This window comes from Polaromonas sp. P3_B4 (genome assembly GCF_056402835.1).
The window spans coordinates 2,817,391-2,931,933 of the sequence record NZ_JBFUGQ010000001.1 but is presented as its reverse complement, the minus strand read 5'-3'; the positions used below and the strand labels follow the sequence as shown (position 1 = coordinate 2,931,933).

Here is a 114,543-nt window from a genome sequence, read left to right as displayed (position 1 = left end):
CTCATCAAGGAGGTCTTGCCCCGCAATATTCCAGTGTTCGACGCCGTATCCATGGAGGAAGCGGTCACCCTGGCCGCGCAGCAGGCACAGACCGGTGACGCCGTCCTGATGTCGCCGGCCTGTGCAAGCTTCGACATGTTCGACAACTACGAGCACCGGGCCAAGGTCTTTTGTGAAGCCGTGCAGGCGCTGGCGCAAGAACAGGGGCAAATGCTGTGACGGCTGCCGCACGCTTTTTCGGCTGGTTCTCCGGTTTCGGCAAGGCCGCGTCGGAAGTCCTTCCCGTGCGGCTTGGCGGACACAGCCGGCCACAGACGCTGGCCGCACCTCCTGTTCGCATGGCCGGTTTTGACCAGGCGCTGCTGTGGGTCACCGTGGCCTTGTTGATGTGGGGCCTTGTGATGGTGTATTCAGCTTCCGTGGCCATGCCCGACAACCCCAAATTCGCGCGCTATGCGCATACCCATTTCCTGCTGCGCCATGTGTTGTCGCTGGTGGTCGCTCTCATCGTTGCCGTCCTGGCATTCCAGGTGCCGCTGGCCACATGGGAAAAACTGGCGCCCTGGCTGTTTGTCCTCTCCCTGTTGCTGCTGATACTGGTCCTGGTGCCCTTTATCGGAAAAGGCGTGAACGGCGCCCGCCGCTGGATTTCGCTGGGCATCATGAACTTTCAGCCTTCAGAGCTCGCGAAATTCGCGGTGCTTCTCTATGCGGCCGATTACATGGTTCGCAAGATGGAAGTGAAAGAGCGCTTCTTCCGCGCGGTGATGCCCATGGCTGTGGCCATAGCAATTGTCGGATTGTTATTGCTGGCCGAACCCGACATGGGCGCGTTCATGGTGATCTCGGTCATTGCGATGGGTATTCTCTTCCTGGGCGGTGTCAATGCCCGCATGTTCTTTGTCATCGCGGCTGTGGTGGTGGTTGCCTTCAGCTTGATGGTGATGCTCAGCGAATGGCGGCGTGAGCGCATCTTTGCCTACCTCGACCCGTGGAGCGATAAATACTCCATGGGCAAGGGCTACCAGCTCTCCCACTCCCTGATTGCCTTCGGCCGCGGCGAGATTTTCGGTGTGGGTCTGGGCGGCAGCATTGAGAAGCTGCATTGGCTGCCCGAAGCGCACACCGACTTCCTGATGGCCGTGATTGGCGAAGAGTTTGGCCTGTTGGGTGTGCTGGCTGTGATCGGCATGTTCATGTGGATGACCCGCCGCATCATGCACATCGGTCGCCAGTCGATTGCCCTGGACCGCCTGTTTGCCGGTCTGGTGGCGCAAGGCGTTGGCATCTGGATAGGTTTCCAGACCTTCATCAACATTGGCGTGAACCTCGGTGCGCTGCCTACCAAGGGTCTCACACTGCCGCTGATGAGTTATGGCGGTTCGGCGATTTTGATGAACCTGATTTCTTTGGCCGTGGTGTTGAGGATTGACTATGAGAATCGCCTGCTCATGAGAGGAGGCCGCGCATGAGCAAGCAACACTGTGCTTTGGTGATGGCCGGAGGAACGGGCGGGCACATTTTTCCGGGCCTGGCAGTGGCTGAGGCCCTGCGGGAGCGCGGCTGGCGGGTGCACTGGCTGGGCGGGCGTGGCAGCGCAGTCCGCCCCAGCATGGAAAGCCAGCTGGTGCCGCCCCGCGGCTTCCCTTTCGAATCGATTGATTTTTCCGGTGTGCGAGGCAAAGGGCCGGTCACGCTGGCATTCTTGCCCCTGCGCCTGCTCAAGGCGTTTTGGCAAAGCATCCAGGTGGTACGCCGCGTCAAGCCCGATGTGGTGGTTGGCCTGGGTGGCTACATCAGTTTTCCGGCCGGGATGATGAGCGTGCTGTTGGGTAAGCCCCTGGTTTTGCACGAGCAGAACTCGGTGGCGGGTATGGTCAACAAGGTGCTGGCGAGTGTGGCTGACCGCGTCTTCACCGCATTTCCGGGCGTGTTGCCCAAAGCCGAATGGGTAGGCAACCCCCTGCGGCCAGCATTTACCCGGCAGCCCGGCCCGCAAGAGCGTTTTGCCGGACGCAGCGGTCCCCTGAAACTGCTGGTGGTCGGCGGGAGCCTGGGCGCCCGGGGGTTGAACGAGCTGGTACCCAAAGCCCTCGCACTGATCCCTGAAGCAGAACGACCACAGGTCCTCCACCAAAGCGGCGCGCTGCAGATTGAAGAATTGCGCGCCAACTATGCGGCGGCTGGCGTATCGGCCGAGCTCACGCCTTTCATTGAAGACACCGCGAAGGCCTTCGCCGATGCCGACCTGATCATTTGCCGCGCTGGCGCCAGTACGGTCACGGAAATCGCCGCGGTGGGCGCTGCGGCAGTGTTCGTGCCTTTTCCCGCTGCGGTCGACGACCACCAGACAGTCAACGCGAAGTTCCTGGTCGACCAGGGAGGCGGATGGCTGATCCAGCAGCGCGACCTCAGCGCCGGAATGCTGGCAGAAATGCTACAAAAAACAGAGCGGCTTGCGCTTGTCCAGAAAGCCTTACAGGCCAAAACGATGCAAAAAACTGAAGCCACGGCCCGTGTGGTGGCCGCTTGTGAGGAGCTGGCGACATGAAACACGCCATCAAAAACATTCACTTCATCGGTCTGGGCGGCGCCGGCATGTCTGGCATCGCAGAGGTGCTGCACAACCTGGGATACGTCATTTCGGGGTCTGACCTGTCAGACAGCCCAACGCTGCGACGCCTGGGCAAGCTCGGCATCAAGACCTTCGTCGGCCACACCGCCGGCAACCTTGAGATGGTCGACGCCGTGGTGACATCCACCGCCGTACAGGCCGACAACCCCGAGGTTCTGGCGGCGCGTGAAAAACGCATTCCCGTGGTGCCGCGCGCGCTGATGCTGGCCGAACTGATGCGCCTGAAGCAGGGCATCGCGATCGCGGGGACCCACGGGAAAACCACCACCACCAGTCTCGTCGCCAGCGTGCTGGCCGAAGGCGGCCTGGACCCGACCTTTGTCATCGGCGGGCGCCTCAACAGCGCCGGCGCCAACGCCAAACTTGGTTCCGGCGACTACATCGTGGTCGAGGCTGACGAATCGGACGCTTCATTCCTGAACCTGCTGCCCGTGATGGCCGTCGTCACCAACATTGACGCCGACCACATGGAAACCTATGGCCACGATTTCGGCAACCTCAAGAAGGCTTTTGTCGACTTCCTGCACCGCATGCCTTTTTACGGTACGGCGATCTTGTGCACCGACGACCCGGCCGTGCGCGACATCCTGTCGCAGGTTTCCTGCCCCATTACCAGCTATGGTTTCGGCGAAGATGCGCAGGTGCGCGCCGTCAATGTGCGGCCGGTGGGCGCACAAATGCATTTCACGGCACAGCGCCGCAATGGCGTGACCTTGCCCGACATGGACGTGGTGCTCAACCTGGCCGGCGAGCACAACGTGCTCAATGCCCTGTCGGCCATTGCCATTGCCGTTGAGCTCAACGTGCCCGACGCGGCAGTACAGAAAGCGCTGGCTGAATTCCGGGGCGTCGGACGGCGCTTCCAGAGTTACGGGGACATGCCGGCCAAGGGCGGCGGGCATTTCACCGTGATAGAAGACTATGGCCATCACCCGGTGGAAATGGCCGCGACGCTGGCTGCCGCGCGCGGCGCCTTCCCCGGCCGGCGACTGGTGCTGGCTTTCCAGCCGCACCGCTACACCCGCACGCGTGACTGTTTTGAAGATTTCGTCAAGGTCATCGGCAACGCCGATGCGGTTCTGCTGTCCGAGGTATATGCCGCCGGTGAAGCACCCATCGTGGCCGCAGACGGACGCTCGCTGGCGCGGGCTTTGCGCGTGGCCGGCAAGGTAGAACCTGTCTTTGTGGACGAGATCGATGCCATGCCGCAGGCCATCCTCGACAACACGCTGGATGGCGACATCGTGATGTGCATGGGTGCCGGATCCATCGGCATGGTGCCCGCAAGGGTTGCAGAAATGCTGGAGCCGGCAGGGCATGGCGGCACCAGGGAGGTCCGGACATGAAAGCAGACATGTTGAATTTTGGAAAAGTCGCCGTCCTGATGGGCGGGCTATCGGCCGAACGCGAAGTTTCGCTGATGTCTGGTAACGGGGTACTGAAAGCGCTTCGCTCGCGTGGCGTGGATGCCCACGCCTTCGATCCTGCCGAGCGCGACCTGAGCGAGCTGAAGGAGGATGGGTTCGAGCGTTGCTTCATCGCATTGCATGGACGCTTCGGCGAGGATGGCACGGTGCAAGGCGCGCTCGAATTGCTGGGCATTCCCTACACCGGCTCCGGCGTCATGGCTTCCAGCATGGCCATCGACAAGGTCATGACCAAGCGCGTGATGATCTCCGAAGGATTGCCGACACCTCAATACCGCCTGTTGCGCCGCGGCACTTATGGCGCTGCCGACATTGCCGCGTTGCCGGATGCGCTCGGCCTGCCGTTGATCGTCAAACCGGCACGCGAAGGTTCATCGATCGGGCTGACCAAGGTGACGGAACGCTCCGCCATGGCCGGCGCAGTGGCACAGGCCGAAAAACTCGATGCCGATGTCCTGTGCGAGCAATTCATCAGCGGTGACGAAGTGACCTGCCCGGTGCTGGGTACCGGTGCCGGCGCGCGCGCGCTGCCGGTCATCCGCATAGTAGCGCCCGACGGTAACTACGACTACCAGAACAAATACTTCACCGACAGCACCCAGTACCTGGTTCCCTGCGGGCTGCCCGAGGGCGAAGAGGCGGTCATCCAGCAGCTTGTGCTGGACACCTTTCGCATTCTCAATTGCCGCGGCTGGGCCCGCGCCGACGTGATGATAGACAAGGCCACGCGCAAGCCCTACCTGCTGGAGATCAACACGTCGCCGGGAATGACCGGGCATTCGCTGGTGCCCATGTCCGCCCGTGCGGCCGGAATCTCGTATGAAGACCTTTGCATCGAAGTGCTGAAGACTGCTTCGCTCGATCACCAGAAACACGGAGGAGCCGCCACTTGAGCAGAGCCCTGCCACTGCCGCCTTCCTTGCCGCTGGACGTCAAGCTCATGAACACCTTCTCGGTGGTTCTGGGCCTGGCGTTTGCCGCCATGGTTGCGTCACTGGCTGTGGCGTGGCTCATGCGCCAGTCCCTGTTCAGCCTGAGCGCGATCCGTGTGGAGGGCGACCTGGCGCACAACAACGCGGTGACGCTGCGGGCCAATGTGGCGCCCAGGTTGTCCGGCAATTTTTTCACGGTGAACCTGGGCGCCACGCGCGCGGTGTTCGAGTCTGTTCCCTGGGTGCGCAGGGCGCTGGTGCAGCGCGAATTTCCCAACCGGCTGAAGGTGGTGCTGCAGGAACACAAGCCGGTGGCGTTCTGGGGGGCTGAGGGCGATGCCCGGCTCGTCAACAGCTTTGGTGAAGTGTTTGAGGCCAACCAGGGCGACGTCGAGGCAGAAGACCTGCCGGTGCTCAATGGGCCGCCGGGTCAGGCGGCGCAGGTACTGCAGGCCTACCAGGCGCTTGCGCCGATGTTCGATGAAACAGATGCCACGCTGGAGCAATTGCAGATGACCGGCCAGGGTGGCTGGCGTGCCCAGCTGGACAGCGGCGCCGTGATCGAGCTCGGGCACGGGTCACTGGACGAAATACAGGCACGCACCCGCCGCTTTATTGCCACGGTGACGCAGGTGTCATCCCGGTACGGGCGGGACCTGGAGTCCGCCGACCTGCGTTACGGCAATGGTTATGCGATCAGGCTCAGGGGTGTCACCACGGGAAGCCCCGCTGACAAAGACGACGGAAAGAAAAAAAGGTAAACATATGGCCAAGGAATACAAAGATCTGGTGGTCGGGCTGGACATCGGAACCAGCAAGGTCATGGCGGTGGTGGCCGAGGTCATGCCGGGCGGGGAGCTCAAGCTTGCCGGCCTGGGCATCGCGGCGAGCAACGGGCTCAAACGCGGGGTGGTTGTCAATATTGACGCCACGGTGCAAAGCATCCAGCAGGCCCTGAAAGAGGCCGAACTGATGGCCGATTGCAAGATCGCCCGCGTCTACACCGGCATTACCGGTAGCCACATCCGCGGCATCAACTCCAGCGGCATGGTGGCGGTCAAGGACAAGGAAGTCACGCAGGCCGACGTGGCGCGCGTGATCGAGACGGCCAAGGCCATCAACATCTCGACCGACCAGCGCCTGCTGCTGGTGGAGCCGCAGGAGTTCGTGATCGACGGCCAGGACGTGCGCGAACCCATCGGCATGAGCGGCATACGCCTGGAAGCCAAGGTGCACATCGTGACGGGCGCCCAGAGTGCTGCTGAAAACATCATCAAATGTGTGCGGCGCTGCGGGCTTGAAGTCGATCAACTCATGCTCAATCCGCTGGCTTCGAGCCTGGCGGTATTGACACAGGACGAGCAGGAGCTCGGTGTGGCCATGGTCGATATCGGTGCCGGCACCACCGACGTGGCCATCTTCACCGGTGGCGCCATCCGGCACACCGCGGTGATCCCGATCGCCGGTGACCTGATCACCAGCGACATCGCGATGGCGCTGCGTACGCCCACCAAGGACGCAGAAGACATCAAGGTGGAAAGCGGTTACGCCAAGCAGCTGCTGGCCGACCCCGACACGCAGGTGGAAGTGCCGGGTCTGGGAGACCGGGGGCCGCGCATGCTGAGCAAGCAGGCACTGGCGGGCGTGATCGAGCCGCGCATCGAGGAAATTTTTTCGCTGGTCCAGCAGGTGATCCGCGAGTCGGGCTACGAAGAGGTGTTGTCTTCGGGCATCGTCATTACCGGTGGCAGTGCCGTCATGCCCGGCATGGTGGAGCTCGGCGAGGACATCTTCCTCAAGCCCGTGCGACGCGGCATACCGCGCTACAACAGTGCGCTGTCAGACATGGTGGCCCAGGCCCGGGCAGCCACGGTCATGGGCTTGCTCGAAGAAGCCCGGCTTGCGCGCATGCGGGGCTACAAGGTGTCGCAAAAGGCAGGCAGTGTGCACAACGCATTCGGCCGTGTCAAAGACTGGTTTGTGGGGAACTTCTGATGAAAACCTACTTCACTTTTATCGGCAGACCATCCCGTTGTATGCATTCCGGCGGGGCGGATCCCCCTGCATGAAGAAGCCATGTCAACCATAAATACAAATTTCCGATTATTGGCAACTGCAGTTTATTGATTAGGAGGCTCCCAATGAGCATCGAAATGATTGAAATCGAAGAATTTAACCAGGGCACACAGATCAAGGTGATCGGTGTGGGCGGCGGTGGCGGCAATGCCGTTGGGCACATGATCGAATGCGGCGTACAAGGCGTCGAATTCATCTGCGCCAATACCGACGCGCAGGCGCTCAGCCGCGGCAGCGCGCACAAGACCATCCAGCTGGGTGCCAGCGGCCTGGGCGCGGGCAGCAAGCCCGACAAAGGGCGCGATGCAGCCGAGCTGGCGGTGGACGATATCCGCAGCGCCATTGCTGGCGCGCACATGTTGTTCATCACCGCGGGCATGGGCGGCGGCACCGGTACCGGTGCGGCTCCTGTGATCGCGCGCGTGGCCAAGGAGATGGGCATCCTGACCGTCGGCGTGGTGACTAAGCCGTTTGATTTTGAAGGCGGGCGCCGCATGACCAATGCCGACCTCGGCCTGGCCGAACTCGAAGCCAACGTTGACTCACTGATCGTGGTGCTCAATGAAAAGCTGCTCGAAGTGCTGGGTGACGATGTGACGCAGGATGAGGCTTTTGCCCATGCCAACGACGTGCTGAAAAACGCCGTCGGCGGCATCGCCGAAATCATCAACGTGCCCGGCCACGTCAACGTCGACTTTGAAGACGTGCGCACCGTGATGGGTGAACCCGGCAAGGCCATGATGGGAACGGCCAAGGCCAACGGTCCTGATCGTGCGCGCATCGCCGCCGAACAGGCTGTAGCTTGCCCGCTTCTGGAAGGCATTGACCTGTCGGGCGCCAAAGGCGTTCTGGTGCTGATCACCGCGGCCAAGGGCTCGCTCAAGCTGAGCGAATCCAAGCTGGCGATGAACACCATCCGCGCATACGCTTCCCCCGATGCGCATGTGATCTACGGCACGGCCTACGACGATGAGCTGGGCGACGACATCCGTGTGACCGTGGTCGCAACCGGCTTGTCCCGCCAGGGCGTGCGCCGCCATGCGCCGCCGCTGCAGGTGCTGCGCACGGGTACTGACAACGTGCCGTTCAACGTCCCGACGCTGAACACAACGGCCAATGGCGCCGGCACGGCGCAGACGGCCATGGGATCGGCACAGCCTGACTACGGCAACATGTCGGTGCCCAGCGTGTGGCGCACCAACCGGACCCAGGCGGCGGCAAAAGTCGATGCCCTGGCTTCTGGCGGGATGGACGACTTCGAGATTCCTGCCTTTCTGCGCAAGCAGGCCGATTAAGGTTCTCGCAAGTGGATCATTAAAAGGGTGGACTGGTTGCAGTCCGCCCTTTTTTCTGGCCTTTCCAATTCGGAGCATCTCAGGAAGAAAGAGGTCGCCATGGACATGCGAGGGCTTTGCGCCGCGCTGGTCGTTCTTTTCGCACAACCTGCGGTTGCCCAGACCGCCAGGCCCGAGGCGGCCGAAAAAGTGAGTTGGCCCAGCATGGTGTGTGCGGGTACTCCCTTTGTCTGCAACAAGCTCCATGCGCAGGGCTACCTGTTCAGCCAGCCCGGGCAGACGAAGATTGTGCTGATCTCGCACGGATCGCAGGGTATCGACAGCCGCATGTTCGACTATGTGGACAGCCTTCAGAAGGAGGGTTTCGCAGCGCTGGTGATCGATCACTGGAAGCCTCGAGGCATCGACGTGACGCACAACGACTATCCGGCGGCATCGCGCAAAGGCGGTAACGAATTCAATATGGCCATTGACAGCCTCGCAGCTGCCGGCTGGTTGCGCGGCCGCGGTTTCGAGAAGGTCGGCAGCATCGGTGAGTCGCAGGGTGGCGGTGCCGCAGTCATGATGCAGCAGAAATTCGCCCACGCACTGATTGAGCGCAACATGCGGCGCTTGTACGCCGACGACTTCAACCTCAAACCCGTCGATGCGGTGGTGGGTTTGTATGGCTACTGCGGTTACCGCAATGCCCGGCGTGACGCCTACGTGAATTCCCCATTTCTTTTCATCACGGGTGAAGTGGACGACGAAACCCCGAGCCGGTACTGTGAACGCCACGTGGGCTGGATGAACGGGCGCGGCGGCAACGCGAAGATCGTGGTACTGGAAGGCGAGGGCCACAGTTTCGACGCGCCTTACAAACGGCAACGCAATGTCTTTGGGCCGCACTATGCCAAATGCGATGTTTTGGTCGACGAATCGGGCGTGACCGAACTTAACAGCGGCATCACCATGCCCGGCGACGACGTCAACGCCGTGATGGCCCGATGTGTCAGCAAGGTTTTCCACACGGGCTACTGGAAGAATCGCTTCGTCGCGGTGCCGCACTGGACGGCATTCTTCAGGCAGCACCTGTAGCAGGGCAAGACTTGTAGCACTTTGGCTATGGTGGCCATCAAAGACTCCAACTGCGGCAATCGGCTGCAACACTTAAAATCACCCATATGCTTCAGCAACGTACCCTTAAATCCCTGACCAAAGCCGTGGGCGTGGGCCTGCACAGTGGCCAGCGGGTGGAACTTACCTTGCGCCCCGCCGCGCCGGACACGGGCATCGTGTTTCGCCGTGTGGATTTGCCGCAGCCGGTGGACATCGCCATCTCCGCGCAGGCCGTGACGGACACACGGCTGGCTTCCACCATTTCCAGCGGCAACGCCAAGGTGCACACGGTAGAGCATTTGATGTCGGCTTGCGCGGGCCTGGGGATTGACAACCTGTATGTGGACATCACGGCGGAAGAGGTTCCCATTCTGGATGGTTCGGCTTCCTCTTTTGTATTTTTGCTGCAATCTGCCGGCATTGCGCTGCAGGCCGCGCCCAAGCGCTTTATCCGCGTGATCAAGCCTGTGGAAGTGCGCGAAGGCGAGGGCGCCACGGCCAAGTGGGCGCGTTTGAGTCCCTACGAAGGCTACAAACTCAGTTTTGAAATTGATTTCGACCACCCTGCGGTGGACTCCACCGGTCAGCGCGTGGAGTTCGACATGGGTTCGGGCGCCTACACACGCGACATCGCGCGGGCCCGTACCTTCGGTTTCACCAAGGATGTGGAAATGATGCGCGCCAATGGTCTGGCGCTGGGTGGCGGACTGGACAATGCCATCGTCATGGACGACTACAAGGTGCTCAACAGCGACGGGCTGCGTTACAACGACGAATTCGTGAAGCACAAGATCCTCGATGCCATGGGCGACCTCTATTTGCTGGGCAAACCGCTGCTGGCCGCCTACAGCGCATTTCGCTCCGGCCACGCAATGAACAACAAGCTGCTGCGCGAGCTGCTGTCGCACCAGGACGCCTACGAAGTCGTCACCTTCGAGGACGAGAAAAAAGCACCGCAGGGCTTCGCCACGCTGGCGCGTGCCTGGTAGGGCCGGCGGAACACGCCATGCTGCTGTTTCGCTGGCTCATCCTGCTGTTTTTGCTGGCCGCGGTGGTGTCGTTCATGTTTTACGCCGGTACTGGGCAGCCACGGTTCAAGCAGTTCGGGCTCACCATTCTCAAGTGGACGCTGATCGCCGCGTTTGGCTTTTTCGGCGTATTGGTACTTGAGCGTCTGGCATAGCGTCAGCCATCGTGACTGCGATGGCGGCCCAGCCGCTGCCTGTTGGCGATTGTCGGCTGGTCCGTTTTATGGTCCTTACCGCTATAGTTCGCTCATAACGATTTGCCCCTGCACCGGGCGGTAACGCTGAGGCGCCGTGTGCATGCGCCTGTGGTGTTCGATGACCTGCCCCCCGGCATAACTCCCGGAGATGACCCATGAGCTTCATCAAAGTCCTTATCGTGCTCGGCCTTGCTGGTTTTGGGTATCAATACTGGACCAAACACCGTGAGGGCCAGCCGGTGGTGGCCTCAACTGGCTCTGCGGGAAGCTCAGGTTCAAATGGATTTGTGGCGTTGCCCGGAACGAGCAGTACCGCTTCCAATGCGGTACAGGTTATTGCCGCCGAGGATTGCCCGGAAGAGGCGGCCCAGCGCGCAAATAGCCTGGCCGAGCAGCTTTCGGGCAAGGGGATTCCGGTTACCCGCACCCACAGTATCAGCTTCACCGTGACAAGTGGCGATGCCGCCGACGCCCAGCGCATCTCGTCCATCATGAGTGGCGAACTGCCCATAGTGCTGGTGCGCGGAAAAGCCAAGTCGAACCCTTCATTGGATGAGGTGGTCGCTGAATACCGCGGCCGCTAAGGCGCAGATCACCGCGATCTAACGGCTTCGTCCGTTCCTGTAGTTCCCCGTGGGTTTTGCGCCGGTTCCCGCCGCCGCAGCCAGCCTCTGCATCGCGGTACCGACATGGGCGTGGGTAATCGCCAGCCCCAGCGCATCGGCCGCGTCTTTGCGGGGCAGGGAGGGCAGCTTCAGCAGGCGCATCACCATCTCCTGCACCTCGGCCTTGCCCGCCTTGCCATAGCCCGCAACCGCCTTTTTGAGCTGTAGCGCCGTGTATTCGGCCACTGTCAGCTGGCGCGAGACCAGGGCCGTGATGCAGGCCCCGCGCGCCTGGCCCAGCAGCAGCGTCGCCTGCGGGTTGACGTTCACAAACACGATTTCGACAGAGGCCGCATCGGGCTGGTAGCGCTCCACCACTTCGCACACGCCCTCGAACAGCACCTTCAGCCGGCCCGGCAAATCGCTGCGTTCCATATGCGTGGTCTTGATGGTGCCGCTGGCCACATAACGCAGATGCTGGCCGTCCATGTCGATCACGCCAAAACCTGCGACCTGCAGGCCGGGGTCGATGCCGAGGATTCTCATATGCTATACATTTGATAGCTGCTCGCGCATGGTTTCATTGGGTTACAGGCCAAAATACCATCTAACTGAATGAAAAAATATGGGTGCGCCAAAGCACAGCGCATCCACGCGGTCCAGCAGGCCGCTGGCACCGGTGACGCCCACGCCGCGGTTCCCCCAGTTGGGAATACCGCGATCACGCTTGAGGGCTTTCATCACCAGGTGCCCGAGCGAGCCTGATACGCAGGCAATGAAGGCCATGGCCACCGCCTGCGCCGGCTTGAAGGGCGTGAGGCCCGCGAGCAGGCCGCCCAGCAGGCTGGCCCCAACGACGGCGATCAACCAGCTGGTCCAGTTAAAGCTCTTGCTGACATTGGGCGCGCTGCCCGGCCGTTGCAGTTTGCGGCCCACCAGGTGCTGGACGATCATGCAGCTTTGCACTACAAACACCAGGAAGAACACCAGAAAGGCGTTTTTGCCCTGGTAGTTGGGAAACTTCAGCAGCAGCAGGGCAGGCACATGGCTGATGCCGTAGACGCAGACCATGATGCCCCATTGCAGCTTGGCGTTGCGTTCGAGGAAACGGTGCGGGTCGTCGGCCAGCGCGCTGACCACCGGGATCGCCAGGAACACGTAGACCGGAATGAACACGGTCACCAGGTCAAAGTGCCGCGTGATGACCAGTGCAAACTGCACCGGCAGCACGACAAAAAAAGCCAGCACCAGACTGCGGTGGTCACCCTGCCGGGTGGGTGAAAGCGTGATGAACTCGCGCAGCGCAAAAAAGGCGACCATGCCGAACAGCACGGTCGCCACGGTTTCTCCCAGCGTCCAGCCGATCCAGAACACCGTGGACATGAACCACGAGGTGCGCAGCAGGCCGTTGAATTCTTTCAGCTTCTGGGTGTGCAGGTCGTCTTCATGGGTGTCCTTCAGCGACATCACGAAGGCGGCCACACTGATGAGTGTCAGGATGCCGAATACCAGCACGAACAGCAGGCCGACCTGGTGTGAGGGAGAAAGGTTGCGCAAAAAGGTGTTCATCAGGATTCCAGGCCTTGTGTCAGGTTTCCCTGAGATCCATGACGGCCTGGCGCGCACGCGTCAGGAATTCGCCCCGGTCTTCCCCGGCACCCAGCGCAATCGGCGCGCCGAAGGTGACCGAACAGAGAATGGGCACCGGCACGACTTCCCCCTTGGGCATGACGCGCTGCACATTGTTGATCCAGGCCGGCACCAGCACCACCTGCGGGAATTTGAGTGCCAGGTTGTACAGGCCCGCCTTGAATTTTTGCGGCTCTTCGTGGTTGCCGCGTGTGCCTTCCGGAAAGAGGATGATCGAGTCACCGCTGGTCAGGGCCTCGATCAGCGGCTCCAGCGGGTCCTGGTCGCCGGTCTTGGCACGGTCCACGTAAATCGCATTGAAGACCGCCGTGGTGATCCATTTCTTGAAAGGCGTTTTGGTCCAGTAGTCTTTCGCGGCGATCGGCCGCGTGATGCTGCGAAGCTCTTCCGGCAGCGCCGCCCACATCAGCACCAGGTCGGCATGGCTCTGGTGGTTGGCAAAATAAATACGCTGTTCCGCCTTGGGCGGGCAGCCTTGCCAGCGGGCCTGTGCACCGGTCAGCGTGCGGATCAGCCCCAGCAGGAAAAGCCCCATCAGCTTGGCCAGGATGGGAGAAAATTTGTCGTTCATGGGGTTCGGCCCTTTTTGCTGTTCAGCATTCAGGGCAGTTCCACACCGCCCATGCGGGCCGTGATGGTGCTGGCGCGCGAAGCCAGGTAGCCCGAGCCGGGCCGCGTTTCAAAGTATTTGGGGCGCGGCAGCATGACGGCCAGCCGCGCGGATTCATAGGCGCTCAGTTTTGACGCAGGCTTGCGATAGTAATGCTGCGCTGCGGCCTCGGCGCCAAAAATGCCTTCGCCCCACTCCACGCTGTTGAGGTAAATCTCCAGAATGCGCTCCTTGCCGAGCAGGGCTTCGAGCAGCAGCGTCAGCACCAGCTCCTGGCCTTTGCGGAGCAGCGTGCGCTCACCCGACAGGAAAAGATTTTTGGCGAGCTGCTGGGTAATGGTAGAGCCGCCAATGATTTTCACCGGTCTGGCGGGTGTCGCCGTTGCCTTGGCGGGAGCCAGGCGGCTGGCGGACTGTGCGGCGCGCAGCTCGGCCTTGGCGTTTTTGTCCCAGGCTTTCTCAAGTGCCTCCATGTCCACGCCGTCATGCTCGGCGAAGCTGGCGTCTTCCGATGCGATTACCGCACGCTTGAGGTTGTCCGGCAGGTCGTCGTAAGGCACCCATTGCTGCCGCCATTTGAGGGATCCGGTGTTGCGAACTACCAGGTAGGCTTCCGAGCGCTGAAAAGCGGTGGATTCCGGGTCCACCACGGCCATCATGGCAATGCGCGCCACAAAAAACAGTTGCAGCGCCAGACCTGCCAGCAGCCCGAGGCCGATGAGTCTGAAGAGCGCTTTCATGGCGTGCGTGCCTTCATGCCAGCTGCGCCCGCATTTCCCGCAATACCTGGGCAGAGGGCGGACGAACCCCGCGCCACAGCGCGAAGGCCTCGGCGGCTTGCTCCACCAGCATGCCCAGCCCGTCGCGCGGCGTCGCGCCGTTTTCCCGGGCCCAGGCCATGAAGCCCGCAGCTGGGGGGCCGTACATCATGTCGCAGGCCAGCGCGCCGGGCTTGAGTACGCTCGCCGGAACCGGCACACCCGCGCCCGCCAGGCTGCTTGCGCTGGCATTGACAATTACATCGAAATAGCCCTGCAACCCTTGTAAGTCGTGCGCGAGCAGCTCCGTTTTTTGTAGCAAACCTTGCATGGACGAGTGTGTCCGGTGCCGTGCCACCAGCACGTCGGCTTTCGCCCGCGTGCGGTTGACCAGCACCAGACGGCGTGGCCCGGCCCCCAGCAGGGCGGCCAGCGCGCCGGCACCGGCACCCCCCGCTCCGATCAGCAGCACGTCGCGCCCGGCCAGCGAAACACCGGCGTTGTTCTGGATGTCGTTCACCAGGCCTACGCCGTCGGTGTTGTCGGCGTGGATGGCGCCGCCTTGCAGCACCAACGTGTTGGCGGCCTGGGCCAATTGCGCCCTGTCGGTCCGTGTGCTTGCGGCTTCAAAAGCTTGCAGCTTGAAAGGCACGGTGACGTTGCAGCCTTTTACGCCGCCCCGTACCAGTTCAGCCAGTGTGGCGCCGAACGCCTCCAGCGGCACCAGCAGGCGTTCGTACTGCAGGGATTGCCCCGTGAGCTCGGCAAATCGTGCGTGAATCAACGGAGACTTGCTGTGCGCGATCGGGTTGCCCAGGACGTAGTATTTATCCATGGCGGGGCCGGGTGTTCATGTGCGTGGGGCTGAAAGCAGCAGTCGGGGCTAGCGGCTGGTGAGTTTGGTTTCAAGCGTGTCATCGCGCGTGAACTTGAAGCGCGACACCACCACGATCTGGTCCGCCTTGCTGCGCATCGCATCGCTGAACTTGCCGAAAGGCCCGGTGCCGCGCACGATGCTTTGCGCACGCCGGTCCAGCGTCAGGTTGCCCGAGGTCTGCACGACTTCCGTGTCGATCACGCTGCCGTCAAAATTCACCGTCACAATCATCGTGAGTTCACCGTACAGTTTTTTGCCGGCCAGCTCGGGGAAGTTCACCGTCCCCTTGTCTTCAATCTTGCGGCGCAGTTCGTCGTAATAAACGGCGTAGACCTCTTCACGTGTGGCCGGGCTGATGTAGCGCTTTTTCGGCCGTGCGTTTTCTTCGTTGATGCGCCGCTCGATTTCCGCCAGGATCTTGACGAGCTGCTTGCGTTTTTCCTCGCGCTCGGCCTGCGCCGGGTTGTTGGCGGGCTGTGTTGGGTCGGGCGGTGGCATGGAGGCCAGCTGCTTTTTGATTTGCGCGAGCAACTGGGTTTGCTGCTCCTGCAGAGAATCGACCTTGCGCTGGGCGTCTTCGGTGGCGTCGCCCAGCTCCATCAGGGCCGAAGGCGGCAAGGGGGAGGTGGCGCGGCCTTTTTCCATCTCGCCACCACCGGCCAGCGAGGCCTGCGCGATGGCTTTGGCAAAGTCAGGCTTTTCGTTGGACTTGGCGTTGACCAGGATTACTTCCAGCGGCGTGTCCTGAAAGACGCGGTTGAAGCGGTCCGGATCAACAAAACGCGCCGTCAGCAACACCGCATGAAAGGCGATGGAGGCGCCCAGGGCGATTTGCAGTGTGCTTGGTGACTTCACAGGAAGAGATTATCGGTGTTTATGAGCGTATTGCGGTGTTAACCGGCGACCGGAGCCGCCACAGCGGCATCGGTTTGTGGCTCATTGACATCGACTGCAATCGAGATCGGGCCGGCGGCCATCTCGGACTCACCATCCTCCTCGCCCAGCGGATCAGGAGACTCATCCATCTCCACGTCCAGCCGCTCGACCACTGTGCCGGAAATATCCAGTGTGATCTCGTCGATCTCGCCCAGCTTTATACGCACTTTCGCGCCACGCGGCAGGCCCTGCGCACCGGCGGCCGGCAGCACCAGCGGCAACTCGTCGGCGCGCACCAGGTTGTCCTTGAAGGCGGTGGCGGTCAGCTCGGTGAGGCTGTTCTGCTGCAGGTATTTGAGTGTCCAGTAGCGCTCGATGCCGGCCTGGAAACCGTTGTAGGCGCTGTAGGCGGCATCAAAGCCCGAGATGATGGAAAACAGCTCGGCGTCCTTGGGCTTGAACGGCGCAGCCAGTGCCGCCGTGCGGCCATGGCGTGCGCAGGCAATGATTTGCCACTGGTTGACCAGGTCGGTGTAGCGGCGCAGTGGCGAAGTGCTCCAGGCATAGCTTTTGACGCCGATGCCCGCATGCGGCAGGGCCTTGGTGCCCATGCGCACTTTCACGCCGGGCAAGAGGCTGGCCTGGCTGCGGTAAATGCCAGGCACGCCGTGCGCGGCCAGCCACTCGCCCCAGGTGCTGTTCGCCAGGATCATGGCCTCGGCCACGATCAAATCCAGCGGTGCGCCGCGCTGGCGCGTACTGATGCTGACCGTCTCGTTGCCCTGGGGCTCGGCGCCTGTGGGGTTGTCCAGCCTGAAGTTGTAGTCTGGCCGGTTGAAGTTTTCTGGCTTGCCGCGCACGATTTCGCGCTGCGCCTTCAGATGTTTGGCCAACCGGTGCAGAAAGGTCAGCTCCACACCCCATTGCACGCCGGTAGGCGGATTGCTTTGCGCGGTTTCAAAAAAAGCCTCGGTGAAGGTGCTGTCCAGCACGTCGTGGCGCAGGTTGCTGACGATGGGCACCAGCTCCAGTCGGGTGGCGCTTTCCTTGATTTCGAGTGTGGCCTCATCCAGCGTGAGGTACAGCGACAGCGCAGGGCAGTTGCGGCCTTCCTGCAGCGTGTAGCTTTTGACGATTTCATCCGGCAGCATGGTCAGCTTGTAGCCGGGCATGTACACGGTGGAAAGCCGCGCGCGGCCCACGGTGTCGATCGGGCTGCCGGGCAATACGGCCAGGCCTGGCGCGGCGATGTGGATGCCAAGCGTGACAGTGCCGCTGCCCAGGCCCTGCACGGACAGCGCATCGTCGATCTCGGTGGTGGCTGAGTCGTCGATGGAGAAAGCCTTCACATCGGCCAGCGGCAGCTCGTCCTTGACTTCAGGCGCTTGCAGCGCCGGAAAGCCCGTGCCCTTGGGGAAGTTCTCAAACAAAAAGCGCTTCCAGTGAAACTGGTAAGGCGAAGCGATGGCGCCGGCCTTTTGCAGCAAATCGAGCGGCGCGGTGTGCGTGGCGCGCGAGGCTTCGACGACTGCCTTGTATTCGGCACTGTTCTTGTCGGGCTTGAAGAGGATTTTGTAAAGCTGATCGCGCACCGGCGCCGGGCATTCGCCGCGGCCCAGTTCTTCGGCCCAGGCGGTGATTTGCGCTGCGACCTGCTTTTTCTTTTCGATGGCGGCCAACGCCTGCTGCAGGATTTCCGCCGGTGCCTTCTTGAAGCGGCCCTTGCCGGCACGGCGAAAGTAGTGCGGCGCGTCATACAGGCGAAAGAGCGCGGCGGCCTGTTGCTCCAGCGAGGCGGCTTTGCCGTCGGCGCTGAAGTAATCGCGCGCCAGGTCGGCAAAGCCGAATTCGTCTTCGCTGGCGAATTCCCAGGCCAGATCCAGCTCAATATCGTGGCTCAGCTTTTGGCCGGCGGCCACCATCTCGGCAGGGGATGGCTTTTCAAACTTCAGCAGGGCATTAACGCCCTTGACCTTCACACGCTTGCCCGAGTCGAGCTCAACCTGCAGCGACGCATCGCTCTCGGACAAAATGCGGCCGGCCAGGAACTTGCCGGCTTCTTCAAACAATACAAACAAAACGGGATCCCTTTGGTGTCTTTGATGACTTGAGACTAGTGTAATCAGGGCTGCTTCAGAGAGATTTCAGGCCAATGCCAGGAAGTCGAGGATGGTCGGCAGATGCCGGTCAAAGTCGCTCAGTGCATGGTCACCGCCTTCCAGCAGCCGGATGTGAGCGCCCGCATAACGGGCCGTCATTTCACGCCAGTCCAGCACTTCATCCCCCTTGGCAATGATGGCGAGGTAGTTTTGCGGCGCTTTCAGCGGCCCGGCCTGCTGCGCTTTCAGCTCATCCACAAAGCGGGGCTCGAAGAAAAAGTGCTCTTGCGGGTTGTGCCAGGCCGTTTGCTCGCCGATGTAGCGGGCGAGGTCGCGCGCCGGCTCCACGGCCGGGTTGAGCAGCACGGCCTTGCACCCAGCCTGTTCGGCCACCGCAGTGGCGTAAAAGCCGCCCAGCGAAGAGCCGATCACGCCCATGCTTTGGTAGCCCGACTTGCCGGGCCAACCGGCAATTTCGTCCTTCACCATCTGCAGCGCGGCGTGCGGTGAAGGCGGCAGCTGCGGGCACCACCAGTGAACGGCGGGATGGCGCTGCTGCACAGCAGCGGCCATTTTCCGGGCCTTCACGGATTGCGGGGACGAGCGAAATCCGTGGAGATAGAGCAGGTGGGTGGTGCGCATGCCGCATGTTAGACGGGCCGGCCACCCCCAGGTTTTGCCGGAGCCGATTTCCCGGGTTTCGCGGTGTTTGATGCCGGTTTTAAGTGAAACAGGGTTTTTGGTCAATCAGGCCGGGCGCAAGCAGCTATGTAATTGATAGCAATGCCCGCTTTCGCGGGATGCCCGGCCACGCGTTTTCGGCTTCAAGGCTGACGGATAATCCGCGCATGGCCGCCGTTTTCGACAAACCCTCCCTTTATCAGCGAACCTTGCCTTTGCTCCAGGGCTTTGACGGCCTGCTGGCGTTTGCGGTGTTTTTGCTGGCCTGTGCAGGCCTCCTGATCATGTATTCGTCAGGGTATGACCACGGCACCCGGTTTGTTGACCATGGCCGCAACATGCTGATTGCCGGCGCCATCATGTTTGTGGTGGCCCAGGTTCCACCCCAGCGCCTGATGGCGTTTGCCGTGCCGCTGTACATCGCCGGCGTGGCCTTGCTGGTGGCGGTGGCGATTTTCGGCGTCACCAAAAAGGGCGCGCGGCGCTGGCTCAATGTGGGCGTGGTGATCCAGCCCAGCGAAATCCTGAAAATTGCCATGCCGCTGATGCTGGCCTGGTGGTTCCAGAAGCGCGAAGGCCAGTTGCGCCCGCTGGACTTCCTGGCCGCCGGGCTGTTGCTGGTCGTTCCGGTCGGGCTCATCATGAAGCAGCCTGATCTGGGAACCTCCCTGCTGGTGCTGGCCGCGGGGCTCGCGGTGATCTTTTTTGCCGGGCTGAGCTGGAAGCTGATCCTGCCGCCGGTGCTGCTGGGCCTCATTGGCGTGTTCCTCGTGGTGTGGTTCGAGCCGCAAATCTGCGCCGACGGCGTGCGCTGGCCCATCCTGCACGACTACCAGCAGCAGCGCATCTGCACGCTGCTCGACCCGTCGCGCGATCCGCTGGGCAAGGGCTTTCACATCATCCAGGGCATGATCGCCATCGGCTCGGGCGGCATCACCGGCAAGGGCTTTATGGCCGGAACGCAGACACACCTGGAGTTCATTCCCGAGCGCACCACCGACTTCATCTTCGCGGCGTACTCCGAAGAGTTCGGTCTGTTGGGCAATCTGTTGTTGATTGCTGCATTCATCTTCCTGATTTTGCGCGGACTGGCCATTGCGCTGGAGGCATCGACCCTGTTTTCGCGCCTGCTGGCCGGTGCGCTGACCATGATCTTTTTCACCTATGCTTTCGTCAATATGGGCATGGTCAGCGGCATCCTGCCCGTGGTGGGCGTGCCGCTGCCTTTCATCAGCTATGGCGGCACGGCCATGGTGACGCTGGGACTGGCCATCGGCATGCTGATGTCGATCGCCAAGGCCAAGCGCTTGGTGCAGAGCTAACAAGGAGGTTCATATGGGGTTTTTTGACTGGTTTGATACACGGGCCGCAAGTCAGTGCGGCATTTCGCTGGCGGAACTCGTGATCCGCGAGCTGCCGGCCAAAGAGTCGGTGAAAGAAAAGAAATTTGCGGAAAAAGCAGAAAAAACGCTGATAAAGATGTCGCATGAACTCGCTGCCTTTAAACGGGCCAACAAACTCAATACCTACCAAAAAGCCAAGCTGGGTAATGCCTTTTTGTGGACATTGAAAGACCGCGGCGTTAATGATGCCTATGCCGACGATTTGACGCGGTGGCTTTCCTTGCAGCTGTAGTTTTTCGGTTTTTGGGGCAGTATGTTCGGACTTTTGAAAAAAATCCTGCCGACCTCGTCGAGCGCGGTAGCCAGCGTTGGTGCGCCTGACAAGGATCGTTGCGCTGAACTCAAAAAGAATGGCAATGCCTTGTTGGCAGAAGGCAAGCTTTATGAGGCGGCTTTGTGCTACGGCGAGGCAACGAAGGCCGATCCGGAAGATGTCTTCGCATTGATCAATCTCGGATATGTATTAAGTGAGCAGGGTCACCTTCTGGAAGCCAAGGCGGCACTTGAACAGGCCGTAAGTCTGGATCCCACACAGCATGACGCGCATTTCATGTTGGGAACGCTCGCACAGCGGGAGGCAAACGTATCTCAGGCCATTCACCGATTCAAGAAGGTTGTGCTGCTTGCGCCAGAGTTTGAACCGGCCTATCGTGAATTGGGCTATGAACTCTTTCAACATGAGCAGATGACAGAGGCGGAAGAGATCATGCAGGAAGGCATTCGCCGATTTCCCGAATCAGTCGGGCTTCTCTGCAATCTGGGAAACCTGTACAGCGCCCAGAATTTGCCGCTCAAGGCGATAGCGCCCTACGAAAAAGCCCTTGCGCTGGAGCCGGAGAACGCCCAATTCATGAGCAACCTGGGGGCCGCGTACGAGGCCGCGGGAGATTTCGCACGGGCGATTCCGTTGATGCGGCGGGCACTGGATCTCAATCCAGGGGACGCAAATACGCTGGTTCACCTCGGTATTTCTTTGGGTGAACAGGGCTTCCATGATGACTCCATCAAATGCTACCGGACAGCCCTTGAGCTGGACTCCGGGCATTTTGCTGCCCATTTCAATCTCGGTTTTGGCGCCCTGCTGCATGGCGACTATGCAACGGGCTGGACGGAATACGAGTGGCGGCTCAGGAGCGCGAAAGAAAAAGATGTGAAAGAGCGCAAGGTCTTTGCCAAGCCTCTTTGGCTCGGTGGAGAGGTCATCGCCGGTCAAACGATCCTGCTCTCGTGTGAACAGGGGTTTGGGGACACCATCCAGTTTTGCAGATACGCCACGGAAGTGGCCGCGCTGGGCGCGCACGTGGTGCTTCAGGTGCAGGCGGGACTTAAAGAGCTGATGGGTACTCTTCCAGGGGTGACCCGCGTTCTGGAGGAGCATGAGCCCTTGCCGCCGTTTGATTGCTATTGCCCCTTGATGAGCCTTCCATTGGCCCTGGGGCATCATCGGACCGGGTTTGTGCCGGCGAGCTTGTCTTATTTGAAAGCCGATCCCGATAAAAAGGCGGCCTGGCAACAGCGGCTTGCTGCCATGGCTGGATCGGCTACCCCTCGGGTGGGCATTGTCTGGTCCGGCAACGCCAAACAGAAGCGCGACCGGCTACGCTCTCTGCGACTTGCGGAATTTCTGCAAGCCCTGCCCGACGGAATGCCGGCGATATGCCTTCAACCCGTGCTTCGTGAAGTGGACATTCCTGTCATGAAGACGCAACCTCACATCCTCCGTCCGGGCGAGGCGCTGAAGACTTTCGCCGATACGGCGGCGGTGATCGACTCACTTGATCTGGTCGTCACGTCGGATACCAGCGTGGCACACCTTGCGGGTGCTATGGGTAAACCGGTATGGATTCTGGTTCCCTACATCCCCGACTGGCGTTGGCTGCTGGAGAGAAGCGATAGCCCCTGGTATCCGAGTGCAAGGTTATTTCGCCAGGCCACGGCTGGGGACTGGCGTCAACCCCTGGAGCAGGTGCGCGAAGCGCTGTCAATGCGTTACCAGCCGCTAATTGCCTGAGCTCACTGAGGGCCCGCGCAAGGCATCATGACCGCGACTTGCCTTGCGACGGCCGGAACTCGGCGGGCAAAGCCCTGGGCCTCGTACCGGCCTGTGCACGGGCCCTGACGGGGCAGGGCAGACTGCCTACAATGGCCGCATGACCTTCCTTCGCTCCACGCCCGCTTCCACCGCCAACAAATCCACTGTCTCGTCCGCTGCGCGGCCGACCACGGAGTCCACATCCGGACGGCTGGAGATTGCCGAAAAGCTGCTGCTGGCGCCTTTCGGCCTCACGCAGGCGCATCTGAGCCGCGCGCTGGGCGAGATCACCTCCCACGGTGCCGATGATGCCGATCTCTACTTTCAGTACACCCGCAGCGAAGGCTGGAGCCTGGAAGAAGGCATCGTGAAAACCGGTTCCTTCAGCATTGACCAGGGCGTGGGCGTGCGCGCTGTCAGTGGCGAAAAGACCGCTTTTGCCTACTCCGATGACATTTCCGAGGCGTCGCTGCTGGATGCGGCACGCACGGTGCGCAGCATTTCTGCCGGCGGCAAGGCTGCCCGCGTCAAGACGGCCGTCCGCAAGGTGGCCGGCAGCCGCTCGCTCTACCAGGGCCTGGACCCGATCGCCACGCTGGACAGCACTGCCAAGGTTCAGTTGCTGGAGAAAGTCGAAAAGCTCGCCAAAGCCAAGGATCCGCGCATCGTGCAGGTGATGGCCGGGCTGGCCAGCGAATACGACGTGGTGATGGTGGCGCGCGCCGACGGCACGCTGGCCGCCGATGTGCGCCCGCTGGTGCGTCTGAGTGTGACGGTGATCGCCGAGCAAAAAGGCCGGCGCGAAGTCGGCTCGGGTGGCGGCGGCGGGCGTTTTGGCCTGGCCTACTTTGACGACGCCCAGATTACCGAATATGTGAACGACGCTGTGAAAGCGGCACTGACCAACCTGGATGCTCGCCCCGCGCCAGCCGGCGAAATGACGGTGGTGCTGGGTTCCGGCTGGCCCGGCATCCTGCTGCACGAAGCCATCGGCCACGGTCTGGAAGGTGATTTCAACCGCAAGGGCTCCAGCGCGTTTTCTGGCAAGATCGGCCAGCGCGTGGCAGCCAAGGGCGTGACGGTGCTGGATGACGGCACAATTGCGGATCGCCGCGGCTCGCTGAACGTGGACGACGAAGGCAACGCCAGCCAGCGCAACGTGCTGATTGAAGACGGCATCCTGAAGGGCTACATCCAGGATTCGCTCAATGCGCGCCTGATGAAGGTCAAGCCCACGGGCAACGGCCGCCGCGAAAGCTACGCCCATGTGCCCATGCCCCGCATGACCAACACCTACATGCTGGGCGGCGACAAGCAGCCCGAAGAAATCGTGGCCAGCATCAAAAAAGGCCTCTACGCCACCAACTTCGGCGGCGGCCAGGTCGACATCACCTCCGGCAAGTTCGTGTTTTCGGCCAGCGAAGCCTTCTGGGTCGAAAACGGCAAGATCCTGTATCCCGTCAAGGGCGCGACGATTGTCGGCAACGGCCCGGACGCGTTGACCCGCGTCACCATGATGGGCAATGACATGGCGCTGGACAGCGGCGTCGGCACCTGCGGCAAGGAAGGCCAGAGCGTTCCGGTGGGCGTGGGTCAGCCGACGCTGCGCATCGACGGCCTGACAGTGGGCGGGACGGCCTGATCCAGCCCGGATTGCCTCTTTTTTGACCTGTGCTACATTTCAGCTTATGAATTCGGCCAAGTTTTACTTCGGTTACTTTTGGTTCTCAAGCGCTTCCGGCGGTAGAGAGATCAACGCGTGACCCGATAAAACGCACCGATTCTCCAAAAACCGCCGGCCTCCGGCGGTTTTTTTTTGCCCGTTCAATTTTTAAATGCCCTGACTTGTGACGACCTGATTGATATCCCGAAAGAAAAGGAAAACAGCGATGAATGCCAAGCCCATCTCCACCAGCGACAACTGGTATGCGAACGTCGAAAAAACCAGCCAGACCGACGACGAACGCATCAAGGACATCACCGTGTTACCCCCTCCCGAGCATCTCATCCGCTTTTTCCCGATCCGCGGCACCGCCGTCGAGACGCTGATCAGCAAAACCCGCAAAAGCATCCACAACATCATCCAGGGCAAGGATGACCGCCTGCTTGTCGTCGTCGGGCCGTGCTCCATCCACGACCCGATGGCTGCGCTGGACTATGCCCGCAAACTCGTCGAGCAGCGCAAGAAGTACGAAGGCACGCTGGAAATCGTGATGCGCGTCTACTTCGAAAAGCCGCGCACCACCGTCGGCTGGAAGGGGTTGATCAACGACCCCTACCTCGACGAAACCTTCCGCATCGACGAAGGCCTGCGCATCGCGCGCCAGCTGCTGATCGACATCAACCGTATCGGCCTGCCTGCCGGCAGCGAATTCCTCGACGTAATCTCGCCGCAATACATCGGTGACCTGATTTCCTGGGGCGCCATCGGTGCGCGCACCACCGAAAGCCAGGTGCACCGTGAGCTGGCTTCGGGCCTGTCGGCGCCCATCGGCTTCAAGAACGGCACCGACGGAAACATCCGCATCGCCACCGATGCCATCCAGGCGGCGGCGCGCGGCCACCACTTTTTGTCGGTGCATAAAAACGGCCAGGTCGCCATCGTGCAGACCAACGGCAACAAGGACTGCCACGTGATTTTGCGCGGCGGCAAGGCGCCCAACTACGACGCGGCTAGCGTCGCGGCGGCTTGCAAGGAGCTCGAAGCCTCCAAGCTGCCGGCCACGCTGATGGTGGATTGCAGCCACGCCAACAGCTCCAAGCAGCATGAAAAGCAGGTCGAAGTGGCACGCGACATCGCAGGCCAGGTGGCCGGCGGCTCGCGCCATGTGTTCGGCCTGATGGTGGAAAGCCACCTCAACCCCGGCGCGCAAAAGTTCACGCCGGGCAAGGACGACTCGAAAGCGCTGGAATACGGTAAAAGCATCACCGACGCCTGCCTGGGCTGGAGCGACTCGCTGGACGTGTTGGAAGTGCTGTCGGCCGCCGTCCTCAAGCGCCGCGCCGGCAAGTAACCCGGCAAGTAAGCCACCGTGCGGGTTTGTGCGAATAGCCGCCAGGCCCGCAAGTCGCCGACCATGAACCCCTGATCAGGAGCCCATCATGCGCAGCGAAGTCAGTGTGACCTTCAAGGACGTGGCGCCCATCCGCCTGGACCTCAACGAAGTGCAGCCCATGCCGCACGATGTGGCAAGGGGGTGGCTGGACGACCAGTTCACGCAAATGGGTTGTGAGCCGCTTCGGCCCACGGGCAAGCTGCTGACCGCCGACAAGGTGGTGGTGGTGGCCCAGGCGGCTGGGCCGGCGAAGTTTGCCGAAGCCAAGTGGGCTCAGGAATTTGCCCGGGCGTCGAGCGCGGCGCTGGGCAAGCCGGTTGTGCATGTAGATGTCACAACATTAAGCATCAGCTTCTAGGTCCCCACGCCTCGCTTTTCTTAAGCAATTTAGGCCTCTAGCCAGTGCCAATCATGCGCTGATTGCTACTAAATTAATAGCAAGATAAGTTTCAGTTCACGGCATTCTCGCCGTCACGCTTTCAGCGCCTGCAGCAGTTTTACGTGAATCCCGCCAAACCCGCCGTTGCTCATGCACAGCAAATGGTCGCCCGGCCGCGCTGCGGCCAGCACCTGCTCGAGCAGTTGGTCAATGGTGCCGGCCACTTGGGCGCGTTCGCCCATGGGGGCCAGCGCGGCGCGCGCATCCCAGTCCAGTCCGCCGGCGTGGCAGAAAGCCAGGTCGGCTTGCTCGAGGCTCCAGGGCAGCTGGGCCGTCATGGCGCCCAGTTTCATGGTGTTGCTGCGCGGCTCGAAGATGGCGAGGATGCGTTCGCTGCCCCGGCCGGCGCTTTGCAGCTGGCGGCGCAGGCCGTCTACCGTGGTGTGGATGGCGGTGGGGTGGTGGGCGAAGTCGTCGTACACGGTGATGTCGCCACCTTTGCGCGGGATCACGCCGCGCACTTCCATGCGGCGTTTGACGTTCTGGAACTCCGCCAGTGCCTGGGCCGCGGCCTCGGGCGCCACGCCCACATGCTCGGCCGCCGCGATGGCGGCCAGCGCATTGAGCTGGTTGTGCACGCCGCTGATGCCCCATTTCACATGGGCCACGGCCTCGCCAGCCTTGAGCACGTGAAAATCGTGCGGCTCGCCGTGGGCCATGAAGCCGCTCTTGTTCAGCAGGCCGTTGCCGAAGAGCAGTTGCTCACTCCAGCAGCCTTGGGCCAGCACGCGCTGCAGGCTGGCTTCGGCGGCATTGACGACCACGCGGCCTTGCGAAGGCACGGTACGCACCAGATGGTGGAACTGCCGTTCGATGGCCGCCAGGTCGTCAAAAATGTCGGCGTGGTCGAACTCAAGGTTGTTCAGGATGGCCGTGCGTGGGCGGTAATGCACGAACTTGCTGCGTTTGTCGAAAAAGGCCGTGTCGTATTCGTCGGCTTCAATGACAAAGGTATTGCCTTCGCCCAGCCGGGCGGATACACCGAAGTTCAGCGGCACGCCGCCGACCAGGAAACCCGGTTTCAGCCCGGCAGCTTCGAGAATCCAGGCCAGCATGGCCGTGGTGGTGGTCTTCCCGTGCGTGCCGGCCACTGCCAGCACATGGCGTGGCCCGGTCGGGTGGTGGGTCGGGTGGTGCAGCACGTGGCCCGAGAGCCATTGCGGGCCGCTGGTGTAGGGTTTGCCGCTGTTCAGAATGGCTTCCATGAGCGGATATTTCGCGCTGCCATCGGCAAGCCGGGCACGGGACACCACGTTGCCGACCACGAACACGTCGGGCTCGAAGGCCATCTGGTCGGCGCCGTAGCCCTCGATCAGCTCAATCCCCAAACCGCGCAGCTGGTCGCTCATGGGCGGATAGACGCCGGTGTCGCAGCCTGTCACTTTGTGCCCGGCTTCCCGCGCCAGGGCGGCCAGGCCCCCCATGAAGGTGCCGCAGATTCCCAGAATATGTATGTGCATGGCCTGTATTCTAGGCAGGGCTATCCGCGGGCCCCACAGACCTGGATCCGGTGGCTGCGCGGAAATTCAAGGAAAAAGCGCCTCCTGGTCAATGTGGACGGGCGCAACCAGCTATTGATTTCATAGCAACAGGGTGTGCCGTGGGCCGGGGTGAACTTTAGCGTCTGGCGGGAACCCAACCCGGGGCACAATCGCTTCGCCCGCACCCGTATCATTTATCCGCATCACCCATTGACCTTCGATTTGGCCTTGCCTGGTCGAAGCCAGCCGATCTTGACACCTCATACCCTTAAATCCGAAATCGCCGCCACGGCCGCCGCGCTGGTGGTGGAAGAAGGGCTGGAATATGGTCCGGCCAAACGCCGCGCCGTCAAACAGATGGCATTGCCCGCCCGTACCGAACTGCCGGGCAATGACGAGCTGGAAGACGCTGTCCGCGAATACATCGCGCTTTTCTGTGCCGACACCCAGCCCGCCGAGCTGGCAGCGCTGCGTGAACTGGCGCTGGTCTGGATGGAACGGCTAGTGCAATTTCGGCCCTACCTGGGCGGCGCCGTCTGGCACGGTACGGCCACGCGGCTGTCCGACATCTATATCCAGCTGTTTTGCGATGACCCCAAATCAGCCGAAATTGCCCTGATTGAGCACAATGTGGACTACGAGCCGCGTACCGTGACCGGTTTTACCGGTGACAGCGTGGAAGCGCTCAGCTTGCGAAGTGTGTGCAAACCTCTGAACGAAACCGTGGGCGTGCACCTGATGGTGTACGACCACGACGACCTGCGCGGTGCCCTGCGGCCCGACGCCAAAGGCCGGACCCCGCGGGGCGACTTGGCTGCCGTGCAAAAATTGCTCTCCCCCCAACCCGGAACTTCAGACACGTGAATCGCAGAAACATGCTTTATGGCAGCGTCGCCGCCTTGGCTGGCCTCGCCGGCGCAGGCGTCGCCTGGTGGAAATTCCAGCCTCACGCGGTGGATGAAAAAGTGGTGGCGCCCACTCCCGGCAGTACATCTGGCAGCGCGACCGACGCATTCTGGAGCCTGAACTTCGACACGCCCGACGGCAAGAACCTGTCCATGAGCAGCTTTCGCGGCAAGCTGCTGTTGGTAAATTTCTGGGCCACCTGGTGCCCGCCCTGTGTGGAGGAGTTGCCATTATTGGATTACTTCTACCAGGAAAATCGCGATAAAAACCTGCAAGTGCTGGGTTTGGCTGTCGACCAGCCCAGCGCGGTGCGAACCTGGCTGCAAACCAAGCCGCTGCATTTTCCGGTCGGCATGGCCGGTCTGGGCGGAACCGATCTCAGCAAATCGCTGGGAAATCTCGCAGGCAGCCTGCCTTTTACCGCGGTGTTCAGCGCTTCCGGCGAACTGCTTCATCGCAAGATCGGCAAAGTCCTGCCGGAAGACCTGGCGCTCTGGGCCAAGCTCAATTAGCGGCAGAACATTGCTGATGGGCCGTGCTGCATCGAAACCTTCGGTAACAGCCGGGAACAGCTTCTAACGGCATCTTCCGCGGGGTTTTTGAGGCAGAGCGGCCAGCCGCCAGACGGTGGGGAATGGCCTCCGGCTTGATGTACACTCTGCGCTTTCCCGGGGTAAGCCGCCTGGCTCGTCCCCGCAGTAATTAACTGATAAGCGCTTTAAAGCGTAAAAGCAGAAAGTAAGTGAAAAAAGAAGGAAGATCGGTGGCCGCGTCAAGTGCCTTCCGTTTCCAGCCTTTCAGTCAAAAAAGCTGCGCCGAGATCCCGCGCCAGCATCTACCGTCGTTGGAGAGAACCTATGGATTTAAGAAAACTCAAGACCCTGATTGACCTCGTCTCAGAGTCCAACGTCTCCGAGCTGGAGATCACTGAAGCCGAAGGCAAGGTGCGTATTGTCAAATCCAGCGGCGCTCCCCTGGTGATGCAGCAGCCGGTTGCCATGGTAGCAGCTCCCGCAGCGGCGCCCGCGGCCGGCGCGCCTGCCGCACCGGTTGCCGAAGCAGCGCCCGCTGCCCCCGCCGGCCATGCCGTCAAGTCGCCCATGGTGGGCACTTTTTATCGCTCTGCCAGCCCCGGCGCCAAGCCTTTTGTCGAACTCGGCAGCGTCATCAAGGAAGGCGAAACCATCTGCATCATCGAGGCCATGAAGATTCTCAACGAGATCGAAGCCGACAAATCGGGCACCGTCACCAAGATCCTTTCGGAAAACGGCCAGGCTGTCGAATACGGCCAACCCCTCTTCATCATTGAGTAAGCGGGCGCCTTGCCTCCTTTCCAAACCAGGCTTACCGACGCATGTTCAAGAAAATACTGATCGCCAACAGGGGTGAGATTGCCCTGCGCATCCAGCGCGCCTGCCGCGAACTCGGCGTGAAGGCCGTGATGGTCTATTCCGAAGCTGACCGCGAGGCCAAATACATCAAGCTGGCCGACGAGTCGGTCTGCATCGGCCCGGCGCCTTCCAAAGACAGCTACCTCAACATGCCCGCCATCATCTCGGCCGCCGAGGTGACGGATGCTGAAGCCATCCACCCCGGATACGGTTTCCTGAGTGAAAACGCCGACTTCGCCGAGCGCGTGGAAAAAAGCGGCTTCAAGTTCATCGGCCCCACGCCGGAGTCGATCCGCATCATGGGCGACAAGGTCTCGGCCAAGCAGACCATGATCAAGGCCGGTGTGCCCTGTGTACCTGGCTCCGAAGGCGCCTTGCCCGATGACCCGGTCGTCATCAAGCGCACTGCCAAGCAGGTCGGCTACCCCGTCATCATCAAGGCGGCCGGCGGCGGCGGCGGGCGCGGCATGCGCGTGGTGCACACCGAAGCGGCTTTGCTGCACGCGGTGCAGACCACCAAGGCCGAAGCCGGCGCGGCCTTCGGCAATCCCGAGGTCTACATGGAGAAATTCCTGCAGAACCCGCGGCACATCGAAATCCAGATCCTGGCCGACCAGCACAAAAACGCGGTCTGGTTGGGTGAGCGCGATTGCTCCATGCAGCGCCGCCACCAGAAAGTCATTGAAGAAGCGCCGGCACCGGGCATCCCCCGCAAGCTGATTGAGCGCATCGGCGAGCGCTGCGTCGCGGCCGTCAAGAAAATCGGCTACCGCGGTGCGGGCACCTTTGAGTTCCTCTACGAAAACGGCGAGTTCTACTTCATCGAGATGAACACACGTGTCCAGGTCGAGCATCCGGTCACCGAATGGATCACCGGCGTGGACATCGTGCGCACCCAGATCATGGTGGCGGCCGGTGAAAAGCTGCCTTTTGCCCAGCGCGATATCCAGCTCAAAGGCCATTCAATCGAATGCCGCATCAACGCGGAAGATCCCTACAAGTTTGTCCCTTCGCCGGGCCGTATCACGACCTGGCACACACCGGGTGGGCCGGGTGTGCGGGTGGACTCGCACATTTACGCCAACTATTTTGTACCGCCCAACTATGACTCGATGATCGGCAAGATCATCGTGCACGGCGATACGCGCGAGCAGGCGCTGGCCCGCATGAGCACGGCGCTGGCTGAAACCGTGGTGGAAGGCATCAACACCAATATCCCGCTGCACCGCGAGCTGATGGTGGATGCCAAGTTCATGGACGGCGGCACCAACATTCACTACCTTGAAGAGTGGTTGTCAAAGCGAGAGCGTTAGCCCCCACGGTGGATGTGGCCCCCACGGTCGCTCACTTCGTGTAGCTTCCTGCCCCCCGAGGGGGCCGCTGCGCCTGCGGCCCGGCAAAGCCGGTTCCGCGGCCCCTGCTTGCAAGGGTCGCCATTGTCGAAACCAACCAGTGCGCCTAAACCATGTTTGAACTGATCCTGCTGGCCCCTGTCGATGAAGTCGAAACCCTCAGCGAGGCGCTTGACGCGCTGGATGCGCTCAGCGTGTCGGTGGAAGACGCCGACGCGCAGACGCCGGCTGAGCAGGCGCTGTTTGGTGAGCCTGACATGCCGCCGCCCAAGCCGGGTTGGGAGCGTTCGCGCATCGTTTCAATGTTTGCCACCGAAGCCTTGGCACGAGACGCGGCCGGTGTGCTGGCGGCGCAAGATTTCTTTGCCGGCTGCAGCGTGGTGGCTGTTCAGCCTGTGCCGGAACAAGACTGGGTGCGCCTGACGCAGTCGCAGTTCACCCCGGTGGACATCACGCCCGAATTCTGGATCGTGCCGACCTGGCATGAGCCGCCTGCCGAGGCCAAACAAGTCATTCGCCTGGACCCGGGGCTGGCCTTCGGCACCGGAACCCATCCCACTACGCGCATGTGCCTGCGATGGATTGCAAGCCAGGGCTCAGACGGAAAAGATCTAGGTCGTGTCCTCGACTACGGCTGCGGCTCGGGCATCCTGGCCATTGGTGCGGCCAAGTTCGGCGGGCTGGACATCGACGCTGTCGATATCGACCCGGCTGCCGTAGAGTCGACGCGCGCCAATGCCGAAGCCAACCATGTGGCGCTCAACGCTGGCTTGCCCGACAAGGCGTCCGGTCAATACCGGACCGTGCTGGCCAACATCCTGGCCACACCGCTGAAAGTGCTGGCACCGCTGCTGTGCGCACATGTCGAAAAGGGCGGCCATCTCGTGTTGGCCGGCATTCTGGAGCGCCAGGCTGAAGAACTGAAAGAGGCCTACGCACCCTATTGCCAGCTCACCGTGCACGATGCGCAAGAAGGCTGGATCTTGATGACCGCCGGCTTCTGAGCCGGCTCAACCCGGTGCCTGGCGGTTTTCAGGCCGTCAGCGGGGGTGAGCCCCCTACAATACAGCGCTAAATGAGCCTGATTACGCGCTGCCCCGCATGTGGCACGATGTTCAAAGTCGTGACCGACCAACTCAAAGTCTCACAGGGCTGGGTGCGATGCGGGCATTGCGCTGAAGTCTTTGATGCGTCCGCGCATCTGCTGCCGCGTGACATGGCATCGCCCGTGCCCGCCGTACCGTTTGCGGTCGCGGACACCGAACCCATGCCGCTGCCGGAATTTGTCCCTTCTGCGCCGGCGCCGCCAGTCGTGGCTGTTGCCGCTGCTGCGGACCCACAGAAATGGGCGCCGGCCAGGTCATTTGCCGACCGGGTGCCGCTAAGGCCTTCCGGCACTGGCCCTGCCGATGCGCAGGACAGTGCGGCTGATTTTGACCCTGTACGCTGGAAGCGGGCTCAACAGGAACGTCAGCAGGATCCGATGGAACTGCCCGATAGCGTGTTGCCGGATGAGCCGCCAGCCCGCCGGCCGGTGATGGTGCGTCCGGCGGTCGATGATGATTCCAGTTTTGCCTTTTCGGACGTGGACTCCGGCATGCCGGATTCGCGCGTGGAGCACGATGTGTCTTTTGTGCGGGAGGCCAAGCGCAAGGCGTTCTGGAAACGGCCGCTGACCCGGTGGACTATGGCCTTGTTATCCCTGCTGCTGCTGGCCGTGCTGGTCTTGCAGTGGGCTGTCCAGCAAAGGGACACGCTGGCCGCCCTGGAGCCCCGGCTCGTGCCGGCGCTTCAGGGTATTTGCGGCCAGTTGCACTGTGACATTCGTGCGCCGCGGCATATCGAGTCGCTGGTCATAGACAGCTCCACCTTCAACCGCATCGGCCCTGATGCCTATCGCCTCAGTTTTACGCTCAAAAACACGGGTGTGACGCTGCTGGAAATGCCTTCCCTGGAAGTGACCCTGACCGATTCGCAGGACCAGGCCGTGGTGCGCCGCATCCTGACGCCGGCACAGTTTGGCGCCAAATCGCCGACCCTGGCCCCCCGCTCCGAAATGCCCGGCCTGGTCATCATGAAAATATCCGGTGATCCGGACACTGCAGCTGCAGCGTCGCCGCCGTCTTCTGCGCCGGCGGCTCCCTTGCGAGTGGCTGGCTATCGTGTCCTGGTTTTTTACCCCTGATTGAAACGAGAGAACTGAATGTCTGCTGTTATTTGTGGCTCCCTGGCGTTTGACACCATCATGACCTTTGAGGGGCGCTTTTCGGAGCAGATACTGCCCGATCAACTGCATATTCTGAATGTGTCGTTTCTGGTGCCGGCGCTGCGCCGTGAATTTGGCGGCTGCGCCGGCAACATCGCCTACAGCCTGCAGCAGCTTGGCGGCAAGCCGCTACCCATGGCCACGGTCGGCAGCGACGGCGCTGAGTACGTGGAGCGCATGAAGACGCTGGGCATCAGCACGGAATTTGTGCGGCAGGTGGGCGACACCTACACCGCCCAGGCGATGATCATGACCGACCGGGACAACAACCAGATCACGGCTTTTCATCCGGGTGCCATGATGCAGGCCCATGTCACCCGCATTGACGCACGCGATGACATCAAGCTGGGCATTATCTCGCCTGACGGGCGCGATGCCATGCTGCAGCATGCCGAGCAGTTCAAGCTGGCTGGTATCCCCTTCGTTTTTGATCCAGGCCAGGGCCTTCCCATGTTTGACGGCAAGGAGCTTTCCCACTTTGTGGAACTTTCCACCTGGGTGACCGTCAACGATTACGAGGCCAAAATGCTGTGTGACCGCACGGGCCTGTCATGCGCCGAATTGTCCCGCCGGGTGCAGGGCCTGGTGGTGACGTTGGGCGCGGAAGGTTGCGAGGTCTGGATTGGCGGCGAGAAAACCCTCGTGCCGCCGGTGAAAGCCGAAACTGTGGTCGACCCGACGGGATGCGGCGATGCCTTTCGCGGCGCTTTGCTGTTTGGCCTGGAAAAAGGCTGGGCGCTGGACCGCTGCGCCGCGCTGGGCAACCGGGTAGGTGCACACAAGATCGCGACGCGCGGCGGCCAGAACTACACGCTGAATTCAGAGAAAATCGGCGATTGAGCGTGACTGGACGGGCGCAAGAAGCTATCGAATTAATAGCTACGCCCCCTTTCGCCTACTTCTCGCGGCGCTTTACGCGGGGCTATGGCTCGCGGTGGTCCAGTGCTTTCAGCCATTCATTCCACGCAGCCTGGCTTGCCGCTGCAGCGCTGACGCGCAACTGCTTGCGCCTTGAAGCCTCTCCGCGGGCCAGCGTGACCGCCTGCTGCGGAACGCCGAGGCAACCGGCCAGCCACTTCACCAGCGCCTGATTGGCTTTGCCGTCCACGGGCGGTGCCTGCAGCCGCAGGCGCAGCGCCTGCTGGCCGGCCTCTCCATGCAGGCCCATCATCTCGGTTTTGGCGGCGTTGGGCACCACATGGATGTCGATCAGAACGTCCCCATTCTTTTCCCGTCGCAGAAAAGGAAGTTCGGGCAGCGCGGGGAACGGTTTCATGGCTGGAGTGGTCCGGCGGCGGTAAACAGGGGTCAGGGGTGTCAATTGTGGATGGCCTCAGGAACGGCCCAGCCATGAAAAAAGCCCGACATCTTTCGATATCGGGCTCTAAGCAGAATTACCTTACTGCTTACGGCTTGCTGGCTGTCGGAAACGGCCAGGCAGCTTGCGGGTTCAGAGTAGTCTGAGCCGCAGGGGCAGCCGCTGCAGCGGGTGCTTTCGCAGCTTTGGCAGCAGGTTTTTTCGCGGCTTTCTTCGCAGCGGGCTTTTTCGCTGCTTTCTTGGCGGCAGGCTTTTTCGCAGCGGCTTTCTTCGCCGCTGGTTTCTTCGCTACCTTTTTCGCGGCCTTCTTGGCTGCTGGCTTTTTCGCTGCAGCTTTCTTCGCTGCTGGCTTCTTGGCCGCTACCTTCTTGGCTGCTGGCTTTTTCGCTGGCGATTTTTTCGCAGCTGGCTTTTTGGCCGCTACTTTTTTCGCTGGAGCTTTTTTAGCCGGAGCTTTTTTCGCTGCTGCTTTTTTCGCAGGAGCCTTCTTAGCCGCTACTTTTTTCGCAGGGGCTTTCTTTGGAGCAGCTTTTTTAGCCGCAGTTTTTTTCGCAGTTGCCATAGTTTTCTCCTTGATCACGTTGCAAAGAGCACTTCACGGTTGGAGTACGTAAAGCGATTCACGGCGTTGGGCCCCGGATAAACCGGTCCCAGCGCCGCGAACACAGGAGCAAAGCCCAACGCGCACTCTTCGGTGCTGTCACTGGTCATTGCAATTCTTGAAATCATTGTTCGCTTGTCTCGCGTATTTTTCTGGTCAATCAATCCCAGGAAAGGGCACCACCGGACTGGTACTCGATCACACGGGTTTCAAAGAAGTTACGCTCTTTTTTCAGGTCGATCATTTCGCTCATCCATGGGAACGGATTCTCCTCGTTGGGGAAGAGAGTTTCAAGTCCGATCTGCGTGGCACGGCGATTGGCAATGTAGCGGAGGTAGCCTTTGAACATGGACGCATTGAGGCCGAGCACGCCGCGCGGCATGGTGTCTTCGGCGTAGCGGTACTCCAGTTCGACGGCTTTCATGAACAATGCCTTGATTTCGGCCTTGAAGTCCGCCGTCCAGAGATGGGGGTTTTCCAGCTTGAGCTGATTGATCAGGTCGATGCCGAAGTTGCAGTGCATGGACTCGTCGCGCAGGATGTACTGGTACTGTTCGGCGGCGCCGGTCATCTTGTTCTGGCGACCCAGGGCAAGAATCTGCGTGAAGCCCACATAGAAGAACAGGCCTTCCATCAGACAAGCAAACACGATCAGCGACTTGAGCAGGGTCTGGTCAGCTTCGGTAGTGCCAGTTTTGAAGTGAGGGTCGGAAATCACTTCAATGAAAGGAATCAGGAACTGGTCCTTGTCCTTGATCGATTGCACTTCGTTATAGGCGTTGAAGATTTCGGCTTCGTCCAGGCCCAGTGATTCAGTGATGTACTGGTAGGCGTGGGTGTGAATGGCTTCTTCAAAAGCCTGGCGCAGCAGGAACTGGCGGCATTCGGGTGCGGTGATGTGGCGGTAGGTGCCCAGCACGATGTTGTTGGCTGCCAGCGAGTCGGCGGTCACGAAGAAACCCAGGTTGCGCTTGACCAGACGGCGTTCGTCTTCGGTCAGGCCGTTCGGGTCTTTCCAGAGCGCGATGTCGCGCGTCATATTTACTTCCTGCGGCATCCAGTGGTTGGCGCAGGTGGCGAGGTATTTTTCCCAAGCCCACTTGTATTTGAACGGCACCAGCTGGTTGACGTCGGTCTGGCCATTAATGATGCGTTTGTCGGAGGCCTTGACGCGTTGTGCCTTGGCGGGTGCGGCGGCAGACGTAGAAGGTGCTGCAGCTTGCACAGGTGCGAACGCGCCGTCGTTGAGCATGCGCACTTGCGCCTGGGGCTGCTCGGCAGTGTTCAAAGAAAGAGGCGGAAGTTCCATCGAGCGGCCTTCAGGCAAGCCGCTGTTGTGAGATGTTTGCAAAGATGGTTTGACTTCTTCGTCCCAGGTCAACATAGAGGTTTCCAATACTTTGGGATTATGAAAGCAGCGATACAAAATGAAAAGTGTTCATTCACATCGCTACAAAATTGTGTTGCTCAATTACATCGAATCGTGCGATGAAGCTCAGCGCACGATTCGGTGTTTTATTGGCAGGCCTCGCAACCTGGGTCATCGATTGCACAGAATTTGATGTCGGTCGCGGGCGATGCACTCATCTGCGCCTGCGCTGCGGCGGCTGCCGCTTCGAGCGCGCTCATGCCGCCGCCTGCCGTCGCGGTACCCGATGACACCGAGTTCATCTTGCCCGCGGTCACGGTCGACTTCTCGGCGTGCGTCGCGCTTTGCGTGCGCAGGTAGTAAGTCGTCTTGAGGCCGCGCAGCCAGGCCAGCTTGTAGGTGTCGTCGAGCTTTTTGCCCGAAGCGCCTGCCATGTAGATGTTGAGCGACTGTGCCTGATCAATCCACTTCTGGCGGCGCGCTGCCGCCTCGACAATCCAGGAAGTTTCAATCTCAAACGCCGTGGCGTAGAGCGCTTTGACGTCCTGCGGTACGCGATCGATCGGGCGCAGGGAGCCGTCAAAGTGCTTCAGATCCACCACCATCACGTCGTCCCATAGGCCCAAGCGCTTCAGGTCGCGGACCAGGTAATGGTTGATGACGGTAAATTCACCCGACAGGTTGGACTTGACCGACAGGTTGCCAAAGCAGGGTTCGATACAAGCATCCACCCCAATGATGTTGGAGATGGTGGCTGTGGGCGCAATGGCCACGCAGTTGGAATTGCGCATGCCGTCTTTGGCAATCTTCTTGCGCAAAGCGTCCCAGTCAAGGCTGGCGGAGCGGTCGACTTCCACATAGCCGCCGCGCTGCTCGGCCAGCATGTCCAGCGTATCCAGCGGCAGGATGCCCTTGTCCCAGAGCGAGCCTTTGTACGTGGCATATTTACCGCGCTCTTTGGCCAGTTCGGTCGATGCCCAGTAAGCGTGGTAGCAGACAGCCTCCATGGATTTGTCGGCGAACTCGACAGCTTCCTGGGAAGCGTAAGGCACGCGCAGCTCGTACAGGCAGTCCTGGAAACCCATGATGCCCAGGCCCACAGGGCGGTGGCGCATGTTGGAATCGCGGGCCTTCTTGACGGCGTAATAGTTGATGTCGATCACGTTGTCCAGCATGCGCATGGCCGTGGTAATGGTCTTTTTAAGCTTCTCGTGGTCGACTGCGCCGTCCTTCAGATGCTGGACGAGGTTGACCGAGCCGAGGTTGCAGACAGCAGTTTCGGTGTCGCTGGTGTTGAGTGTGATTTCGGTGCACAGGTTGGACGAGTGCACGACGCCGGTGTGTTGCTGCGGCGAGCGCACATTGCAGGCGTCCTTGAACGTGATCCAGGGATGGCCGGTTTCAAACAGCATCGACAGCATCTTGCGCCACATGTCGGTGGCCTGCAGCTTGCGGGATGGCTTGATTTCGCCGCGCTCGGCCTTGGCTTCGTAGGCGGTGTAGATTTTCTCGAAGTCCTTGCCGAACTTGTCGTGCAGGTCGGGTGTGTCCGACGGTGAGAACAGCGTCCAGCTGCCCTTTTCCATCACGCGGCGCATGAAGAGGTCGGGAATCCAGTTGGCGGTGTTCATGTCGTGCGTACGGCGGCGATCGTCACCGGTGTTCTTGCGCAGTTCCAGGAACTCTTCAATATCCAGGTGCCAGGTTTCCAGGTAGGCGCAGACGGCGCCCTTGCGCTTGCCGCCCTGGTTGACCGCCACGGCGGTGTCGTTGACGACTTTGAGGAAAGGCACGACGCCTTGCGATTCGCCGTTGGTGCCCTTGATATGGGCGCCCAGGGCGCGCACAGGCGTCCAGTCATTGCCCAGGCCGCCGGCAAATTTGGACAGCAGCGCGTTTTCCTTGATGGCGTCGTAGATGCCGCCCAGGTCGTCGGCGACGGTCGTCAGGTAGCACGACGACAGCTGCGAGCGCAGCGTGCCGGCATTGAACAGGGTGGGCGTGCTCGACATGAAGTCGAAGGACGAGAGGATTTCATAGAACTCGATCGCGCGTTCTTCGCGGTTGATCTCGTTGAGCGACAGGCCCATGGCCACGCGCATGAAGAAAGCCTGTGGTAGCTCGATGCGCTGTTTGCGCACGTGCAGGAAGTAGCGGTCAAACAGGGTTTGCAGGCCGAGGTAGTCGAATTTCAGGTCGCGTTCGGGCTTGAGCGCGGCGCCCAGGCGGGCCAGGTCGAACTGCTGGAGCTTTTCGTCGAGCAGCTCGTTTTGTACGCCCTTGGCGATGAACTGCGGGAAATACTCGGCGTAGCGAATCGCCATGTCTTCCTGACTGACTTCTTCACCCAGCACTTCGCGGCGGATGGTGTGCATCAGCAGGCGTGCGGTGGCGTAGGTGTAGTCAGGGTCTTTCTCGATCAGGGTGCGCGCTGCCAGGATGGACGCCTTGTAGACCTCGTCAATGGGCACACCGTCATAGAGGTTGCGCATGGTTTCCGCAACGATCGGGTCGGGCTTGATATCCGCGCCCAGGTTGGCGCAGGAGGCTTCAATCAACGCCTGCAGGTTGCGGATGTCCAGCGCGACGCGGTTGCCGCGGTCGGTCACATGGATCAGCGGCGCTGCGGGCGCCTGGGTTTGCGGCTGGCGTGCGCGCTCTTGCGTGCGCTTTTCGCGGTACAGCACGTAAGCGCGGGCGATCTCGTGGTGGCCGCCGCGCATCAGGCCCAGCTCGACCTGATCCTGAACGTCTTCTATATGAAAGGTTCCGCCGCCTGGGCGCGAACGCATCAGGGCGCGGATGACCGCCTGGGTCAGGCCGTCAACGGTTTCGCGGACGCTGGCCGAAGCCGCACCCTGCGTGCCATGCACGGCCAGGAAAGCCTTCATCATGGCCACGGCGATCTTGTTGGGTTCGAACGGCACCACGCCGCCATTGCGGCGAATGATCTGGTAATGGGCGAGCGGGTTGCTTTGCGCGTTGGTATCGCCGGTTGCTGGGTTGCTTGCCAGAACGCTCGACGTGACGGGCACCGCGTGTTGTGCAGTTTGCATGACTTCCTCTTTGCTTTGTTTTATGGGTGGTTTGATGTGCTGTTCGGGGGTCTCTGGATATATTGAGGTATTGCACAGGCCTATCAACCTGCTCCTTCATTTCCTGACCCAAATTACATCAAACTGAATTAGGGCTTAGACACTATACCTAGGGTATGGAGGGAATACAAGCCACTACAGGTAGTGTATCGCTGACTGAATGCACCGTTACGTTTTGTGGCTTTTTAGGCCCCATTCCAGACGCCTCGATCAGGGCTTGATGGTGGCTCGTTCAACTTCGCTGAAAGCCTGATGCCATCAGGCTTGTGAAGCTGATGCGGCGTTGTGGCGCGGCTTTTCGCGGGCTTGGGTTGAGAGCGCCGGCCACTGCTGGCGCGGTAAAAATAACCGGAAATTTCAACAGCAAGACGCACCGCAATGGTGAGTGCGTGCAGGTGCACCAGTCACATGATTTCGGGAAAACACCTAGCCGGTGACGACAGCGAGTTTTGCAGCAGAGGCCAGTTGAAGCCAGGGCCCGGGTCCTGCTTGCGGCCGGGTGCAATGTGCTCGTGCCCGGCGATGTGCTCAATGGGGTAGCGCTGCAGAAGCGAGGCGCATAGCCCGGTCAGGGTTTCATACTGGGATGCTTCAAAGGTATCTCCCTCAAGGCCTTCCAGTTCGATGCCGATGGAATCGTCGTTGCAGTTGGTGCGTCCGCGGTAGCTGGATTCCCCGGCATGCCAGGCGCGGTCGTCACAGCTCACAAACTGCCACAGAGCGCCGGTTCGGGCGATGAAAAAGTGCGATGAAACCTGCAGGCCGCGAATGCCCTGAAAGTAAGCGTGTGCCTCCCAGTCGAGCTGGTTGGTGAAAAGGCGTTCGACGTTGCCATTGCCGAACTCACCTGGCGGCAGGCTGATGGAGTGGATGACGATCAGGTCGATTTGCGCGCCGGGAGGGCGTGGACCAAAGTTGGGCGAAGCCAGTGCGCGTGCACAGCGGTACCAGCCGTTTTGCCACAAAGGCCGGGGAAGGGCATTGGGGCTCTCAGGCGGGGTCATCAGCAGGGTCAAGTCCATCGGCCAGGTCGTCATTGCCCGGCGTGGCGATATTCAGGCGTGCAATGCGGTAGCGGATCTGCCGCAGGCTCAAACCCAGCCTCGCGGCGGCGGCGGTACGATTGAAGCCGGTCTCCAGCAAAACCTTGGTCAGGATGTTTCGCTCCTGCCCGTCCAGATAATCCTGCAGGTTTTCCGGGACGGCGACGTGCTCTTCGACCGGCGCATCAAAATGCAGCACGCTTCCTTCGCCGAGCGCCACGGCCCGGTGCAGGATGTTTTCCAGCTCCCTGACATTGCCGTTAAAGGGCCTGGACTGCAGCTGCTCCATCACGGCATCCGTCAACTCGGGCATCTTGAAGCCGGACTCCTGGCAGATTCTTGACAGCAGGGCATTGCAGAGTGCCGGCAAATCCTCCCGGCGTTCGCGCAAGGCCGGCACGGCAATTTCAATCACATTGAGCCGGTAATAAAGATCCTGGCGGAATGTTCCTTCCTGGGCTTCCGCCGCCAGGTTTTTGTGCGTTGCGCTGACGATGCGCACGTCAACGGTGTCCTCCTGCGGCGAACCCAGCGGCCTGACGGTGCGCTCCTGGATGGCGCGCAGAAGTTTGGATTGCATGGCCAGCGGCAGGTCGCCGATTTCATCGAGAAACAAGGTGCCGCCCTTGGCTGCCTGGAAGTAGCCTTGCCGGTCCTGCGCTGATCCGGTGTAAGCGCCCTTTCGTGCACCGAAGAACTCCGCTTCGAGGAGGTTTTCGGGTATGGCGCTGCAATTGACGGCTACAAAAGGCCCTGTCGCGCGGTGGCTGCAGCCGTGTACGGCGCGTGCAACCAGTTCCTTGCCGGTGCCCGATTCCCCCTGAATGAGGACCGGCGCCATGCTTCCCGCCACTTTGACGATGCGCGACTTGACGGCGCGCATGACGGCAGATTCACCCACCAGTTTTTGCAGAATCTGGGTGCCGTCCCCGCTTTTTTTCTGGGCGGAGGGGGCGGTGCCGTGTTCCGGTGCGCTTCGATCGCTTTTGGCCTGTAGTGCAGGATGCTTGGCACCCTGCACGGCGGATGCCACGACACTGCGGAATTGTTTGAGGTCGACCGGTTTCGTGAGGTAGTCAAACGCGCCGGCCTTGAGTGCTTCCACCGCATTTTCGGCCGAGCCGTGGGCCGTAATCACCACGCATCGTTCGGGCCTTTGCTGGTCTATCATGTCTCGCAGTAATTCGAGGCCAAGGCCATCTGGCAGGCGCATATCGGTGATCACAGCATCGAAGTGATGCGCCTTGAGCTGCTCCCGGGCCTGCAGCAGGTCACCGGCTGCCTCCACCCGATACCCTTCCCTGAGCAGCGTCAGTTCATACAGGGTGCGCAAATCCGGTTCATCGTCAATGACGAGGATACGTGCCTGCTGGGGAACGGGAATGGGGGTGCTCATGGTTTTCAGGTTGGCATTGTGGCAAAAGAAGCCGCAGGCAAGGTCATAGACGGACTGGAGGGTGCGAATATGACAAAAAATTCGTTTCCCTCAATGCCGCTGCGCTGCACGCGCTGGTAGCCGATCAGGGCGCCATAGCGTTCGCACAATTCACGGCAAATGTACAGGCCCAGCCCGCTTGAGCGGCTTTCAGAGGAGAAAAATGGTTCGAACAGGTGTGTTTGCACGGTTTGCTCCATGGGTTGGCCATCGCTCCATACGGACAGACGGGCCTGCCCGGGCGTAACGAGCTGGGTGGAGACTTCAATGGCGTGAGAAGATGTGCTGGCATAACGCAGGGCGTTGTCCAGCAGATTGACCATCAGGCGGCGCAAATGCTCGGGCTCAAAGCACACAACGGCATTACCCGAATCTGCCGTGATCTTCATGCGTCGGGACGCTTCAGTCTGCCCTGCCCAGTCCGCGGTAATCTTGTGAGCGGTTTCGTCCAGTGCCAGGGTGGTGGTTTGTGGCGAGGGCAGGTGCGCCTGGGCACGTGAAATGTTCAATACCTCATCGACGATTCTGGCGAGACGTTGCGCATTTTGCCGGATCATGCCTGTGAGCTGGCGGTGCGGCTCGTCTTGCAGGTCTTCTTCCAGCAAGGCATTGGCTTGAGAGATCGCCGCCAGCGGATTCCTGATTTCGTGTGCCACTGCGGCCGACATGCGTCCCATGGCTGCCATCTTCTCGGTCCTCACGCGGGCCTCCATTTCACGCAGGTCCTCCAGGAACATTACACAAAGGCTTTCGTGGGTGCCATTTTTCGAGGCGGCAAGACGAGTGCGTACATGAAGCCGCCGGGTATTGCTGCCCGGGTATTCAAGGCTGATGTCCGCTTCCTGGGGGGTTTGCGTGCTGAACGTGCTGTGCATCAGTTCCGCCAGGGGCAACCAGGCCGCCTCCATGACGAGGATGAAAGGCGCGCTGCGAACTGAATCCCGGGCTCCCAGCAGGCGCCTGGATGCCGGATTGGCCGACCGGACGATGCCGTTGATATCGACCACCAGCACGCCGTCGGCCAAGGTTTCAATGACCAGTTCGTTCACCTGCGTCTGCATGCGCGCGGCGGACTGGCTGCGTTTTGCCAACTGCTCTTCACGGGCCAGCCGCAAGGCGAGGTGGTTCGCAAGCAGCGCGACCAGGAAAAAACCGGAACCGCTCAAGCCCGACTGGAGGAATCGGGCATTGAAGTCGCCCAATACCTGAAGTGAGCTCCACCAGGCGTCGGCCAGAAGCAGCAAGGTCACGCTGGCTGCGGTTCCGAAGGCCAGCAAAATCGGTCCAAGGATGGAGGCAAGGAGCACCGGCAGGGCAAACAGCGGCGTGTAGTTGATGCCGCTCGATTGCAGGAAATTGAGTGTGGAGAACGTGATGACGTCCACGCCGATGGTCAGTAACCACTGTGCGTCAAAGGTGCTTCGTGGTGGCCGCGGTTTGGCCCACAGGCGCACGGCCAGTGTGGCGCACAGGTAGGCGATGCATACCCCAATCGACCAGCGGTTGGTGATGTTGCCCAGCGCGTAGATAACCGCCTGAAGGATGACGAGTACCGTGGCGATGGCAACGCGTGCCGTCATGAAGACACGCCACAAACGGCCGAAGGAGCCCAGTTCGGGCACGGTCTCCCACGCGCCTGATGCCTTGCCTCCCGTTTCAAACCAGTGGGATGGCGTGCTCATTGGGGCCTGCTAACACTATGTTTGCAAGATGCGCTGCGCTCAAAAAGGCCTTGAGCAAGGCGCAAAACGCAGGCGGGGTAGACCCCGTCAAGGCTTTGCAACGCCGCGCAAGGCCTTTTTGATCGCAACCCGGAGGGAATGGGGTGAAAACGGCGCCACTCGGCGTTGCGCTCCTCACCCAGACTCCCGGTCTGGGATTCGTCGCGCGCCTTGATTGGCGCCGTTTTCACCCCATTCGCATTTGTAAACATAGTGTTAGCAGGCCCTAGTCTCCTGCCTGGTGGCGATGCGCGTCACTGCAATAAATCCCCTTGCCGCCTGTCAGGGCGTCGGACTTCGGCAAATGCACGTGGCAGACATCGCATGCGATCATCTCCGCAACGGCCGTTTCGCGGCCCGGTGCCTGGCGGGGACGGGCAGCCGCCGCATCGTTTCTTTCCGCATCGCGGTTGTGACGCCAGAGCCAGAAAACCACCAGCACGAATCCCAGGACCAGAAGGTATTTCATGCCCGCCTCAGAATGACTTCAAGTACAAAGCGCGAACCGGCGTAGCCCAGCAGCAGCAGGCCGGAGCCCAGGTACAGCACACGGACGGCCTTGCGGCCACGCCATCCGAGGCGCGCCCGGCCGATCAGCAGGCCGGCAAACGTCAGCCAGGCCAGGACCGAAAACACGGTTTTATGGTTCCATTTCCAGGCCAGGCCGGGCCCGTAGAGTGTTTCGGCGAACAGCCAGCCTACAAACAGCGTGGCCGACAGCAATACAAAGCCGGCCTCCACGAAGCGGAAGGTGAGCCGCTCCAGCGTCAACAGCGGCACACCCGCATCGGTTTGTGCGGCCAGCCGGATGGAGCGCTCGGAGCGCGTCATCAGCCAGCCGTGCACCACTGCGGCGGCAAACAGCCCATAAGACGCGATGCCCAGGGCCCAGTGCAACGGCAGCCAGGGGGACGCGATGGCGTGATAGGTGGTACCGGGGAAAATGACCGTCAGGATGACAGCTGCGCTGCCCAGCCCTGCCAACGCCCAGTGGGCCTGGAGTTGTGGAAACAGGCGGCTTTCGATGGCGTAAACGGTCAGCACCAGCCAGACCGTCATGGACAGCGCCGGTGCAAAGCCGAAACGCGGGGGCTCGCCCAGCAGGCCATCGGCCAGCGCCAGCGCGTGCAGCAGCCAGGCCGCCAGCAGCAGGCCGCGGATGGCGGCGGGGCCGAGGCGCGGGGAGCCCAGTGCCAATGCAGCGTAGGCGACGGCAGCACCGGCTGCCGCTGCAAGACCCCACCAGTCGCTCAAAGCTAAAATCATGGCTAGAGTTTAGCCTTTACTGCCTCTTTCCCCCCTTTCTGGCAGCCTTCCGCTGCAGCCTTTCTTTTCCACCTAACTGCGCCGCGTTTGTGGCGCCTTCCCATGGCCTCAGCTCTTACCGACAAGTTATCCCGTCTCGTCAAGGAAATGCGAGGCCAGGCCCGCATCACCGAATCCAACGTGCAGGACATGCTGCGCGAGGTACGCATGGCCTTGCTCGAGGCCGACGTTGCGCTGCCGGTGGTGCGCGACTTCATTGCCCGGGTCAAAGAAAAAGCGCTGGACCAGGAAGTGATGGGTTCTCTCTCGCCGGGCCAGGCGCTGGTGGGCATCGTTAACAAGGAGCTCGCCGCTACCATGGGCGAGGGGGTGAGCGATATCAACCTGGCAGCCCAGCCGCCGGCGGTCATCCTGATGGCCGGCCTGCAGGGCGCGGGTAAAACCACCACTACCGCCAAGCTGGCCAAGCACCTGATCGAAAAGCGCAAGAAAAAGGTGCTGACCGTTTCAGGCGACGTCTATCGCCCGGCCGCCATTGAACAGCTCAAGACGGTAACCAAACAGGCCGGCGCCGAATGGTTTCCCAGCACGCCTGACCAGAAGCCGGCCGACATCGCGCGAGCCGCCATTGACTACGCCCGCAAGCATTTCTTTGACGTGCTGCTGGTCGATACGGCTGGCCGGCTGGCCATCGACGAGGCCCTGATGGCGGAAATCAAGGAGCTGCATGCGATCCTGAACCCGGTTGAAACGCTGTTTGTGGTCGATGCGATGCAGGGCCAGGATGCGGTCAACACCGCCAAGGCCTTCAAGGAAGCCTTGCCGCTCACCGGCATCATCCTGACCAAGACCGACGGCGATTCGCGCGGCGGTGCGGCGCTCAGCGTGCGCCAGATCACCGGCGCCCCCATCAAATTCTCCGGTACCAGCGAGAAAATCGACGGCCTGGAGGTGTTCGACGCCGAGCGCCACGCCGGCCGCATCCTCGGCATGGGCGATATTCTGGCGCTGGTCGAGCAGGTGGCCGCCGGGGTGGACATGGCCTCTGCCCAGAAGCTCGCCGCCAAGATCAAGTCCGGCGACGGCTTTGACCTCAACGACTTCCTGAGCCAGTTGCAGCAAATGAAGAACATGGGCGGGCTCTCCAGCCTTCTGGAAAAGCTGCCCGCGCAAATGGCGGCCAAGGCTGGCCAGGTCGACATGGACAAGGCCGAGAAAGACATTAAGCGCAAGGAGGGCATCATCCAGAGCATGACGCCGCTGGAGCGCCGCAAGCCCGAACTCATCAAGGCCACCCGCAAGCGCCGCATTGCTGCCGGTTCCGGCGTGCATGTTCAGGAAGTCAACCGCCTGCTCAATGAATTCGAGCAGATGCAGGGCATGATGAAGAAGATGAAAGGCAGCGGGATGATGAAAATGATGAAACGCATGGGCGGCATGAAAGGCATGCCCAAGTTTTGATTGATTCGATCTTTAAGTGAAAAATGGCTGCAGCCCAATAAAGACGGGCGCAACCAGCTCCTGAATTAATAGCGTTTGCCTGTCATGAAAAAAGCCGCTTCAAGCGGCTTTTTTCATGGGTTGCCCTGAAGTCAGGCCATTCTCAGGCCGCCTTCAGCCGTGGCTTGGCCAGCCGGCTTGCATGCAGCCAGGCGCGTCGCAGCACCGCCGGCGAACGGGTTTCTTCCGGGATCAGCAGGTAGTTCTGCGCACGCAGGGCCGTGCCCACGCCTACCTTGCTGGTGAGCACCGTCATCGGGATCGCCAGCAGCAGCGGCAGGCCGACCGGGATCAGCCAGATCAAAGCCCGTGCATCGATCACGGCAATGCCGACAGCCAGCAGCGCGATCACGCCGGACATGGGCGCCAACTGCGCCAGCGCATGGCGCCAGGGCACAGCGGCCGCTTCGCGCGGGGGCGATTTCCATTCCAGCTTCAGGCCGGTGAGGGCCACCACCACAAACAGCGAATGCGCGAGCATGCGGATGGGTGCCTGCAACAGCGCGATCAGGGTTTCAAGCAAAGCGCTGCGCAGCAGGGCGACGGTGCCGCCATAGGATTGCTGCTGGCGGTTGACCAGCACGGCCACGATGCCCAGGATGCGCGGCAGGAACAGCATGCACAGCGTCCAGGCCCAAAGCGACATCAGCTCGCCGGGAAGCAGCGTCCAGTCGGCAATCATCGGCGAGCCGGACAGCCACAGCGCCGTACCCAGCGTGAGAAAGCACAGCCACAGCGGCGCCGACAGATACGCCATCGCGCCCGTGCCGAACATGGAGCGGTGTACCGGGTGAATGCCCGGCTCGGCGATCAGGCGCGAGTTTTGCAGGTTGCCCTGGCACCAGCGGCGATCGCGCTGCAGCTCGGCCAGCAAATCGGGCGGCTGCTGCTCGTAGCTGCCCACCAGGTCACCCACCAGCCAGACGTGGTAGCCGGCGCGGCGCATCAGCGCGGCCTCGACAAAATCGTGCGACATGATGCTGCCCGCCATGCCGCCCGTGCCCTTGATATGCGCCAGCGCGCAATGCTTCATGAAGGGCTCAATACGGATGATGGCGTTGTGGCCCCAGTAGTGGGACTCGCCCATCTGCCAGAACTGCATCCCCAGCGTGAAGAGGCGCCCGGTCACGCGTGAGGCGAATTGCTGCGCCCGTGCGTGCAGCGTGACGTGGCCGATGGCCTGGGTTGCGGTCTGGATGATGCCGGCCCTGGGATTGGCTTCCATCAGCTTGACCATGGAAACCAGGCAGTCGCCGCTCATCACGCTGTCGGCGTCCAGCACCACCATATAGCGGTAATCCTTGCCCCAGCGGCGGCAGAAGTCGGCCACATTGCCGGCCTTGCGGTCGGTGCGGCGTTTGCGCAGGCGGTAATAGACCTCGATCTGCGGCTGGTCGGGGTGTCCGGCCAGCTGGGTGCGCAGGTCTTCCCAGGCGGCGCGCTCGGCCTGGATGATGGCCGGGTTGCTGCTGTCCGACAGTACGAAGACATCAAAGCTCTGTACATGGCCGGTCATCGCGACCGACTCGCAGGTGGCGCGCAGGCCGGCGAACACGGTGCGTACGTCTTCATTGCAGATCGGCATGATGATCGCGGTGCGTGTGGACGCATCCAGCGGGTAGTGCTGAACCTTTTTCGCGGACAGTGCGTGTTTGTCACCAAAGATCGTGACGTAAAAGCCCATCATCGCCGTCATGAAGCCGGTCACTACCCAGGCTGACAGAAGGGCAAACAGGCTGATCTGGCCGTACTGCAGCCAGGCGTTGTCATAGTCGGGCTGCATGTCCGCAAAGATGCTGGTTGCCAGCACGGTGCTGATGACGGTCAGCAGCAGGAACACCGTGCGCCGGCGCCGGGCAGCCTGCTGCCAGCGCTCAAGCCGGGGGGCAGGCAGGCGATGGGATGGTGCCGGCGCGGAAACCCGGAATATCGACAGCATGGGCAGCAGCAGCGCGGTGGCCATGCTGTTCCAGAAGCCACGCCAGGGCCGGGGCACCATGGAGCCGCGATTCAGCGGTGGCGCCGTCACCGAATTGGGGTGGCGTTCCTCGCGCAGGGCGCTGCGTGCAGCGGATGGAATCAGAGTGTGATCAGGTTGGTCCATGTTTCGCTCACAGTGTGGTTGTCATGTTTGAGGAAGGCGCGCAGCTCAACAGGCTGGGCCGGGTTCAGCCGCAGCACGCGCAGCGTCATGCGCCATGCGCCGGTGGCGGGATTCTTGTAGGCCATGCTTTCGAGCACACGGCCATTGGCGTTGGCGCTGGAGATGGCTTCGACCTTGGCGTCCTCGGGCAGCGCGTCCAGCGCCGGGCCGGCAAAGTCGATGACGTACTGGACCTGGCCCGTGAGATCGGTTCCGGCCTTCGAGTACCCGGTGCCGCGGCGTGATTGCGTGACCCAGCTGTTGGGCGGCAGTTGCTGGTTCTTGCCCTGCCAGCTGATTTGCCAGGCGATGTCCAGCGACTGGCCAGGGGCTGGCATTTTTTCGGGTACCCAATAGGCCACCACGTTGTCATGGGTCTCATCCGGCGTGGCAAATTGAAACAGCTCGACCCGGCCGGCGCCCCAGTCGCCCACGGGCGTGACCCAGGCGCTGGGCCGCGTCTCATAGCGAGCTTCGGTGTCTTCGTAGTTGGCAAAGGCGCGGTCGCGTTGCATCAGGCCAAAGCCCTTGAGCGACTTCATGGCGAAAGACGTCACCAGCGGGGAGGACGGATTTTGCAGGGGCCGCCAGAGCCATTCACCGTCACCCGTAGCCATCATCAGGCCGTCGGAGTCGTGCACTTCGGGCCGGAAATCGCCGGGGCGGGGCTGGTTTTCGCCAAAGAAAAACATGCTGGTCAGGGGCGCGATGCCCAGCGAGGTCACGGGCGCGCTGTTGCCGGAGGTTGTGGCCGGGCGCATGAAGATGCGCGCCTGTACATTCGTGGTGGTTTGCTCGCCGGCCTGGATGTCGAACCGGTAGGCGCCTGTCATGCGCTCCGAATCCATCACGGCAAAGACGGTCAGCTGCTTGCTGTCGACTGCAGGTTTTTGAAGCCAGAAATCCGTGAAACGGGGAAACTCTTCCTTGGCTCCGCCCGCACCGCCTGCGGTGTCCACCGCCAGGCCGCGTGCCGAAAGGCCGTAGCGCTGACCCGATCCCAGCGCCCGGAAGTAGGTGGCACCGGTGAATACCACCAGTTCATCCTTGTAGGTGGGTGAGTTGAGGTTGCTGAAAAAGCGCGCGCCGCCGTGGCCCAGGTCACCCCAGGTCTCGGGTGACAGTTTGTTTTTTCCGAAATTGAATGTGGCGGGGTCGTAGGACAGGCGCTTCACGCCCGCTGTCGTGATTTCGTGAATGCGAACCGAATCACCGTGCCGGCCGACATGGAAAAAATTCGCTTCAAAGGGAAGTTTGTCGGTACGCCACAGCGTGCTGGCGGCGTTGAACCGGATGTCGCGGTAGTCGTCGTACGCCATCCTGGCGAGCTCGGTGGGCACCGCGTGGGACGCTTCGCGCCAGGGCGCTTGCGAGCGCTGGCGCGCGATAGCGGCCACATCGTCCAGATCGAAGGCATGCGCCTGGCCCGCCGCGAGCGTCAGTGCTGCAAGGCTCGCGCAGGCCGCGATACGGGCCCGCAGGGGAAAATTGAAGCGGCGCTTGGGGCCGCCGGAGGATGCCAAAAAAGGCAGGAAAAAAGCTGGCATGCCATGACTAGGGCAAACCCTGTGCCAGCTTCGAAAAATTGTTTTAAATCAACAAGTTGGGCGTGATACTTGATTTAACCAAATGTAATCCGGCTCAAAAGCGCCCAGAATCGCGGGTTTTGTCGCCGGTGAGCGACAACTTCCGCAGATGGCTCGATTAAATCCTTTTAAATCAAAGGCTTAAACCTGTCGCCAACCAGCGACGGCCCACGGCGGCACAGCGACAAACCCAGGTCGAACCGGAGCTCCTGGAACCTTTTTACGGTCTAAACCTTGAAGTGTCCCGGCGTGAGCCCGTGCTTTTGCATCAGGCGGTAAAACTCCGTGCGGTTCCGGTCGGCCAGCCGGGCCGCATCGGCCACGTTGCCGTCCGTCAATTTGAGCAGCCCGACCAGGTAATCCCGCTCGAAGTGTTGCCTGGCTTCCGCATAGGTGAGCACTTGCACGCTGGGTGAGCGCAAGGCCCGCTGCACCAACGCCAGCGGCACCAGCGGGGTGGTGGACAGGGCACAAACCTGCTCCACCACGTTGTAAAGCTGGCGCACGTTGCCTGGCCAGGCGGCCGTGGTCAGGGCCTTGAGGGCCTCGGGTGCGAAACCGCTCAGGCGCTTGTCGTACTTGGCCGCCAGTTTGAGGAGAAAGTGGTTGGCCAGCAACGGGATGTCTTCGCGGCGCTCCGACAGCGGGGGCAAGGTCAGCGTGACGACGTTGAGCCGGTAATAAAGGTCGGCGCGGAACTGGCCCTCAGCCATGGCAGCGTCAAGGTCGCGATGTGTGGCCGAGATGATGCGCACATCCACCGGAATCGACTGGCTGGAGCCCAGCGGCCGCACTACGCGTTCCTGCAACACGCGCAGCAGCTTGACCTGGAGCGCGGGCGGCATGTCACCGATTTCATCGAGCAGCAAAGTGCCGCCGTCTGCGGCCTGGAAAAGGCCTTTGTGATTGGCCACTGCGTCGGTGAAGGCGCCCTTGACGTGGCCAAACAGCTCGGATTCCAGCAAAGCCTCGGGGATGGCGCCACAGTTCACGGCAATAAAGGGCTTGCTGGCCCGTGCGCCTGCCTGGTGGATGGCCTGGGCCAGCAGCTCCTTGCCGGTGCCGCTTTCACCGCGCAGCAGCACGCTGGCGTCCGACTGCGCCACCATGCGCGCTTCAGCCAGGGCTTCGGCCATGCGGCTTGAGCGGCTGATGATCTGGTTTTGCCAGGCTTCGGGGCTGCCCTGTTTGGCCGGGTTCGCGGGGGCACTCAGCGCCAGCGCCTGGGCAATCTTGTCGAGCAGGCTTTTGCCGTCAAAGGGCTTGGTGAGATAGGTGAACACGCCGCGTTCGGTGGCTTCCACGGCATCAGGAATGGTGCCATGCGCAGTCAGCAAAATCACCGGCAGCGAAGGATGCTGCTGGCGTATGTCGTCGAACAGCGCCAGGCCGTCCCGGCCGGGAAGCCGCACATCGCTGAGTACCAGCTGCGGCCGTTCAATATGAAGCTGCGTCAGCGCCGCTTCGGCCGACGTGACCGCCGTGACGCGATAGCCCGCTGCAGTGAGCCGCATGGTGAGCAGGCGCAGCATGTCGGCGTCATCATCAACGACGAGCAGGTGGGGCGCTGTCAGGGCGGAGTCGCTCATGGCGCGGTGGGGCGGGCCCGGCTGGCAGGGGGGATGGGCGCCGAGGCTGTTGCCGCCGGCTGCCGGCTGGTGAGGCTGCGCTCAATGGCCTTTAGCGCCTCCAGCCGCTCGTTGGTCTGGTCCAGCCTGCGCTGCGCATCGCGCAGTTGCTGGCCTTGTTTGTCAAGCTGCTCTTCCAGGCGGCGCTGTTCGGCATAGCGTGACGCCAGCAGCCTTGCCAGCGGATGCAGCGGCTGGGCATCGGCATTGCCCAATACGCGGGCCAGCAGCTCCTGCGCACGTATCAGTTCGGGCAGCTGCCGCAGTTGGGCCAGCACCAGTGAGAGCTGGAGTTGGGCCTCGGGGCTGGCGGCGTCTCCGAGCCGCCCGGTTTCCTGGGTGAGTTCCGGCGGCTGCATGAGGCGTACGCGCTCGGCGTAAGCCAGCATGCGCAAGGTCATGCCGCTGGCAAAAACGACCGATTCCGGGAGCGGCGCAGGTTGGCTGGCGCTGGCCCGCGCGGCTTCGGCAGCAGAGGCCGCAGCCCGGGCTGCCAGGACGGCTGCGGTGTTGGTGCCACGCTCGGGGGCGGGGCCACCGCTGCTGCACGCGGCCAGCAATGCCGACGTCACCAGGGCCGGCAGCAGGCCGCGCCCGGAGAGGCGGGTCGCAGGCGGAGGGGGAAGAAAATCAGTACTTGGAAACATGAGGAAGCTCTATTCTGAAGTGTGCGCCAGGTTGATCGGGCATCAGGACGATGTTTCCGCCATGTGCGGCAATGTATTCGTGAACGATGGACAGGCCGATACCGCTGCCCCGAACCACGTCGACCGGCTGGCGTTCACCGCGGTAAAAGGGCTCGAAAATCCGTTCGCGGTCGGCCTGCGCCACACCGACGCCCTGATCGTGGATGTCGATGCGGACGAAACCCCGCAGCGGACTCAGTTCCAGCCGGATCTGCCCTTTGGGTGGTGAATAGCGGATGGCGTTGGACAGCAGGTTGGCCAGCGCAGTGCCGATTTTTTCGGGATCGATTTCCATCACAACGGGTTCACCGACGACGCTGACCGTCAGTTCCCGTGCGCGCCACTGCAGGCGCTGCGCGTACACCTGCTCCTCGAGGAGTTGCAACAAGTCGACATTCTGGCGATTCAACTGGCGCGCCTCGAACGCGGCCGTATTAAAGCGCAGCAGGTCTTCAATCTGGCTTTGCAGTACGCCGGTGTTGTGCCTGAGGATTTGCGCTATTTCGCGCTGGTCATTGCTCAGCGTGCCGGCTACGCCGTCTTCCAGCAGCGACACCCCTTCGCGCAGCGATGCCAGCGGTGTTTTGAGTTCGTGCGAAATATGGCGCAGGAAACGCGATTTGTCGGCGTCCAGCTCCACCAGCCGCAGGCGCAGCCAATTCAGCCGCTGCCCCACCAGGGCCAGGTCGGCCGGTCCCTGGATGGTGATGACCTGGTCGAGCCGGTTTTCCCCCAGGCCCACGATGGCGTTCTCCAGGCGCCTGAGCGGCAGCGTGAACCACACGCCGAATGCCAGCGCCATGGCGATAGCCAGCACGATGGCCCAGGTTACCTGCTGGGTCAGCCGCTGGCGGCTGGCCTCAAGTTTGCCTTCCAGCGACCTGTTGCGTTGCTGAATCGCCTGTTGCACCTGCACGGCGATGGCGGCATTGACACTTTCCAGTTCACGGAATTCCTGCGCCAGCTGGCGCTCCCGGTCCAGCGCGGTACCCGCCGGGCCGGTCAGCAGATCGCCGATGCTCTGCATGTGCGCGCGCCATTGCCGGGCTTTGGCAACCGGTACGTCTTCTCGCGCCAGACTGGTCAGGATGCTCGCGGCTTCACGGGCCTCGTCACCGAAGCGCTCACGCAATACCCGGTCATCGAGGACGACCGACTGGCGGGATGTGCGCTCCATCGATACGCTGCGCTCAGCCAGGGACTGCGCCGCGCTGCTGAGTTCGAGGGCACGTGCGGCATTGCTGCGGCTTTGCAGCGAAAGGTCTTCCAGGGTAAACAGCGCCCGCAGCGAGGCGGCGCCCAGCAGGGCAGCAATCAGCAGGAAAGCGATCACCAGAAGTTGCCGGAACGAAAATCGTTGCAGCATGCGTGTCGAGTGCTTGAGCAACGCGGGCGGTCTCAGGCCGCCACGGCGACGTCCTGCGTCAGGACTTCGCCGCGCAGCGAACGCTGCGTGGCCTGGGTGATGGTGATGTCCAGCATCTGGCCGATGAGGCGCGATTGACCCTTGAAGTTGACCACGCGGTTGCACTCCGTGCGGCCCATGAGTTCGGTCGGGTCCTTGCGCGAAGCGCCTTCAACCAGGATGCGCTGCACCGTGCCCTGCCGGCTGGCGCTGATGGCGCGCACGCTGTCGTCAATCGTGGCCTGCAGGTGTTGCAGACGCTTGAGCTTGACCTCGTGCGGTGTGTCGTCATGCAACGCGGCGGCGGGGGTGCCGGGGCGCGGGCTGTAAATGAAGCTGAACGAGGTGTCGTAGCCGATCTCGTCGATCAGCTTCATCATCTTGCCGAAGTCGTCTTCGGTCTCGCCGGGGAAACCCACGATGAAATCGCTGCTCATGGCCAGATCCGGGCGGATGGCGCGCAGCTTGCGGATGGTGCTCTTGTATTCCATGGCGGTGTAGCCGCGCTTCATCGCCATGAGGATGCGGTCGGAGCCATGTTGCACCGGCAGATGCAGGTGGTTTACCAGTTTGGGCAGCTTGGCGTAGGCGTCAATCAGGCGCTGCGTGAACTCGTTGGGGTGGCTGGTGACATAGCGGATGCGTTCGATGCCGGGGATGTCGGACACGTATTCAAGCAGCGTCGCGAAGTCGGCGATCTCGGCCGTGCCACCCATGGGGCCACGGTAAGCGTTGACGTTTTGCCCGAGCAGCGTGACTTCCTTGACGCCCTGGTCGGCCAGACCGGCGACTTCGACCAGCACGTCCTCAAAGGGCCGGGAGACCTCTTCGCCACGGGTGTAGGGCACCACACAGTAGCTGCAGTACTTGGAGCAGCCTTCCATGATGCTCACGAAGGCGCTGGCGCCCTCGACGCGCGCCGGCGGCAGGTGGTCGAATTTTTCGATCTCGGGAAAGCTGATGTCGACCTGCGGCTTGCCCAGCCGGGTCCGGTTGGCCAGCAGCTGCGGCAGGCGGTGCAGGGTTTGCGGGCCGAAGACCACGTCGACATAAGGTGCGCGCTGGATGATGGCCGCGCCTTCCTGGCTGGCTACACAGCCGCCGACGCCGATCAGTACGCCTTTTTCTTTCAGGTGCTTGACGCGACCCAGGTCGCTGAAAACCTTCTCCTGGGCTTTTTCGCGCACGGAGCAGGTATTGAACAGGATCAGGTCGGCCTGTTCCATGTCCTGGGTAGGCTCGTAGCCTTCGGCGGCATGGAGCACGTCGGACATCTTGTCCGAGTCGTACTCGTTCATCTGGCAACCGAAGGTTTTAATGAAGACTTTTTTGCTCATGATGCTGGCTGATTTGCGGTTTGTCCGCGGGCTGATGGCGATTGCTATTAAATTAATAGCTGCTTGCGCCCATGTTTAAAGGGCATCAGACTGATTTTGCTTAAGGCTGTGAGCGTTACTGCTTGTAGGCAGGTAACTGGTCGTACGGCGTCTTGCCGTTGTCCACTGCCTTGGCAGGGGTGCCGCTGCTGAAATTGAACACCGTGCCGGTGCCGCCCGCCCGCTTTTCCTTGGCCTCTTCCGCGTTGAGGATCCAGACCTCATGCACCTCGCCGGTGTTGCTGCGCAGGTAGTTCACCACCAGCTTCTGGTTCAGGAGTGCGCCGGACAACACGAAATTGTTGTTGATGTCGCGTATGCGTGAGCCTACGGAGAGCCTGTCCTGCTTGCCGTCCATGGAGATCACCGGCGGCGCCACCACCACCATTTCGCCGCGGACGGCCTTGGGAGGGAATTTCCGGATGTTGGGTTTGACAGCCTCGGCGGGATCGGTCTGGGCCAGGGCTGGCAGGCTCATCAGGCCGGCAAAAGCAGCCAGCATCATCAGGAGTGCGGCCAGGCGGGAAGTGCAGCGGTTCATGGTATGTGTCCAGAGGCTGTTAATAAATAGGAGAATAACAAAGAACAAAGCCTCAGGGGGAAGGACCCTCTGAGGCTTTGACGCATTCTTGGTGGTCGTAGGTGGACTTGAACCACCGACATCAGCATTATGAATGCTGCGCTCTAACCAACTGAGCTATACGACCGAAACCCAAGATTATATAACACCCCCACGCTCCCCGCTGCGCGTGGTTCGCTGCCCCCCGAGGGGGCCGTTCGCCTGCGGCCCGGCAAAGCCGGTTCCGCGGCTTCTGCTTGGTTTTGGGCCCAATTGGGCCCAATTTCTAGCGGTTTTTGAAGATCGGTTTGCGCTTGTTCACGAAGGCGTCCATGCCTTCTTTCTGGTCTTCGGTGGAGAACAGCGAATGAAACAGGCGCCGCTCGAACATCACGCCGTCGCTGAGGCCGCTTTCAAATGCCCGGTTGAGGGCTTCCTTGGCGGCCATGACGCTGGTCTGGCCGTAGCTGCAGATCATCAGCGCGGCGCCCAGGGCCTCGTCCATGAGCTTTTCCAGCGGCACCACACGGCTGACCAGGCCTGAACGCTCTGCCTCCTGGGCATCCATCATGCGGCCCGTCAGGGTCATGTCCATGGCTTTGGCCTTGCCCACGGCACGGGGCAGGCGCTGTGTGCCGCCAGCACCGGGGATGATGCCCAGCTTGATTTCAGGCTGGCCGAACTTTGCGTTGTCGGCAGCAATGATGAAGTCGCACATCATGGCGAGCTCGCAGCCGCCGCCCAGCGCAAAGCCGCTGACGGCGGCAATCACTGGCTTGCGGATGCTGCGGATTTGCTCCCAGTTGCGGGTGATGTAGTCGTTGTTGTAAACATCGGCAAAACTGTAGGTGGCCATGGCGCCGATGTCGGCGCCTGCGGCAAAGGCCTTTTCGCTGCCGGTCAGGATGATGCAGCCGACGGTCTCATCGGCATCAAACGCCTTGAGGGCCCGGCCCAGCTCATCCATGAGCTGGTCGTTCAATGCATTGAGTTGCTTGGGCCGGTTCAGCGTGACAATGCCCACCTTGCGGGAGTCCGGGCCTTCGGTGCGGGTCTCAATGGTTTCGTAGGTCGTGGAAGACATGAAATAGGTCCTTTGGCTGGAAATGCGTCCGGCAATGATGCCACGGGCTCGTGGCCGCCCATGGCTTGCCGCAATGCTAGATTCGGGAACAGGAGACCGCCGCCATGACTGCTTCCCATCCCGGCCCCGCTGCCGATCCCACCGTGCTGTATGCCATCGATGGTGCCGTGGGCATCCTTACGTTGAACCGCCCTCAGGCGCTGAACAGCTTTACGCGGCAGATGCACCGGGACTTGTGGGTCGCCCTGGACAAGGCGCACTCTGATCCACAGATTCGCGCCCTGGTCATCACTGGCGCCGGCCGCGGGTTTTGTGCCGGTGCCGACCTGTCCGAATTCGATTTCGCGCCCGGCCCCAACCTGGTTGAGCGTGCCAACCCAGGTCCCGTCATTGACCAGGCCTTCAACCCCACGGCCCGCAAACTGCTGGGGCTGCGCATGCCGACGGTGGCAGCCGTCAACGGCGTGGCCGCAGGTGCCGGCGCATCGTTGGCCATGACGTGCGACATGGCCGTGGCCGCCCCGGGCGCCAGTTTCATTCAGGCATTCAGCAAGATCGGATTGGCGCCCGATGCGGGCAGCAGCTGGCTGCTGGTGCAAAAGCTGGGGCTGGCGCGCGCCATGGGGCTGGCGTTGACAGGGGACAAATTGCCGGCGGCGCAGGCGCTGGAGTGGGGCTTGATCTGGCAGGTAGCGGACGACCCCGTGGCGGCGGCTGTTGCCTTGGCGCAGCGGCTGGCCAGCCTGCCGACTCTGGCGCTGGTGGCCACCCGTCAGCTGATGCGTGAAGGCGCCACACGCACGCTGCATCAGCAACTCGATGCGGAACGCGACATGCAGGCCGCCCTGGGGCGCAGCCACGATTACATGGAAGGCGTGACGGCCTTTCTTGAAAAGCGTCCCGCGGTATTCAAGGGCGAATAACCTTCTGAAGAAGTGAGTCGCGCCAGGCCGGGTCAGGTCTTCTGGCCGAGCCAGTGGTCCATCAGCGCGGCATCCCGTACCGCCAGGCGCCAGGTGGTCAGTGCGGGCGGCATGGACAGCTCCAGCCGCAGCAGTCGTTTGTCGCGTGCGACCAGGGCAATGACTTTTTTGGCCGTGCCTGCGTAGTGCAGCAGGTCATCGAGCCGGTTCATGCGCCAACCGCCCTCCGGCTGCCGTGCGCCTGCGGCAATGGGTTCCACCGCCAGCCATTCATCTCCCGCCGCAAACCCGGCACGCTCGGCAGCGCCGCCGCGCAGCACGGTCTTGACCTGCACCACGCCCTGGTTTTCGCTGGCGCGCAATCCCAGCCGCTGGGCCAGTTGCGCAGGTTCTTCGGCGACAGTCACGCCATGCTGTTCCAGCAAGGCCTTGAGCGGGAGTTCTTCGCGTCCGTGCACCCATTGGGCCAGCTCGGCGGCAAACGGGCGGTGTCCTGCGGCTGCAAGCTCCTCTGCAAAATCTGCCTCGCGCAGGGGGCCGGCTTTACAGCGCTGCCAGAGTGCGCGCATCACGTTGTCCAGTGTCGCGCCCCCGGCAGCTCCGCCTTCTGCCCGAAGCGTCAGATCAAAACACAGCGCCACCAGCGCTCCCTTGGTGTAGTAGCTCACGGTGGCGTTGGGCGTATTTTCATCCTGCCGGTAATACTTCACCCAGGCATCGAAGCTCGCCTGGGCGACGGACTGAACCAGCCGGCCCGGGGTCTGCATGACCTGGTTGATGGTCTTGTTGAGCAGCTTGAGGTAGCCGGCGTTGTCCAGCAGGCCGGCGCGGCGCAGCAGCAGGTCGTCGTAGTAACTGGTGAAGCCCTCAAAAAACCACAACAGCCCGGTGTAATTCTCGGCGCCGTAGTCGTAGTGTTCAAACTCCGCGGGACGCAGCCGCTTGACGTTCCATGTGTGGAAATATTCGTGGCTGATGAGGCCGCGCAGCGTGGTGTAGCCTTCTGCCGTGCGGGATTCACCCAGGCGCGGCAAGTCCTTCCGGTTGCAAATGAGTGCCGTCGAGTTGCGGTGCTCGAGCCCGCCATAGCCGTCGTCCACCGCGTTCAGCATGAAGAGGTAACTCTTGAAGGGAGGCTTTTTCGCGCCATGCCAGAAACGGATCTCCGTTTCGCAAATCTTCTGGGTGTCCGCCAGCAGCCTGGCGCCGTCGAAGCTCGGGGCCGCGCCCGCTACCACCATGCGGTGCGGCACGCCGCGCGCCGTGAAAGTACCGCTCCAGAAAGCGCCCATTTCCACGGGGCAGTCCACCAGCTCGTCGTAATCGGCCGCCAGGTAGGTACCAAACCCATGCTTGTTGACTGCCTGCGGCGTGAGCCCTGTGGCCAGTGACCAGCCCTTGGCGGCTTTCGGCGCAGGGATCTCCAGTACATGCACGGCTTTTTCCTGGCCCTGCACTTTCAGGCACAGGCTGGTGCCGTTGAAAAAGCCGCGATGGGCGTCCAGCCAGGCGCTGCGCACGGAGTTATCGCAGGCGTACACCTCATAGCGCAGTACCAGCGGTCTGGCAGGCGAGCACTGAATCTGCCAGGTGCATTTATCGAGCTGCTCTGCCCTAAGCGGCGTGCGGCCTGTCTGGCGGGCTTCCAGGTTCTGCAGGTTTTTGGAGAATTCCCGCACCAGGTAGCTGCCGGGGATCCACACAGGCAGCGAGACCCTTTGCAAGGCGTCAGGCTGTGCGATCGTGAGAGTCACGCGAAAGAGGTGGGCGTATAGATCGCCTGTTTCGACGCGGTAGTGAAGGGGGGGGGGAGTGTTTTTGGGGGTGCCTGGCATCTTGCGCAAAGAATACTCCACGTCTGCCGCCAGCTGCATGGCGGCGCCCGACGGATCGAGTCGATCGGGCTGTAGGTGCTATGAAAAAAGGAGCTGCTCGCGCAAATGGTGTGCGGGCTGGAGGTCGATTTTGTGTCTAAACAGGGCCTTCTGGCCCGTTTTCAGGGAGTTTTTGCACTGAGCAGCATTTTTTCGACTTCCTGGGCGCTGACCGCGCCTGGCGCGCGGGATCCGTCAGCAAAAATCAGGGTGGGCGTGCCGGTGATATTGTATTTTTGGCCAAACTCGCGGTTTCGCTTGATGGCCGAGATGTCGCATTCGGCAGCCGCAGGCACGGTGTTGCGCAGCATCCAGTCGTTCCATGACTTTGCCTTGTCCTTGGCACACCAGATGTGGCGCGACTTGGCGACGGAGTCCGGTCCGAGCACGGGGTACAGGAAGAGATAAACGGTGACATTGTCGACGTTGGTCAGGTCCCGTTCGAAGTGTTTGCAGTAGCCGCAATTTGGGTCTTCAAACACCGCCAGCTTGCGTTTCCCGTCACCGCGGACAATCTTGAAAGCGTCCTTCAAAGGGAGTTTGTCGAAATCGACTGCGCTGAGTTTCCCGATGCGTTCCTCGGTCAGGTTTTTTTTGTTTTTTACATCGAGAAGTTGACCCTGCAACAGGTAGTTACCTTGCTCGTCGGTATAGAAAATTTCGAAGCCAATACGTACCTCATAGAGGCCGTTCATCGGTGTTTTGGTGACTTCATCGATTTTTGCAAAAGCCGGAAATTTCTCGGACAGGTTTTTGCGGATGACGGCTTCCTGCGCAAAAACAGGAACCAGGCTGAACGCCGCCAGACTGAGCAGGCCGATCAATTTCACTATTTTCATTTCAGTTCCAGTCTGTTTCTCAGTCGTTCATAAACCCGCTGCTTGCCGCGTCAGCCAGGCCTTGAGCAAACCGCTGCGCTCGAACCCCTTCATGCCCCAATTGCGCAGGGCCTGCCAGCGCCCATCGGTTTGCGCAAAAATGCCGTGCAAACCGTCGGTGACCGCGCCCATTGCCGCTACGTCGGCCTTGCGGGCCCTTTCGTAGCGCCGCAGCAGTTTTTCATCACCCAATCCGCGCCAATACTCACGTTGCGAAATCACCTCGGCCAGGCAAGCCGCATCGGCCAGGCCCAGGTTCAAACCTTGACCGGCCAGCGGGTGCACCGTATGCGCTGCATCGCCCGCCAAAGCCCAGCCGGGGCCGACCCAGTGCCCGGCGCTTGACAGGGAAAGCTGCCAGCTTGCCCGCTCGCTCGTCAGGCGCAGGTTGCCTGTCTCTTCGCCGCACACGGCCTTGAGGGTGTTACAAAATTCTTCCGCGGGCATTTTTTCGAGCATGGCGGCCCGCTGTACAGGGACAGACCACACCAGCGCCGCCAAGTTCCCGTTGGCACCCGATAAAGGCAAAAGAGCCAGTATGTCGCCGTGGGTAAACCACTGGCGGGCAATGCCGCCATGGGGCTTGTCCAGCTCAAGCCGTGCTGCGACGGCCTTTTGCGGATAGGGCTTGATGGTCCAGTTGACCGGCCGGATCTGGGCGAACTCATCACGGCTGGCGCTTTTCTGGCCTTCGCAGATTACGTTGAGCGCGGCCTTGGCAGGCGCGTCCACCGTCTCGATTTGCGGCTGGTAGCGAACCGCCTGGCTCAATTGCTGCTCCAGCGCCGGGACCTCCACAATCCAGGCCAGCGCTTCCTGGCCGACACTGCGCGCCGTGAAATCCAGCTTGCCGCCGTTGTCTCCCCAAACCTGCATTTCGACCACCGGCGTGGCAAAGGCCGCGTCGGGCCAGGCGCGCAGGGTTTCCAGCACGCTGCGAGACGCGCTGTTGAGGGCGTAAGCACGCACGTCGGGCATGGTGTGCATCCCCGGCGGCCTTTCAGGCCTGGTGACCAAAGCTACGCGCAGGCGCTCGCGCGCCAGCAGCAGGGCCAGCGTGCGGCCTACCACACCATCGCCGCGAATACAGACATCAAAGGTCTTGGACATGGCCCATTTTAGGAGGCAGGGCAAAATTGACGTCTTGGGCAAACAATTACTGCGCGGTTTCTGGCCGTGCATCTGAACCTAAAGGCTTGAAAAGTGAGCGATCCATTGAACGAAACATTACCGGCCGACGCACCTTCTGACCTCAGGGCCGTGATTTCGCGCCTTTATGTGTATCCGGTGAAATCCTGTGCCGGCGTGCAGGTGCAGGAAGCCCTGCTGACTGAAACCGGGCTGGAATTTGACCGTGCCTGGATGGTGGTGGACAGCAAGGGCGAATTTCTGACCCAGCGTGAATTGCCGCGCATGGCATTGATCAGGCCCCAGCTGAGGTACCACGACATGGTGCTGCGTGCGCCCGGCATGCTGGCCCTTCACATTGCGCTGGACCAGGTGGAAGAGCCCGTTCGCGTGCAGGTCTGGAAAGACGAAGTCCAGGCGTATGACATGGGTGCCATCGCGGCGCAATGGTTCACCGACTTCCTGGGCCAGACTGCACGCCTGGTGCGGTTTGACCCCGAACACAAGCGGGTTTGCAGTCCGCAGTGGACCGGCGATGTGGAAGCGCTTAACCAGTTCAGCGACGGTTACCCGTTGCTGGTACTCAGCGAAGCCTCATTGGTGCATTTCAACGAAAAGCTGGTGGCCGCCGGCACTTCCGCGGTGGGCATGGAGCGCTTTCGTCCAAACATCGTCCTGGGCGATGCCGCTGGTGCCGACAGTCTGGCGCCGCACGATGAGGACCGTATTGAGGTACTGCAGGTTGCCACGGCGCAAGGCGTGGTCCAGCTCAAGCCGGTCAAGCCCTGTCCGCGTTGCCCGATTCCGAATATCGATCCCGCGACGGCTGTCAGCAGCCCGGAAGTGGGCGACATGCTGCAAACCTATCGCCAGGATGCGCGGGTGAACGGTGCGCTGACGTTCGGCATGAATGCCATTGTGCTGACGGGCATTGACCACCAGCTCAAGGTGGGCCAGCCGGTGGGTGCGAGTTATCAGTTTGAATGACTTTTGACCGCCCGCAGGGGCGGCGTGGCGTGGGCGGCCGTGGACGCAGGGAGCGCCTCCGGCGCCTGCGGACCGCTTGAGAGGCTGTCCAGCGTTGATTCGGCGTCCAGCGGCATGGGGTGTGTCAACTCCGGTTCGAGAAAGCGGATGGGGCGGCGGGTGCGAGCCGCCATGCTGTGCAGCAGGTCGGCCAGGGCCGTGGAAATTTCCTCGTGGCTGCCAAGGCGCTCGCTCAACAGCACGCCCGCGACATGAAATTGCAGAACGACCTCCGGTTTCAGACCCTTGAGCGGCATGAGGCCGGCCGCGATCAGGCGTGCCGCCAGGTCGGTGACTGGTGGGCGTGATGCGACGCCTTCAAGAATGAGGCCGAAGCGCGCCTCGTCGATGCGCCCCACGGTGTTGACATCGCGCAGAAGCCGGCGCAACTTGATCACGCTTCGCAGCAGGCTTTGCTCGGCCACCGCTGTGCCCCAGGTTTTCTTGATATACCGGTAATTGACCAGCTCGATGTACACCACGGCCGCCGGCTCCTTGTGGCGCTGTGCCCGGCCCACCACCTGTTTGAAGCGGTCGTGGAAAAGATGTGCGGCAAGCAGGCCGGTGAGGGCGTCCTGGCTGGACATGGCCTGCTCGCGCGCTTCCACTGCGTGGCGCTCATGTGAACGCGTGTTCAGCGCCACCAGCAGCAGGGGCACCTCAATGGTCAGCGCTGCCATCAGGCCGTAATGAGACAGCCACGACAGGGAAAACAGGCCCAGGATGCTGATGACGGTGAGGAGCGTTACCAGCCCCAGCGGGGAAAAAGCCGCCAGTACCCAGAAACCCACGACATCGTGGCGCCGCCACGTCATGTAGGCCCGGCTTGTTCCCAGTGCGACAACGGCAACCAGGTAAGTCGCGAGGAGGCCTATGCCCAGGCCGCGCTCCAGCACGAGATAGGCCAGCGCCAGCGGCGCTCCGGCCATGCCTGTCCAGTAGGCCAGCCGCTCAAACCACTTGTGGCGTGAACCGGTGCCGCACAGGTGATGCACGACCAGCAGCGCCGAGCCGCCGCCCAGGATGGCGAGGAAGCCCTGCGCCATGTTGTTCCAGGTGCTGAAGTTGCCCCAGAGGAAATGGCCTGCCACTCCCGTCCACGCCGCTACGACGAGGGCCATGATGACGGCGTACACGGAATACCACCCATAGGCCCGGTCGCTGTAAACCCAGCTCTGGACAACGCAGGCAATGATCAACAGCACCAGTGCGCCGAATACCACGCCAATCGCGAGGTATTCCAGCTGAAGTCGCTGCGTCAGGTTGCCTCGCGTGCTGACCCGAACCGGAATGCTGACCTCCGTCTGGTGCTGTATACGCACATACACGTCATGCACGCCGTTGTCCGGCAGGTTCAGGCGGAAATGCCCGTAACGGCCGGGTTCCGGCCAGCTGGAGACAGGCACGGTGTCCCCGGCAGTTTCGGCAATCCACCCTCCCGACGGTGCACGCTGGTACACCGTCGCCAGGTCCAGCAGGGGCAGGGGAAACTCAAGCAACCAGTCCTGGCGCGAGCCGGATGACCTGGCAAAACGGTAATGCAGCCAGAGCGCCGCGTGCGGGCCGAGCGAATGCACCGTATCGGCAACCGAGGGGACGAACAAGGCCCCTGGATGGCCGCCGGCCAATTGGTCGATGCCGGCCTGGCCGTCGCTGTCAATCCATGTCAAACTCGCTGCAGCCACGTCCAGGGTCGGCTTGGCGTCGTTTAAAGCCACGATGGGCTGGGCCTGCGCAGGATGCGCCAGAACACCCAAAAAACCGGCCAGCACAAAGATGGCGAATGCCTGCCACAAAGCGCTCCAACCCCGGCCGGGCGCGCATCGAATACACTTCTCAGCCTGTTTTTGAAGGTTTCTCATGAGTTTGAAGTGCGGCATTGTAGGCTTGCCTAACGTCGGTAAATCCACCCTTTTCAATGCGTTGACCAAAGCGGGGATCGCGGCTGAAAACTACCCCTTTTGCACCATTGAGCCCAATGTTGGCATCGTGGAAGTGCCCGACCCGAGGTTGGCGCAATTGGCTGAAATCGTCAAGCCTGAACGCATTGTTCCGGCGATCGTCGAGTTTGTGGACATTGCAGGCCTGGTGGCGGGCGCCAGTACGGGCGAGGGACTGGGAAACAAGTTCCTGGCCCATATCCGCGAAACCGACGCCACAGTTAATGTGGTGCGTTGCTTTGAAGATGACAACGTGATCCACGTTGCCGGCAAGGTGGACCCGATTTCCGACATCGAAGTCATCCAGACGGAGCTTTGTCTGGCCGACCTGGCAGCAGTTGAAAAAGCCCTGCACCGCGTGACCAAGACGGCTCGCTCGGGCGACAAGGAGTCTGTCAAGCTGGTTGCCATCCTGGAGAAATGCCAGGCCGCGCTCAATGAAGGCAAGCCGGTGCGCACTGTGGACTTCAGCAAGGAAGAACTGCCGCTGCTCGGCCAGTTTTTCCTGATCACCGCCAAGCCGGCCATGTTTGTGGCCAACGTGGCCGAGGACGGGTTTGAGAACAACCCCTTCCTGGACCGCCTCAAGGCTTACGCGGCAGAGCAAAAGGCGCCGGTCGTGGCGATCTGCGCCAAGATGGAAGCCGAGATGGCCGACATGGAGGAAGAGGACAAAAAGATGTTCCTCGCGGAGATCGGCCAGGATGAGCCGGGGCTCAACCGCCTCATCCTGGCGGCATACAAGCTGCTAGGCCTGCAGACCTATTTCACCGCGGGCGTGAAGGAAGTGCGCGCCTGGACCATCCACGTGGGCGACACCGGCCCGCAAGCCGCGGGCGTCATTCACACCGATTTTGAAAAGGGCTACATCCGCGCCCAGACGATTGCGTTTGCCGATTTCATCGCCTACAAAGGCGAGCAGGGCGCCAAAGATGCCGGCAAGATGCGCAGTGAAGGCAAGGAATACGTTGTGAAGGATGGCGACGTGATGAACTTCCTGTTCAGCAGCTGAGTTGCCAGGGCCCCCGGGTAACCTGGGGCCGATTTACTGCGAGGCCTGGACATCACGGTGGCGGCATCATGGAAGAAGTCGCGCCACAATACCTCACGACGACCCGCACCATCGGGTGGCGGCCCCGTTACCGGCTTGCCAGAGCAGGCCATCCCCCCCGAAACCCTCGCTTTGAGAAAGAAAGAGAACACCATGTCCATCCAGCGCATCGAAACCGGCCCACGCATGTCCCAAGCCGTTATCCATAACAAAACCGTTTACCTGGCAGGCCAGGTGGCCGGCAACGATGCCGGCTCCGGCGTGTACGAGCAGACTCTCAGCATCCTGGCCAATATCGACCGCCTGTTGGCAGCAGCCGGCAGCGACAAGTCGCTTCTGCTCAGTGCCACCATCTGGTTGACCGATATGGACAGCTTCGGTGAAATGAACCGTGCCTGGGAAACCTGGGTGGTGCCCGGCGCCACGCCCGCACGTGCCACGGTCATGAGCCCGCGCCTGGCTGCGCCGCAGTACCACGTGGAAATCGGTGTGGTGGCGGCCCAAGGCTGATCTCTCATCCACGCTTGACCCGCCATGAAGGCCACGCCGCGATGACAGAACCCGTTCGCCTTGCCAAACGCCTGGCTGAAATGCTGTCCTGTTCACGCCGCGAAGCCGAGCAGTACATCGAAGGCGGGTGGGTTACTGTTGACGGGGTGACTGTCGAAGAGCCCCAGTTCCGGGTGTCGGACCAGGCCATCGTGCTGGACAAGGATGCGAGCCTGCTGGCGATGACGCCGGTGACTTTGCTGCTGCACAAGCCGGCCGGTCAGGACGCGAGTTCCGATGGCGGCGCGGCGCAGGTGGCCCGGTTGCTGTCGGCCGCCACGCAATCGCCCGACGACCGCTCCGGCATCCGGCCGCTCAGGAAGCATTTCTCCACGGCGGAACTGGTGACGCCGCTGGCAACACCTGCCAGCGGATTGGTCGTGCTGACGCAGGACTGGCGCGTGGTGCGCAAGCTGCGCGAAGATACGCGCGTGATGGAGCATGAAGTGATCGTCGATGTCAGCGGTGACATCAAACCCGGCGGGCTGGACCGGCTGAACCGGGTTGACCACGGGTTTACCTTCAAGGGTGTTTTGTTGCCGCCGGCCAAGGTGAGCTGGCAAAGTGAAAAGCGCTTGCGCTTTGCCCTCAAGGGTGAAGTCCCGGGGCAGATTGCCTACATGTGCGAGAGCGTTGGCCTTCAGGTGCAAGGCATGAAACGGCTGCGTATCGGCCGTGTGGCGATGAGCCAGCTGCAACCCGGTCAGTGGCGCTACCTGCTGCCACATGAGCGCTTCTGATCCTTCTTCTGGTGCCTAGCCGGTCACCACGCCTGGGAAGGCCCAGATCAGGCTGCCGGTCATCAAAAAGTAGCGCAAAAATTTGCCGACCGCCATGTAAGCCAGGCAGGGCCAGAACGGAAACTTGAGCCAACCCGCGACCGCGCACAGCGGATCTCCGACCACCGGCAACCAGGCCAGCAGGCAGGCTTTCGGGCCGAGTTTCTCCAGCCATCGCACTGCACGGCCGTGATGCGATGAATGCTGGTATTTGTCCACCACCTTGTGGGCGCCGTAACCCATCCACCAGTCCAGCGCGCCGCCCAGCGTGTTGCCTGCAGTTGCTACCAGCACCGCGGGCCAGAACATGGCGGGGTTGAGCTTGACCAGGCCGAAGACCACCGGCTCCGAGCCCAGCGGCAACAGCGTGGCCGAGATGAAGGAAACCACAAATACCGTGCTCAAACCGTATTCGGGCAGGGCCAAAAGTTCTATCAGGCGGTGAATCCAGGCTTCCATATATCTATTTGAGTATAGGCAAGACGGGCCAGCCACCGTGTCGGGAAGACGCTTACAACTCCGTGTGCAAATTTCAATTGCTGAAATTTTGAGCAGGTACAATCGTGCCTCCTTTTTCAGCAACCTCGCAGCGCTCACTTCCCATGAACATCGGCCCCTACGCTTTGGCAAACAATTTGTTTGTCGCGCCCATGGCCGGTGTCACGGACAGGCCGTTCCGCCAGCTCAGCAAGAAGCTCGGTGCGGGCTATGCGGTCAGCGAGATGGTGACCTCTCGCCGCGACCTGTGGAACACACTGAAGACCTCTCGTCGAGCCAACCACGAGGGTGAGGCCGCGCCGATCGCTGTGCAGATCGCCGGCACCGACGCGCAGATGATGGCCGAGGCCGCCGCCTACAACATCGACCGCGGCGCGCAGATCATCGACATCAACATGGGCTGCCCGGCCAAGAAGGTTTGCAACAAGTGGGCGGGCTCGGCGCTGATGCAGGACGAGCCCCTGGCGCTGCAGATCGTGGAGGCCGTGGTCGCCGCCTGCGTGCCGCACGGCGTGCCGGTCACGCTCAAGATGCGCACCGGCTGGTGCCAGGCTGAAAAGAACGCCCTGGCGATTGCCCGCGCCGCCGAAAGCGCCGGCGTGCAGATGATCACCGTGCATGGCCGCACGCGCGAGCAGGGCTACAAAGGGTATGCCGAGTACGACACGATTGCCGCCGTGAAAACCGCGCTGCGTATTCCGGTGGTGGCCAACGGTGACATCACCAGCCCTGAAAAGGCCCGCGATGTGCTGGCTTACACCGGCGCTGACGCCGTGATGATCGGCCGTGCAGCGCAGGGGCGTCCGTGGATTTTTCGCGAGATTTCGCATTTCCTTTCAAGCGGCACGCATCTTGCGCCGCCGCTGGTGGCAGAAGTCGAACGCCTGCTGCTGGACCATTTGCGCGACCACTACGATTTGTACGGTGAATACACCGGCGTGCGCACGGCGCGCAAACACATCGGCTGGTATGTGAAGACCTTGCCCGGCGGTGAGGGGTTTCGCGCGCAGATGAACCTGCTGGAAGACTGCGAAGCGCAACTGAAGGCGGTGAGTGCTTTTTTTGAGGAGCTGGGCGCGCAGATGGACCGGATTCCGGCCGCTGCCGCCGAGGTGGATGACGAGGGTGCGCCTATGCAGGCACGGGCGGACAAAGATAAAAATCAGGAAAATCAGGAAGAAGCTGCTGCATGAGCAAAAAACATATCGAAGAGTGCGTACGCACCAGCCTGGAAGGCTATTTCAAGGACCTGCGTGGCACCGAGCCCGACGGCATGTACGAGATGATGGTCAAGGTGGTGGAAAAACCGCTGCTGGAAGTTGTCATGCAACATGCCGAGCAAAACCAGTCGCGCGCCGCCGAATGGCTGGGCCTGAACCGCAACACCCTGCGCAAGAAGCTGGTTGAGCACAAGCTCATCAAATAAAAAACACGCTCCCATGGTCCGGCCCTTTCGCCGGCCATCCTCTTTAGAGAAGACAAAAATGAACGCACTGATTTCCGTTTCGGACAAAACCGGCATCCTCGAATTCGCGCAGGCGCTGCATGCCCTGGGCATCAAGCTGCTGTCCACGGGCGGCACGGCCAAGCTGCTGGCTGACGCCGGCCTGCCTGTGACCGAAGTCGCCGACCACACCGGGTTTCCGGAAATGCTCGACGGCCGTGTCAAGACGCTGCACCCGAAGATCCACGGAGGCCTGCTGGCCCGGCGCGATGTGCCGGAGCACATGGCCGCGCTGAAAACCCACGGCATTGACACCATCGACTTGCTGGTGGTCAATCTTTATCCGTTTGAGTCGACGGTCGCCAAGCCTGGCTGCACGCTGGAAGATGCGATTGAAAACATCGACATCGGCGGCCCCGCGATGGTGCGGTCGGCGGCCAAGAACTGGAAGGATGTCGGCGTGCTGACCGATGCCTCGCAGTATGAAGGTGTGCTGGCCGAATTGAAAACCGGTGGAAAACTGACCGACAAGACCAAGTTCGCCTTGTCGGTAGCGGCATTCAACCGCATCAGCCAGTACGACGGCGCGATCAGCGACTATCTCTCGGGCATCCAGGCCGACGGCAGCCACGGCATGTTCCCCGGCCAGGCCAACGGGCGTTTCGTGAAAGTGCAGGACCTGCGCTACGGCGAAAACTCGCACCAGCAAGCTGCGCTGTACCGCGATCTGTATCCCGCACCCGGCTCGCTGGTGACGGCCAAACAACTGCAGGGCAAAGAGCTCTCTTACAACAACATCGCCGACGCCGACGCCGCCTGGGAATGCGTCAAGAGTTTTGACCTGCTCAAGGACGGTGCGGCCTGCGTGATCGTCAAGCATGCCAACCCCTGTGGCGTGGCCGTGGGCAAAGACGGCCTGGAGGCCTACAGCAAGGCCTTCAAGACCGATCCGACTTCGGCCTTCGGCGGCATCATTGCCCTCAATTGCCCGCTCGACGAGCGCGCCGCGCAGCAGATTTCCAAGCAGTTTGTTGAAGTATTGATGGCGCCCGCCTTCACACCCGAAGCGCTGGAAGTATTCAAGACCAAGGTCAACGTGCGGATTTTGCAGATTGACCTGCCGCCCGGCGGCGACACGGCCTGGAAGCAGGGCCGCAACCTGATGGACGTCAAGCGCGTTGGCTCGGGCCTGTTGATGCAGACCGCAGACAACCACGAACTGGCCATCGGCGACCTGAAAGTCGTCAGCAAGCTGCAGCCGACGCAGGAGCAGCTGCATGACATGCTGTTTGCCTGGAAGGTCGCGAAGTACGTCAAGTCCAACGCCATCATCTTTTGCAAGGACGGCATGACACTGGGCGTCGGCGCCGGCCAGATGAGCCGCATCGATTCGGCGCGCATCGCCTCCATCAAGGCCGCCAACGGCGGGCTGACGCTGCAGGGCTCAGCAGTGGCGAGCGACGCTTTTTTCCCTTTCCGCGACGGCCTCGACGTGGTGGTGGACGCCGGCGCGACCTGCGTGATCCAGCCCGGTGGCAGCATGCGGGACGACGAGGTTATCGCGGCAGCCGACGAGCGCGAAGTGGTGATGGTGCTGACAGGGGTCCGGCACTTCCGGCATTAAGTCACGTTTTAAGGGTTTTTGATCGATAGCTCAATGGGAATGGGCGCGAGCAGCTATCAAATTGATAGCAATTGGTGCTTCTTTCCCGTTCTTGTGAGCGGACCAAAGGCGGGGCAAGAACCTGCCACGCGCCATCAACCCTCATGTCAATGAATACTTGCTATTGATTTAATAGCTGCTTGCGCACGTCCCCATTGGCCTAGAGCCCGAGTAGGCAAGAAATGGCCGGCGTGAAGCCGGCTTCAGCCAGCAGCAAAGAACTTCGCTGCTGCGGCCACGGTGGCCTCTATATCCGCGTCCGTATGCGCCGAACTCACAAAGCCCGCTTCATACAGCGCCGGCGCGTAATACACCCCGCTGTCCAGCATCGCATGAAAGAAGCGATTGAACGCAGGGCTGTCGGTCGTCATGACCGTGGCGTAGTTCTGCGGCAATTGGCCGAGCAGGAAAAAGCCGAACATACCGCCTTCGCTGTCACCGCAAAACGGCACACCGGCCTTGCCGGCAGCCTGCGTGAGGCCGGTGACCAGGCTGCGGGTTCGGGCGCCCAGGGCTTCGTAAAAGCCGGGTTTGGCGATCTCGCGCAAGGTTGCCAGGCCGCAGGCGGTGGCCACGGGGTTGCCTGACAACGTGCCCGCCTGGTAGACCGGCCCCAGCGGTGCCAGTTGCTCCATCACGGCACGCGTGCCGCCAAAGGCGGCCAGCGGCATGCCGCCGCCTATCACCTTGCCCATGACCGTCATGTCGGGCTTGAAGCCGGGAATGCTGCGGGCGTAAACGCTTTGGGCGCCACCCAGCGCCACGCGAAAGCCGGTCATGACCTCGTCGAACACGAGCAGGGCACCGTGCTGCGTACACAGTTCGCGGCAGCGTTTCATGAAGGGCACGCTGGCTCGCACAAAGTTCATGTTGCCGGCAATCGGCTCGATCATCAGGCAGGCGATGTCCTTGCCGTGCAGGGCGAAGGCTTCTTCGAGCTGGGTGAGGTGGTTGTACTCGAGCACCAGGGTGTGTTGCACCACTTCGGGCGGCACGCCGGCGCTGGTCGGATTGCCGAAAGTGGCCAGGCCCGAACCGGCCTTGACCAGCAACGCATCGGCATGGCCGTGGTAGCAGCCTTCAAATTTGATGATCTTGCTGCGGCCCGTGGCGCCGCGCGCCAGGCGGATCGCGCTCATGGCCGCCTCGGTGCCAGAGCTCACCAGGCGCACCATTTCGAGCGAAGGCACAAGGCGCACAATTTCTTCGGCGAGCTCGACTTCGCGTTCGGTCGGTGCGCCGTAGGAAAAGCCTTCCAGCACGGCTTTTTGCACGGCTTCTACCACCGCCGGATGGCCGTGGCCCAGGATCATGGGACCCCAGGAACCGATGTAGTCGATATAACGCTGGCCGTCCGCATCCCAGAAGTAGGCGCCCTGTGCGCGCTGGATAAAACGGGGTGTGCCGCCTACCGCCTTGAAGGCCCGAACCGGGGAGTTGACGCCGCCGGGGATCAGTTTTTTGGCGCGCTCAAACAGCGCGTTGTTGCGGGAAAGTTCGGCGGAAAGGGGTTTGGCAGGGGGCTTAGTGTTTGGTTGTTCCATTGGGGGGCAGGTCAATTTCAGTCTTCAAAACCAGGGCGGCATCATCGCCAGTCTCGGCATCGGCCGCTTCGTCTTCGGATTCATCGACATCAGCCTGTGCCCAGAACAGGCGGTCCGGCACGATATTGCCCATGCCGGGATGAAAGCCGGCATCCAGGCTGTGGTCCAGGTAAGTCAGTGCCTCGGAGGTGGCCGCCTGCAGGTCATGGCCGTTGGCCAGCAGTGCGCAAAGGGCCGCAGACAGCGTATCGCCTGCACCGGCAAAGACCGCCTCGAAACGTTCGAATTTCTCGCTGTAAAGCACGGCTTGCGGCGTGGCCAGCACGTTGTCGATGAACTGGTCGGGCATGGGGATTCCGGTGACCAGCGTGTAGGGAACACCCAGGTCGGCGGCGGCCTTGGCAATGTCCCGAGCCGAGGGATTGCGCTCCCCGGACCAGTCCGGCAGCAGCCAGCGCCACAGGCTGCTGTGGTTGCCGACCAACACTGTGGTTTGCGGCAGCATCAGCTCGCGAAAGGCGTCCAGATAGCTGTCGATTTCGCTTTCTTCCCACCACGACAGGTTGGGCATATAGGCGATCAGCGGCACATCGGCATAGTCCGAGGCGATCTCGGCAATGGTGCTGATGTTCTCGGGGCTGCCGACAAATCCGACCTTGATGGCGGATACCGCCATGTCTTCCAGCGCCGAGCGGGCCTGGTCGGTTACAGCCTCTTCGTCGAATGAAAAATGGTCGAAAATTTCGGCCGTGTCGCGCACATAAGCACCTGTTACAACTGCCAGCGCGTGGGCTCCGGCAGAGGTGATCGATGCAATATCCGCAGTCAGTCCGCCCGCTCCGCTGGGGTCGTTGGCGTTGAATGTCATGACGCAAGCCGGCGATGCGTCGGTATCCTCGATTTGGAGTTGTCGGCTGTCCAGTTGAGGATTTTTGGGGTTTGCCATAGGCTGCGATTTTGCCTTGTACGCGAATAAGCAACGCCGCCTCGATACAATTGTTGCATTCTATTCGAAGGCAACTTAAGCTGTGACTCAATCAATGACGTGGATGTGTTTAATTTGTGGGTGGATTTACGACGAAGCTGCCGGTGCGCCCGAACACGGGATTGCCGCCGGGACGCCATGGGCGCAAGTGCCCATGAACTGGACCTGTCCCGAATGCGGAGCCCGCAAGGAAGACTTTGAAATGGTTCAGATTTAAGCGTCTTAGGCACTTGCCTGGACAATCGCAGGCCGGCAGTTGCCGAGGGCCTGCAACATGAGGAGCATAGGCAGTGAGTATTCCCAGTTCCGGACTGAAGGTTTTGGTCATCGATGACAGCAATACCATTCGGCGCAGCGCCGAGATATTCCTGAAGCAGGGGGGGCATGAAGTATTGCTGGCCGAAGACGGGTTTGATGCCCTGTCCAAGGTCAACGACTACGAACCCAACCTGATTTTCTGCGACATTTTGATGCCCCGCCTGGATGGCTATCAAACCTGTGCGATTATCAAGCGCAACGCAAAGTTTGCTGGTGTCCCGATCGTCATGCTGTCCTCAAAAGACGGCGTTTTCGACAAGGCGCGGGGTCGTATGGTGGGTTCGCAAGACTACCTGACCAAGCCTTTTACAAAAGATCAGCTGCTGCAGACCGTACAGGATCTCGGCAGCGCTAAACAAGGAGTAGTGTGATGGCAATCAAGAAAATACTGGTAGTTGACGACTCCAAAACCGAATTGATGTTCTTGACCGATCTGCTGGTCAAAAATGGTTTCACCGTCAAAACTGCTGAAAATGCAGAAGACGCATTTCGCCGCCTGGCGGAAGACAAGCCCGAACTGATCCTGATGGATGTGGTGATGCCGGGGCAAAACGGGTTCCAGCTGACGCGCGCCATCACGCGCGACCCGTTGTACTCGGATATCCCCATCATGATGTGCACCAGCAAGAACCAGGAAACTGACCGTGTCTGGGGTATGCGGCAGGGCGCCCGCGACTACATCACCAAGCCGGTGGATGCTGATGAGCTGATGGCCAAAATCAAGGCCCTTGGCTGATTTACGGCGTAAAACCAAAGCATGGCGAACAGACAAGCACTTAGAGAGCTACAAACCCGGCTGGCCGACAGGTTGCAGATTGCGCGGACGCAAGGCGTTGCCGCGTCCTGGCTGGCCGTGGAGGCCGGCGGGAAGAAATACCTGTTTCCCCTGAGCCAATCCGGTGAGATTTTCCCTTGGGTCAGTACGCAGCCTGTTCCGTATACGCAAGCCTGGTTCGCCGGTGTTGCCAATTTGCGCGGTGGCCTGTTTGGCGTCGTGGATCTGGCGAGTTACGTCAGCGGCAAAGCACCCCCTCCCAAAAACGAACTTGCACGCACGGATTCCAGGCTTGTTGCACTCAACAGCGCCCTGGAAGTTAACTGCGCATTGCTGATCGACAAGCTGTCCGGGCTGCGCAATCAGGAGGCGTTCAGTGATTTTTCCGAAAAAGCGCCCGACGCGCCCGATTTCTTTGGCAACCAGTACGTTGACCTCAATGGTGCAACCTGGCAGGAAATCAACCTTCAGTTGCTTGCCCAGCAAGCGCATTTTTTGACGATAGGCGCATAGCGCACACTGTTTCTCTCCCGGAAGGCTCACCATGTCTGTTATTGAAAATATCCAGAAGCTATTTAAAACCAAGCCCGATCAGCCTGAGGACAGCATGGACATGGCTTCCGTCGGTACGCCAGATCCTCTTGCGACCGGAGCCATGGATCAGGCTTCGCTTCAGACCGCGGCGGTTCGGCAGCCGGGCGGTAGTGACGATGCTTTCGCGCCCAGCCGCATGGCGACCGCCGAGGACGGCGCACCTGCGGTAAATCAAGAGCTGCTGCGTCTGCCTTTATTGGGCCGCAGGACCATCGGTCAGCATCAGCGGGTGCTGGTGTTTTTCCTTGCCGTCGCGGTGGCTGTCCTGGGTACGGTGACTTTTCTGGCGCTGAGCCAGGCGGACAAAGTAGCCCAACAGGTGGCGGCTACCGGACAGTCATTGATGCAGTCGCAGCGTCTGGCGAAATCGGTGTCTCAGGCGCTGGTGGGCAGTGCCCAGGCCTTCCCTGACGTGCGTGAGAGTTCTGATGTACTGGCCAAAACCGTGCGTGGCCTGAAATCCGGTGAAGAAACTCTGCGTCTGGCGCCTGTGAGCGATGATCTGCAATCTGACGTGGAAAAGGTCACGCCTTTCATGGAGCGCGCTGAAAAGAACGCGAAAACCGTGATGGGCCAGCAAAATATTCTGACCCAGGTGGGCAACGCCCTGCGCACCATTAACCGCCAGTCTTCGGATTTGCTGGAAATTGCAGAAACTGTGTCATCACTCAAACTCCAGCAGAATGCGGCGCCGGCTGAAATTTCGGCATCCGGTCAGCTGGTGATGTTGACCCAGCGGATTGGTAAGTCTGCCAATGAGTTCCTGACCATGGAGGGCGTGAGCCCTGAAGCCGTGTTCCTGCTGGGCAAGGATTTGAACTCGTTCAAGGAAATTGCTCAGGGTTTGCAAGAAGGCAGCCCCGAGTTGCGCCTGGCCGGCTCCAAAGATCCGCAAACGCGCGAGCGGCTGGAAGCCCTGATGGCGCTCTATGAGCAAACCCGTGTGCAAGCCGGTGCCATTTTGGGTAACTTGCAGGGTCTGGTGTCTGCTCGTGAAGCGCAATCTTCGATTATTGCGGACAGCGAGCCCCTTCGCCGAGGCCTTGAGGATTTGCAGGGCAAGTTGTCGTTGCAGACCGGCCTGAGCGTTTTGTCGCTGGCCATCCTTGCGGGTGCTGCTACCTTTGCGCTATTGTGCGCAGCCGGCCTGGCCAAGCTGCAGGTGGAGGACAGCAAGCAGCGCCAGGCGGTTGCTGAAACCCAGCGACAGGAAGCTAAAGGACAGGAGCAGGACGCCAAGCGCGTCAACGACGCCAACCAGGCCGCCATTTTGCGTTTGATGAATGAGTTGCAGACAGTGGCTGAAGGTGACTTGACGCAGGAAGCGACCGTGACCGAAGACATTACCGGCGCTATCGCCGACTCGGTGAACTACACGGTTGAAGAGTTGCGGCAGCTGGTGGGTAACGTACAGAACACGGCGACCCGCGTTGCGCAAACGACGGCCCAGGTGGAAAGTACCTCGACCGAACTGCTGGCAGCGTCCACTGAGCAGCTGCGCGAGATTCGTGAAACCGGCCAGTCGGTGCTTGACATGGCATCCCGAATTAACGAGGTGTCCACGCAGGCGCAGGAATCTTCCCAGGTGGCGCGCCAATCGCTGACAGCCGCCGAATCCGGCCTGCAGGCTGTGCAGAACGCCATCGGCGGTATGAACTCCATCCGCGACCAGATTCAGGAAACCTCCAAGCGGATCAAGCGACTCGGTGAGTCCTCGCAGGAGATTGGTGAAATTACCGAACTGATTTCAGACATTACCGAACAGACCAACGTGCTGGCACTGAACGCCGCCATTCAAGCCGCGTCGGCCGGTGAAGCCGGGCGAGGCTTCTCCGTGGTTGCGGAAGAGGTGCAGCGACTGGCTGAACGTTCCGCAGATGCTACGCGCCAGATTTCGGCCCTGGTGAAAGCCATTCAGACCGACACGCAGGATGCCGTGGCCGCTATGGAACGCTCCACGCAGGGTGTGGTTGAAGGGGCCAAGCTGTCCGATAACGCGGGTACCGCGCTGACCGAGATTGACCAGGTGTCACGCCGGCTTGCTGACCTGATTGAGCAGATTTCAAACTCCGCCTCCCGCGAAGCCGCATCGGCGAACGTGGTGGCCGGCAACATTCAGCACATTTTCGCAGTGACGGAGCAAACGGGAGAAGGTACCCGTTCCACGGCACAGCAGGTGCGAGACCTTTCCCGCATGGCTGAAGAGCTGCGCCAGTCGGTGTCCCGATTCAAGATCGCCTGATGCCAGCTTGTCGTGCGCTGAACGCAGCTTTCGCCCCTGACACCGATTCCTGAACCGGCCCGTTATCTATGCAATCCAACGTCCCGAACTCAACAGCTGCCGAGCTCGACCTCGCTGTCAATGACCTGGGCCCCCTGGCCTGGGTACTTGACGAACTTCGCAAGTCACTGGACGGTGCTGCCAAAGCGCTGAAGCGTTTTGTGCGGGACGCGGAAGCCGCGCGTGGGTCCGATCTTGCGGCGCTTGATGCCAGCCAGTTGCGCATCGCACGGCAGCAACTGCATCAGGCCGTGGGCGCGCTTGAAATGGTGGGCCTTGCCGGGCCAGCGTTGGTGTTGCGGGCGATGGAAGCTGCGGTGCAGAAATTTGTGCAGCAACCTGAGCAATGCAGCCAGGACGCTGCCGGCAAAATCGAACGCGCCAGTTTTGCGCTGACCGAGTATCTGGAAGGTGTGCTGGCCGACAAGCCCGTGTCGCCCGTTTCGCTTTTCCCCCAATACCGTGATGTGCAGGAATTGGTGCGGGCCGACCGCATTCATCCGGCTGACTTGTGGCCGCTTGAGTGGCGCTGGCTGGAGCCGGAACTGGCGACGACAGCGGAGCCCCGCAATTACGATGATGGTGCTCGCGCTGTCATGGATCAATCGGTGCTTCAAATCATGAAGGGTAAGGCACCGCAGGCAGCCAAAAAAATGAAGGAGCTCAGCCTCGGATTTGCGGCCAGACAGGCGGACCGCCAACCCAGGATATTCTGGAAGATCGCGGCGGCTTATTTCGAAGCGGTCGCGCATGAGTTGCTCGGGTCGGACATCTATGTACGGCGAGCTGCATCACGAATCCTGATGCAGTATGCCTCGCTTGCCAAGGGTGATACGGGGGTATCTGATCGGCTGGCGCAGGATTTGCTCTTCTTCTGTTCACAGGCTGTTTCTCCCCGTGCCAGCGACACGCCTGCGCTTTCGGCAGTCCGGTCAGCCTATGGTCTCAACCGCTTCAAACCGGTGGACTATGAGCTCGTTCAGTTCGGACGTTTTGATCCGGCTCTGCTCGCCCAGGCCCGCAAGCGCATCACGTCTGCGAAAGAAACCTGGTCGTCGCTTTCCGCCGGGGACGCCAATAAATTCAAGTCCGTGACGGACCAGTTCAGCCTCGTCACGGATTCTCTGCTCAAGCTTCATCCGCCCAGCGAACCACTTGCGCAGGCATTGACTCGCGCCGTGGATACGACGGTCCGGTCTGGTCAGGCCCCTGGAATAGAACTGGCCATGGAAGTGGCCACCTCCGTGCTTTACCTTGAAGCCGCTTTTGATGACCTGGATCCCAACGATCCCCAGCTGGCTGTGAGAACAGCCAATCTTGCTGAGCGGCTGGAAGGCGTCCGTGCAGGCGGTGAGCCACAGCCCCTGGAAGGCTGGATGGAAGAACTGTATCGCCGGGTCAGCGACAAGCAGACCATGGGCAGCGTAGTCGGTGAGTTGCGTGTGTCGCTGGGTGAGCTTGAAAAATCACTTGATGTGTTTTTTCGCAACCCGCAGGACAAAGTCGCGCTTCAATCCGTGCCCGGCCAGCTTTCACAAATGCGTGGCGTGCTGTCGGTACTGGGGCTTGACCAGGCCTCGCACGCCGTGCTGCGCATGCGAGACAGCGTCGAGCAGATGCTGGTCACTGAAATTGATGAACAGCTCGCGCGTGCGGCTGGAACATTCGAGCACCTCGGAAACAACCTTGGCGCCTTGAGTTTCCTTATCGACATGTTGAATTACCAGCCGGCGCTGGCAAAAAAACTGTTTGTTTATGACGCGGAAAAAGGCGAGCTCAAACCTTTGATGGGCCGTACCCAGAACGCCGCCAGTGCGGCGACCTCTGTCACGGTCAACAATGATGTGCTGTCACAGGAAGTGATTTCTGTTGTGCAGGATGCGGGTCTTGGCGAAACTGACCACAACCTCACGCTCAAACTTGACACGCTGGCCACGCATGCGGCGCTGGCCGAACAGCCTGCGCTTGCCCAAAGTGCGCGCGAAGCCGCCGTCGCTGTTTCCGGAAGCAACGCGAGTGTTGCCGCGGAGGCGCTGACGACCTTGGCATTTGCCGTAACGCCGGTGCAGGCGGCGCCTGAGAGCCCGGCCGCGTCGGATGATTTTGAAGAAGACGATCTCCGTGACATCTTTCTTGAGGAGGCACGCGAAGTTGTCGGCAACGGCCAGCAAGCTTTGGCTGCACTGGTCAATGATCCGGCCGATGTATCTCAACTCACGGTTTTGCGGCGTGCTTTTCATACGCTCAAGGGCAGTTCCCGCATGGTGGGGCTCAACGAGTTCGGCGAGGCGGCGTGGTCGCTTGAGCAGATGCTCAATAGCTGGCTGGCGGACCAGAAGGTTGCTACGGATGAATTCCGGGCTTTGTCGCTGGAAGCCATGGGCGGTTTTGCAAAGTGGATTGAAGACATTGCAGGAAATCGCGATGGCTCGTGGTCGGCGTCTACTTTCCGTGCCAGCGCCGATGCAATGCGCACCGAGGGCCGTTACAGCCCCTTGGTGACTGCCGTAGTCGATATTGCCGAGGTTCCTGTGGTCGCCGTGGCGGCAGCAATGCCAACAGCGCTGGCACCTGAGCTGGAGCTGGATTCAGGTGTTCCCGAGACTGCTGGTGCTGAACCTGTTGCCGACCCGGCCGTCGTGACGGATTTGGATTTTGACCTCATGTTTGAGTCGGAAGGTACAGCTGCGATTGCGAGCCCTGTGGAGCCTGCAGGTCCGTCTGTGGCAGAAATTGAAGGCATTGATTTCGGCAGTCTGTCCGCGGTTTCTGCGACGGCTGGTACAACACCTGCGTCAACGCAGCCCGCTGCGGCGGAGCCGTTCGCGTCCCCGGAGATGGATGCAACAGAAGCGATCGAACTGTCGGACGCGGATTTCGACAAGCACTTTCAGGCTGAGCCTGTGGCGGCCGAACAGTCGGCGCCTGTGGTTTTTGACTTCACCCCTGAGGGGCAGCAACAATTGTCGACAGCGGCCGAAGGCGCCGATCTGGCCGGGCAACCGCAACACCTGCAGGCTGCCGAAGTTCTGAAGACGGATGATGTCGATGCAACTGACAGTGTGCTGCCATTGGATGGCAATGGTGACGAACAGGTCAAGGTCATCGGTGCCTTGCGCATTGGAATTCCGCTTTACAACGTCTATCTGAATGAAGCTGATGAATGGTCACGCCGGCTTGTGACTGAAGTGGCCGAATGGGCGCTCGAGCTGAACCAGCCGGTCAGCGACTCTACCGTCGCCCTGGCCCATTCCCTCGCGGGAAGTTCCGCGACTGTCGGGTTCCATGCCCTGTCCGGAATGGCTCGGGCGCTTGAACAGGCTTTGCAGCAGTCCAGCGTTCATCACAGCAATGGCGCTGCCAGGTATGGCCAGGTATTTGTTGATGCAGCGGAAGACATCCGCCGGCTTCTGCACCAATTTGCCGCCGGGTTTCTCAAGGAGGCGGATGCAACCATCCTTGACAGGCTAAAGCAACTCGATTTCTCTGATTCGGTTTTGCCCCCGGGTAACGATTTTTCCGACTTTGACTTCTCCCCCGAATCGGTGGAGGTTGAAACGGTCTCTGTAGAGCCAGTGCGCTCACCGGAGCCAGAACCAGAAGTGATCCTGGCTCAGGCAATTGAAATGCCGGTCCCCGCTCAGGTCACGCCGGTGCCTCCCCCTGCGGCTGTCGTCTCCCCGCCTGCCCGGCTGGTAGCGACCGTGGCTGCACCAGTGAACTCGAACTTCGAGGAAGACGAGGACGACGAAATCGATGCGGTCGATGCGATTGATCCCGACCTGTTCCCGATTTTTGAAGAAGAGGCTGCAGAACTCATGCCCCAGCTGGGGGGCGCACTGCGGCAGTGGTCTTCACGTCCTGATAATCAGGGCGCACGCATGGAAGTCCTGCGCGCACTTCACACGCTCAAAGGCAGCGCCCGGCTGGCAGGTGCATTGCGGCTAGGCGAAATGGCTCACCGGATTGAGTCCGAAATCGAACATCTCGGCTCTGATGCGGCTTCAACCCAGGAATTCGAACCCCTGATGACGCGTTTTGACGCCATGGAAGCGACATTTGAGGCCTTGCGCCGAGCTGATGCGGCTGCTGCGGCTGCCCCCGTCACGCTTACGCCTATTACGCCTGTTGCGCCTATTGCGGCCGTTGAGCCCGTACTGAAGTCGACCACGCAGGACAAGCCCGCTCCAATTGTGGATGCGCAGGAAACTCCAGCCGAGAGCGCCGCTCCGGTTGCCGTGGGTGCGGGCCGCAAGCTCACGGTGCCTGCGCCGCAGACCATGGCCATGCAGCCGCTGCGACAGGCGGCCAACGCCTCGATCCGCGTGCGCTCCCAGTTGCTTGACCGCATGGTGAATCAGGCTGGTGAGGTCATGATCACGCGCTCCCGGCTGGAAGCCGAACTCAGCCAGCTCCGGGGCTCGCTGAACGACATGAGCGGTAACTTGAACCGCTTGCGCCAGCAGCTGCGGGACATTGAGTTGCAGGCTGAAACCCAGATGCAGTCGCGATTGGCTCAGGCCAAGGAAGCCCAGGCAGGGTTCGACCCGCTGGAGTTCGACCGCTTTACCCGCGTGCAGGAACTGACGCGAATGATGGCCGAGTCGGTGAATGACGTGGCAACCGTGCAGCGCACCTTGCAGCGCACGGTGGAAGCCACCGAAGACGACTTGATCGCTCAGGCTCGCCAGACCCGAGAGCTGCAGCGCGACTTGCTCCGTACCCGCATGGTGGAGTTCGAAGGCATCTCCGAGCGTCTTTACCGCGTGGTGCGCCAGGCTTCCAAGGAAACCGGCAAGCAGGTCCGCCTGGACTTGCTGGGCGGCACCATGGAAATGGACCGCGGCATGCTGGACCGTATGACGCCGGCCTTTGAGCACTTGCTGCGTAACTGCGTGGCCCACGGTATTGAAAGTACGCAGGTTCGCACCGATGCGGGCAAGGACCCGGTCGGCCTGATCACCGTTCACTTGCGCCAGGAAGGTAACGACGTTTCGGTTGACTTCAGCGATGACGGCGCCGGCTTGAACCTGGCACGTATTCGCGAAAAGGCCGTCAGCCTCGGGATGATCACGGCTGATCAACCGCTGGAAGACGGCGACGCCGCGAACCTGATTTTCATGCCCGGCTTCTCTACGGCCGCGCAAGTGACCGAGCTGGCAGGACGCGGCATCGGTATGGATGTGGTCCGCTCTGAAGTCAACGCGCTCGGTGGCCGGATCGAAACCTCCACCGTCGCCGGTCAGGGAACGCACTTCAAGCTGGTACTCCCGCTGACTACTGCTGTGACGCAGGTGGTGATGATCCGCTCGGGCAATCTCTCAATCGGCGTACCTGCCAACGTTGTGGAAACCGTCAGGCGCGCTTCGGCCAAAGAACTGCAGCAAGCCTATAACACCGGCACACTGGAGATTGCCGGTGAGTCGATGCCCTTCTTCTGGTCCGGCGCATTGCTGCAGGCCTCGCACCACAGCGCCGAAGCCCAGGGCAAAACCACACCGGTCGTGATCTTCCGAAGCGCCGCACAGCGCATTGCCCTGCACGTCGATGAAGTGTTGGGCAACCAGGAGGTTGTGGTCAAGAACCTGGGCCCCCAGTTGTCCCGTTTGCCTGGCCTGGCCGGTATGTCAGTGCTGGCTTCCGGTGCGGTCGTGCTGATTTACAACCCGGTTGCGCTGGCTTCCGTGTATGGCCAGCAGGCGCGCGCATGGAGTTCAGACCGGGCCGAGCCGCACATGCTTGAAGGCTCCGGCGCTACCGCGGCAACCACCGACGGCGGCAGCGGCAGCGTCGCGAAAACGACGATGTCGGCACCTGTCGCCCCGCAGATCCCGTTGATTCTTGTGGTCGATGACTCCATTACGGTTCGCCGGGTTACGCAACGCCTGCTTCAGCGTGAAGGCTACCGTGTCTCCATGGCGGCCGACGGTCTGCAAGCGCTTGAACGCCTGCAGGAAGAGCGGCCAGCCGTGGTGCTGTCAGATATCGAAATGCCGCGTATGGATGGCTTTGACCTGGCGCGCAACATCAGGGCTGACGTGCGCCTCAATAACCTGCCCATCATCATGATCACGTCCCGCATCGCCGAGAAGCACCGTGAACATGCCAAGGAGCTGGGCGTCGACCACTATCTGGGCAAACCGTTCTCTGAAGAAGAGTTGATGAGTCTGGTGCGCCACTACTGCGCCGCCGAAACCGCCGCTTCTGCCTGAGAAAAACAGCCAAATCAGGCTGTAGTCCAGGCAGAACGTGCGCAAGCAGCTCCTAAAATAATAGCAAGGCCTGAGAGTTCCTCTCAGGCCTTTTTTACGACCGCATAGCGCTGCAGCGTCAGCGCCCGCGCTTCGTCGTGCTGCACGATGGGCGTCGGGTAGTTTTGGCCCAACACCACGCCCGCGGCGGCCAGCTCCAGCGGGTTCGCTAGCCAAGGGCTGTGCAAAGCCTTGTCTGGCAGCTGTGCCAGCACCGGCAGGTATTTGCGAATAAATTTACCCGCGGCGTCGAACTTCTCGCTCTGGCTGACCGGGTTGAAGATGCGAAAATAAGGCTGCGCGTCACAACCAGTGCTTGCCGCCCACTGCCAGCCGCCGTTGTTGGCCGACAGGTCAAAGTCGTTGAGCTTTTCGGCAAAGTAACGTTCGCCCCAACGCCAGTCGATGCCAAGGTCTTTCACCAGAAAACTGGCAGTCACCATGCGCAGGCGGTTGTGCATATAGCCCGTCTGGTTGATCTGGGCCATTGCCGCGTCCACCAGCGGGTAGCCCGTCCGGCCTTCGCACCAGGCCTGGAAAAGCACTTGGGCTTTATCGCCGCTCTCCCACTGTATCGCGTCATAGTCCGGCTTGAACGCGTTGCCGACGGCGTGCGGAAAATTGGCAAGGATCTGCGCGTAAAAATCACGCCAGATCAATTCGCTGAGCCAGGTGGCGGCACCTTCATTCCCTCGCTTTGCAGCGTTTAAAGCGAACGCAGCCATGTGCCGTATCGACACTGTGCCGAACCGAAGGTGCACGCCCAGGTAGCTCGGGCCCTTGACGGCAGGGAAGTCGCGTACCTCCTTGTACTGCGCCATGCGGCCAACGAAATCCCCCAAAAGCTGGGCACCGCCTTCGCTGCCCGTGGGAATTTTCAGCGCCGTCAGGTTGTTGACCTCAAACCCCAGGTCACCCAGTGATGGGACCGGACGTCGGCTTGTCGATACGGACGCCAGGGCCGCAGCATACTTTTCGACGGGATAAGGCTTGAGATAAAAGTCGTCCACCTTCTTCAGCCAGGCATTTTTGTAAGGCGTGAACACGGTGTAAGGCTTGCCCGCCTGGGTCAGCACCTCCTGGCGTTCAAAAATAACGTGGTCCTTGAAGCTGTAAAAGCCCTTGCCCCCGGCCTCGAGCGCCGCTTGTACTGCGGCGTCGCGCGCCAGCGACCGCGGCTCGTCATCGTGATTGGCAAAGACGGCATCGGCGCCCAGCTCTGCCGCCAGCCGCACCACCGCGTCCACGGCATCGTGATGGGCCGTCAACAGGCCGACGCCTAGGCTGCCAGCCGCTGCGCCCAGCTTCTCCAGTTGACCATCCAGGCTCAGTGCCGATTCCCGTATGAATTCCACGCGGCGGTCAGTTCGAGGCAAAGCCTCCAGAATGGCTTTGTCAAAAACAAGTGCGCAATACACCTGCTTACATGACTTCAGCGCGTGGTACAGAGCGGCGTTGTCCTGAACCCGCAGGTCGCGCCTGAACCACATTAACCCCGTTTCATACTTCTTGTGCATCCGGCCATCGTAGCGAAAAGCGGCTATCCGGCCTTAGATCCCCCGCGGATTGGCGGGCGGCTGGCAGGGTGGGCTCCCCGCGCCGTCCCGTCCGGCGTAAAATCCCGCCATGGCCACGGATTCTGCATCGATCAACCTCACGCACCACTTCCTCATTGCCATGCCGGGGATGGATGATGAAGCTTTTGCCAAGAGCGTGGTGTACATGTGCGAACATAGCGACCGGGGTGCGCTGGGGCTGGTCATCAACAAGCCCAGCGATATCAATCTCAAGAACCTGTTCGACAAGGTCGAGTTGCCTCTGCGGCGCGACGACCTGACCCAGTCCCCGGTATTCCAGGGCGGCCCGGTCCAGACCGAACGGGGCTTTGTTCTCCACGAATCCATGATGCCGGGCAACGAATCGGTCTATGCCTCGACGATGACGATCCCCGGCGGCCTCGAAATGACCACCTCCAAAGACGTGCTGGAAGCGCTCTCCACGGGCGCCGGCCCGCGCAGGGTGTTTGTCTCCCTCGGATATTCGGCCTGGGGTGAAGGCCAGCTGGAATCGGAAATCTCGGACAACAGCTGGCTCACGGTCGCTGCCGACGTCGGTGTGATTTTCGACACACCGGTAGAGCAACGCTACGACAAGGCGCTCATGCTGCTGGGCCTGCAAAGCTGGATGCTCTCTCCCGAGGCCGGTCACGCATGAGCCTTGCGGCCATGCCTTCCCCTCGGGCCACTGGCCTCCAAACCTTTCTGGCTTTCGACTTCGGTCTCAAGCGCACCGGCGTTGCCACCGGCAACGTGCTGACCCGTACCGCCACCCCCCAGCCCACCATCAACGCTGAAGGTGGCGACGCCCGCCTCAAGGCCGTCGAGACGCGCATCAAGGAGTGGCAGCCCGACGCCCTCGTCGTCGGCGTGCCCTTTCACCCCGACGGTGCCAGCCACGACAATACCGCGCGGGCGCAGAAGTTCGCCCGCCAGCTTCGCGGGCGCTTCGGTCTGCAGGTCTTTGAGGTGGATGAGCGCTACAGCACCACCGAGGCACTCGCCGGCGGCGCAGTCGATGCCGACGCGGCCTCGGCCTGCATCATTCTCGAGCAGTTTTTAAGGAGTTTCCCATGAGCAGCCTGACCCTTGACGCCGAGGCGCTATACAACGACCTGCTGCGCGGCATGCGCCAGCAACTGGCGTCCTATCCCTTGCCGCCCAAGCTGGTCGGCGTGGCCTCCGGCGGCGCCTGGCTGGCACAGCGCCTGCAAAAAGACCTGGGTCTGGAGGGCGAAGCCGGCGTGCTGTCTTCCTCCATGCACCGCGACGATTTCTCGCAGCGGGGCTTGGCCTCCAGCGGCCAGACCCTGCTGCCCTTTGACGTGAACGGCGCCCACCTGGTGGTAGTCGACGACGTGCTCTACACCGGCCGCACCATCCGCGCGGTGCTCAATGAGTTGTTTGACTACGGCCGGCCCGCCAGTGTCAAGCTGGTCGTACTGGTGGACCGCGGCGGGCGCGAGCTGCCGGTGCAGCCCGACCTGGCGGTGGCGCGCGTGGCCTTGCCCGCCTCGCAGTCGCTTGAGCTGGCCCGCGCAGAGGACGGCAAGTTCAGCTTCCAGGTTCAGGGCTGATCGTCACCATCACTATTACTGCCAGGCCACCCCCAAAAAACCAAGAGACCCCAAGGAGTCCATCACATGCTGTATCGACGAAATCCGCAACTCAACAAAAACGGCGAGCTGATCCACCTGCTGTCGATTGAAGGCCTGCCCAAGGCCACCTTGACGCAGATACTCGACACCGCCGCCAACTTCGTCAGCGTCAACAACCGCGAAGTCAAAAAAGTCCCGCTGCTGCGCGGCAAGAGTGTCTTCAATCTTTTCTTTGAAAACTCCACCCGCACCCGCACCACCTTCGAAATCGCCGCCACGCGGCTGTCGGCCGATGTCATCAACCTGGACATCGCGCGCTCATCGGCCTCCAAGGGCGAGTCGCTGCTCGACACCATCGCCAACCTGAGCGCCATGGCCGCCGATCTTTTTGTGGTGCGTCACAGCGAATCGGGCGCACCCTACCTGATTGCCCAGCACGTCGCACCGCATGTGCACGTCATCAATGCCGGCGACGGTCGCCACGCGCACCCCACGCAGGGCCTGCTCGACATGTACACCATCCGGCACTACAAGAAAGATTTCAGCAAGCTCACGGTCGCCATCGTCGGTGACGTGCTGCACTCGCGCGTGGCGCGTTCCGACATCCATGCACTCACCACGCTGGGCTGCCCCGAAGTGCGCGTGGTCGGCCCCAAGACCCTCGTGCCCGCCGACATGGCGCAGATGGGCGTGCGCGTCTGCAATACGCTCGAAGAAGGTATCAAGGACGCCGACGTAATCATCATGCTCAGGCTGCAGAACGAACGCATGTCCGGCGCGCTATTGCCCAGCAGCCAGGAGTTCTTCAAGAGCTTCGGCCTCACCACCGAAAAATTGAAACTGGCCAAGTCAGACGCCATTGTCATGCACCCGGGCCCCATCAACCGCGGTGTTGAAATTGATTCCGCCGTGGTCGACGGAACGCAAAGTGTGATCCTGCCGCAAGTGACTTTTGGTATCGCGGTCCGAATGGCGGTGATGAGCATCGTCGCTGGGAATGAAGCCTGAACGCGGAGAAAAAAAGAATGAAGATACTCATCAAGAACGGCCGCGTTATCGACCCGGCTTCCAAGTTCGACGAGATCTGCGACGTGGCAATTGCCGCGGGCCGTATCGTCTCGCTCAAAGGCACGCCTGCTGATTTCGCGGCCAACAAGACGATTGATGCCACGGGCTGCATCGTCGCCCCCGGTCTGATCGACTTGTCCGCCCGCTTGCGAGAACCTGGGCACGAGCACGAAGGCATGCTCGAAAGCGAACTGGCCGCGGCCGTCGCTGGCGGCGTGACCAGCCTTGTCTGCCCGCCTGATACCGATCCGGTGCTCGACGAGCCCGGCCTCGTTGAAATGCTCAAGTTCCGCGCTGAAAAGCTGCACCAGTCGCGCGTGTTCCCGCTGGGCGCGCTGACGCGTGCTCTCAAGGGTGAGACGCTGACCGAGATGGTCGAATTGACGGAATCGGGTTGCGTGGGCTTCAGCCAGGCAGAGGTGCCGCTGGCCAACACGCAAGTCATGATGCGCGCCCTGCAATACGCCTCGACCTTCGGCTACACCGTCTGGCTGCGCCCGCAGGAGATGTACCTGGGCAGCGGCGTCGCCGCCAGCGGCCCACTGGCCACACGCCTGGGCCTGAGCGGCGTATCGGTTGCCGCTGAGACCATTGCGCTGCACACCATCTTCGAACTGGTGCGGGCCACCGGCGCGCGCGTGCACCTGTGCCGCATCAGCAGCGCCGCGGGTGTGGCTCTGGTGGCCAAGGCCAAGGCAGAAGGCCTGGCCGTGACCTGCGATGTCAGCATCAACAGCCTGCACTTGACCGACGTGGACATCGGCTACTTCGACAGCCGGATGCGGCTGGACCCGCCGCTGCGCCAGCAGCGCGACCGCGACGCCATCCGCCAGGGACTGGCCGACGGTACTATCGACGCACTGGTGTCAGACCACACGCCCGTCGACGAAGACGCCAAAACCCTGCCCTTTGCCGAGGCTGAGCCCGGCGCCACGGGGCTTGAATTGCTGCTGGGCCTGGCCTGCAAATGGGGTACTGACAGCGATGTTGGTCTGCAGCGCGCGCTGGCAGTGCTCACGAGTGAACCCGCGCGAGTGCTGGGCAACGCGCTTGGCACGCTGCAGGCCAGCGCGGGGCAGCTCGTTAAAGGCGGCGTGGCCGATATCTGCGTGTTTGACCCCACCGGTGAATGGACAGTCGAGCCCGCCGCCTTGCGCAGCCAGGGCAAGCACACACCGTTCTCGGGTCACCAGATGCCTGCGCGTGTGCGCTGGACCATCGTAGGCGGGCAGCTGGCCTATGAAGCCCCCGAAGCCTCGCACTGAGGTGCCTGCTCATTTATGAAATGGCTTCACTTTTGCGGAACCTTGCTGCGCGCCGCCGTGCACGCCGTAACGGGGTTCTGGACCATCAAGACTGTTTTCCCCAAGCTGCCCCAGGCTGAGCAGGAGGCCCGCGTGCAGGCATGGGCCGGGGCCATGCTGCGCATTGTGGGCATTGAGCTGGTGGTCAACGGTACGCCCCCGGCAGGTGGCCCGGTGCTGCTGGTGGCCAACCATATTTCGTGGCTGGACATCCTGGTGATGCATGCCTCGCGGCACTGCCGTTTTGTCTCCAAAGCGGACGTGCGGGACTGGCCCTTTGTCCGTACGCTGTCCGACGGCGCAGGTTCGCTGTATATCGAGCGCGAGTCCCGGCGCGACGCCCATCGCGTCGTCACGCAAATGGCGGACCGCCTTCGCGCGGGCGACATCCTGGCGGTGTTTCCTGAAGGCACCACCGGCGACGGCATCACCCTCAAGCACTTTCACGCCAACCTCATCCAGGCGGCCATTGAAGCGTCTGTGCCGGTGCAGCCGGTGGCTCTGAAGTTCGTTGACGCCGCCAGCGGCGCGACCAGCTTTGCGCCCAGTTATGTGGATGACGAAACCTTGGTCGGATCAATCTGGCGGACCCTGACAGCGCCGCCGCTCAAGGCGGTCGTCACCTTTGGCCAGGCGCAGGCCCCGCAAGGCCAGACCCGGCGGGTGTGGGCACAGACGCTGCGCGAGGACATTGAGCGTCTGAGGCAGACGCAAGGACGCTGAAACGTCAGGCTGGTGTTATAGCCGGCGCCGCGCCAACTTCGCGCGGAAAGGTCACCACATGGTCGACCTCGGCACGTATGCCTATCCACTCGCCCAGCGCGTGGTTGTGGTGCGACGGCACATGCGCCATCACCGTCTCGCCAGTCTGCAGCTTGAGCGTATACAAAAACTCCGAGCCGCGAAACGCCTTGCGCACGATCTGCGCCTTCACCGGGGCGTTGTCATCATGCACGATGTCGTCGGCACGCAGCAGCACATCGCACAAGCCGCCGGCGTACGCCCCGGGCAGCGGGCACTCCAGCATGTCCGTCAGGTCACCGAGCGCGGTATGCACCACCACGTCGTCACCGTGTTGCTCGATATGGGCTTGTGCGAAGACCCCATGGCCGATGAAGTCAGCCACAAATCGGGTGGCAGGGCGGTGGTACAGCGCATAAGCCTCATCCCACTGGTGCAGTTTGCCCTGGTGCATTACGCCGATGCGGTCGCCGATGGCAAAAGCCTCCAGCTGGTCATGTGTGACGAACAGCGCTGTGGCGCCAGCCGCCTTCAGGATGCCGCGCACCTCGTGCGCCAGGCGCTCGCGCAGGTCCACGTCCAGGTTGGAAAAAGGCTCATCCAGCAGCAGCAGGCGTGGCTGCGGCGCCAGCGCGCGCGCCAGTGCCACGCGTTGCTGCTGGCCGCCTGAAAGCTCATGCGGAAAGCGCTTGTGCACATTGCCCAAGCCGACCAGCTCCAGCACGTCTCCGACGCGCTGCTTGCGCTGAGCGGGTGTTAGATGAGTGAGCCCGAAGGCCACGTTGTGCGCGGCATCCAGATGCGGAAACAGCGCGTAGTCCTGAAACACCATGCCAATGCGGCGGGATTCGGCCGGCACATGCAAGGCGGCGGTGCTCACCACATCCTTTGCCAGCGTAATGCTGCCGGCATTGGCCCGTTCAAGGCCAGCCACTGCGCGCAGCAAGGTGGTTTTGCCGCAACCTGAAGGCCCGATCAGAACGCCGATTTCCCCTGCCTGGAGGCTGAACGACACGCCGTCCACGGCGGGTTTTGAGCGGCCGGCGTAGTGCACGCCCAACTGGGAGATATCCAGAAACATGCAGACAATTGTAGATGCTTACAATTCTCATTTGCAGTGACTGACTGCAAAAGCGTGGCGAACGCAGGCGGGGGCAGGGCTCCTTCCCGCGAGAGGCCTTTTTGCTGAGGCTTTCCGGGGCTCCATGTTTCGCCGATATTTCCCTTCTGTTGTGCTGTTTTTGCTGGTTGGGCTGCTGACGCTGCCGGTGCTGGCCGTCGCCTTGTCCTGGCTGCAGTTCAACAGCGATGCGCAATCCATCCTGCTGCAGATGCTGCAGACCGTGTTGCCCGATTACACGCGCACATCACTGCTGCTGTGCCTGTGCGTGGCCTTTGGCGTGGCGGTGGTGGGAATGGCCACCGCCAGCATGGTCACGCTGTTTGATTTCCCCGGGCGCCGGGTGTTTGAGTGGGCCTTGCTGCTGCCGCTGGCCATGCCGGCCTATGTGCTGGCCTATGCGTATACCGACTTTCTCCAATACGCCGGCCCGCTGCAGACCTGGCTGCGTGCCAGCTTCGGCCTGCAGGGCCGGCTGCTGCCCGAGGTGCGCAGCCTGGGGGGTGCCGTACTGGTCTTCACCGTCGCGCTCTACCCCTATGTGTACCTGCTTGCGCGCACGGCCCTGTCTGAGCGCGCCGTGCACCTGATGGAAGCGGCGCGCCTGCTGGGCGCACCGCTGTCGCGCCGCATCCGCGGTGTAGCGCTGCCGCTGGCGCGGCCTGCCGTGGCCGCTGGTGTGGCGCTGGCGCTCATGGAAACACTGGCCGACTTCGGCGTCTCCAGCTATTTCGGCATCCAGACCTTCACCGCCGGCATCTACAAGGCGTGGCTCTCGATGGACAACCGCATCGCTGCGGCGCAGCTGGCGACCGTGCTGCTTTTCTTTGTCGCGCTGCTGCTGTGGATAGAGCACAGCGCGCAAAAGCGCATGCGCTTTGCCACCGGCCGCGGTGCACGCGCGGGCGCGCAAGACGCGGCCCCCGCGCAGTTGCGCGGCCTGCGCGCCGTTTCGGCCTGGCTCGTGTGCGCCGTGCCCATCGCGCTGGGCTTTGTGCTGCCGGTGCTCTTTATGCTGCGCCCGCTGGCGCTGGGCTGGGACAACCTGCTTTGGGACAAATTCATTGGCTGGACGCTCAGCAGCATTGGCCTCGCAGGCTTGAGCGCGCTGTTGGCCACCGCGCTTGCCTTGGGCTTGGCCTTTGCGGTGCGCCGGCAACCGGGCCTGCTCACCCGCGCTGCCGTGCACCTGGCGGGTCTGGGTTATGCCGTGCCCGGCGCGGTGATTGTGGTGGGCCTCTTGCTGCCTGTGAGCTGGCTGCAATCCGCCGCGCCGCAGACAAGCGCGGGCTACTGGGTCACCGCCACCATCCTCGGCGTGGTCTGGGCTTACCTGGTGCGCTTCAGCGCCGTGGCACTGCAAAGCCTGCAAAGCGGCTACTCGCGCATCCCGGCCAGCTTTGACGACAGCGCGCGCATGCTGGGCACCAGCGGTATGGGCATCCTCAGCCGCGTGCACTGGCCGCTGCTCAAGCGCTCGGTCGCGGCGGCCGGCTTGCTGGTGTTTGTCGATGTGATGAAAGAGCTGCCCGCCACGCTGGTGCTGCGGCCCTTCAACAGCGACACCCTGGCCGTGATCACCTACCAGCTCGCGCGCGACGAGCGGCTCGGTGAGGCCGCCTTGCCCGCGCTGGCGCTGGTGCTGGTGGGTTTGCTGCCCGTCGCGCTGCTCAGCCGCACACTGCGGTCTAAGTAAACGCAACCAGCCTGTCCCCGTCACCCGCACTCAGGCCTTGGCCTTGATGTAGCGGTATTCCTGTGTCGGGCCACCAAGCCGCAGGCTTCGGCGCGCACATCGTGCACATTGCCCAGCAGCTTGCAGAAGGAGGAAAAGGCTTCGCGACGTACTGCGCTTTTTCATCTTTGGTGTTGGCACCTCGCACCCCCTTGATGTCGAAAGAAAAACCGTTCTTGCCTTGGCTGGCCAGCGTGCTATGCAACTATGTTCCGGCCAGGAAGCCGTTGCGAATTTTGTTGCTTTCCTTCGCGCAATGGCGCGCTCTCGCAGCGCGGCACACAGCCCTGTAAGCATGAACCTACGCTCATCAAATACGGGGACCTACGGTGGGAGAAAAAGAACGAACTTATGGTGTGAATATGCCGCCCGGGAAGTAGCACGCAGCGAATAGGACATCAGTGCCACGGGCGAATTTATCAATTGACGTTCAGGAGGACACCATGAACAAAGACCGCGTGGAAGGCAACTGGCTTCAATTCAAAGGCAAGGTCAAAGAACAGTGGGGCAAGCTCACTGACGACGACCTTGATGTGATCGCCGGCAAACGCGACCAGTTGCTGGGCCGCATCCAGGAGCGCCACGGCCTCAGCAAGGATGAGGCTGAGAAGCAGGTCGCCGCCTGGAAGGACCGCAACCCGACCGATTTTTTTGAGCGTTATTGATCCGCCGTTGAGCGCTCCAGGGTCCATCCCCAACCAATCCATAACTCCAACTCATCCAAAGGAAAATCCATGAAAACCAAATTGCTGATGCTGACAGCCGTGATGTCTTGCGCTTTTGCCGGCCAGGCCCTGGCTATGACCAAAGAGGAACATAAAGCCCAGAGCGACCGCATCTCGGCCGACTACAAAGCCGGTCGCGACAAGTGCGCCACCTTGAAAGACAATGCCAAAGACATCTGCGTGGCCGAAGCCAAAGGCGCTGAAAAAGTCGCCAAGGCCGAACTGGAAGCCCAGTACAAGCCCAGCCCGCGCAACACCGAAAAGGTGGCTCTGGCCAAAGGCGATGCCGCCTACGACGCCGCCAAGGAAAAGTGCGACGACCTGAAAGGCAATGACAAGGACGTCTGCGTGAAAGATGCCAAAGCGGCCCACGTCAAAGCCAAGGAAGACGCCAAGGTCGCCAAGACCTCAGCCGACACCAGCAAGAACAAGACTGAAAAAGTGACCGAAGCCAGGAAGGACGCCAACGCCGAAAAGCGCGAGGCCAATTACAAGGCCGCCAAAGAACGCTGCGATGCCCTCACCGGAACCGCCAAGGACAGCTGCCAGAACGATGCCAAGGCGAAGTACGGCATGAAGTAAGCTGCCCACCGGTTGGCCTCGGCAAGGCCTGTCGGAATGGCAACCCCAATCCCGGTCCTGCATTTGCAGCCCGGGATTTTTTATTCCTTGCTATCAAATGAATAGCTGCTTGCGCACGATGCGAATGATCTGTCGGCAATTTGTGCAAAAAATGGCACGAAGACCGCGAAAAGCCACCGACCGCAGGCCATGCGCCTGAGCCCGCGCGCGGCATTTTCCCTCAGCGGCCCCCGCGCTGCGCATCCCATCCTGCGCCCGTAAAATCGGGGCCTTTGGGATTCAGCGGCTGCCTTCATGGCGACTGCCCTGATCCCCATCAGTTCCAGCAAAGGTACGCATGATTGTTCAGGATGGTTTGCCCGCTCGCGAACGCTTGCGTGCGTTGCTGGTCATCGTTCTCGGTATTGTCATGGCGGTGCTCGACGGGACCATCGTCAACCTGGCGCTGCCGGACATCGCCCGAGAACTGAACGCCGCGCCCGCCCAGTCCATCTGGGTCGTCAACGCCTACCAGGTCGCCACGCTGGCGCTCTTGCTGCCGCTGGCCACATTAGGCGACATCATCGGTTACCGTCGCGTTTACCTGGCGGGCATGGCCGTGTTCACGCTGGCCTCGCTGCTCTGTGCGCTGGCTGATTCATTGACCACACTGGCGCTGGCCCGCGTGCTGCAGGGCTTGGGCGCGGCTGGCCTCATGAGCGTCAACACCGCGCTGGTTCGGCTCATCTACCCCAAACACCTGCTCGGCCGCGGCATCGCCATTAACTCGCTGGTGGTGGCCACCGCCTCGGTGGCCGGCCCGTCGATTGCGGCCGGCATTCTTTCCGTCGGTTCGTGGCCGTGGCTGTTTGCGCTCAATGTGCCATTCGGCCTGATGTCGTTGTGGTGGGGTCGAAAGGCCCTGCCCGAGAACACCGCCAAGGCAGAGAGCCTCAAGCTCTCACTGGTCGATGTGGTGCTCAACGCCCTGATGTTCGGCCTGGTGTTCCTGGGCGTAGACGGCCTGGGTGTACGTGTGGAAGCTGTGCCGGGTGCTGCATCATCCTTGTGGCTGCCGCTGGCCGAGCTGGCCGCCGGAATCGTCATCGGCGTGATCTACGTGCGCCGCCAGCTGGCCATGCCCGTGCCGCTATTCCCGCTTGATTTGCTGCGCATTCCCGTGTTCGCGCTGTCCATGGGCACGTCGATAGGCGCCTTCTGCGCGCAGACGCTGGCCTATATCTGTCTGCCCTTTTTGCTGCTGGGCAGCTACGGCTTCAGCCACCTCGAGGCGGGCTTGCTGCTCACCGCCTGGCCGCTGGCGATTGTGGTGACTTCGCCGCTGGTGGGCCGGCTCATAGGGCGCTATCCAGGCGGCCTGCTGGGCGGCGTTGGCATGGCCATGCTCTGCCTGGGGTTGGTGTTGCTGGCCGTGTTGCCCGTGCATCCGGCGCAGGCCGACATCGTCTGGCGCATGGCGCTGTGCGGCATCGGCTACGGCCTCTTTCAGTCACCCAACAACCACACCATCATCACCTCGGCGCCCGCACACCGCAGCGGCGGCGCCAGCGGCATGCTGGGCACGGCGCGTTTGACGGGACAGACATTGGGCGCGGTTTTGCTGGCGATGATTTTTGCCGTGTCCAGTCCCGGCGAAGGCGGTCAGGGTCCCTTGATTGCCCTTTGGCTGGCCGCTGCCTTTGCCGCCACGGCCGGTGTTTGCAGCGCCTTGCGCATGACGCAGGCAGCACGAACCAAAACTCAGACGGATTAAACGACGGGCGCCTGCAGGCCCGCCGCCCGGTGCACCTCGACGCGGATTTCTTCGGTAAGTTTTGCCTTGAGATCCGTGAAAACCGGGGTCGTCTTTACCGAGTAATGCCGTGGATGCTCCAGGGGCACCGCAATGTCGCACTTGATGCGGCCCGGTCTTGCGCTCATGACGACCACGCGGCTGCCCATAAAGATGGCCTCATCGATGTCATGCGTCACGAACAGCACGGTTTTCTGCTCGGCCTCCCAGATGCCTTGCAGCAGCTCCTGCATCAGCTCGCGCGTCTGATGGTCGAGTGCGCCGAAGGGCTCGTCCATCAGCAGGATGCGCGGGTTGTTGGCAAGGGCACGAGCGAGTGCTGTGCGTTGTTGCATGCCGCCCGAGAGCTGCTTGGGGAAATGGTTCTCAAATCCCTGCAGTCCGACCTTCTTGATGAATTGGTGCGCGATATCGTGCTGCTTTTCCAGTGGCATGCCTTTTTCCCGCAGGCCAAAGCAGACGTTTTGCAAAATCGTGAGCCACGGAAAGAGCGTGTAGCTCTGGAACACCATGCCGCGGTCCGCGCCAGGGCCCGCTATGGGTTTGCCGTCCAGCACGATGGTGCCGCTTGTGGGGATGTCCAGCCCGGCGACCATGCGCAGCAGGGTGGACTTGCCGCAGCCTGAAGGGCCGAGGATGGTGATGAAGTCGTTCTCGGCAACCGCCAGATCAGTTGCTTGCAGCGCGACGGTGCCGGGGCCCTTGTTGGCGGCAAAGGTTTTCGACAGCTGGTTGACGGTCAGGATCGGTGTGGAGGAAGAAGTCATCGGCCTAACTGAGCCCACGGGAAAAGTTTTCTATTGAGCGCTTTAAATACCAGGTCGGTGACCAGGCCGAATACACCAATGACGATAATGCCGAAGATGATCTGGTCTGTCGCTAGCAGTGCCTGGCTGTCAGTGATCATGTGGCCGATGCCGCTGGACGCGCCTATCAGCTCCGCGACGATCACATAGGTCCAGGCCCAGCCCAGTACCATGCGCAAGGTCTCGGCAATCTCGGGCGCTGCACTGGGCAGCAGCACGCGCACCACGATGCCGCGGTCGGCCGCGCCCAACGTGTAGGCCGCCTCGACCAGGTCGCGCCGGGTATTGCCGACGCTCACGGCAATCATCAACACCAGTTGAAAGAAGGAGCCGATAAAAATCACGGCGAGCTTCTGTGCCTCTCCGATACCTGCCCAGAGGATGAGCAGCGGAATAAACGCAGAGGCGGGCAGGTAACGCGCAAAGCTCACAAAGGGTTCAAAGAACGCTTCAACCGGTTTGTAGGCGCCCATCATCACCCCCAGCGGAACGGCCAGCAAGGCGGCAATCGCAAAGCCGCCCAGTACCCGCCAGACCGTCATGCCAATGTCCTTGGCGAAACCCTGGTTGGCCAGCAGGTCGTAACCTGACTTAACCATGGTGATGGGGTCGGCCAGAAATGTCTTGGAGACATAGCCGCCCAGCGTGAAGATGGCCCACACCACGAAGAAGAGAACGAAGAAACTCACACCCAGCGCGATGCGCGCGCCGGGCGAGACGGGTTGTAGTGGCCGCATGCTTTCGCGTGCTTACTTGAGAAAACGCGTGTCGGCGAGCTTGCTCATATCAGGCAGCGCCTTGATGATGCCGGCTTCCAGCAGCAGGTCAGCCGCTTCCTTGCTGAAGGCGGCATGTTCGCCGGCAAAGAATTTCTGGTTGGCCGCGCGGTCTTGCCAGCGCAGGTATTTGGACGAGGCCTCAAAGGCTTCGCCGGTCTGCTTCACGTCGGCGCCCATGATTTCGAAGCTCTTTTTCGGTTCTTTCTGGATCATCTCGACGGCCTCAAAGTAGCTGTCGGCCAGGGCCTTGGCAGCCTTGGGGTTTTCAGACAGGAACTTGGGCGTGCAACCGAAGGTGTCCATCACCATGGGGTAGTCAAGTGTGGTGGCGAGGATCTTGCCGGCCTCTGGCTTGGCGCGCACTGCGCCCAGGTAGGGCTCGTAAGTCATCGCGGCATCCACGCCGTCGGTGCCGGCAATCATGGCGTTTGCCGCGGCCTGCGGCTCAAGGTTGACTACCTTCACGTCCTTGGTGCTCATGCCGTTTTTCTTCAGCATCCACGCCAGGGCGAAATAGGGCGAGGTGCCGGGCGCGCTGGCGGCCACGGTTTTGCCTTTGAGGTCAGTGATTTTGGTGATGGCGGGCTTGACCACCATGCCGTCTGCGCCGTAGCTCTTGTCGAGCTGGAAGATCTGCGTGGTGGCCACACCGTTGGCGTTCCACACCACCCAGGTCTCGACTGTGGTGGCGGCGCACTGCACGTCACCTGAAGCAATCGCCAGGTGGCGGTCTTTTTGTGGAATCTTTTTGATCGACACATCAAGCCCGTTCTTCTTGAAGATGCCGGCTTCTTTGGCCAGGGTCAGCGGGGCAAAACCTGTCCAGCCGGAGATACCGACGGCGACTTTGGTTTCTTGCGCGTGGGCGCTGCCCATGGCGAGAGCTGCGACGCCGGCCAGCATCGAAAGGGCGAGTTGTTTCTTCATGAAGTTGCTCCTGTTGGGGGTATCGACTGAGGTATTGCTAATGTATGCAGGCTTCATGCCAGCCGCAAGGCGGTCAACTCGGTGATTTGGGCTTCTCCGGCCAGGCCAATACGTCCACCCGCTACCAATTGGTGCACCTTCTCCATGTCGGGTGCAAGGCTGCGGTCATGCATCATGGCCGGAGAGGCTTGGCGCACCAGTTGCAGCACGCCTTCCAGCACAGCGGAGCTCTTGAGCGGGCGCAAGAATTCAATGCCCTGCGCGGCGGCCAACAGTTCGATGGCGACGATGTATTCGGTATTGCGCAACATGGGCTGAAGCCGGCGCGCCGCGAAGGTGGCCATGCTCACATGGTCTTCCTGGTTGGCCGAGGTCGGCAGGCTGTCGACGCTGGCGGGGTGGGCCAGTGATTTGTTTTCAGAGGCCAGCGCGGCGGCTGTGACATGCACGATCATGAAGCCAGAGTTGAGGCCCGGCTCGGGTGTGAGGAAGGCCGGCAAGCGCGAGGCCACGGTATCGACCAGCATGGCGATGCGGCGCTCGGTAATCGCGCCGATTTCGGCAATGGCAACGGCCAGTGCGTCGCAAGCCAGCGCAACCGGTTCTGCGTGGAAGTTTCCCCCTGAGAGCAGCGTTGCGTCATCGGCAAACACCAGCGGGTTGTCGGTCACGGCGTTGGCTTCGCGCATCAGCACCTGCGTGGCATAACGCATCTGGTCCAGGCAGGCGCCCATCACCTGCGGCTGGCAGCGCAGGCAGTAAGGGTCTTGCACGCGGTCGTCGCCCTCAAGGTGCGAGCGGCGGATCTCGCTGCCCACCATGATGGCGCGGTAGGCGGCGGCGCAGTCGATCTGGCCCGGCTGGCCGCGCACCGCGTGAATGCGCGGATCAAACGGTCCGTCGCTGCCGCGGGCGGCGTCCAGTGTGACAGCGCCCGAGATCACGGCGGCTTCAAACAGTCGGTCGGTGGCGAGCAGCGCATCCAGCGCCAGCGCGGTCGAGACCTGCGTGCCGTTGATCAGTGCCAGGCCTTCCTTGGCCGACAGCTTGACCGGCGTGATGGCGGCTTGCTTGAGTGCCTCAGCTGCGGCGATGCGCTGGCCCTGATAGAAGACTTCGCCTTCGCCAATCAGCGGCAGGCACAGGTGAGCCAGTGGCGCGAGGTCGCCCGAAGCGCCGACCGAGCCCTGGCAAGGGATCACGGGTGTGAGGCCCTTGTTGTAGAGCGCCATCAGGGTGTCGATGACGACCTCACGCACACCTGAGAAGCCGCGCGCCAGGCTCGCGGCCTTGAGCAGCAGCACCAGGCGCACCACGCGTTCGGGCATGGGCTCGCCCACACCCACGGCATGTGAGCGCAGCAGGTTGAGCTGCAGTGTTTCAAGATCAGCCTGAGCGATGCGCTGGTTGGCCAGCTTGCCGAAGCCGGTGTTGACGCCGTAGACAGCGTCGCCGCCCTGCGCGGCCTTTTGCACCAGCGCGGCGCTGGCGCGAATGCCTGTCGTGGCGGCTGGATCAATGGCAAGCAGCGGGCGGCTGGTATGGATATCCCGCAGCTGTGCCAGCGTCAGCAGGCCGGGTTGGATGGTGATCTTCATGGTGTTGTATCTGGAAAAGGAGGAGGTTGCGGTGTCATAGGTGCCTGGCGGCGCTATGGATATGACTACCGCTATCGCGCATCTGTTCAGTCGCCCAGCATGGGCAGGTTCAGCCCGTTGTCTTTGGCGCATTGTTTGGCGATGTCATAGCCTGCATCGGCATGACGCATCACACCGGTGGCCGGGTCATTGAACAGCACGCGGCTTAATTTCTCGGAGGCCTCGGCAGTGCCGTCGCACACGATGACCACGCCCGAGTGCTGCGAATAGCCCATGCCGACACCGCCGCCATGGTGCAGGCTGACCCAGGTCGCTCCGCTGGCGGTGTTGAGGAGCGCGTTTAGCAACGGCCAGTCGCTCACGGCATCGCTGCCGTCTTTCATGGCCTCGGTCTCGCGGTTGGGCGAGGCGACGGAGCCGCTGTCCAGGTGGTCGCGGCCGATCACGATGGGGCCTTTGAGCTCACCGTTTTTCACCATCTCGTTAAAGGCCAGGCCCGCCAGGTGGCGCTCGCCCAGTCCTATCCAGCAGATGCGCGCCGGCAGGCCCTGAAAAGCGATGCGCTCTTCGGCCATGTCCAGCCAGCGGTGCAGGTGTTTGTTGTTGGGGAAGAGCTCTTTCATCTTCGCGTCGGTTTTCTGGATGTCCTCCGGGTCGCCTGAGAGTGCCACCCAACGGAAGGGGCCGACCCCACGGCAGAACAGCGGGCGAATGTAGGCGGGCACAAAGCCGGGGTAGTCAAAGGCGTTGTCGACGCCGAAATCCTTGGCAACCTGGCGCAGGTTGTTGCCGTAGTCCACCGTGGGAATGCCCATTTCGTGGAAGGCCAGCATGGCTTTGACGTGCGCCACGCAGGATTCGCCGGCGGCTTTTGTCAGTGCGGCATGCTGCGCAGGGTCTTTTTGCGCGGCGCGCCATTGCGCCACCGTCCAGCCGGCGGGCAAGTAACCATTGATGATGTCGTGGGCCGAGGTCTGGTCGGTGACGATGTCGGGGCGAATGCCGCCCGCCTTGGCGCGCTTGACCAGCTCGGGAACAATTTCGGCCGCATTACCGCACAGGGCGATGGAAACGGCCTCCTTGCGTGAGGTGTGGTACCTGATCATCTCCAGCGCTTCGTCAAGGTCTTTGGCCTGCTTGTCGACATAACGTGTGCGCAGCCGGAAGTCGATGCTGGACTGCTGGCACTCGATGTTGAGCGAGCAGGCGCCGGCAAAGGTAGCAGCCAGCGGCTGCGCGCCACCCATGCCGCCCAGGCCGGCAGTCAGCACCCAACGGCCGGCCAGGTCGCCGTTGAAATGCTGGCGGCCCGCTTCCACAAAGGTTTCATACGTGCCTTGCACGATGCCCTGGGTGCCGATGTAGATCCAGCTGCCGGCCGTCATCTGGCCGTACATCATCAGGCCCGCGCGGTCCAGTTCGTTGAAATGCTCCCAGGTCGCCCACTTGGGTACCAGGTTGGAATTGGCGATCAGCACGCGCGGCGCGCCCGTGTGGGTGCGGAACACGCCAACCGGCTTGCCCGACTGCACCAGCAGGGTTTCGTCGGCTTTGAGTTTGCGCAGGGAATCAAGGATGGCGTCAAAGGCCGGCCAGTTGCGGGCCGCCTTGCCGATGCCGCCGTATACCACCAGCTCGTCGGGGTTTTCGGCGACTTCCGGGTCCAGGTTGTTCTGGATCATGCGGTAGGCCGCCTCGATTTGCCAGTTGGCGCAGGTAAGGGTGCTGCCGCGGGGCGCACGCACGGGGCGGGCCTTGCTATCCAGAAAAGGGGTTTGGGAAAGATCGGACATGAGATTGCTCCGGAGAAGACGGGATAACAGGGGAATTTCACAGCGCCAGAAAAAGGAATCAACCAGGAATCAACCGGCGATGGGATAAATCGTAGTTGTCTATACAACTTGTGTCAACTGCGGTAATCTATGGTTTGTGCGCAAAAGCCGGCCCGGCAACCCTGACTGGCCGATGAAGGGTCGGACTTTTGCGGTGACAATGTTTTTTTACACACGCGAGCATTCCGCTGAACCATGGCCACCACACCACTGCCTGCCTACGGTCAGGTCAAGGCATTCATCAAAAAACGCATCAGCACCGGCACCTGGAAGCCCGGCGACCCGGTGCCCAGCGAAGCTGTACTGATGGAGCAGTTCGGCGTGAGCCGCATGACGGTCAACCGGGCGCTGCGCGAGTTGATGGGCGAGGGCATGGTTACGCGCATCCAGGGCTCCGGCACTTTTGTGGCGGAGCTGCACCGCATTTCTTCCACCCTGACCATTCGTGACATTCACGAGGAGGTTGTCGAACGCGGGCATGTGCATACCTCGCGCGTGCTGCTCGCTGAATCTGAAAAAGCCAGCGCCGACCTGGCGCGCACCCTGGGCCTGCGGGCGGGCGGGCGGGTGTTTCACACCATATTGATTCACCTGGAGAATGGCGTGCCGATTCAGTATGAAGACCGCTATGTGAACCCGGCAGCGGCACCCGACTATTTAAAGACCGACTTCACCCAGACCACACCCACCCATCATTTGCTGGAACAGGCGCCGCTCACCGAGGCCAGCTATTCCATTGAGGCCTGCCTGCCCTCGGCGTTGGAGGCCAAACACCTGGACATCAAGCCGGCAGAGGCGTGCCTCGCCATGATGCGGCGGACCGTGAGCGGCAGCAACATCGCCAGTGTGGCGCGCCTGGTGTACCCGGGATCGCGCTACAGCTTTGCGGGAAAGTTTCAGGCGTGACATCTTCGAATGGTTCCGGCTGGAACGTCGTGCGGCTGGCCGACATTGCGGCGACGCCGTGGCGCAATGGCGGCGGTGTGACGCGCGAGCTGGCCATGTGGCCCAATGCGGGTGACTGGGTCTGGCGCATGTCGGTGGCCGATGTGGACAAGAGCGGGCCTTTTTCGAAGTTCGATGGCATCGAGCGATGGTTTGCGGTGCTCGAAGGCGCGGGCGTGCAGCTGGATGTGGCGGGTGTTCCGCACCGTGTGACGGCCGAGGATGCTCCGCTCTTCTTTGATGGGGCTGCTATAACGAATTGCGAGTTGATAGACGGCAAGACGCGGGATTTCAACCTGATGGTGCGCCGTGGGAGCGAGCTATCCCGCATGGTTCGAGTGGCCGGGCGTTTCTCGGAAACGTTACGTGCTATGAAAATGATAGCTGTCTACGCTCATCAATTGGGCGCTACCGTGCTATTTGATGAAGAAGTTTTGCAGCTGGAGCCCGCCAGCCTGGCCTGGCGCACGGTGACGGGCAGTGCGGCGGTGCGAATTTCCGCACAGCACGCCCTCTGGATGGAGATCCCCGCATGAGCCTGAAACTCTGGACAAACTGCCGCGTGGCCACGCTGCAAGCCGGTGCTGCGCAGGCTTATGGTTTGATAGAAGACGCTGCATTGGTGGTGGACGGCGAATCCCTTGCGTGGGTTGGCCCGCGTGCCGATGTGCCCCCAGATCTTCTGGCTCGCTGCACCACGCAGCACGATGCCGACGGTGCATTGATCACGCCCGGCCTTATCGATTGCCACACCCACCTCGTTTATGGCGGCGACCGCGCCCATGAATTTGAGTTGCGGCTCAACGGCGCGACCTATGAAGAGATTGCTCGCGCCGGCGGCGGCATCGCCTCTACCGTGAAAGCGACCCGGGCTGCCACTGCGCAGCAGCTGCAAGCGCAGAGCGCAGCCAGGCTGCAGCGCCTGATCGCCGAAGGCGTGACCACACTCGAGATCAAGTCCGGCTACGGCCTGGCGTTGGAGCACGAACGCAAGACGCTGTCAGTGGCGCGCGCGCTGGGCCGGACCCATGCGGTGGATGTTCGCACCACTTTCCTGGGTGCACATGCGGTGCCGGCTGAATTTGCCGGCCGCACAGACGCCTATGTCGACGCCGTACTGGAAATGCTGCCAGTGCTGCATGCCGAAGGACTGGTTGATGCGGTCGACGCGTTTTGCGAGCGCATTGCTTTCAGCCCCGCGCAGACCGAGCGGGTCTTTGCCGCGGCCAAGGCCCTGGGCGTTCCTGTCAAGCTGCATGCCGAGCAGCTCAGCGACAGTGGTGGCGCGCAGCTGGCGGCGCACTATGGCGCGCTCAGCTGCGATCACCTGGAATGGTTGTCGGCCGAGGGCGCGCAAGCCATGGCGGCGGCGAGTTCGGTGGCAGTGCTGCTGCCCGGCGCGTTTTACTTTCTGCGTGAAACCAAGCTGCCGCCCGTGGCCTTGCTGCGTGAGCACGGCGTACCGATGGCGATTTCTACCGACTGCAACCCGGGCAGCTCGCCTTGCACCTCTTTGCTGCTGATGCTCAACATGGCGTGCACGCTGTTCCGCCTGACGCCTGAAGAAGCGCTGGCTGGCGTCACGCGCCATGCTGCAGCGGCCTTGGGCCTGCGGGATCGGGGCGTGCTGGCAGCCGGCGTGCGGGCTGATTTTGTACTGTGGGGCGTTGAGCGGCCGGCGGAGCTGAGCTACGCCTTTGGTGCGAACCCGCGCCTTCAAACAGTTTTCAAGGGACAGGTCTTATGAACGAACGCTCGAGCGAAGTTTTTACATTGCACCAGGGTATGGTTCCCCTGCTGGTCAGCATGCCGCACATCGGCACCGAGATGCCGGCCGAACTCAAGGGCGCCTACACCGATGAAGCCCTCCGGGTCGAGGACACCGACTGGCATCTGCATCTGCTTTACAACTTTCTGCCGGCGCTGGGCGCCAGCGTGTTGCGGCCGCGTTATTCGCGTTATGTGATTGACCTGAACCGCCCGCCCGACGATGCGCCCATGTACCCCGGTGCATCCAACACCGAGCTGTGCCCCACGCGGTTTTTCAACGGTGCGCCGCTCTACAAACCTGGCTATGAGCCAGCGCCCGCTGAACGCGCGCGCCGTCGCGAGGCCTACTGGCAGCCCTACCATTCGGCGCTGGCCGGTGAGCTGGCGCGGCTGAAAGCCCAGCACGGCTTTGCCTTGTTGTGGGATGCGCACAGCATCCGTTCGCAAATTCCCTGGCTGTTTGAAGGCAAGCTGCCTGACCTCAACATCGGCACGGCGAGCGGCGCGAGTGCGAACGCAGCCATCACCGATGCGGTGGTGAAAGCCTGCGCCACGGCGCCCCGCATCACCACCGCCGTTAACGGCCGCTTCAAGGGTGGCTACATCACGCGCCACTATGGCCAGCCGGCCAGCGATGTGCATGCCGTGCAGCTTGAGATGTGCCAGAGCCTCTATATGCAGGAAGTGCCTCCCTACGCGTACGACGAAATTCTGGCATCAAAAGTTCAGCCCTTGTTAGAGAAAATGGTCTCCAGCGCGCTGCTGGAATGCGTGAGCAGCTATGAAAAGTGAAGCAAGGCGTTTTTTCGCCGAAGCAGCCTGGGTGAAAGGTGCGTGGTCCAAAGACGTTTTACTGACGGTCGCCGGCAACGGCACCTGGCAAAGCGTGGAGCCCGGGGCTACGGCGCAGCAGCAGGAAGGCGCCACGCGTCTGTCTGGCCCGGTCCTGCCTGGTCTGGTCAACGCGCACAGCCATGCCTTTCAGCGCGCGATGGCGGGCCTGACGGAGCGCCGCAGCGGGGGCGCCCATGCATCCGACGATTTCTGGAGCTGGCGCGACCGCATGTATACCGCAGCCAACCGCATCACGCCCGAACAGCTCGAAGCGATTGCAAGCCAGCTCTATGCCGAGCTGCTGGCCGGCGGCTATACCCAGGTCTGTGACTTCCATTACCTGCATAACGACGTCAGCGGAACGCCCTATGCCAACCCAATTGAGATGTCGCTGGCGCTGGTGCGCGCCGCGCAACGCACGGGTATTGGCCTCACTTTGCTGCCCACGCTCTACATGCGTTCGGGCTTCAAGGCTAGCGGCCTGCGTGAAGACCAGCGCCGGTTTTCATCCACGCCCGAGAGCGTGATGCGCATGGTCGAAGACATCCAGCGCCAGACAAAGGGCGATGCGCGCATCAATGCGGGTGTGGCTGTTCACTCATTGCGTGCCGCCAGCCCGGCCGCGCTGCACGAGCTCACAGGCGCGGCCAAAGCAGCGGGTCTTCCGGTGCACATCCATATCGCCGAGCAGACGCAGGAAGTTGAAGACTGCATGGAGCACACCGGCCAGCGCCCGATTGAATGGCTACTCAACAACGCCGATGTCGATGCCTGCTGGAACCTGGTGCACGCCACCCATGCCACGCCGGCCGAGCTGCAAGGCGTGCAAGGCAAGGGCGCATCCATCGTGATCTGCCCGGCGACTGAAGCAAATCTGGGCGACGGCGTGTTTGATTTGCCGGCCTACGCAGCCGCAGGCGGCAAGTGGTCCATAGGCTCCGACAGCCACGTCACCCGCAGCTGGCCCGAAGAGCTGCGCCTGCTCGAATATTCGCAACGCCTCACGCTGCGCCAGCGCAACATTGCCGCCCGCATCCTGGGCCACGAGAGCAGCGCGGCCGGCTTGTTCGAAGCCGCACTGGCGGGCGGTTTCCCCGCAACTGGCCTGATGCAGGGTGGTTTCGCGCCCGGGCATCGGGCGGACTTCATGACGCTGGATCCCGGTTCGCCCGCGTTGCTGGGTGTGCCGGTTCACCATCTGCTGGATGCGCTGGTGTTTTCGAGCCCAGGCGGAGTGGTTGGCGAGGTATTTGTAGCCGGGGAGCGTGTACTGGCCAGCGGGCCAGGTGCAGAGAAAAGGCGGCAGCTCGCAGAAAACTTCAGCCAGACCATGCGCGAACTATGGCGTTGAAAGGCCAAAGGTCGCCAAGTGCACCGTTATGTGCGAAATAGCGTTCCGGGCCAATAGTGACGGGCGCAAGCAGCTATTAAAACAGGAGCATGTGGTACCACCAACAGGAATCGAACCTGTATCTAGCGCTTAGGAGGCACTCGTTCTATCCATTGAACTATGGCGGCACTTCTCTTGGAGAAGCTGCAATTGTATTCGGTGGCGAACGCCGGCCTCGCCCTCAGGAATCACCTCAGTCGTAAGGCACGGTGAAGATCAGGTCCACCGCGCTTTGCTGGCCGGCCTGGGCGCGCACGGTGAAGCGTTGCGAGAGGTCGTAGAACACGTAGAGCGTGCCCAGTGCGCCGGTCACGGTGCGCTCATAGGCGGCGTAGAAATTGCGCGAAAAGCGCTTGCCCAGCGTGACGGCGCCTTCTGTCGTGGTGCCGTCCGTGTTGCTGGAGGCGCCGCGGTAGGACAGCTCGTCCAGTCCCAGCGAGGCAGCCAGACCGCCCGACATGCCGCCGCCTTTGCTACCCAGCAGGGCCAGGGCAGCCTGCTGCAGCAGCGCGGCTTCGGCGCCGCCCGAAGCCGACGAGCGGCCCACCACCAGCCACGAGAGTTTTTCGGCATCGGGCAGCTCGGGTTGCGCATACAGGCGCACACGCGGCAGCAGGGCGGTTCCGGTAATTTGCACGCCGACGCGCTGCGTGAGGTTGGGGCGAATCGCCAGGATATCGAGCGAAGGGTTGTCGATGGCGCCGGTAAAGCGCAGCATGCCTTGCTCCACATCCAGGCGCTGGCCGTAGGCGCGGTACTGGCCGCCCGCCGTGTTGATGGTGCCGTTGAGCCGGGGCTCGCGCAGCGTTTCACCGCTCAGGGCCAGCGTGCCGCGCACACGCGTGTCTATGCCCTTGCCCTGGATGCGGAAGTCGCGGCCCAGGTCGAGCTCCACCGCCAGTTTGACGGGGCGCGCGTCGCGGTCGGCGATTTCGTCGCTGGTCTGCGCGGGCGCCTTTTGGCCCGCCGCCGCGCCGCGGGAGGTGCGCACCACCACGTCGTCGCCAAGTTGCGGCGTACCTTCGTCGGGCAGGATGATGCGGGCCTGGTCGATCACCAGCTTGCCGGTGAGTTCAGTCTGTTGTCCCTTGAGGCCGGCCTGCACCTCGCCCGATACCGTCAATTGCCGGTCGGTACGGATGCTGGCCCGCAAGCGTTCGAGCCTGGCCGTGAGCTGCACCTGCGGCTTGCCCTCTACCCAGCCGGCTTCGCCCTGGGCCGTGAGAACGCCGCCCGTGCCTTTGTCGCCTGCGCCCTGCAGCGTGAACTCGTTGATGCGCATGCGCGTGCCGTCGAGTTTGGCGCGCAGGCGGCCGTTGCCGAATTCGATGCCGTCTACCACCGAACGCAGCGCCAGGTCGTCGGCCTGCAGGTCGCCGGCCAGTTGCGGCGCGGCGCGGGTGCCGCTGATGGCGACGTCAGCACCCAGCGAGCCGCGCAGCCGCCAGCCCGGCGGCGCCAGCACTGACCACACGCCGATGCGCGGCAGCTGGGCGCGCAGCTGGCCGGCCAGCGGTGCATCGGCCGGCCAGAGCCAGCCACCGCCGGCGGTGGCTGGCGCGCGGGCCAAACGGGTCCTGAGCTGGCCGTCGGCCGTGCCCGCGCGTTCGCTGTCCCAGCGCAGCGCCAGCGTGACGGCCTCGCCTTCGCTTTGCAGCGAGAGGCGAGCTTCCTTCACGCCGGCCGCCACGCGCGCCGCCATGCCTTGCACGGTTTCGGCTTGCACGGTGATGTCGCCGCTGCTGCGTGCGAGGCTGACTTTCAGGCGCAGCGTGTCACCCAGCGTGGCGTCCCAGTCGCCATCCAGCAGCAGGGTGCCGCCCAGGCCTGCGCCGGCCATCTGCGGGCCGGCCAGCAGTTCTATCCAGGCCAGCGGCAGGCCACTGAGCTTGCCTGCGGTGATGAGCTCACGGCCTGGCCGCCAGCGAACCGGTTGCCAGGCCAGCGTGGCCTGCGAAGGTGCACTGGTGGATGCGCCCGAAGGCGGCGCGACCAGAAGGGCTTCTCCCGCGCCGCTTTCAAACAGGTCGCCATTGCGCGCGGGCGTCCACTTGAGCGGCACGGTGCTGCGGGTCTTGAGCTGCCAGGTCCCCTTGCCCAGCGTGGGGTCTTCCACACTCACACTGAGCTGCTTGACCAGGCCTTGCCACGCGGATTCAGCGAGCGGGGCGTTGCGCGCGGCGCCGTTGTTGAGTCGCCCGCCTTCTGCCGCCAGCTGCAGGGTGTAGCGGCGCTGGCCTGCTTCCATGCGGCCTTGCGTGGCCAGCTGTGCCTGGCTCAGGCGGCCGGAAAGCGTGGCCTGGAAGGCGCGGATTTTCAGGGCCTCTGCGGTAGCGACTGGTGCTGTTCCTGCTGTGCTGGAAGTCGTCGCAGCGGCAGGCGCAGGCGTCCCCATACGCCAGTCAAGCGACGGCAGGTCCAGCCGTGCCTGCAAGGCCGGGTCTTGCCAGCCACCTTGCCAGCTGGCTAGCAGCTCAGCGTTGCCGCTCGCCGATGCGCTCTTCAATGATGTGGGCAGGCCCGGGAGTCTTTGCAGCCAGCGCAGGGCTTGCGCCATGTCGCGGCCGCGCAGGCTCACGTCGCCTTTGCCGCTGGTTTGCCGCAGTTCCCCTTGCAGTTGAGCGTCCAGTCCGGGGGCTGTCAGTGTGAGTTTTCCCTTGCCGCTTTTTGCACTGGGTTGGGCCTCAAGCTGACCTGCCAGCTCGGCGTCGTCGGTGCGTACGCGCAGAGCCGACAGCACCAGCGTGCCGCCGGCCTGTTCGGCATTCCAGCTGCCGGTGGCACTGGCATCGCGCAGGCGCAGCTGGCCCAGCGGATTGTTCCTGGCGCTGGCGTCATTGCGTGCTGCCTGCACGTTTGCGTCAAAGCTTATGGCCGGGCCCTGGCTGCGGATGTCGGCTTTGCCGTCCAGCGGCAGGGGCGCCAGTTGGCTGTGCAAGAGGGCCGGGTTGACGTGTTGGAGCGTCGCCTGCAGCTTCCACGCGGGTGCTGCAAGGGATGTGGCGGGCGCATCAGCCCACTCGCCGCTGGCCAGCAGCTCGCCGCCGCCCAACTGAGCCTTGAGCGTGCGCACCATGGCTATGCCGCTACGCCACTCGCCTTGGATTTCCAGCCGATCCAGGGGCAGCTTCTGCTGGTCCCAGGGGCCAGGCAGGGAATTGGCCAGTTGCAGTTGCAACTGCCAGGCGGATGTCGATGAAGCGCTTGCCGGTGAACTTGCAGAGGGTGCAGGCCGTACGTTGGCGCTGCCCGTCAGCAAGGTTTGTGGGCCTTCGGGCCAGAAGGCCGCTACATCCAGGTCGCGAAAACTCGCATCCGCTTGCGGCAGGGGTTGGGCGGCCCAGGGCATCACACGGGCAGTGGCAGTTGCCTGTGGTTGCCGCTGGTTTTTGGGGGGTGATGTGGCGGAAGGCTGAGCGCTCATTTGCAGCTCGGCCTTCACCAGCAGTTCGGTGAGGGGGCCGTGGGCCGTGGCTTTGAAAGCCAGCGGCAAGGGCGCTTTTGTGCCGGGAATCTGCGTATCCAGCGCGCCTGCCAGGCTGGCATCAAGCTTCAGGGGGCTGTGTGACGATAAGGTCGCGCGCCCGTTGTAGCGGCCGTGCGCTACCTGCGCGCTGAGCAATTCCAGCTGGTGGTCTATGCCCTTGAACGAATAATTGCCCGTGATGGCGGAGGCAAAAAATGCCGCGCCGCCCGTCCATTGAAACTGCCCGATTGAAAACCCGTCAAGCACCACCGGCAGCGGCAAGCCCAGCGCTGAGGGCGGCACTGACGGTGTTGTTGAAGGCGCGCGTTGGTCGGTGACCTGCACGCTGGCCGCGGCCAGCCGGTTGACCTCCAGCGTGCCGTGCAGCAGCGACCACGGTTGCCAGGCGAGGGTGACATCCCTCACATCCACACGCAGGCCATCTTGCTGCCACACCAGTTGGTCAACATGCCCGCCCGCGCGTAACGAACCTGTCACGCGTTCGGCGCTCAGCGGCTGGGTTCGGGCGATCCAGTTCAGTGCGGTGGCCAGTGAACCGTCGGTGCCGGCCCACCACCAGGCGCCTGTCGTGGCGGCTACGGCCAGCACCACCATGCTGCCGGCGGCCCATGCAATGGCGCGCAGCCAACGGCGTGGCGGGCGCGCCGGTTTGGGCACGACAACAGGCGTGACGGGGGTATCAGGCGTGTCCATCAGAAAACAAATCCCACGCTGACGTGCAGGCGCAGCTGTTTGACTTTCTCGCCATAGGCCAGGTCAATCTGCAGTGGCCCGATGGGGCTTCTCCAGCGCACGCCGGTGCCGATGCCGACGGAAGGTTTCATGTCTTTGGGATTGTCTGCCACGGCGCCTGCATCGATGAAGAAAGTGTTCTCCCATTCGCTGGGCCGGCCGTCGCGCAGCATCGGGCGCTGATATTCCACGCTGCCCACCGCCATGTAGCGGCCCGGCCCAGTCACGCCGTTGTCCAGTTTGATGCCGATGTCGCGATAGCCGTAGCCGCGTACGGTGGTGTCGCCACCGGTGCGGAACAGCAGGGTGCCGGGAATGCGCGCCGAGTCTTTGGCCAGCACGGCGCCGCCCTCGGCGCGCATGGCGATGCGGCCCCGCTCCAGCGGCACAATGCCGAGCCAGCGGCCCACGGCGCGGGTGAGGGGCAGGTGCTGCGACCCCATGGTGCTGCCGGCGCCGAGTTCAAAGCCCAGGCCGTAGCCCTTGTTTGGGAATGGCAGGCTGTCGAAGTAACGCCCGGTCCAGACGTAGTTGGCCGTCAGGGCCGAGCCGTCGCCGATGTCGGCGGCGGAGCTGTTGATCTGGCCGCTGCCGCTCACGCTCGCCCTGTCGTATTGCAAATAGATGTTGCGGTCTATGCGTTCGCCGGCCTGCGTGCGGCCAAAGCGCAGGCGCCCGGAGCGGGTGACGAGCTCGTTGTCGTCGACACGTTCGGTGCGCGCCAGGGCCACCCAGCGCCAGCTGGCCTCATCGGGAATCGAGGTCCATTCGGTCTGGGCGAAAGGTGATTTCTTTTCGAGTTGCAGTTTGGTGACGGCGCGCCAATTGGTGCCCGGCACGCGCAGGTGTGTGTGCTCAATCGAGGCGCGCGGCCCGCTGTCGGTGGTAACGCCCACGCCCAGGATGATTTTTTGCAGTTTGGCTTCGCGCACCTGTACCTGGACGGGCGCTGCCTGCGGATCGCTTTCGGGATCGACAAAGATGTAAGCCGAATCGAAATAACCGCTGGAAGCCAGCCGCTGCTGTGCTTCGGTCAGCTGCTTCTGGTCGTACACGGCACCGGCACTGAGGCGTGCCAGGCGCGGCACCAGCACCGGGTCGTAGCGCTCGACACCTGTGACCTGCATGGGGCCCAGGCGGTAGAGGGGGCCGGAGTCGAGCTTGAGGCTCAGGGCTGCGCTGTGCTCCGGTGCGTCCACATCGGCCAGGCTGCCTGCCAACTTGCCGGCCGGGTAGCGGCGGGCAACCAGGTCGCGCAAGGCCTGTGTCTTGGCGCTGTCCCAGGCGTCCTGCGTAAAGCGTTGGCCCGTGGGCAGACGCCAGTCGCGCTGGATTTCCGCGCGCTGGGCCTGCGCATCCGGGTCGGGGGATTCGGCAATATCGCCTGCAAAGTCGATTGCCACCGGCCCGACCGTTGTAGCCTGGCCCGGCTCCACCGCGACCACAATGGTCGGCCGCTGGCCTGACCCCGCGGCAGTGCCGCCTTCTCGCGTAATGGCGATGGTCGGGCTGAAATAACCCAGCGTGCCTACCAGATTGCGCACATTGCGCTCAGCCAGAACGATCAGGCGCGCCAGCTCGGCTTCGTCCAGATCGGTCACGGCGCGGTAGCGCTGCAGCTCAAGGTGTCTTTCGAGCAGCTCCTTGATGGGCTGCGGCGCGCGCACCGCGATGTCAAAGGCCGTAACTTCAGGCTGAGCGCCGGTTGGGCCGGTGGAGCCCTGCGGTGTGGGCTCCGGCGTGACTTTCTGAGGGGGCGGAGGTGGGGCTGGCGCGGTTTGTATGACGCCGGAAGGCGGTGTCGCTGTGTTGCCGGACTGTGCAGGCGCAGCTGTTTGCGCGGCGGCGAAAGGCGCCAGAAATATCGCAAAGAGGGCGAAAGCAGGGATGAAGCCGGCGCTGGTCGGCAATCCTGCCGGGGTGGCCGTCCGTGCGCAGTGGGTACTGTGGGTACTTGGATGGGTCACGAGGGCAGTTTACTTGAGCGCCCCAGCGCTCAGGCGTAGGAGGCGAACGCTACTTCGAGAGCATTCGCATGGCCTCTTCCAGACCCTTGATGGTCAGCGGGTACATGCGCTGGTTCACCAGTTGCTGGATCACGCTGATGCTCTGGCGGTATTGCCAGACGCCCTGCGGCTCGGGGTTGATCCAGGCGAACTTGGGGAAGGCGTTGGTCAGGCGCTGCATCCATTCGGCGCCGGCTTCTTCGTTGTTGTATTCCACACTGCCGCCCGGCTGCAGGATTTCGTAGGGGCTCATGGTCGCGTCGCCGACGAAGATGAGTTTGTAATCCTTGTTGTACTTGCGGATGATGTCCCAGGTCGGGAATTTCTCGCTGAAGCGGCGGCGGTTGTTCTTCCACATGAAGTCATAGACGCAGTTGTGGAAGTAATAAAACTCCAGATGCTTGAACTCGGCTTTGACGGCAGAGAACATTTCCTCGACGCGGTGGATGTGCTCGTCCATGGTGCCGCCCACGTCCATCAGCAGCAGCACCTTCACATTGTTGTGACGCTCGGGCACCATCTTGATGTCCAGCCAGCCGGCATTGGCCGCCGTGGAACGTATGGTGTCGTCCAGGTCCAGTTCTTCGACATTGCCCTGGCGCGCGAACTTGCGCAAGCGGCGCAGCGCGACCTTGATGTTGCGCGTGCCGAGCTCCTGGGTGTCGTCGTAGTCCTTGTAGGCGCGCTGGTCCCAGACTTTCACGGCGCTTTTGTTGCGGCTTTTCTCCTGGCCAATGCGTATGCCTTGCGGGTTGAAGCCGTTGGCGCCAAAGGGCGAGGTGCCGCCTGTGCCTATCCATTTGCTGCCGCCTTCGTGGCGTTCTTTCTGTTCTTCAAAGCGCTTTTTGAGCGTTTCCATGAGTTCGTCCCAGCCCATCTTCTCAATCTTGGCTTTTTCTTCGGGGCTGAGTTCCAGCTCGAGGTTTTTGCGCAGCCATTCGAGCGGGATGTCTTTCGTGAAGTCAGCCAGCATCTCCACGCCCTTGAAGTAGGCAGAAAAGGCGCGGTCGAACTTGTCATAGTTTTTCTCGTCTTTCACCAGCACCGTGCGGCTGAGGTAATAGAAGTCGTCGATCTTCCAGGCGCCTTCGCCCTCATGGGCGTCGAGTTTGTCGCTGTTCGGGCCGACAACGCCGGCCTGCAGCGCCTCGAGCAGCATCAGGTATTCCTTGACGGAGACCGGCAACTTGGCCGAACGCAGGGTGTAGAAGAAATCGATCAGCATGAAAAACTCCTTGGCGACGCACGCCTCAGGCTCTTGGCTTGTCGAGCAGGTACAGCAGCTGTGCTTTCACCTCGGGCCATTCGCCGGCAGCCAGGCTGTACATCACCGTGTCGCGTATGGTGCCGTCGCGACGCAAGGCATGGCCGCGCAGTACGCCGTCTTTGCGGGCGCCCAGTCGCTCGATGGCGCGCTGGGAGGCGTGGTTGAAGTTGTCGGTGCGCCAGCCCACGATGTTGCAGCCCAGGGTTTCAAACGCATGCGTGAGCATCAGCAATTTGCAGGTGGTGTTGACATGGGTGCGCTGGCAGCGTGCGGCGTACCAGGTGTAGCCAATCTCGACGCGCTTGAGGTTGGGCACGATGTCGTGGTAACTGGTGGAGCCGAGCACCTCGCCGGTGCCATCGTCGGTGACGGCAAAGGCCAGGCGGTTGTTGGTGGCCAGCGCAGTTTCGATGTAGCCGCGGGTTTCGTGAGGCTCGGGCACCGAGGTGATGCGCAGCTTCCA

The 114,543-nt window shown here is 61.9% G+C and carries 100 protein-coding genes and 2 tRNA genes (2 of these 102 cut by a window edge); 55 read left to right on the top strand and 47 right to left on the bottom strand.

Annotation, left to right across the window (positions count from 1 at the left end; genetic code table 11):
• The 12 genes from murD to AC1DVV_RS13910 all read left to right on the top strand — a co-directional run.
• A protein-coding gene (gene murD, locus AC1DVV_RS13965) for a UDP-N-acetylmuramoyl-L-alanine--D-glutamate ligase (protein WP_477666623.1) crosses the window boundary here: on the top strand, positions 1–219 show its 3' end. Its footprint begins 1,572 nt before the window's first position; only the last 219 of its 1,791 coding nucleotides appear in the window; the start codon falls outside the window, past its left edge; it ends in the stop codon at positions 217–219.
• A complete protein-coding gene (ftsW, locus tag AC1DVV_RS13960) occupies positions 216–1,472 on the top strand; it encodes a putative lipid II flippase FtsW (RefSeq protein ID WP_457281100.1) in 1,257 nt (418 codons plus the stop codon). The genes murD and ftsW overlap by 4 nt, the downstream gene beginning before the upstream one ends.
• A complete protein-coding gene (gene murG / locus AC1DVV_RS13955; protein WP_477666624.1) occupies positions 1,469–2,551 on the top strand; it encodes an undecaprenyldiphospho-muramoylpentapeptide beta-N-acetylglucosaminyltransferase in 1,083 nt (360 codons plus the stop codon). The genes ftsW and murG overlap by 4 nt, the downstream gene beginning before the upstream one ends.
• On the top strand, positions 2,548–3,981 hold the full coding sequence (gene murC, locus AC1DVV_RS13950; protein WP_477666625.1) for a UDP-N-acetylmuramate--L-alanine ligase: 1,434 nt from the start codon (positions 2,548–2,550) through the stop codon (positions 3,979–3,981). Before murG ends, murC begins: the two co-directional genes overlap by 4 nt.
• On the top strand, positions 3,978–4,955 hold the full coding sequence (locus AC1DVV_RS13945) for a D-alanine--D-alanine ligase (protein ID WP_457281097.1): 978 nt from the start codon (positions 3,978–3,980) through the stop codon (positions 4,953–4,955). Before murC ends, AC1DVV_RS13945 begins: the two co-directional genes overlap by 4 nt.
• Positions 4,952–5,755 (top strand): cell division protein FtsQ/DivIB, encoded by an 804-nt coding sequence (locus AC1DVV_RS13940; RefSeq protein ID WP_457281096.1) that lies wholly within the window; start codon positions 4,952–4,954, stop codon positions 5,753–5,755. Before AC1DVV_RS13945 ends, AC1DVV_RS13940 begins: the two co-directional genes overlap by 4 nt.
• Before the next feature lie 4 nt (positions 5,756–5,759).
• Entirely contained in the window at positions 5,760–6,989 is a 1,230-nt protein-coding gene (gene ftsA / locus AC1DVV_RS13935; RefSeq protein WP_431098281.1) for a cell division protein FtsA, read from the top strand.
• Between the two features lie 146 nt (positions 6,990–7,135).
• Positions 7,136–8,365 carry a cell division protein FtsZ gene (gene ftsZ, locus AC1DVV_RS13930; protein WP_457281095.1) on the top strand — a complete coding sequence of 410 codons (1,230 nt, stop codon included), beginning with the start codon at positions 7,136–7,138 and terminating at the stop codon, positions 8,363–8,365.
• A 99-nt stretch (positions 8,366–8,464) separates the two neighbouring features.
• On the top strand, positions 8,465–9,442 hold the full coding sequence (locus AC1DVV_RS13925; RefSeq protein ID WP_477666626.1) for a dienelactone hydrolase family protein: 978 nt from the start codon (positions 8,465–8,467) through the stop codon (positions 9,440–9,442).
• An 86-nt stretch (positions 9,443–9,528) separates the two neighbouring features.
• On the top strand, positions 9,529–10,452 hold the full coding sequence (gene lpxC / locus AC1DVV_RS13920) for a UDP-3-O-acyl-N-acetylglucosamine deacetylase (protein ID WP_457281093.1): 924 nt from the start codon (positions 9,529–9,531) through the stop codon (positions 10,450–10,452).
• Between the two features lie 17 nt (positions 10,453–10,469).
• A complete protein-coding gene (locus AC1DVV_RS13915) occupies positions 10,470–10,646 on the top strand; it encodes a hypothetical protein (RefSeq protein WP_457281092.1) in 177 nt (58 codons plus the stop codon).
• A gap of 197 nt (positions 10,647–10,843) precedes the next feature.
• Positions 10,844–11,272, top strand: a complete 429-nt coding sequence (locus AC1DVV_RS13910) for a hypothetical protein (RefSeq protein ID WP_477666627.1) — start codon at positions 10,844–10,846, stop codon at positions 11,270–11,272.
• Between the two features lie 18 nt (positions 11,273–11,290).
• On the opposite strand, the gene ruvC is transcribed toward AC1DVV_RS13910, so the two are convergent.
• The 8 genes from ruvC to AC1DVV_RS13870 form a co-directional block, all read right to left on the bottom strand.
• A complete protein-coding gene (gene ruvC / locus AC1DVV_RS13905) occupies positions 11,291–11,839 on the bottom strand; it encodes a crossover junction endodeoxyribonuclease RuvC (protein WP_477702016.1) in 549 nt (182 codons plus the stop codon).
• A 42-nt stretch (positions 11,840–11,881) separates the two neighbouring features.
• On the bottom strand, positions 11,882–12,862 hold the full coding sequence (locus tag AC1DVV_RS13900) for a phosphatidate cytidylyltransferase (protein ID WP_457281089.1): 981 nt from the start codon (positions 12,860–12,862) through the stop codon (positions 11,882–11,884).
• 19 nt (positions 12,863–12,881) lie between these two features.
• A complete protein-coding gene (locus AC1DVV_RS13895) occupies positions 12,882–13,514 on the bottom strand; it encodes a lysophospholipid acyltransferase family protein (protein WP_457281088.1) in 633 nt (210 codons plus the stop codon).
• Positions 13,515–13,543: 29 nt separating this feature from the next.
• A complete protein-coding gene (locus AC1DVV_RS13890) occupies positions 13,544–14,293 on the bottom strand; it encodes a transglycosylase domain-containing protein (protein ID WP_457281087.1) in 750 nt (249 codons plus the stop codon).
• 13 nt (positions 14,294–14,306) lie between these two features.
• Positions 14,307–15,146 (bottom strand): shikimate dehydrogenase, encoded by an 840-nt coding sequence (aroE, locus tag AC1DVV_RS13885; protein ID WP_477666629.1) that lies wholly within the window; start codon positions 15,144–15,146, stop codon positions 14,307–14,309.
• 48 nt (positions 15,147–15,194) lie between these two features.
• On the bottom strand, positions 15,195–16,043 hold the full coding sequence (locus AC1DVV_RS13880; protein ID WP_457281085.1) for an energy transducer TonB: 849 nt from the start codon (positions 16,041–16,043) through the stop codon (positions 15,195–15,197).
• A gap of 38 nt (positions 16,044–16,081) precedes the next feature.
• Positions 16,082–18,142, bottom strand: coding sequence for a ribonuclease catalytic domain-containing protein (locus AC1DVV_RS13875; RefSeq protein WP_457281084.1), 2,061 nt, complete (start codon positions 18,140–18,142; stop codon positions 16,082–16,084).
• 66 nt (positions 18,143–18,208) lie between these two features.
• Positions 18,209–18,805 (bottom strand): YqiA/YcfP family alpha/beta fold hydrolase, encoded by a 597-nt coding sequence (locus AC1DVV_RS13870; RefSeq protein ID WP_477690279.1) that lies wholly within the window; start codon positions 18,803–18,805, stop codon positions 18,209–18,211.
• Between the two features lie 206 nt (positions 18,806–19,011).
• Here AC1DVV_RS13870 and rodA point away from each other — a divergent pair, with 206 nt between their 5' ends.
• The 6 genes from rodA to AC1DVV_RS13840 all read left to right on the top strand — a co-directional run bounded on the left by rodA (position 19,012) and on the right by AC1DVV_RS13840 (position 25,693).
• Positions 19,012–20,166 carry a rod shape-determining protein RodA gene (gene rodA / locus AC1DVV_RS13865; protein WP_457281082.1) on the top strand — a complete coding sequence of 385 codons (1,155 nt, stop codon included), beginning with the start codon at positions 19,012–19,014 and terminating at the stop codon, positions 20,164–20,166.
• Between the two features lie 13 nt (positions 20,167–20,179).
• Positions 20,180–20,479, top strand: coding sequence for a hypothetical protein (locus AC1DVV_RS13860; protein ID WP_457281081.1), 300 nt, complete (start codon positions 20,180–20,182; stop codon positions 20,477–20,479).
• A 33-nt stretch (positions 20,480–20,512) separates the two neighbouring features.
• Entirely contained in the window at positions 20,513–22,258 is a 1,746-nt protein-coding gene (locus tag AC1DVV_RS13855) for a tetratricopeptide repeat protein (protein WP_477702014.1), read from the top strand.
• Between the two features lie 139 nt (positions 22,259–22,397).
• Positions 22,398–23,921, top strand: a complete 1,524-nt coding sequence (gene tldD, locus AC1DVV_RS13850; protein ID WP_477666632.1) for a metalloprotease TldD — start codon at positions 22,398–22,400, stop codon at positions 23,919–23,921.
• A 247-nt stretch (positions 23,922–24,168) separates the two neighbouring features.
• Positions 24,169–25,293 carry a 3-deoxy-7-phosphoheptulonate synthase gene (locus AC1DVV_RS13845; RefSeq protein WP_457281078.1) on the top strand — a complete coding sequence of 375 codons (1,125 nt, stop codon included), beginning with the start codon at positions 24,169–24,171 and terminating at the stop codon, positions 25,291–25,293.
• Positions 25,294–25,381: 88 nt separating this feature from the next.
• Entirely contained in the window at positions 25,382–25,693 is a 312-nt protein-coding gene (locus AC1DVV_RS13840) for a hypothetical protein (RefSeq protein WP_477666633.1), read from the top strand.
• Between the two features lie 113 nt (positions 25,694–25,806).
• On the opposite strand, the gene mpl is transcribed toward AC1DVV_RS13840, so the two are convergent.
• Positions 25,807–27,234, bottom strand: coding sequence for a UDP-N-acetylmuramate:L-alanyl-gamma-D-glutamyl-meso-diaminopimelate ligase (gene mpl / locus AC1DVV_RS13835; RefSeq protein ID WP_457281076.1), 1,428 nt, complete (start codon positions 27,232–27,234; stop codon positions 25,807–25,809).
• A gap of 273 nt (positions 27,235–27,507) precedes the next feature.
• On the opposite strand from mpl, the gene AC1DVV_RS13830 reads away from it, so the two are divergent.
• From AC1DVV_RS13830 to AC1DVV_RS13800, 7 genes are all read left to right on the top strand, one after another.
• Positions 27,508–28,119: a hypothetical protein gene (locus AC1DVV_RS13830; protein ID WP_457281075.1), complete on the top strand. Its 612-nt coding sequence runs from the start codon at positions 27,508–27,510 to the stop codon at positions 28,117–28,119.
• Positions 28,116–28,673 (top strand): TlpA disulfide reductase family protein, encoded by a 558-nt coding sequence (locus tag AC1DVV_RS13825; protein ID WP_477702012.1) that lies wholly within the window; start codon positions 28,116–28,118, stop codon positions 28,671–28,673. The genes AC1DVV_RS13830 and AC1DVV_RS13825 overlap by 4 nt, the downstream gene beginning before the upstream one ends.
• Positions 28,674–29,018: 345 nt before the next feature.
• Positions 29,019–29,474, top strand: a complete 456-nt coding sequence (gene accB, locus AC1DVV_RS13820) for an acetyl-CoA carboxylase biotin carboxyl carrier protein (protein WP_457281073.1) — start codon at positions 29,019–29,021, stop codon at positions 29,472–29,474.
• A 41-nt stretch (positions 29,475–29,515) separates the two neighbouring features.
• On the top strand, positions 29,516–30,865 hold the full coding sequence (gene accC / locus AC1DVV_RS13815; RefSeq protein WP_457281072.1) for an acetyl-CoA carboxylase biotin carboxylase subunit: 1,350 nt from the start codon (positions 29,516–29,518) through the stop codon (positions 30,863–30,865).
• A 152-nt stretch (positions 30,866–31,017) separates the two neighbouring features.
• The gene (gene prmA / locus AC1DVV_RS13810) at positions 31,018–31,908 is read left to right on the top strand and encodes a 50S ribosomal protein L11 methyltransferase (RefSeq protein ID WP_477666634.1); all 891 of its coding nucleotides are present in this window, start codon (positions 31,018–31,020) and stop codon (positions 31,906–31,908) included.
• Between the two features lie 71 nt (positions 31,909–31,979).
• Complete coding sequence (locus AC1DVV_RS13805) at positions 31,980–33,089, top strand: DUF3426 domain-containing protein (protein WP_457281071.1); 1,110 nt, start codon at positions 31,980–31,982, stop codon at positions 33,087–33,089.
• An 18-nt stretch (positions 33,090–33,107) separates the two neighbouring features.
• Positions 33,108–34,010, top strand: coding sequence for a carbohydrate kinase family protein (locus AC1DVV_RS13800; protein ID WP_457281070.1), 903 nt, complete (start codon positions 33,108–33,110; stop codon positions 34,008–34,010).
• Between the two features lie 82 nt (positions 34,011–34,092).
• Here the strand turns inward: AC1DVV_RS13800 and AC1DVV_RS13795 are convergent, their stop codons facing one another.
• The 10 genes from AC1DVV_RS13795 to AC1DVV_RS13750 form a co-directional block, all read right to left on the bottom strand.
• Positions 34,093–34,446 carry a DUF167 domain-containing protein gene (locus AC1DVV_RS13795; RefSeq protein ID WP_457281069.1) on the bottom strand — a complete coding sequence of 118 codons (354 nt, stop codon included), beginning with the start codon at positions 34,444–34,446 and terminating at the stop codon, positions 34,093–34,095.
• 130 nt (positions 34,447–34,576) lie between these two features.
• A complete protein-coding gene (locus tag AC1DVV_RS13790; RefSeq protein WP_431098248.1) occupies positions 34,577–35,050 on the bottom strand; it encodes a histone H1-like DNA-binding protein in 474 nt (157 codons plus the stop codon).
• A gap of 14 nt (positions 35,051–35,064) precedes the next feature.
• On the bottom strand, positions 35,065–35,199 hold the full coding sequence (locus tag AC1DVV_RS13785; protein ID WP_457281068.1) for a hypothetical protein: 135 nt from the start codon (positions 35,197–35,199) through the stop codon (positions 35,065–35,067).
• Between the two features lie 50 nt (positions 35,200–35,249).
• The gene (locus AC1DVV_RS13780; RefSeq protein ID WP_457281067.1) at positions 35,250–36,473 is read right to left on the bottom strand and encodes a ribonucleotide-diphosphate reductase subunit beta; all 1,224 of its coding nucleotides are present in this window, start codon (positions 36,471–36,473) and stop codon (positions 35,250–35,252) included.
• A gap of 131 nt (positions 36,474–36,604) precedes the next feature.
• Entirely contained in the window at positions 36,605–39,514 is a 2,910-nt protein-coding gene (locus AC1DVV_RS13775) for a ribonucleoside-diphosphate reductase subunit alpha (protein WP_457281066.1), read from the bottom strand.
• 443 nt (positions 39,515–39,957) lie between these two features.
• Positions 39,958–40,575: a 1,6-anhydro-N-acetylmuramyl-L-alanine amidase AmpD gene (ampD, locus tag AC1DVV_RS13770; protein ID WP_457281065.1), complete on the bottom strand. Its 618-nt coding sequence runs from the start codon at positions 40,573–40,575 to the stop codon at positions 39,958–39,960.
• A complete protein-coding gene (locus AC1DVV_RS13765; RefSeq protein ID WP_457281064.1) occupies positions 40,544–41,992 on the bottom strand; it encodes a sigma-54-dependent transcriptional regulator in 1,449 nt (482 codons plus the stop codon). The genes ampD and AC1DVV_RS13765 overlap by 32 nt, the downstream gene beginning before the upstream one ends.
• 5 nt (positions 41,993–41,997) lie before the next feature.
• A complete protein-coding gene (locus AC1DVV_RS13760) occupies positions 41,998–43,713 on the bottom strand; it encodes a two-component system sensor histidine kinase NtrB (protein ID WP_457281063.1) in 1,716 nt (571 codons plus the stop codon).
• A gap of 265 nt (positions 43,714–43,978) precedes the next feature.
• Complete coding sequence (locus AC1DVV_RS13755; RefSeq protein WP_477702075.1) at positions 43,979–44,221, bottom strand: PP0621 family protein; 243 nt, start codon at positions 44,219–44,221, stop codon at positions 43,979–43,981.
• A complete protein-coding gene (locus AC1DVV_RS13750; RefSeq protein ID WP_457281061.1) occupies positions 44,218–45,018 on the bottom strand; it encodes a cytochrome C assembly family protein in 801 nt (266 codons plus the stop codon). The genes AC1DVV_RS13755 and AC1DVV_RS13750 overlap by 4 nt, the downstream gene beginning before the upstream one ends.
• Positions 45,019–45,120: 102 nt before the next feature.
• On the opposite strand from AC1DVV_RS13750, the gene ffh reads away from it, so the two are divergent.
• A complete protein-coding gene (gene ffh, locus AC1DVV_RS13745; protein ID WP_477702076.1) occupies positions 45,121–46,479 on the top strand; it encodes a signal recognition particle protein in 1,359 nt (452 codons plus the stop codon).
• A gap of 142 nt (positions 46,480–46,621) precedes the next feature.
• Here the strand turns inward: ffh and mdoH are convergent, their stop codons facing one another.
• The 9 genes from mdoH to AC1DVV_RS13700 all read right to left on the bottom strand — a co-directional run bounded on the left by mdoH (position 46,622) and on the right by AC1DVV_RS13700 (position 56,985).
• Complete coding sequence (gene mdoH, locus AC1DVV_RS13740; protein WP_457281059.1) at positions 46,622–48,622, bottom strand: glucans biosynthesis glucosyltransferase MdoH; 2,001 nt, start codon at positions 48,620–48,622, stop codon at positions 46,622–46,624.
• Positions 48,598–50,208 carry a glucan biosynthesis protein G gene (locus tag AC1DVV_RS13735; RefSeq protein WP_477702078.1) on the bottom strand — a complete coding sequence of 537 codons (1,611 nt, stop codon included), beginning with the start codon at positions 50,206–50,208 and terminating at the stop codon, positions 48,598–48,600. The genes mdoH and AC1DVV_RS13735 overlap by 25 nt, the downstream gene beginning before the upstream one ends.
• Before the next feature lie 266 nt (positions 50,209–50,474).
• Positions 50,475–51,836: a sigma 54-interacting transcriptional regulator gene (locus AC1DVV_RS13730; protein WP_457281057.1), complete on the bottom strand. Its 1,362-nt coding sequence runs from the start codon at positions 51,834–51,836 to the stop codon at positions 50,475–50,477.
• Positions 51,833–52,522, bottom strand: coding sequence for a hypothetical protein (locus AC1DVV_RS13725; RefSeq protein WP_457281056.1), 690 nt, complete (start codon positions 52,520–52,522; stop codon positions 51,833–51,835). Before AC1DVV_RS13725 ends, AC1DVV_RS13730 begins: the two co-directional genes overlap by 4 nt.
• On the bottom strand, positions 52,506–53,927 hold the full coding sequence (locus AC1DVV_RS13720) for a sensor histidine kinase (RefSeq protein ID WP_477666637.1): 1,422 nt from the start codon (positions 53,925–53,927) through the stop codon (positions 52,506–52,508). The genes AC1DVV_RS13725 and AC1DVV_RS13720 overlap by 17 nt, the downstream gene beginning before the upstream one ends.
• Before the next feature lie 32 nt (positions 53,928–53,959).
• Complete coding sequence (gene miaB, locus AC1DVV_RS13715) at positions 53,960–55,303, bottom strand: tRNA (N6-isopentenyl adenosine(37)-C2)-methylthiotransferase MiaB (RefSeq protein ID WP_477702079.1); 1,344 nt, start codon at positions 55,301–55,303, stop codon at positions 53,960–53,962.
• Between the two features lie 115 nt (positions 55,304–55,418).
• Positions 55,419–55,883, bottom strand: coding sequence for a hypothetical protein (locus AC1DVV_RS13710; protein WP_457281053.1), 465 nt, complete (start codon positions 55,881–55,883; stop codon positions 55,419–55,421).
• Between the two features lie 89 nt (positions 55,884–55,972).
• Positions 55,973–56,049: transfer RNA gene (locus AC1DVV_RS13705), tRNA-Met, on the bottom strand.
• Positions 56,050–56,187: 138 nt separating this feature from the next.
• Positions 56,188–56,985, bottom strand: a complete 798-nt coding sequence (locus tag AC1DVV_RS13700) for an enoyl-CoA hydratase (RefSeq protein WP_457281052.1) — start codon at positions 56,983–56,985, stop codon at positions 56,188–56,190.
• Positions 56,986–57,089: 104 nt separating this feature from the next.
• Between AC1DVV_RS13700 and AC1DVV_RS13695 the strand changes: the two genes are divergently transcribed.
• The gene (locus AC1DVV_RS13695) at positions 57,090–57,908 is read left to right on the top strand and encodes an enoyl-CoA hydratase-related protein (protein WP_457281051.1); all 819 of its coding nucleotides are present in this window, start codon (positions 57,090–57,092) and stop codon (positions 57,906–57,908) included.
• Positions 57,909–57,940: 32 nt separating this feature from the next.
• On the opposite strand, the gene AC1DVV_RS13690 is transcribed toward AC1DVV_RS13695, so the two are convergent.
• The 3 genes from AC1DVV_RS13690 to AC1DVV_RS13680 all read right to left on the bottom strand — a co-directional run bounded on the left by AC1DVV_RS13690 (position 57,941) and on the right by AC1DVV_RS13680 (position 61,770).
• The gene (locus AC1DVV_RS13690) at positions 57,941–59,743 is read right to left on the bottom strand and encodes a M61 family metallopeptidase (protein WP_477690297.1); all 1,803 of its coding nucleotides are present in this window, start codon (positions 59,741–59,743) and stop codon (positions 57,941–57,943) included.
• Between the two features lie 161 nt (positions 59,744–59,904).
• Positions 59,905–60,621, bottom strand: a complete 717-nt coding sequence (locus tag AC1DVV_RS13685) for a DsbC family protein (RefSeq protein ID WP_457281050.1) — start codon at positions 60,619–60,621, stop codon at positions 59,905–59,907.
• A gap of 27 nt (positions 60,622–60,648) precedes the next feature.
• On the bottom strand, positions 60,649–61,770 hold the full coding sequence (locus AC1DVV_RS13680; protein WP_457281049.1) for an FAD-dependent monooxygenase: 1,122 nt from the start codon (positions 61,768–61,770) through the stop codon (positions 60,649–60,651).
• 93 nt (positions 61,771–61,863) lie between these two features.
• Between AC1DVV_RS13680 and AC1DVV_RS13675 the strand changes: the two genes are divergently transcribed.
• On the top strand, positions 61,864–62,775 hold the full coding sequence (locus tag AC1DVV_RS13675) for an MOSC domain-containing protein (protein WP_457281048.1): 912 nt from the start codon (positions 61,864–61,866) through the stop codon (positions 62,773–62,775).
• On the opposite strand, the gene AC1DVV_RS13670 is transcribed toward AC1DVV_RS13675, so the two are convergent.
• Positions 62,763–64,610: a sensor domain-containing diguanylate cyclase gene (locus AC1DVV_RS13670; RefSeq protein ID WP_477666639.1), complete on the bottom strand. Its 1,848-nt coding sequence runs from the start codon at positions 64,608–64,610 to the stop codon at positions 62,763–62,765. The two genes, AC1DVV_RS13675 and AC1DVV_RS13670, sit on opposite strands and share 13 nt — an antisense overlap.
• 64 nt (positions 64,611–64,674) lie before the next feature.
• Between AC1DVV_RS13670 and ychF the strand changes: the two genes are divergently transcribed.
• The 3 genes from ychF (at position 64,675) to AC1DVV_RS13655 (ending at position 67,094) form a co-directional block, all read left to right on the top strand.
• On the top strand, positions 64,675–65,766 hold the full coding sequence (ychF, locus tag AC1DVV_RS13665; protein WP_457281046.1) for a redox-regulated ATPase YchF: 1,092 nt from the start codon (positions 64,675–64,677) through the stop codon (positions 65,764–65,766).
• 192 nt (positions 65,767–65,958) lie between these two features.
• Positions 65,959–66,315 carry a RidA family protein gene (locus AC1DVV_RS13660; protein ID WP_457281045.1) on the top strand — a complete coding sequence of 119 codons (357 nt, stop codon included), beginning with the start codon at positions 65,959–65,961 and terminating at the stop codon, positions 66,313–66,315.
• 41 nt (positions 66,316–66,356) lie between these two features.
• Positions 66,357–67,094, top strand: coding sequence for an rRNA pseudouridine synthase (locus tag AC1DVV_RS13655; protein WP_457281044.1), 738 nt, complete (start codon positions 66,357–66,359; stop codon positions 67,092–67,094).
• 15 nt (positions 67,095–67,109) lie between these two features.
• Here AC1DVV_RS13655 and AC1DVV_RS13650 read toward each other — a convergent pair whose 3' ends face one another.
• Positions 67,110–67,592: a YqaA family protein gene (locus AC1DVV_RS13650; protein ID WP_457281043.1), complete on the bottom strand. Its 483-nt coding sequence runs from the start codon at positions 67,590–67,592 to the stop codon at positions 67,110–67,112.
• A gap of 143 nt (positions 67,593–67,735) precedes the next feature.
• On the opposite strand from AC1DVV_RS13650, the gene dusB reads away from it, so the two are divergent.
• The 3 genes from dusB to purH are packed head-to-tail and all read left to right on the top strand — an operon-like array spanning position 67,736 to position 70,699.
• Complete coding sequence (gene dusB, locus AC1DVV_RS13645) at positions 67,736–68,824, top strand: tRNA dihydrouridine synthase DusB (RefSeq protein ID WP_457281639.1); 1,089 nt, start codon at positions 67,736–67,738, stop codon at positions 68,822–68,824.
• Positions 68,821–69,057: a Fis family transcriptional regulator gene (locus AC1DVV_RS13640; protein ID WP_348047983.1), complete on the top strand. Its 237-nt coding sequence runs from the start codon at positions 68,821–68,823 to the stop codon at positions 69,055–69,057. Before dusB ends, AC1DVV_RS13640 begins: the two co-directional genes overlap by 4 nt.
• A 58-nt stretch (positions 69,058–69,115) precedes the next feature.
• Complete coding sequence (gene purH, locus AC1DVV_RS13635; RefSeq protein ID WP_457281042.1) at positions 69,116–70,699, top strand: bifunctional phosphoribosylaminoimidazolecarboxamide formyltransferase/IMP cyclohydrolase; 1,584 nt, start codon at positions 69,116–69,118, stop codon at positions 70,697–70,699.
• Between the two features lie 242 nt (positions 70,700–70,941).
• Here the strand turns inward: purH and hemL are convergent, their stop codons facing one another.
• Together hemL and thiD are read right to left on the bottom strand one after the other, a co-directional pair.
• Positions 70,942–72,282, bottom strand: a complete 1,341-nt coding sequence (gene hemL, locus AC1DVV_RS13630) for a glutamate-1-semialdehyde 2,1-aminomutase (protein WP_457281041.1) — start codon at positions 72,280–72,282, stop codon at positions 70,942–70,944.
• Entirely contained in the window at positions 72,263–73,228 is a 966-nt protein-coding gene (gene thiD, locus AC1DVV_RS13625; protein WP_457281040.1) for a bifunctional hydroxymethylpyrimidine kinase/phosphomethylpyrimidine kinase, read from the bottom strand. Before thiD ends, hemL begins: the two co-directional genes overlap by 20 nt.
• An 82-nt stretch (positions 73,229–73,310) precedes the next feature.
• Here thiD and AC1DVV_RS13620 point away from each other — a divergent pair, with 82 nt between their 5' ends.
• The 6 genes from AC1DVV_RS13620 to AC1DVV_RS13595 all read left to right on the top strand — a co-directional run bounded on the left by AC1DVV_RS13620 (position 73,311) and on the right by AC1DVV_RS13595 (position 83,447).
• Positions 73,311–73,484: a rubredoxin gene (locus AC1DVV_RS13620; protein ID WP_092131853.1), complete on the top strand. Its 174-nt coding sequence runs from the start codon at positions 73,311–73,313 to the stop codon at positions 73,482–73,484.
• Between the two features lie 73 nt (positions 73,485–73,557).
• On the top strand, positions 73,558–73,956 hold the full coding sequence (locus AC1DVV_RS13615) for a response regulator (protein ID WP_457281039.1): 399 nt from the start codon (positions 73,558–73,560) through the stop codon (positions 73,954–73,956).
• Complete coding sequence (locus AC1DVV_RS13610) at positions 73,956–74,321, top strand: response regulator transcription factor (RefSeq protein WP_007864987.1); 366 nt, start codon at positions 73,956–73,958, stop codon at positions 74,319–74,321. Before AC1DVV_RS13615 ends, AC1DVV_RS13610 begins: the two co-directional genes overlap by 1 nt.
• A gap of 21 nt (positions 74,322–74,342) precedes the next feature.
• Positions 74,343–74,873, top strand: a complete 531-nt coding sequence (locus AC1DVV_RS13605; protein WP_092131850.1) for a chemotaxis protein CheW — start codon at positions 74,343–74,345, stop codon at positions 74,871–74,873.
• 31 nt (positions 74,874–74,904) lie between these two features.
• Entirely contained in the window at positions 74,905–77,196 is a 2,292-nt protein-coding gene (locus AC1DVV_RS13600) for a methyl-accepting chemotaxis protein (RefSeq protein WP_457281038.1), read from the top strand.
• Positions 77,197–77,264: 68 nt separating this feature from the next.
• Positions 77,265–83,447: a hybrid sensor histidine kinase/response regulator gene (locus AC1DVV_RS13595; RefSeq protein ID WP_477690269.1), complete on the top strand. Its 6,183-nt coding sequence runs from the start codon at positions 77,265–77,267 to the stop codon at positions 83,445–83,447.
• Between the two features lie 83 nt (positions 83,448–83,530).
• Here the strand turns inward: AC1DVV_RS13595 and AC1DVV_RS13590 are convergent, their stop codons facing one another.
• Positions 83,531–85,003 carry a cryptochrome/photolyase family protein gene (locus AC1DVV_RS13590; protein ID WP_457281036.1) on the bottom strand — a complete coding sequence of 491 codons (1,473 nt, stop codon included), beginning with the start codon at positions 85,001–85,003 and terminating at the stop codon, positions 83,531–83,533.
• Between the two features lie 109 nt (positions 85,004–85,112).
• Between AC1DVV_RS13590 and AC1DVV_RS13585 the strand changes: the two genes are divergently transcribed.
• From AC1DVV_RS13585 to AC1DVV_RS13560, 6 genes are all read left to right on the top strand, one after another.
• Complete coding sequence (locus AC1DVV_RS13585; RefSeq protein WP_457281035.1) at positions 85,113–85,700, top strand: YqgE/AlgH family protein; 588 nt, start codon at positions 85,113–85,115, stop codon at positions 85,698–85,700.
• The gene (gene ruvX, locus AC1DVV_RS13580; RefSeq protein WP_457281034.1) at positions 85,697–86,119 is read left to right on the top strand and encodes a Holliday junction resolvase RuvX; all 423 of its coding nucleotides are present in this window, start codon (positions 85,697–85,699) and stop codon (positions 86,117–86,119) included. Before AC1DVV_RS13585 ends, ruvX begins: the two co-directional genes overlap by 4 nt.
• On the top strand, positions 86,116–86,619 hold the full coding sequence (pyrR, locus tag AC1DVV_RS13575; RefSeq protein WP_457281033.1) for a bifunctional pyr operon transcriptional regulator/uracil phosphoribosyltransferase PyrR: 504 nt from the start codon (positions 86,116–86,118) through the stop codon (positions 86,617–86,619). Before ruvX ends, pyrR begins: the two co-directional genes overlap by 4 nt.
• Positions 86,620–86,685: 66 nt before the next feature.
• Positions 86,686–87,648, top strand: a complete 963-nt coding sequence (locus tag AC1DVV_RS13570; RefSeq protein WP_457281032.1) for an aspartate carbamoyltransferase catalytic subunit — start codon at positions 86,686–86,688, stop codon at positions 87,646–87,648.
• A 17-nt stretch (positions 87,649–87,665) separates the two neighbouring features.
• Entirely contained in the window at positions 87,666–88,973 is a 1,308-nt protein-coding gene (locus AC1DVV_RS13565; RefSeq protein WP_457281031.1) for a dihydroorotase, read from the top strand.
• A gap of 15 nt (positions 88,974–88,988) precedes the next feature.
• Entirely contained in the window at positions 88,989–89,735 is a 747-nt protein-coding gene (locus AC1DVV_RS13560) for a lysophospholipid acyltransferase family protein (protein ID WP_457281030.1), read from the top strand.
• Between the two features lie 4 nt (positions 89,736–89,739).
• On the opposite strand, the gene AC1DVV_RS13555 is transcribed toward AC1DVV_RS13560, so the two are convergent.
• Positions 89,740–90,834 (bottom strand): ABC transporter ATP-binding protein, encoded by a 1,095-nt coding sequence (locus AC1DVV_RS13555; protein WP_457281029.1) that lies wholly within the window; start codon positions 90,832–90,834, stop codon positions 89,740–89,742.
• 124 nt (positions 90,835–90,958) lie between these two features.
• On the opposite strand from AC1DVV_RS13555, the gene AC1DVV_RS13550 reads away from it, so the two are divergent.
• The 4 genes from AC1DVV_RS13550 to AC1DVV_RS13535 all read left to right on the top strand — a co-directional run bounded on the left by AC1DVV_RS13550 (position 90,959) and on the right by AC1DVV_RS13535 (position 95,668).
• Complete coding sequence (locus tag AC1DVV_RS13550; protein ID WP_457281028.1) at positions 90,959–92,569, top strand: ABC transporter permease; 1,611 nt, start codon at positions 90,959–90,961, stop codon at positions 92,567–92,569.
• A gap of 482 nt (positions 92,570–93,051) precedes the next feature.
• Positions 93,052–93,273 carry a CsbD family protein gene (locus AC1DVV_RS13545; protein WP_457281027.1) on the top strand — a complete coding sequence of 74 codons (222 nt, stop codon included), beginning with the start codon at positions 93,052–93,054 and terminating at the stop codon, positions 93,271–93,273.
• 69 nt (positions 93,274–93,342) lie between these two features.
• A complete protein-coding gene (locus AC1DVV_RS13540; protein WP_477666641.1) occupies positions 93,343–93,915 on the top strand; it encodes a hypothetical protein in 573 nt (190 codons plus the stop codon).
• A 337-nt stretch (positions 93,916–94,252) separates the two neighbouring features.
• Complete coding sequence (locus tag AC1DVV_RS13535; protein ID WP_457281025.1) at positions 94,253–95,668, top strand: MFS transporter; 1,416 nt, start codon at positions 94,253–94,255, stop codon at positions 95,666–95,668.
• Here AC1DVV_RS13535 and AC1DVV_RS13530 read toward each other — a convergent pair.
• The 5 genes from AC1DVV_RS13530 to hutU form a co-directional block, all read right to left on the bottom strand.
• The gene (locus tag AC1DVV_RS13530; protein WP_477666642.1) at positions 95,665–96,474 is read right to left on the bottom strand and encodes an ABC transporter ATP-binding protein; all 810 of its coding nucleotides are present in this window, start codon (positions 96,472–96,474) and stop codon (positions 95,665–95,667) included. The genes AC1DVV_RS13535 and AC1DVV_RS13530 overlap by 4 nt on opposite strands.
• A complete protein-coding gene (locus AC1DVV_RS13525) occupies positions 96,471–97,250 on the bottom strand; it encodes an ABC transporter permease (RefSeq protein ID WP_457281023.1) in 780 nt (259 codons plus the stop codon). Before AC1DVV_RS13525 ends, AC1DVV_RS13530 begins: the two co-directional genes overlap by 4 nt.
• 12 nt (positions 97,251–97,262) lie before the next feature.
• Positions 97,263–98,219: an ABC transporter substrate-binding protein gene (locus tag AC1DVV_RS13520; protein WP_457281022.1), complete on the bottom strand. Its 957-nt coding sequence runs from the start codon at positions 98,217–98,219 to the stop codon at positions 97,263–97,265.
• A 53-nt stretch (positions 98,220–98,272) separates the two neighbouring features.
• Entirely contained in the window at positions 98,273–99,817 is a 1,545-nt protein-coding gene (hutH, locus tag AC1DVV_RS13515; protein ID WP_457281021.1) for a histidine ammonia-lyase, read from the bottom strand.
• Between the two features lie 86 nt (positions 99,818–99,903).
• A complete protein-coding gene (hutU, locus tag AC1DVV_RS13510) occupies positions 99,904–101,610 on the bottom strand; it encodes a urocanate hydratase (protein ID WP_477666643.1) in 1,707 nt (568 codons plus the stop codon).
• Between the two features lie 234 nt (positions 101,611–101,844).
• Between hutU and hutC the strand changes: the two genes are divergently transcribed.
• The 5 genes from hutC to AC1DVV_RS13485 are packed head-to-tail and all read left to right on the top strand — an operon-like array spanning position 101,845 to position 106,549.
• A complete protein-coding gene (gene hutC / locus AC1DVV_RS13505) occupies positions 101,845–102,555 on the top strand; it encodes a histidine utilization repressor (RefSeq protein WP_457281019.1) in 711 nt (236 codons plus the stop codon).
• Complete coding sequence (locus AC1DVV_RS13500; RefSeq protein ID WP_457281018.1) at positions 102,552–103,130, top strand: HutD/Ves family protein; 579 nt, start codon at positions 102,552–102,554, stop codon at positions 103,128–103,130. Before hutC ends, AC1DVV_RS13500 begins: the two co-directional genes overlap by 4 nt.
• A complete protein-coding gene (hutI, locus tag AC1DVV_RS13495; RefSeq protein WP_477666644.1) occupies positions 103,127–104,341 on the top strand; it encodes an imidazolonepropionase in 1,215 nt (404 codons plus the stop codon). Before AC1DVV_RS13500 ends, hutI begins: the two co-directional genes overlap by 4 nt.
• Complete coding sequence (gene hutG / locus AC1DVV_RS13490) at positions 104,338–105,156, top strand: N-formylglutamate deformylase (protein ID WP_477666645.1); 819 nt, start codon at positions 104,338–104,340, stop codon at positions 105,154–105,156. The genes hutI and hutG overlap by 4 nt, the downstream gene beginning before the upstream one ends.
• Positions 105,146–106,549 (top strand): formimidoylglutamate deiminase, encoded by a 1,404-nt coding sequence (locus tag AC1DVV_RS13485; protein ID WP_477666646.1) that lies wholly within the window; start codon positions 105,146–105,148, stop codon positions 106,547–106,549. Before hutG ends, AC1DVV_RS13485 begins: the two co-directional genes overlap by 11 nt.
• 92 nt (positions 106,550–106,641) lie before the next feature.
• Here the strand turns inward: AC1DVV_RS13485 and AC1DVV_RS13480 are convergent.
• The 5 genes from AC1DVV_RS13480 to AC1DVV_RS13460 all read right to left on the bottom strand — a co-directional run.
• Positions 106,642–106,716: transfer RNA gene (locus tag AC1DVV_RS13480), tRNA-Arg, on the bottom strand.
• A gap of 65 nt (positions 106,717–106,781) precedes the next feature.
• The gene (locus tag AC1DVV_RS13475) at positions 106,782–110,768 is read right to left on the bottom strand and encodes a translocation/assembly module TamB domain-containing protein (protein WP_477690301.1); all 3,987 of its coding nucleotides are present in this window, start codon (positions 110,766–110,768) and stop codon (positions 106,782–106,784) included.
• A complete protein-coding gene (locus tag AC1DVV_RS13470) occupies positions 110,768–112,774 on the bottom strand; it encodes an autotransporter assembly complex protein TamA (protein WP_457282253.1) in 2,007 nt (668 codons plus the stop codon). The genes AC1DVV_RS13475 and AC1DVV_RS13470 overlap by 1 nt, the downstream gene beginning before the upstream one ends.
• 49 nt (positions 112,775–112,823) lie before the next feature.
• The gene (locus AC1DVV_RS13465; protein WP_457282252.1) at positions 112,824–114,038 is read right to left on the bottom strand and encodes a vWA domain-containing protein; all 1,215 of its coding nucleotides are present in this window, start codon (positions 114,036–114,038) and stop codon (positions 112,824–112,826) included.
• Between the two features lie 25 nt (positions 114,039–114,063).
• Positions 114,064–114,543, bottom strand: partial view of a GNAT family N-acetyltransferase gene (locus tag AC1DVV_RS13460; RefSeq protein WP_457282251.1) — the 3' portion only. 108 nt of this gene lie beyond the right edge of the window; the window shows 480 of its 588 coding nt (coding positions 109–588); its start codon lies beyond the right edge, outside the window — the gene reads right to left on this strand; its stop codon occupies positions 114,064–114,066.

Bases quoted from the DNA above. Each gene is read 5' to 3' on its own strand.
- murG (WP_477666624.1), top strand. From the start codon at position 1,469: ATGAGCAAGCAACACTGTGCTTTGGTGATGGCCGGAGGAACGGGCGGG.
- murC (WP_477666625.1), top strand. From the start codon at position 2,548: ATGAAACACGCCATCAAAAACATTCACTTCATCGGTCTGGGCGGCGCC.
- AC1DVV_RS13945 (WP_457281097.1), top strand. From the start codon at position 3,978: ATGAAAGCAGACATGTTGAATTTTGGAAAAGTCGCCGTCCTGATGGGC.
- ftsA (WP_431098281.1), top strand. From the start codon at position 5,760: ATGGCCAAGGAATACAAAGATCTGGTGGTCGGGCTGGACATCGGAACC.
- ftsZ (WP_457281095.1), top strand. From the start codon at position 7,136: ATGAGCATCGAAATGATTGAAATCGAAGAATTTAACCAGGGCACACAG.
- AC1DVV_RS13925 (WP_477666626.1), top strand. From the start codon at position 8,465: ATGGACATGCGAGGGCTTTGCGCCGCGCTGGTCGTTCTTTTCGCACAA.
- lpxC (WP_457281093.1), top strand. From the start codon at position 9,529: ATGCTTCAGCAACGTACCCTTAAATCCCTGACCAAAGCCGTGGGCGTG.
- AC1DVV_RS13915 (WP_457281092.1), top strand. From the start codon at position 10,470: ATGCTGCTGTTTCGCTGGCTCATCCTGCTGTTTTTGCTGGCCGCGGTG.
- AC1DVV_RS13910 (WP_477666627.1), top strand. From the start codon at position 10,844: ATGAGCTTCATCAAAGTCCTTATCGTGCTCGGCCTTGCTGGTTTTGGG.
- ruvC (WP_477702016.1), bottom strand. From the start codon at position 11,839: ATGAGAATCCTCGGCATCGACCCCGGCCTGCAGGTCGCAGGTTTTGGC.
- AC1DVV_RS13900 (WP_457281089.1), bottom strand. From the start codon at position 12,862: ATGAACACCTTTTTGCGCAACCTTTCTCCCTCACACCAGGTCGGCCTG.
- AC1DVV_RS13895 (WP_457281088.1), bottom strand. From the start codon at position 13,514: ATGAACGACAAATTTTCTCCCATCCTGGCCAAGCTGATGGGGCTTTTC.
- AC1DVV_RS13890 (WP_457281087.1), bottom strand. From the start codon at position 14,293: ATGAAAGCGCTCTTCAGACTCATCGGCCTCGGGCTGCTGGCAGGTCTG.
- aroE (WP_477666629.1), bottom strand. From the start codon at position 15,146: ATGGATAAATACTACGTCCTGGGCAACCCGATCGCGCACAGCAAGTCT.
- AC1DVV_RS13870 (WP_477690279.1), bottom strand. From the start codon at position 18,805: ATGCGCACCACCCACCTGCTCTATCTCCACGGATTTCGCTCGTCCCCG.
- rodA (WP_457281082.1), top strand. From the start codon at position 19,012: ATGGCCGCCGTTTTCGACAAACCCTCCCTTTATCAGCGAACCTTGCCT.
- AC1DVV_RS13860 (WP_457281081.1), top strand. From the start codon at position 20,180: ATGGGGTTTTTTGACTGGTTTGATACACGGGCCGCAAGTCAGTGCGGC.
- tldD (WP_477666632.1), top strand. From the start codon at position 22,398: ATGACCTTCCTTCGCTCCACGCCCGCTTCCACCGCCAACAAATCCACT.
- AC1DVV_RS13845 (WP_457281078.1), top strand. From the start codon at position 24,169: ATGAATGCCAAGCCCATCTCCACCAGCGACAACTGGTATGCGAACGTC.
- AC1DVV_RS13840 (WP_477666633.1), top strand. From the start codon at position 25,382: ATGCGCAGCGAAGTCAGTGTGACCTTCAAGGACGTGGCGCCCATCCGC.
- mpl (WP_457281076.1), bottom strand. From the start codon at position 27,234: ATGCACATACATATTCTGGGAATCTGCGGCACCTTCATGGGGGGCCTG.
- accB (WP_457281073.1), top strand. From the start codon at position 29,019: ATGGATTTAAGAAAACTCAAGACCCTGATTGACCTCGTCTCAGAGTCC.
- accC (WP_457281072.1), top strand. From the start codon at position 29,516: ATGTTCAAGAAAATACTGATCGCCAACAGGGGTGAGATTGCCCTGCGC.
- prmA (WP_477666634.1), top strand. From the start codon at position 31,018: ATGTTTGAACTGATCCTGCTGGCCCCTGTCGATGAAGTCGAAACCCTC.
- AC1DVV_RS13805 (WP_457281071.1), top strand. From the start codon at position 31,980: ATGAGCCTGATTACGCGCTGCCCCGCATGTGGCACGATGTTCAAAGTC.
- AC1DVV_RS13800 (WP_457281070.1), top strand. From the start codon at position 33,108: ATGTCTGCTGTTATTTGTGGCTCCCTGGCGTTTGACACCATCATGACC.
- AC1DVV_RS13795 (WP_457281069.1), bottom strand. From the start codon at position 34,446: ATGAAACCGTTCCCCGCGCTGCCCGAACTTCCTTTTCTGCGACGGGAA.
- AC1DVV_RS13790 (WP_431098248.1), bottom strand. From the start codon at position 35,050: ATGGCAACTGCGAAAAAAACTGCGGCTAAAAAAGCTGCTCCAAAGAAA.
- AC1DVV_RS13785 (WP_457281068.1), bottom strand. From the start codon at position 35,199: ATGACCAGTGACAGCACCGAAGAGTGCGCGTTGGGCTTTGCTCCTGTG.
- AC1DVV_RS13780 (WP_457281067.1), bottom strand. From the start codon at position 36,473: ATGTTGACCTGGGACGAAGAAGTCAAACCATCTTTGCAAACATCTCAC.
- AC1DVV_RS13775 (WP_457281066.1), bottom strand. From the start codon at position 39,514: ATGCAAACTGCACAACACGCGGTGCCCGTCACGTCGAGCGTTCTGGCA.
- ampD (WP_457281065.1), bottom strand. From the start codon at position 40,575: ATGGACTTGACCCTGCTGATGACCCCGCCTGAGAGCCCCAATGCCCTT.
- AC1DVV_RS13765 (WP_457281064.1), bottom strand. From the start codon at position 41,992: ATGAGCACCCCCATTCCCGTTCCCCAGCAGGCACGTATCCTCGTCATT.
- AC1DVV_RS13760 (WP_457281063.1), bottom strand. From the start codon at position 43,713: ATGAGCACGCCATCCCACTGGTTTGAAACGGGAGGCAAGGCATCAGGC.
- AC1DVV_RS13755 (WP_477702075.1), bottom strand. From the start codon at position 44,221: ATGAAATACCTTCTGGTCCTGGGATTCGTGCTGGTGGTTTTCTGGCTC.
- AC1DVV_RS13750 (WP_457281061.1), bottom strand. From the start codon at position 45,018: ATGATTTTAGCTTTGAGCGACTGGTGGGGTCTTGCAGCGGCAGCCGGT.
- ffh (WP_477702076.1), top strand. From the start codon at position 45,121: ATGGCCTCAGCTCTTACCGACAAGTTATCCCGTCTCGTCAAGGAAATG.
- mdoH (WP_457281059.1), bottom strand. From the start codon at position 48,622: ATGGACCAACCTGATCACACTCTGATTCCATCCGCTGCACGCAGCGCC.
- AC1DVV_RS13735 (WP_477702078.1), bottom strand. From the start codon at position 50,208: ATGCCAGCTTTTTTCCTGCCTTTTTTGGCATCCTCCGGCGGCCCCAAG.
- AC1DVV_RS13730 (WP_457281057.1), bottom strand. From the start codon at position 51,836: ATGAGCGACTCCGCCCTGACAGCGCCCCACCTGCTCGTCGTTGATGAT.
- AC1DVV_RS13725 (WP_457281056.1), bottom strand. From the start codon at position 52,522: ATGTTTCCAAGTACTGATTTTCTTCCCCCTCCGCCTGCGACCCGCCTC.
- AC1DVV_RS13720 (WP_477666637.1), bottom strand. From the start codon at position 53,927: ATGCTGCAACGATTTTCGTTCCGGCAACTTCTGGTGATCGCTTTCCTG.
- miaB (WP_477702079.1), bottom strand. From the start codon at position 55,303: ATGAGCAAAAAAGTCTTCATTAAAACCTTCGGTTGCCAGATGAACGAG.
- AC1DVV_RS13710 (WP_457281053.1), bottom strand. From the start codon at position 55,883: ATGAACCGCTGCACTTCCCGCCTGGCCGCACTCCTGATGATGCTGGCT.
- AC1DVV_RS13700 (WP_457281052.1), bottom strand. From the start codon at position 56,985: ATGTCTTCCACGACCTACGAAACCATTGAGACCCGCACCGAAGGCCCG.
- AC1DVV_RS13695 (WP_457281051.1), top strand. From the start codon at position 57,090: ATGACTGCTTCCCATCCCGGCCCCGCTGCCGATCCCACCGTGCTGTAT.
- AC1DVV_RS13690 (WP_477690297.1), bottom strand. From the start codon at position 59,743: ATGCCAGGCACCCCCAAAAACACTCCCCCCCCCCTTCACTACCGCGTC.
- AC1DVV_RS13685 (WP_457281050.1), bottom strand. From the start codon at position 60,621: ATGAAAATAGTGAAATTGATCGGCCTGCTCAGTCTGGCGGCGTTCAGC.
- AC1DVV_RS13680 (WP_457281049.1), bottom strand. From the start codon at position 61,770: ATGTCCAAGACCTTTGATGTCTGTATTCGCGGCGATGGTGTGGTAGGC.
- ychF (WP_457281046.1), top strand. From the start codon at position 64,675: ATGAGTTTGAAGTGCGGCATTGTAGGCTTGCCTAACGTCGGTAAATCC.
- AC1DVV_RS13660 (WP_457281045.1), top strand. From the start codon at position 65,959: ATGTCCATCCAGCGCATCGAAACCGGCCCACGCATGTCCCAAGCCGTT.
- AC1DVV_RS13655 (WP_457281044.1), top strand. From the start codon at position 66,357: ATGACAGAACCCGTTCGCCTTGCCAAACGCCTGGCTGAAATGCTGTCC.
- AC1DVV_RS13650 (WP_457281043.1), bottom strand. From the start codon at position 67,592: ATGGAAGCCTGGATTCACCGCCTGATAGAACTTTTGGCCCTGCCCGAA.
- dusB (WP_457281639.1), top strand. From the start codon at position 67,736: ATGAACATCGGCCCCTACGCTTTGGCAAACAATTTGTTTGTCGCGCCC.
- AC1DVV_RS13640 (WP_348047983.1), top strand. From the start codon at position 68,821: ATGAGCAAAAAACATATCGAAGAGTGCGTACGCACCAGCCTGGAAGGC.
- purH (WP_457281042.1), top strand. From the start codon at position 69,116: ATGAACGCACTGATTTCCGTTTCGGACAAAACCGGCATCCTCGAATTC.
- hemL (WP_457281041.1), bottom strand. From the start codon at position 72,282: ATGGAACAACCAAACACTAAGCCCCCTGCCAAACCCCTTTCCGCCGAA.
- thiD (WP_457281040.1), bottom strand. From the start codon at position 73,228: ATGGCAAACCCCAAAAATCCTCAACTGGACAGCCGACAACTCCAAATC.
- AC1DVV_RS13610 (WP_007864987.1), top strand. From the start codon at position 73,956: ATGGCAATCAAGAAAATACTGGTAGTTGACGACTCCAAAACCGAATTG.
- AC1DVV_RS13605 (WP_092131850.1), top strand. From the start codon at position 74,343: ATGGCGAACAGACAAGCACTTAGAGAGCTACAAACCCGGCTGGCCGAC.
- AC1DVV_RS13600 (WP_457281038.1), top strand. From the start codon at position 74,905: ATGTCTGTTATTGAAAATATCCAGAAGCTATTTAAAACCAAGCCCGAT.
- AC1DVV_RS13595 (WP_477690269.1), top strand. From the start codon at position 77,265: ATGCAATCCAACGTCCCGAACTCAACAGCTGCCGAGCTCGACCTCGCT.
- AC1DVV_RS13590 (WP_457281036.1), bottom strand. From the start codon at position 85,003: ATGCACAAGAAGTATGAAACGGGGTTAATGTGGTTCAGGCGCGACCTG.
- AC1DVV_RS13585 (WP_457281035.1), top strand. From the start codon at position 85,113: ATGGCCACGGATTCTGCATCGATCAACCTCACGCACCACTTCCTCATT.
- ruvX (WP_457281034.1), top strand. From the start codon at position 85,697: ATGAGCCTTGCGGCCATGCCTTCCCCTCGGGCCACTGGCCTCCAAACC.
- pyrR (WP_457281033.1), top strand. From the start codon at position 86,116: ATGAGCAGCCTGACCCTTGACGCCGAGGCGCTATACAACGACCTGCTG.
- AC1DVV_RS13570 (WP_457281032.1), top strand. From the start codon at position 86,686: ATGCTGTATCGACGAAATCCGCAACTCAACAAAAACGGCGAGCTGATC.
- AC1DVV_RS13565 (WP_457281031.1), top strand. From the start codon at position 87,666: ATGAAGATACTCATCAAGAACGGCCGCGTTATCGACCCGGCTTCCAAG.
- AC1DVV_RS13560 (WP_457281030.1), top strand. From the start codon at position 88,989: ATGAAATGGCTTCACTTTTGCGGAACCTTGCTGCGCGCCGCCGTGCAC.
- AC1DVV_RS13555 (WP_457281029.1), bottom strand. From the start codon at position 90,834: ATGTTTCTGGATATCTCCCAGTTGGGCGTGCACTACGCCGGCCGCTCA.
- AC1DVV_RS13550 (WP_457281028.1), top strand. From the start codon at position 90,959: ATGTTTCGCCGATATTTCCCTTCTGTTGTGCTGTTTTTGCTGGTTGGG.
- AC1DVV_RS13545 (WP_457281027.1), top strand. From the start codon at position 93,052: ATGAACAAAGACCGCGTGGAAGGCAACTGGCTTCAATTCAAAGGCAAG.
- AC1DVV_RS13540 (WP_477666641.1), top strand. From the start codon at position 93,343: ATGAAAACCAAATTGCTGATGCTGACAGCCGTGATGTCTTGCGCTTTT.
- AC1DVV_RS13535 (WP_457281025.1), top strand. From the start codon at position 94,253: ATGATTGTTCAGGATGGTTTGCCCGCTCGCGAACGCTTGCGTGCGTTG.
- AC1DVV_RS13530 (WP_477666642.1), bottom strand. From the start codon at position 96,474: ATGACTTCTTCCTCCACACCGATCCTGACCGTCAACCAGCTGTCGAAA.
- AC1DVV_RS13525 (WP_457281023.1), bottom strand. From the start codon at position 97,250: ATGCGGCCACTACAACCCGTCTCGCCCGGCGCGCGCATCGCGCTGGGT.
- AC1DVV_RS13520 (WP_457281022.1), bottom strand. From the start codon at position 98,219: ATGAAGAAACAACTCGCCCTTTCGATGCTGGCCGGCGTCGCAGCTCTC.
- hutH (WP_457281021.1), bottom strand. From the start codon at position 99,817: ATGAAGATCACCATCCAACCCGGCCTGCTGACGCTGGCACAGCTGCGG.
- hutU (WP_477666643.1), bottom strand. From the start codon at position 101,610: ATGTCCGATCTTTCCCAAACCCCTTTTCTGGATAGCAAGGCCCGCCCC.
- hutC (WP_457281019.1), top strand. From the start codon at position 101,845: ATGGCCACCACACCACTGCCTGCCTACGGTCAGGTCAAGGCATTCATC.
- hutI (WP_477666644.1), top strand. From the start codon at position 103,127: ATGAGCCTGAAACTCTGGACAAACTGCCGCGTGGCCACGCTGCAAGCC.
- hutG (WP_477666645.1), top strand. From the start codon at position 104,338: ATGAACGAACGCTCGAGCGAAGTTTTTACATTGCACCAGGGTATGGTT.
- AC1DVV_RS13485 (WP_477666646.1), top strand. From the start codon at position 105,146: ATGAAAAGTGAAGCAAGGCGTTTTTTCGCCGAAGCAGCCTGGGTGAAA.
- AC1DVV_RS13475 (WP_477690301.1), bottom strand. From the start codon at position 110,768: ATGGACACGCCTGATACCCCCGTCACGCCTGTTGTCGTGCCCAAACCG.
- AC1DVV_RS13465 (WP_457282252.1), bottom strand. From the start codon at position 114,038: ATGCTGATCGATTTCTTCTACACCCTGCGTTCGGCCAAGTTGCCGGTC.